The sequence below is a fragment of the Sphingomonas sp. URHD0057 genome, from assembly GCF_000620665.1.
GTDB lineage: Bacteria > Pseudomonadota > Alphaproteobacteria > Sphingomonadales > Sphingomonadaceae > Sphingomicrobium.
Map to the genome: position 1 here is coordinate 331263 of NZ_KK211162.1, position 113572 is coordinate 444834.

Sequence of the window (113572 nt, forward strand, 5' to 3'; positions counted from 1 at the left end):
AGAAGCGCGTCGTCGTCCGCGAACTCGATGGCGAGGATGCAATGGTGATCCTGCCGATGGCCTATGTGACTCTGACCATCGATCATCGCGTGGTCGACGGCCACCAGACCAATGCGTGGCTCAGCCGCTTCGTCGAAATCCTCGAGAATTGGCCGGCGCCTTAGGCGCCAAGTCCAGCCGCATAGCTATGACAGAAACGAGCGGATGAAGGGGCTCGCGGGCTGGCTCGCGATTTCTTCCGGCCCGGCGAATTGCTCGATGCTGCCTTGATTGAGGATGGCCACGCGGTCGGCGAGACCGAAGGCTTCCTCGTGGTCGTGAGTGACGAAGATCGAAGTCAGCCCAAGCTCATTGTGGATTTCCCGCAGCGCCACGCGCAGCTCGCGGCGAACCTTGGCGTCGAGCGCTCCGAAGGGCTCGTCGAGCAGGAGGATGCGCGGCTCCCGTGCCAGCGCGCGGGCGAGGGCAACGCGCTGACGCTGGCCGCCGGAAAGCTGGTTGGGGTAGCGTTTGCCAAGGCCCGGCAGCTGGACGAGAACGAGCAGCTCCTCGACCCGGTCGCGGGTCAACTTGCGTGACGGCCGCTGCGATCGCTTCATCACGTTCAGTCCGAAGGCGATGTTCTGCGCGACGGTCATGTGGCCAAACAGGGCATAATGCTGGAACACGAAGCCGATGCCGCGCGAGGCCGGCTGGTCCCGGGTCACGTCGCGCTCCCCGAACCTTATCTTGCCCTCCTCGGGCACTTCGAGACCGGCGAGGATGCGCAGCAGGGTGGTCTTGCCCGAGCCGGAGGGTCCAAGCAGCGCCACGAACTCGCCATTGGCGATCTCGAGCGAGACGTCGTTCAGCGCCGGATACGCGGAAAAGGTTTTCGAGACATGCTCGACCCGGATCGACATGTCAGAGATGGCGTGCGGCGATCTCGTCGCGGTGTCGCCACTCGAGTCCAGACTTGAGCGTGAGGGTGACGAGCGCGAGAAGAGTAAGGAGCGAGGCGACGGCAAAGGCGGCGACAAAGTCGTAGTCATTGTAAAGAGCCTCAACTTGCAGCGGCATGGTGTTGGTCTCGCCGCGGATGTGACCGGAAACGACGCTGACCGCTCCAAACTCCCCCATCGCCCGAGCGTTGCATAGCAGCACGCCGTAGAGGAGTCCGAAGCGGATATTGGGAAGGGTGACGCGCCAGAAGGTTTGCCAGCCCGAGGCACCGAGAGTGAGCGCCGCTTCCTCGTCGGCGCGCCCTTGGCTTTGCATCAGGGGGATCAGCTGGCGAGCGACGAACGGGAAGGTGACGAACACCGTCGCCAGCACCAGGCCGGGCAGAGCGAAGATGATGCGGATGTCGTGATCGCCGAGCCACGGCCCGAACCAGCCTTGCGCTCCGAACAGGAGGACGAAGACGAGGCCGGAAACCACCGGCGAGACCGAAAAGGGGATCTCGATCAGCGCGATCAGCGCTGCCTTGCCGCGGAAATCGAACTTGGCGATCGCCCAGGCGGCGGCGATCCCGAAGACGGTGTTCAACGGAACCGAGATGGCGGCGACGAGCAGGGTCAGCTTGATCGAGGCGCGTGCGTCATGGTCGGAGATTGCCGCGAGCCACAGCTGCCAGCCCTTGCGGAAGGCTTCGGCCAGCACCGCCCCCAGCGGGAGCAGCAGCATCAGCGCTACATAAGCGACCGCAACGGCGATCAGCAGCGCCTTGGCGGCGGGCGGCTCGCGCAGGCCCCGAGCGGTCATCAGCCGAGCCTCCGCGCCTGCCAGTGCTGGAGCAGGTTGAGGACGAGCAGCACGGCGAAGGAAATGATGAGCATGACGCAGGCGATCGCCGCCGCGCCGGCATAATCATATTCCTCGAGCTGGGTGACGATCAGCAGCGGCGCGATCTCCGACTTGAACGGCATGTTGCCGGCAATGAAGATGACCGAGCCATATTCGCCCGCGCCGCGCGCGAAGGCGAGCGCGAAGCCGGTGGCGAGGGCAGGGGCGATCGCCGGAAAGATCACGCGGAAGAAGGTCTGGAGCCGGCTTGCGCCGAGCGTCAGCGCGGCCTCCTCGGTCTCGCTCGAAATTCCGGCCAGCACGGGTTCGACAGTGCGGACGACGAACGGCAGTCCGATGAAGGTCAACGCAACCACAACGCCCGACGGCTTGTAGGCGATTGGCAAACCCGCAGGCTCGAGAAACCTCCCGAGGATGCCGGTGTCGGCATAGAGCGCGGTCAGCGCGATGCCGGCGACCGCGGTCGGCAGCGCGAACGGCAAGTCGATGAGCGCGCTCAGCAGCCGGCGCCCGCCGAAGCGGTAGCGCACCAGGACCCAGGCAACGAGCAGGCCGAACACGCAATTGACGGCTGCGGCGAGCGCGGCCGCGCCGAACGACAGCCGGTAGGCGGCGAGCGCGCGCGGCGAGAACGCCGACGTCCAGAATTCCCCGACGCCATTGCTCAGGCTTTTGACGAACACCGCGGAGAGCGGGATCAGGACGATCAGCGACAGCCACAGGATCGTGATGCCCAGCGACAGCCCGAACCCGGGGAGCGGGGAGTGGGCTCGCGAACGGTCTGCGCGGGGCATCACGAAGGCTTAGCGGGTTTTCGCGGTCAGCGCTTGGCGGCCGCGAACACCTGGTCGAAGGTGCCGCCGTCGTCGAAGTGAATATGCTGCGCCTTGGCCCAGCCGCCGAAGTTCTTGTTGATGTTGAACAGGCTCATGTTGGGAAACTGGCCTTTGAAGCGGGCGGCGACGGCGGCATTGCGCGGGCGGAAATAATTGTCGGCGATGATGAACTGCGCCGCCGGAGAATAGAGGAACTTGAGATAGGCCTCCGCCACGGCCCGGGTGCCGTGCTTGTCGACATTCTTGTCGACGACCGCGACCGGCGGCTCAGCCAGGATCGATACCGACGGATAGACGATGTCGAACTTGCCCCGGCCAAGATCGCGAACCGAAAGGAGGGCTTCGTTCTCCCACGCAATCAGGACGTCGCCCTGGCCGCGCTCGACAAACGTCGTGGTCGAGCCGCGAGCGCCGCTGTCAAGCACAGGGACGTTGCGGAAAAGCTTGGCCATGAAGCCGTTCGCCTTGGCCGGGGTGCCGTACTTGCGAAGCGCATAGCCGTAGGCCGCGAGATAGTTCCAGCGTGCTCCGCCGCTGGTCTTCGGGTTCGGAGTGATGACCTTGACGCCGGGGCGGATGAGGTCGTCCCAGTCGTTGATGTGCTCGGGGTTGCCGTGGCGAACGAGCAGGACGATCGTCGAATAATAAGGCGTGCTGTTGAACGGCAGCCGGGCCTGCCAGCCGGACTTGATGAGACCGCGCTGCGCGACCTCGTCGACGTCGTAGGCAAGCGCGAGCGTGACAACGTCGGCGGGAAGCCCGTCGATCACCGCCCGCGCCTGCTTGCCGGAGCCGCCGTGGCTTTGCTTGACCGTCACCTGCTGCTTGGTGCGGCCCGCCCAGGCCCTGGCGAAGGACGAGTTGATTTCCTGGTAGAGCTCGCGCGTCGGGTCGTATGAGACGTTGAGCAGCTCAGTTGGAGCGGCCATCGCAGGGACCGTTGTCAGGCTCCCTCCAACGACCGCGACCGCAACTGCAATTTTGAGCAAAGAACCCATCGAGCGACTCCCTCCTGGTGGTTAGCCGCAACTCGCAGATTAAACTCTAGTCAACAACTAGGGAATAGCTCGCGTCGGCGCTGAATCCGCGCAATTCGTCGCAGCGGCGGCTATACCTCGATCACCGCATAGGGCTTCCCGAACAGCGGCCTGAGGACGAATTGCGCGACGTTGTAGACCGGCGTCCCACGCGGGGTTCTTCCCTCATATTTCCCGTGATGGGCGTGACCGTGGAAGACCGCCTTCACATGGTCGAAGCGGTCGATCGGGTCGCACAACCGCTGCGAGCCGAGATATTGAAAGATCTCCTGCGGCTCGCCCTCGATGGTGCCGGTGATCGGGGAATAATGAAGCACCGCGACGCTGCGCTCGGTGCGCAAGGTCCGCAGCTGGTTCTCGAGCTTGCGCGCTTCGTTCAGCGCCTCGTCGACGAACGCCTTGGCGATCGGCTCGCCGAACGGCGCCAGCTCGCCGCGGCCGTAGCCGCCCATGAAGCCTTTGACGCCGGCGAAGCCGACGCCTTCGATCTCCACCGCCTGCTCGTCCAGCACTTTCATCCCGGCTTCGTGGAGGATCGCCGAGACCGTCTCGGGCTGGCCGCATTCATAGTCGTGATTGCCGAGCACGCCGACGACCGGGATCGCGCAGGCGCGGATGTCCTCGGCGAGGATCTCGGCCTCGCTGGTCTTGCCGAAGTTGGTCAGGTCCCCGCACAGCACGAGCACGTCGGCAAGGTTGGAAATCTCCGTGAACAGCTCGCGGAACGGCGCGACGCTGTCCTCCATGACGTGCAGGTCGCCGATCGCGGCAACCCGCAGCCTGCCCTCGTCAGTCGCCATATTGCTCTTCGAGATTGCCGACGGCGTCGGAGAAGCCCCATTGGTCGACGTCGATCGCATAGTCGCGGGGGGAGAAGATGCGGCCGCGGCAGACTTTCTTGCCGGGCCCTTTGACGTCATATTGATCGCGCAGCCGCTCGAGCAGCTCGTCCATCAGCCAGCGCGGGACCAGGTGGCGCTCGCTCGGATAGATGAAGCGGAAGTTGAGGACCGCCGTCAGCAGCACCTCCCAATAGAGCTCCATGTGGCTCAGCAGCTGCTTCCAGTCGATCGCCTCGTGGCACTTCAAGATCATGTGGGCGACGTCGGCCATGTCGTAGCGATGGTGGTCCTGGACGAAAATCTTCGACCAGATGAACTGGGTCGGCGGCACCAGCCGGACGATCGCACCGAACAGCTCGGCCTTGGGCGCGCCGACGAACCATTCATCCGTGACGTGGGTGGTGACGGTCGGCATGTTGGTGATCACGTCGGTGAACAACTCGCCGCGCGTGATCCGATAGAGCCAGCGCTCGTCGACGATCTCGACGTCGAAGCCGTGTTCCTTGAAGTAATGGAGCATCTTCAGCGCGTCGCCGGCCTTGGCGAAAACATCGACGTCCTTGGTCGGGCGATCGATCCCGGTGTAGCTCGCCAGCGCATAGGTGCCCGAGACCAGGAACGGAATGTGCGATTCCGCCATCAGCTGGAGGACTTCGGAGTAAAAGGCTTCGGCGGCCGGGGGCGGCCTGATCAACGGCTCCTTCGGCCTCGTCTTGGTTTGCTGGTCCATGCGGAGCCTCAACGGGAGGCGCGAGGCGCGGGTTCCGTTCGACGAACGGCACCGAGTGTAACTTCCGGCGGCGAAACGACAATGCTAGCTCTCTCGCAAGGGAGGGCTTTCATGACTCTTCGTTTGCTGACCGCTGTCGCCGCTATTGCGCTTGCTTCCGTCGGAACCGCTGCGCCGGTCCTGGCTCCGCCCCAGCCGCTGTCGACCGATCTTCAGCGCTATGTCCGGATCGCGCCGGGGCGCATTGCGCTGGCCCATGTCCGGGTGATCGACGGGACGGGAGCACCCGCCGCGGAGGACCAGACGCTGTTGATCGACGGTGCCAGGATTGCCGCGGTGCAGCCGGGCTCGGCACCCGTTCCGTCGGGGTACCAGGCACTCGACCTGACCGGCGCGACGGTCATGCCGGGCATCGTCGGCATGCATAATCACCTATTCTATCTTCAGCGCCCGAACATCGACGCGTCGGGAGCCTCCGAGGACCCGCTCATCGTTCCGCAGATGAGCTTCAGTGCACCACGACTCTATCTCGCCAACGGTGTCACCACGATGCGGACGACCGGGAGCGTCGAACCCGACACCGACCTCAACCTCAAGCGGGAGATCGACGCGGGTCGGCTGATCGGTCCACACCTCGACGTGACCGGCCCCTACCTCGAGGGTGAGGGGGCATTCTTCATCCAGGCCCACACCATCACCTCGCCGGAGGATGCGCGGCGGGAAGTCGCTTACTGGGCCGGTCAGGGCGTGAATTCCTTCAAGGCGTACATGCACATCACCCGCGCCGAGCTCAAAGCCGCGATCGACGAAGCGCACCACCATCACCTCAAGGTCACCGGGCATCTATGCTCGGTCACCTATCCCGAGGCGGTCGCGCTAGGCATCGACAATCTCGAGCACGGCTTCTTCGTCAATACGCAGCTCGACCCGGGCAAGCAGCCGGACAAATGCTCCGACGGTGCGGGCGACCCGACCCTGCTGGCGATGAAGCCGGACAGCGCGGAGGCGAATGCGCTGATCAAGCTTCTCGTCGATCATCACGTCGCAATCACGTCCACGCTGCCGGTGTTCGAGCAGGGCGTGCCGCTGCACGCTCCGCTTCAAGCGCGGCAAATGAACGCGATGAGCCCGCAGGCGAAAGAATCGTACCTCTATCTCAGAAACCTGACCGCGAGCGGCGCCGGGACCAAGCATGGCCAGGAGGAAGCCGAGAAGTACAAGAACGATCTTGGCCTCGAACGCCAGTTCGTGGCTGCGGGCGGCTTGCTGATTGCCGGCCCCGACCCGACCGGCAATGGCGGAGTGATTCCCGGCTTCGGCGACCAGCGCGAGCTGGAGCTGTTGGTCGAGGCCGGTTTCTCGCCGGTCGAGGCCATCCGCATCGGCACGCTCAACGGCGCGACCTATCTCGGGCTCGCCGACCGCATAGGCTCGATCGCCGCCGGTAAGAACGCGGACTTGATCGTCGTGCGCGGCAATCCGGCCGCCGACATTCGCGACGTCGAAAAAGTCGACATCGTGTTCAAGGACGGCGTCGGGTTCGACAGCGCCAAGCTGCTGCAGTCGGTGAAAGGCCACTACGGCCAGTACTGATCGCGTCGATCTTGGTTATTCCGGCTGTGCGCCTACCAACTCGGGGATCGTATCGATCTTGCCGACCCCTGAGACCTCGATCCGCATGACGACCTTTTGCGTAACGCGGCGATATCCGAGTTGCAGCGGCATCCCGATCGCTTTGTTCTCGAGATCGATCGAGAGCGCTACGGTGTCGCGTGTCCCGAGATTTTGCGCGGCCGTGCGTGCCTTGTCATAAAGTTGCTGGCGAAGCTCTAGAGGCAGGTTGAGGCGATGCCTGAGATTGAGCAGCGCCATCTTCGCGCGCCGATAGAGCAGGCCGGTGCAATAGCTGACCTTGATCGAGTCGGCATGGTGCCGCGTGCGGTCGGCATTGTCGTGCTGGATGACGTCTTCGACCAGCCCCGGGTCGAGTGGATGTGCTGAAAGCCCTGCCAGGATCAGGCGTATCTCGAGATCGGTGTCGCCGCCGGCGCCCCATCCTAGAAGGACTTCATCGTATCCGCCGAGACGGCGATATGCGGCAGCAGGTATCGCATGGAATCCGCGCAATTGGTTGGATCCCAGCCTGAGGCCCGCCTTATTGAACCGCTCGGTAGCGTCGCGCTTGAAGAAGCCATAGGTCTTTGGAGGAAGTGCGCTTGCGATCCTCTCAACGGCGTTGTCGGCGAGGATCGTATCCGCATCGCAGAAGATGAGGACGTTGCCGGAGGCAGCCGCCGCGCCGAGGTTGCGTGCGCGCCAGTTCGAAAAGCCCTTTTCGCCTTCGACGCGAACGACCTTAGCTTGTGGAAATTCGCGCTCAACGACGTCGGCCGTCCCTTCTGGGCAGGAATAGTCGACGACGATGACTTCCGCGCTCGGCTGGCCGAGCATCTGCGGGAGGCTGCGCCGCAGATGGTCGAGCCGGCCCTTGCACGCCGTGATGATGCTGAAACTCGGGCTCACTGTTCGATCGTCCGTCCGTCCAAAAGGCACCGCAGGGAAGGATAGCTGGCGCACCCGACAGGATTGTCCTCGCTCTGCTCGGTCGTCTCCGCTTCGCTTCGACTCCGAACCGGGAGGTTCGCTCCTGACGGATCCGCCACCGATGGTGGCGCACCCGACAGGATTCGAACCTGTGGCCTCTGCCTTCGGAGGGCAGCGCTCTATCCAGCTGAGCTACGGGTGCTTTGGGGGGCGGACTTAGCGACGGCTTTCGGCAGCGGCAAGGCTAGTCGCGGCGCTGCACCTCGGAATGGCGAAAGCAACCGACGAGATGGTCGTTGACCATCCCTACCGCCTGCATGTGGGCGTAATCACCGTCGAGCCGACGAAGCTGAAGCCGCGCGACTTCAAGTCCTTGCTGAAGGCGTCGGATTGGAGCGAGGTCGCGGGGGTGTCTCCACTCCCCTTGCGGCGGCCGTCCAGCGGCTTGCCATCGACGAAACGCCAGCAATATGCGTCGAAGCTTCCGAACTCCTCCTGTACGGCGAGAAAATGCTTCGCGTTGCGGACCGCCGCCTGGACCTTCAGCCGGTTGCGGATGATCGACGGGTCGAGAAGCAGTTTCTCGATCTTCCGATCAGTGTAGCGCGCGACTTTTTCGGGATCGAAATCGCTGAACGCCTTGCGATAGCCCTCCCGTTTCCTCAGCACCGTCGACCAGCTGAGGCCCGCCTGCGCCGCCTCGAGCACCAGAAACTCGAAGTGCTGGCGGTCGTCGTGGACCGGCAAGCCCCATTCGCGATCGTGATATTCGACCATCAGCGGGTCGGCGCCATTGACCCATTCGCACCTGGCTTTGTCCATCACTCGCTCTCCAGGAAACGGCGCAACGCTTCGTGCAGCGCCATTCGCGCGGAACCGACGATCATGCCGACGTGGCCGGCGGGAATCGCGGTCTGCGCGCCGCCGGGTGCGGTGATCGCCGGAGCGATGCGGTCGTGGGCGGCGAGCAGGTGCAGCGTCGGCGCGCGGATTGCGTCCGTGACAGCCGTTCCGCCCACGCACCATTGGCCGGATCCGCTACGGTCCGCACCGAACAATTCCTCGATCAGCTCCTTGGCCGCGGGGTAGGGCAAGGGCTCGCCCTGGTTGGCCCAATCCTCGAGCGTGACGAACCGCCGGGCCTCATCGCTTTTCGGGTCGAGCCGGCCGAACTCGGTGAACTTGCGGACGGTGCGGACCGGATCGAGCGACCAGAACGCGGCTTGCAGGACTTCCATCGGCAGCGCGCCGAGGACCTGCGCCGCGGGCTCGGAATGACGCCACATCTGCTGCAGCGCGGCGCGCGACTGCTCCGGGTAGTTCGAGAAATTCCACGGCGCGGCGAGGGTCGCCACCCGCTCGCACTCGCTCAAATTGGCCGCCGCGATCGCCATGGTGCTGCCCAGGCAATAACCGACGAGGGCCGGCGGCCCCTCGATCTGGTGCAGCAACGGCAACAGCAACTCTTCGATGTGGCCGGCAACGGTCAGCAGCGCGCGGTCGGCGGCCGCGCCCCAGTCGAGCAGAAGCGCCCGCCGCTTCATACCGGCGATGGCAGCGGTCAGCGACACCTGCTCGTCGAGGTCGAGAATCCGCGGCGGATTGATCAATGACGGGATCAGCACGGCCGGCCGACCCTCGCCGCCGTGATCGCGCAGGCACGCGCCCCGCACTCGCGCGATCTCGGGCCTGGGTGTCGCGAGGGGGACGCGCGGGGCAGTCTCGTAGGCGCGCAGGCCGACGAGCGCCTCGCGGGCGAGCTCCGGGTCGCTTGCGGCGGTTTGGCGAACCAGATCGAGGAACAAGGGGAGCGGGCGCGGCGCTCTTTGCGCAACGCGTTCATGTTGCAGCGCACTATCCTCCGGTAGTAGGGCCATGGCCAAAGAGTTTGGGAGCGATCCATGGCCAAGTCCACCGGCAAGGTGACGATCAAGAAATACGCCAACCGGCGGCTCTACGACACCGAGAGCTCGGCCTACATCACGCTCGACCGGCTGGCGCAGATGGTGCGCGAGGGACGTGAGTTCCAAGTCGTCGACGCCAAGACCGGCGAGGACATCACGCGGCAGGTGTTGACGCAGATCATCGTCGATGAGGAGGCGCGGGGCGGCGAGACGATGTTGCCGATCAACTTCCTCAAGCAGCTCATTGGCCTCTACGGCAATTCGATGCAGAATTTCGTTCCGCAATATCTCGAGGCGGCGATGGATTCGTTCCAGCGTAACCAAAGCGCGGTGCGCGACGCATTCGGCGGCAACGTCCTCGCGGATATCGCCAAGCGCAACATGGCGATGTTCGAAGGCGCCGCGCAGGCCTTTTCCGGCCCCAAGAAAACGGAGGCCGAGCCCGCGGCCAATGAGGTCGATCAACTGAAGGCGGAGCTCGCGGCACTGCAGGCCAAAGTCGACAAGCTCAGCCGCTAAACAGGGTCATGAAACGCTCGTTCATTGCAGCGCTTGCGCTGGCCGCCTCATCGTCGCTGTCCGCTCAGGCCATGACGGCATCCGCCCGGGATTACACCACCGCCGCGCCGGTCGGCGGCAACTGGACCTATGCGGCGACCGCCGAGGGCAGCGAAGCGACCTTTCTCGGCGCCACCAACCAGCCGCAGCTCATCCTTCATTGTACACGCACCACGCGCCGCGTGAGCGTCGCCAAGCCAGCGACCGCCGCGGCGCCATTCCTGACCATCTGGACCAGCAGCGATTCCCGCAGCGCACCGGCCAGCTTCAATCCGGCGACCAACCGGCTGACCGCGGACTTCGCCGCGTTCGACCGCCTGCTCGACGCCATCGCCTTCAGCCGTGGCCGCATCGCGTTCGCGGTCGGCAGTGCCCCGGCGCTGGTCGTCCCGCCGTGGTCGGAGATTTCGCGAGTGATCGAGGATTGCCGCGCCTGACGTTGGGGGTCGGCGGCGAAGCGCAAGATAATGCCGAATGTTCACCGCATTACAAGTCTTGCGTTACGCGCAAAGAAGACTCATCTTCTCCTTGGCTTTAACGCAGCGAAAGGAGGTGATCCGATGTCTCATGGTTCAGCACAGAGGTCGGAGAGGGGTGTTCGTAGGCTCTAAGCGCTGACGAACGGCCACACCTTCGGCCGCTGACCATGTCGAAGGGCACCGCTGCATTGCGCGGCGGTGCCCTTTAACATTTCTGCGTGTCTTCCGCGCCGTCACGCAGCGGCACAATTTACCCTGTTCGAATACTGTCCATTACAGTTGTTGAGTCCTATCATTCGGGAACCGTTACAGCTTTGAAGTGTCTTTTTCCGCGAATGATGGGAGATTGAAGCGATGGCCAAATCCTCACGCAAGAGTTCTGGTTCGGGTAACGCCACGGTCGACAAGCTCGCCAAAGCGGCGATGAGCAAGGAAATGCTCGCCGCCGGTCTCGCCGCCGCCGCCGCGGCGATCAGCGCCAGCCCGAAGGCGCGCCGCGCAATCCGCGACGCCGGCCTCGATGCCGCGGACTCAGCGTCGCAAGCGGCGAGCAGCATGATGTCGAGCGCGACCAAGCTCGGGTCGATCATCGCCGAAGCGGTGGCCGATGCCGCGCAGCGGGTGATGTCCGGCAAATGGACCGAGGACGCCGCGCCGACGCGCGCGGGCGGCGGCCGCAAGGCTGCCGCGAAACGATCGACCGGCGCGCGCAAAGCCGCGGGCACGCGCAAGCGCGCAGCAACATCTACGCGGACCAAGACCGCCAGCGGTGGAGCGAGCCGGTCGTCCGCGGCGCGCAAGCCTGCGGCAAAGCGGACTGCGGCGAAGAGCGCGGCCAAGCCATCGACTGCCGCCAAAGCTCCGCGCAAGGCGCCGGCGCGTCAGCGGACCGCCGCGCGCAAGCGCCCGGCTGGCCGCAAGACGGAAGGCGGCGGCGCGAACGCTTAGGCTGCGCGGTCCTCGAACTGGAGGCGCGCCAACCGGGCGTACAGGCCGCCGCGCTTGTTGAGCGTTGCGTGCGTGCCTTCTTCGACGATCCGCCCTTCGTCCATCACCACGATGCGGTCCGCCGCGCGTACCGTGGCGAGCCGGTGCGCAATGACGATCGTCGTTCGGTCGGCCATCAAGCGGTCGAGTGCGTCCTGCACCAGCCGCTCGCTTTCGGCGTCGAGCGCCGAGGTCGCTTCGTCGAGCAACAGTAGCGGCGCGTCGCGCAGCAGCGCGCGGGCGATGGCAATGCGCTGCCTTTGCCCGCCCGACAGCCGCGCGCCGCCCTCGCCCATGAAGGTTTCGAGCCCATCGGGGAGCGCGCGCAGAAAATCTTCGGCATTGGCGTCGCGCGCAGCCTGCCACAGTTCATCTTCGCTTGCCTCCCAATTGCCGTAGCGCAAGTTGTCACGCGCGCTAGCGGCGAACATGATCGTTTCCTGAGGCACCATCGCGATCCGCTGACGAAGGTCTGCCGGGTCGGCGTCTTTCAAGTCGATGCCGTCGAACAGCACTCGCCCGCGCTGCGGATCGTAAAAGCGCTCCGCGAGCTGGAAGATGGTGGTCTTGCCCGCGCCCGAGGGCCCAACCACCGCGAGCCGTTCGCGGGGCATTACGGCGAGACTGAATTCCTCGAGCGCCGACGTCTCGGGCCGCGTCGGGTAGTGGAAGGTCACCCGCTCGAACACGAGCTCGCCGCGAGCGGGCTCAGGCAAGGCGACCGGTTCCGCGGGAGCACGGATGTCCGGCTCCGCGTCAAGCAATTCCGCCAGGCGCTCCGATGCGCCAGCGGCGCGCAACAGGTCGCCATAGACCTCCGATAGCGCTCCGAACGCGCCGGCGAGAAGTCCGCCGTAGAGCACGAACGCGGCGATGGTTCCGCCGCTCATCTGGCCCGCGGCGACGTCGATCGCGCCCTGCCAGATGATCATCGTGATCGCGCTGAACAGAAGGAAGATGACGATTGACGTCATGATCGCGCGCAACAGGATGCGGCGCTTGGCGGTCGCGAACACCCGTTCGACCGCCGCGGCGAAGCGCGATGCCTCACGGCCCTGCTGGTTGAAGGCCTGGACAATCTTCATCGCGCCAAGCACTTCGCTGGTCACCGTGCCAACATCGGCGATGCGGTCCTGGCTCCGTGTCGAAACCTGCCGGACCTGACGGCCGAGCAGCACGATCGGCCCGATGATCAGCGGGACGCCGAGCAGCATGAGGCCGGCAAGCTTGGGCGCCAGTGCGAACAGGATGATGATGCACGCCGCGCCCATGACGAGATTGCGCAGCGCGACCGACACGGTCGTGCCGACGACCTGCTCGATGATCGTCGTGTCCACCGTTATGCGGGAAGTGATCTCGGCCGGCCGGTTCTCTTCGAAGAACCCGGGGGACATCCGCAGCAAGTTCCGGTGCACCGCGAGGCGAATGTCGGCGACGGTGCGCTCGCCGAGCCACGACACGAAATAGAAGCGGACCGCCGTTGCCAGCGCCATCAACCCGACGAGGCCCAGGAGATATTCGAACCAACGGGCGATGTCGCGGGTCGTGCCCGCCCCTGGCGCGAAGCCTTTGTCGATGATCAGCTTGAACGCATAGGGTACGCCCGAGGTCGCGCCCGCAGCGAGCAGCAGCGCCAGCGCGGCGATCGCGATGTGCGCCGGGTAGCGGGTCGCAAATCCCCACACCATGCGCAGGCTTCTGACGCTGCGGCCTTTGGGTCTGCTCGTGGGGCTGGTCGCCATGTCCGCTTCCTAACAGCGTGGCGGCAACGCCTCAAATGTCACGGCCATGTCTCAAAGAATAATGACATTGGCCATTAACTCATGTTTAAATAGTGTCTTACGATGATCCGACTGCGACCCCTTGGGGTGTGGCGTAATTCGTACGGGGGGAATTATGGCGAAAGCACCATCGATCGCCGCTGGGCCGGCTTCTAGCAACGACGCTTATTCGGTTACCGAAGACCAGGCCGCGTCCGGCACGCTCAATTTCAACGTGCTTTCGAACGACGCCAAGAAATCGACGCTTTATTCGCTCGACAACAATTCGGTCACCGATCTGCTCAGCCAGGATGGGGTCGGCATCGGCGAGCAGAGTCAGCTCGGCGCTCTGATCTCGATCACCGCCGATGGGCAAGTCGCGTACCAGACAGGCTTTATCAATTCTCAAGTGCAGAGCCTTGCTGCCGGCGAGACACTCCAGGACAGCTTCCTCTACGCAATCCGGCTGTCGAACGGATCCTTGGTCTGGTCGTCGGTGCAAGTGACCATCACCGGCACGAACGATGCGCCGGTTGCGCGCGCCGATACGAGCCTGGTCGCGGAAGATTCGCTGACGACGGGCTCCGTTGCGCTCAACGACAGCGACGTCGATCACGGTTCGGTTCTCACTTTCGCCACGACCGGACAATTGCCGGCCGGCTTCACCATGATGAGCAATGGCAGCTGGGCGTTCGACGGTTCCAATCCTGCCTACCAGGGGCTTGGCGCCGGCAGCATGAGCCAGTTGGCAGTCTCCTATACTGTAACGGATGAGCATGGCGCGACGAGCAGCTCGACCTTGATCCTCACCCTCACTGGTACCAACGATGCACCCCAAGTGAGCGGCGCAGTGCTTGGCACCGCGAGCGAGGACGGCGCTGCGGTTGCGTTGAATGCTCTTGCGAACGCGCACGACGTTGATGCCAACTCGCACTTGTCGGTGGTCAATGTGCCAGCGGCGCAGGATCTTCCGCTGGGCGTCACTTACAATTCCTCGACCGGCGCGTTCACGCTCGATCCGTCGAATGCCGCCTATCAACAGCTGGCCGCCGGCGAGACGAAGGTCGTGACCGTGACCTATTCGGTAACCGATGGCACGGCGAGCACTCCGGCGTCTGTCAGCTGGACGGTTACCGGCACCAATGACGCGCCTCTCGCGAGCGCAAGCTCCGGCAATGTCGCCGAGGACGGGGCGGTGTCGGGCCAGCTCTCCGCAAGCGATCCGGACAGCGGCGCGACGCTCAGCTATGGCCTTGTCGGCGGAGCTCCCGCAGGGTTCGCCCTGGCCACCGACGGAAGCTGGACCTTCGACGCCAGCCAGTCGGTATATCAGACTCTCGCGCAAGGCGAAGCGGCAGACATCTCGATCAATTACGTCGTCACCGACGAGCGCGGCGCGGCTTCGGTCTCGACACTGACGCTGACCGTTGCCGGAGTGAACGACACGCCGGTGACGAACTCGCATGCCGCGGAAGTGGCGGAAGGCGCGACCGTTTCCGGGCAACTTTCTGCGCTCGACCAGGACAACGGCGCGCAGCTGAGCTTTGGGCTCGGAAGCGATGCGCCCGCGGGCTTCGCCCTCGCAGCCGATGGCAGCTGGACGTTCGATGCGTCGAACGATGCCTACCAAGGCCTCGCCGAAGGACAGATCCAGACTGTCCAAGTGCCGTTCACCGTCACCGACGAACATGGCGCGACCACCGCATCCTTCCTAACTCTCGCGGTTACCGGGACTAATGATGGCCCGACAGCTTCGGCGGTCGCCGCTCAGCTCGGCGAGGATACGCCGATCAGCGGTCAGCTCCCGGGAGCCGACCTAGACGCCAGCGCGCAGCTCACTTACGCGCTGGTCGGGGATGCGCCCGCGGGCTTCAGTCTCGACAGCAGCGGCCATTGGTCGTTGGATCCCAGCGATTCCGCCTATCAGGCGATGAATTCCGGTGACAGCGGGACCGTGACCGCGATTTACAGCGTCACGGACGAATATGGCCTCAGCGCTCAGAACAGCGTGACTCTGGCGATCGCCGGCGCCAACGACGCGCCGACCGCGCCTGGGGTGGTGATCAATGCGACCGAAGACACGACGAGCTCGGGCAGGATCACGGCTGCAACCGACGCCGACGCTGGCGCGACGATCAAATACCAGGCGGTTAGCGGCGGCTTCGGCTTTACCCTGCTCAGCGACGGCAGCTGGACATTCGATTCGTCGCGCAGCGCCTATCAGTCTCTCGCTGCCGGCCAGACCGGCGACTTCGCCGTTGGGTATACGGCGACCGACCAATTCGGCGCTGCGACGGCAGGCACGATCACGCTGCACGTAACCGGCGTGAACGACGCGCCGGTCGCGCTGAACCTGATCGATACCGTGTTCGAAGATACGGTGAGGACCGGCCAGATCAGGGCGACCGACCCGGATAACGGAGCAATTCTCACCTACAGCCTGGTCGGTACCGCGCCACCGGGAATGACACTGAACGCGGATGGAACCGTGACCATCGACACGACGGTGCAAGCGTATCAGTTCCTTTCCACGGGCTCGTCGCAGGCTGTCAGCTACACCTACAAGGTGACCGACGAGTTCGGAGTATCCAGCACCGCTTCCGGCACATTCACCGTGCAGGGGCACAATGACCTGGCCGTGCTTAGCGGCACGGCGTTCACCATCCCGCAGGAACATAGCGGACAGCCGTTCACCCTGACCGAAGCGCAGTTGCTCCAGGGCTGGACCGACGTCGACAGCAACGACCGGCTCAGCGTCCTGAACCTGCAGGCCGACCATGCGACGATTACGCAGAGCGGGTCGGGATCGTTCGCGACCTACACCATCACGCCGACCGGGGGCTACGTTGGGCCGGTTACGCTCAGTTATTCTGTCTATGACGGCCATGCCCCGGTTGTGACGAGTCTCAGTTTCGATGCAAATGATGCGGCGACGATCGGCGGCGCCACCAGCGGAGCCGTGGTCGAAGCTCGCTACGGCAGCGCCGGAACGCCGACGGCCGCCGGAACCCTGACGATTCAGGACTATGGCGGCGACCCGCACTTCCAGGCCGTGACCAGTCCGACCTCGTCGGCCGGCGGCTATGGACAGTTCACGCTGACGACCGACGGATCGTGGCAATATACGCTCGACAACGTCAATTCGCAGGTGAACAGCCTGAACACCGGCCAGACTCTCAGCGACAGCTTCACCGTTTATGCGGCGGACGGCACCGCGCAGACCATCGGCATCCTGATCAACGGCGCGACCGACTGGGTGGTGGTCAGTCCCTACAGCAACACCAATGATCCCAACAATCTGGACGCGGGTCGCGGGGCCGCGGGCACCGACAACCTCAACACGACGGTCATTGGAACTTCGGCGGCCGAGGTCGTCACCGGCGGATCGGCCAACCAGACCTTCGACATGCAGGGCGGCGGCGACACCGTTTATGCGGCCGCGGGGGACGACACGGTGTACGGCGGCGACGGCGGCGATGTGCTGATGGGGCAAGCGGGGAACGACCTCATCAGCGGGGATCTCGGCAACGACTTCGTCTACGGCGGCAGCGGCAATGATTACCTCTTGGGCGGCGACGGCCTCGACCAGATTTACGGCGGCAGCGGCTTCGATACGATTGACGGCGGCATCGGCCGCGATCTCATTTTCGGTGGTTACAATGTGGATACGCTGACGGGCGGAGCGGATGGCGATACCTTCATCTACAACAGCGTATTCGACAGCGGCGATTTCATCACCGACTTCCAGTCCGGGCTCGACGGCATCTCGCTTCAGTCGATCGATCCGAACGCCCAGCTAGCGGGCGACCAAGCCTTCGCGTTCAGTGCGAACGGTGCGGCTGCCTATTCGATCTGGCTGGTTCAGAACGGAGCGAACGTCGAGATCTACGGCGACACTGACGGCTTTGCGAGCACTGCGGAATTTATGCTGACGCTGCAGAACGTCACCCTGGCGGTCAACACGCCGCCGCCGAACCTCATCCTTTAGCAAGACCAACGACGTCGTCTGGTAGGGCGCGAACTGGCGCGCGCGCCTTTGGCATCGAACCGGCGCAGCTTTTTGCACTGCAACATGGCTTGCAAGCGTGGCAAATGGGGGCCACATCAGCATCTCTCCCTCCATGGCAGCAATGAGGTTCGATGCTCTACGACGCCTATGAAGTGCAGCGCTCGCTTCTCGCAGGTGCGAGCAAGCTTGCGGGCTTGGGCGCCGGATGGCTCAACAATCCGTCCAATCCATGGGGCTACAGCTCGATGGGTCCGCTGGTCGCGGCCAGCCTCGAGGTTTTCGCGCACGCCTCGGCGCCGCGCGGCAAGCCCGAGTTCGGGATCGTCTCGGCTCGCGATGGCCGCAAGGACGTTCCGGTCGCCGAGGAGATCATCCTCCGCAAACCGTTCGGCCAGCTCAAGCGCTTCTTCAAGGATGGCGCCGAGGCAGGCCCGGCAATGCTCGTCGTCGCGCCGATGTCCGGGCACTATGCGACGCTGTTGCGCGGAACCGTCGAGCGCCTGCTACCTGGTCACGACGTCTACATCACCGACTGGCGCGACGCGAAGCTGGTCCCGCTGAGCGACGGCACCTTCGATTTCGACGACTATGTCGACTATCTGATCGAGTTCCTCGAGACGATCGGCGAGCGCACCGGCGAGCGGCCGCATTTGCTCGCCGTCTGCCAGCCGGCGGTGCCCGCTTATGCGGCAACCGCGCTGATGGCCAAGGCCAGGAATCGATGGCGGCCCAAGACGCTGACCATGATGGGCGGCCCGATCGACACCCGCAAAGCGCCGACCGCCGTCAATACGCTGGCGACGCAGCGGCCGTTCGCCTGGTTCGAGAACAATGTGATCGCGACCGTGCCGATGATCTACGCGGGGGCGGGACGGAAGGTCTACCCGGGTTTCCTTCAGCTCGCCGGGTTCATGACCATGAACCTCGGCTCGCACCTCATCAGCCACTGGGAGATGTTCAAACATCTGGTCGTCGGCGACGAGGAAGGCGCGGATGCGACGCGGCATTTCTACGACGAATACCGCTCCGTTTGCGACATGACCGCGGAATTCTACCTGCAAACCGTCGACGTCGTCTTCCAGCGGCACCTGCTGCCGAAAGGCGAGCTCAAGCATCGCGGAATGGGCGTGGACCCGACCGCAATTCACGACACCGCCTTGCTTGCGATCGAAGGCGAGCGCGACGACATTTCCGGGCTTGGCCAGACCAAGGCCGCGCTCGACATTTCGACCAAAGTGCCGCCCGCGAAGAAAAAATATTTCATGGCCAGGGATGTCGGCCACTACGGCATTTTCAACGGCCGCAAGTGGCGCGAGCGGATCGCGCCGGTGGTCGAAAAGTTCATCGCCGCCAACAACTGACCCCGTTCGCCGAAATTCCCTGTTCGACCGTCGCTCTGCGGCTATAGCGCGCTTCGTCAGAGGGAGAGGGCGATGCTCGGCAGGCGTGAGTTTCTGGGAACGGCGGCGGCCGCAAGCCTGCTCGCTGGATGCAAGGCATCGAAAGTGCCTTCGGGCGAGCAAAGCAGCGGCGGCGACCTGGCCGCTCAACTGCAGGGCATGGCCCAGGAAATCCTCGCCGAATATCCGGAGAATGCGACCATCCTTGGCATCGCCACTGGCAAGGATGAGCCTCTCAACCATCGCCTGACCGATCGCACGCCGGCGGGCGTGGCGGCCCGAGCGGAAGCGGCGCGCAAGCGCTACGCGACACTGCAGCGCCTCGATGCTCTCGACCTCGGCAAGCCCGCGGACCTCAACGCCGCAGTTGCGCGCGAGGCCCACCAGATCGCGGTCGACGGATTCGGATTCGGATTCGGCGACGCGATCAACCTCGATCCCAACATTGGGTTTCGCAACACGCCCTATGTGGTGAACCAGCTCGGCGGGGCATTCATCGACTTTCCGGATTTCCTCGACAGCCGGCATTCGGTGACCAACGAACAGGAAGCGGCCGCCTTCGCCGATCGGGTCGATGCTTACGCCAGGGACGTCGACGGCGAGACGGAGCGGCTGGCGCACGATCGCGCGCTGGGCGTCGTCGCGCCCGATTTCACCCTCGACAAGACGATCGGGATCATCGGCGCCGGTGCCGCCGAGAAGCCCGATCAGTCGGGCGTTGTGGGTTCGCTCCAGAAGTCGCTCGCCAAGGCCAGGCTCGACGGCAAGATCGTCGACCGGGTGAAGCAATCCATGGCGACGGGCGTCATCCCGGCGCTCCAGCGCCAGCTCGAGGAATTGAAGCGCCATCGCGCGGTCGCGACTTCGGATGCCGGGGTTTGGCACTTCAAGGACGGCGAGGCTTATTATCGCTGGGCGCTCAGGGCCGGGACGACCACCAACCGGACGCCGCAGGAGATCCATCAGCTCGGACTCGACCAGGTCAAGACGATCCAGGCGCGCATGGAAGGCATCATGCAGAAGCAAGGCCTGACCGGCGGCACGATCGGTGCGCGCATGGCCGCGCTCGGCAAGGACCCGGCGCAGCTGTACCCGAACACCGCCGCCGGACGCGAGCAGCTATTGGCCTATCTGAACGGCCGCATCGCGGACATCCGGACCCGCCTCCCGCGCGCGTTCGCCACCATGGTCCCGGGCCGGCTGATCATCAAGCGCGTGCCACCCTCAATCGAGGCGGGCGCGCCGGGCGGCTATGCCGCCGCCGGCTCGATCGACGGCAAGGTGCCGGGCCAATACTACATCAACCTTCGCGACACCTCGGAATGGCCGAAATTTTCGCTTCCGACATTGTGCTACCATGAGGGCATTCCGGGGCACGTGTGGCAGGGCGATTATGCCAATCGCATGCCGCTCATTCGCTCAATGCTGGCGTTCAACGCCTACAGCGAAGGCTGGGCGTTGTATGCGGAGCAGCTGGCCGACGAGCTTGGCGTCTATGCCGACGATCCGCTCGGACAGCTCGGCTATCTGCAATCGATGGGGTTCCGTGCGTGCCGGCTGGTGGTCGACACCGGCCTTCACGCGATGCACTGGACGCGCGATCAGGCGATCAACTGGTTCGCCATCACCAATGGCGACGACCGCAATTCGGTCACCGGCGAAGTCGACCGTTATTGCGCGATGCCGGGGCAGGCGTGCGGCTACAAGTTCGGCCATCTCGAGATCAATCGCCTGCGCGATAAGGCGCAGGCCGCCCTTGGATCGAAGTTCGACCTTCGCCGCTTTGACGACGCCGTGGTGCTCGGCGGAAGCGTGCCGATGACTTTGCTCGAAACCGTGATTGACGGCTTCATCGCCAAGGCGAAACGCTAGGCGTTTTTCATCTTCACACGACCGAGTAACGTCAGAGCGGCAACGCTGGCGGCGACGCTGACGACGGCCGAAACGATCAGCGCCCCATGAAGTCCGCCGATCAGCTCGGCGCCGTTCTTCGCCAAGACCACGCCGAGCAAAGCAGTCGCGATCAGCCCGCCGATCCGCGCCACGGCGCTGTTGAAGCCCGACGCCAAAGCGACATGCTGCTCGTTGACCGAGCCAAGCACGGATGAAGTCAGCGGCGCAACCACCACCGCCATGCCAAGCGCAATCCCGCCGACGCACGGCAGCACGTCGGCCCAATAGGATGGGTGCTCCCCGATCCTCAAGCCGGCGAGCATCCCCGCGCCGACGACCAGCGGGCCGACCGTCAGCGGCCGCCGAGGCCCGATCCGCGCCGCGAGCTGGCCCATGATCGGTGAGCCGATGGCGATGAGGATCGCCAGGGGGAGCAGGGCAAGCCCTGCTTCGATCGGCGAATAGCCGGCGGCTTCGATCAGCACATAGGGGACGATCAGCATTGCCGCGCCCATTGCGCCGTAGAGCAGAAAGGTCATCAAATTGAGGCCGAAAAAGCAGCGGTCGGCGAATAGGGTCAGCGGCATCATCGCCTTTTCGTCGCGGTGCTTCTCGACCGCTACGAAGGCGCCGAGCAAAACGATGCTGGCGGCGATCGATCCGCCCGTAATGGCGTCGAAGGCACCCGACGACGACCAGCGGGTGAGGCCGTAGGTGGCGCCGCCGAGTCCCGCCGTGGCGAACAATGCACCCGCGTAATCGGTGCGGCCCGCGCCGGGATTGCGGCTTTCGGTGACGAACAGCAGTGCCAACAGAATTGCTCCCGCCGCAAGCGGCAGGTTGATGTAGAAGATCGCCGGCCAGCCGACGGTGCCGACCAGCCAGCCGCCGAGCAATGGCGCAACCGCCGCCGCCGCGGCGCCGGCTGCCGCCCATATTCCGACCGCGCGGCCGCGCCTTTCGCCCGAATAGGCGGCGTTGAGCAACGCTAGACTGTTGGGCAGTAGAAGCGCCGCGCCCACGCCCTGCGCGGCCCGGGCGCCGAGCAGCAAGGGGAGGCTCGGCGCCAGCGCGCACAGCAGCGACCCGATTCCGAACAGGCTGGTGCCGATCACCAGCAGCCGCCGCCGCCCGAAATGGTCGCCGAGCGCTCCGCCGAGCAGCAGTAGCGCCGACAGCGGCAGCAGGTAGGCGTTGACCACCCATTGCACTTCGGCAGCACCCGCGCCGTAGCTCGCGCGGATCGCCGGCAGCGCGACGTTGAGCACCGAGCCGTCGACGAAGGACAGGCTTGACGCCAGGATGCAGGCGACCAGCGTCCAACGTGGGTCGGCGCCCTTGGCTTCAGCCCCCTTGGCGTTGCGGCGGCTCAATCGACGCGCTGCGCGATCGCGGCCTCGACCATGTTACGCCACATCTCCACATCGCCGACCGCGGCCATCGCTTCGTCGGGCTCGCGCATGGTGTGCAATACCGCTTCGGCCTGATTGACGTGCTCGCGCCAAGCAAGGTCGACCTTGTCTCCGGCCGAAGGATCGCTGCCTTCGGCGTTGCTGCTGTGCGCTGCGCCGGCGAGCACGCGGGCGACGCGTTCGACCAGCGGGCGATTGGATTCGGGCATGCGGCTCCTCCCTGGTTGGAAGGCTTAACCCGTTCGCGGGCGTTTAGGTTCAAGCCAGCGTTTCAACGCGCGCCGCGCGGCCAGCACCAGCCACAGCGATGCGACGACCAGGATGATCGCGATCAGCGCGGCGGCGACGGGATTGGCCATGGCGAGCGCGAGCAGCCCCCCGGTGGCGACATCCTCTCCGGTTGAAACGACGACGTTGGAGAATGGCTCGGGGCTGGCGTTGACCAGCGTCCGCGCCCCGGCCTTGCCGGCATGGGCGAGGAAGGCCGCGCCGCCGCCAAGGAGCAAACTGCCGACCTGCCAGGCGGGGTCGCCGCCATCGATGATCGCCATCGACAACAGCGCGCCGCCGATCGGCCGGATCACCGAGTGGATGGCGTCCCAGATGCTGTCGACCCACGCGATCTTGTCGGCAAAGAACTCAGCGATAGCTCCCAAGCCCGCGATCCCGATGATCCAATTGTTGGCGAGCACGTCGAGCGCGCGCAATTGCTCGGGCAGCGCAACCCAGCCGAACCTCATCGCAAGACCGACCGCGAAAGTGACCAGATACAGCCGCCAGCCGGCAAGCAGGCTGACCGTGGAGGCGAGGGCGATCAGCTGTACGGCGTTCACGTTCGCATGGGCTCGCAGCTCGCCATGCGCGCGAGGCTCTGCTCGACAAGCACGTGCGCTTCTTCGGGCTTGAGCGCGGCGAGCTGTTTCAGGCTGCGCGTTTTGCCGATGTCGCTAACGACCAGCAGTCCGACGTAATAGCCAAAGCGCCGCGGCAAGTTGGGTGAGAGCGGTTCGCCGCCGCCCATGAACAAAGGCCCATAGTCCGCGGGCTCCTTCGAGCTTAGCCGCGACCGGACGGCGCAGACCGCTTCCTGACGATGGGCTTCGACGGCCTGCCGCAGCGGACCTGGAAACGTCAGGCCGAGGGCGGTGTCGCTCGCGCCGGAATTCAGGGTCGAGGCGACATAGGTCGCAAGGCCTTCTTCCCACAGATTGCACCAAACCGGCTCGCAATCGGGGAAGGTACGGTGATGCAGCAAGTGGAACAGCTCGTGCTCGACAAAGGGCTTGATCGGCGTCGTGCTGTAAAGTTTGTCGATGACATCGGCGCCGAACATCAGGCGGGTGCCTTCCGGAAGGTCGCGAGTCCCGCCGTCGAACTCTCCGAAACTCACGACGAGATAGATCGGCGGGTATCCGCGCATCGGACCGAAGATGGATTCGAACTGCTTCCGAGCGGGCGCGACCAAACTTTCAAATTGCCGGCTTACGCGGTGGATTCCCGCCTGGTTCTCCGGGTAGCTTTTCAGCCCCTTGAGGACGAATCTGCGATAATGTTCGGGCGTCATGTAATCCTTGACGCGATCGGCGGCGTAGAAACCGGGGAGAATTTTGGCGAACCCGGCCTCGAACGCGGCCACCCGCTGCTCGTCGGGCAGATCCGCGGTCGACCGCCACACCCGGTCGAAGTCTGCGGTTGAGTCGACCACCTCGAGTGGGGCCGGCGCACTCGGCCGTGCCGCAGCAAGCCGCGCGGCCGTCACGGCAATCAACCCCGACGCAAGGAGGATGGCGGACTTCATCGGTCGCATGAGCGCCTTATTCGTCGATTGCGGGCATGCCGGCGATTTTGCGCGCGGCGTGGACGAGCTCGACGGGGAGCATGGCGATGATCGTGCTGTTATGCTCGACGCCGATCTCGGTGAGCGTTTGCAGCCGCCTGAGCTCGAGAGCGCCCGGCGACGCGCTGATCGTGTCGGCCGCTTGCGAAAGCTTGGTCGCCGCCTCCTGCTCACCCTCCGCGCGAATGATGCGGGCGCGCTTTTCGCGGATCGCTTCGGCTTCCTTGGCGATCGCGCGCTGCATCTGCTCGGGGATGTCGACGTCCTTGATCTCCACCGAATCCACTTCGACGCCCCATTTGAGCGAGGCTTCGCGGAGCAGCTCCTGCATGCGCTTGTTGATCGAAATGCGGTCCTTGAGCATCTGATCGAGCTCGCTCTGCCCGATCGCATCGCGGAGCGCAGTCTCCGCCGCCTGAACCGTGGCGGACATCCATTTTTCCACCGATGTCACGACGTGGACCGCCGAATCGGCTCGGAACCACAGGACCGCGTTGACGCGGACGGCGACGCCGTCTCGGGTGATCGTTTCCTGGGTTTCGAGCTGGTAGGTGATGGTCCGCATGTCCACCCGCACCACCCGGTCCACGAACGGGATCAGCCAATACCAGCCCGGGCCCTTGGTGACGCCGAGGCGACCAAGACGGAACAGCACGCCGCGTTGATATTCCTGGTTGATGCCGAAACTCTTCAAGGAACTGACCAGCAAGAACAGCAGGAGGACGCCCAGGATTACATACGAAGTGATCATGATCAGCTCCTAACAGCCTGAGCTTATAGCACCTCGAACAGCCCGGCGGCGCCCATTCCGCCGCCGACGCACATGGCGACGACGACGTGCTTCGCGCCGCGGCGCTTGCCTTCGATCAGGGCGTGGCCGGTCATTCGCGCCCCGCTCATGCCATAGGGGTGGCCGATCGAGATCGACCCGCCGTCGACATTCATTCGGTCTTCTGGAATGCCAAGCTGCTCGGCACTGTAGAGCACCTGTACGGCGAAGGCCTCGTTCAACTCCCACAGTCCGATATCGTCCACGTTCAAGTCAAAGCGTTTGAGCAACTTGTTCACCGCCTCGATCGGGCCGATGCCCATCTCGTCGGGTTCGGTGCCTGCGACCGCCATCCCGACATAGCGGCCCATCGGCGCAATTTCGCGCCGTTCGGCTTCCTTGGCTTCCATCAGGATCGACGCCGAGCTGCCGTCGGACAACTGGCTGGCGTTGCCTGCGGTGATCGACGTGTTCGGCCCAAGGACGGGGTTGAGGCCCGACAACCCGTCCAGCGTCGTGTCGGCGCGATTTCCCTCATCCTTGGAAATCGTCACTTCCTTTTGCGAGACCTGGCCGGTGTCCTTGTCCTTGACCATCATCGTCGTGGTCACGGGGACGATCTCGTCGTCGAGCCGGCCCGCAGCCTGCGCAGCAGCGGTGCGCTGTTGGCTTTTGAGTGCATATTCGTCCTGCAGCTCGCGGCTGATGCCGTAGCGCTGGGCCACCGTTTCCGCCGTCTGCAGCATCGGCATGTAGACATGCTTGTGCATGGTCATCAGCGACGGATCGGGTGCAATGCGCATTTCCGGCGTCTGGACCAGCGAAATGCTGTCCTGCCCTCCCGCCGCGACCACGTCCATGCGATCGGTGATGATCTGCTTTGCGGCGGTGGCGATCGCCATTAAGCCGGACGAGCATTGGCGGTCGATGGTCATGCCCGACACGGTGATCGGGCATCCCGCGCGCAGCGCGACTTGCCGGCCGATATTGCCGAACTGCGTGCCCTGGGTGAGCACCGCCCCCCAGACGACATCGTCGATCTCGCCCGGTTCGATGCCGGCGCGGTCGATCGCGGGCTTGAGCGAGAAGCTGCCCAGCGTCGGCCCCGGCGTTGCATTGAACGCGCCTTTATAGGCGCGACCGATCGGGGTGCGGGCGGTCGAGACGATCACGGCGTCGCGCATTCAATTCTCCTCAAACGAACATCAGGCCGAGCCATTCGGCGGTCAGTGCGGGCTTGTCCTCGCCCTCGATCTCGACCGTTACGGTGTGGCGCAGCAGGATTTGGCCCGGCGCTTTCTCCTCGACCGAGTCAAGGCGGAAGCGGCCGCGCACGCGGCTGCCGGATCGCACCGGCCCGAGGAAGCGGACGCGGTCGAGGCCGTAATTGACCGCCATCTTGAGGCCGTCCGGAAGCAGCATCGCCTCGGCGCCCATGCGCGACAACAGCGACAGGGTCAGAAAGCCATGGGCGACCGTGCCGCCGAACGGGGTTTGCGCGGCGGCCGCCGGATCGACGTGAATGAACTGCCGGTCGTCGGTCGCTTCGGCAAAGACATTGATCCGCGTCTGGTCGACGACGATCCAGGACGAAACGCCGACCTCCTCGCCGGTCCGGCTGCGGATATCCTCGAGGGTGGCGAGCGGCATCAACGCGCCTTGGCGAGTTCCGCGTAAGGCATCACCAGCTTTCCGTCGGGCGCCGCGGTGAAGGTGGTCTGCGCCGGATAAGCGAATTGGATCCCGTGCTCGGCGAAGCTGCGGAGGACCGCGAGCACCACCGCGGTGCGGTCGCCCGCGACCTTGTTCAAGTCGACGCTACGCGAATCGTAAAGCAACTCGAAGTCGATGCTCGACGGGCCGAAGCCGAGGATGGCGCAGCGGACGAAGGTGCATCCCTTGCGCGATTCGACCGCCGCCTTGGCCAGCGACATGACTTTGTCGAGGTCGTCCGGTGAGGTCTGGTAGACCAGGCCGAAGGGCAGGGACGTGCGGCGGCTGCGGCCGACGTTGAAATTGTGGATCTCCCGCTCGAGCAGCTTGGTGTTGGACATCACCACCTGCTCGCCGGTCACCGAGCGCAATCGCGTGGTCTTGAGGCCGATCCGCTCGACCGTCCCCGTGGTCTGATCGTATTGGATGATGTCGCCGCGCTTGAACGGCTTGTCGAACAGGATCGCGAGCGCCGCGAACAGGTCCGAGAAAATGCCCTGCGCGGCGAGGCCGATGGCGATGCCCCCGATCCCGAGTCCCGCGACCAGCGCCGTGACGTTGACCCCGAGGTTGTCGAGGATGACGACGGTCGCGATCGCGAACAGGGCGACGCTGACGAGCACGCGGATGATCGCATTGGCGTTGTTCAGCGCACTTTCGGTCTCGCCGTTGCCGACGCGGCGGGCGATGAGGGCGAGGATCAGCTCGCGCGCCCAAATCGCCCCCTGCAAAGCGAAGGCGATCGTGAAGCCGATGTCGACCAGGTGCTGCGCGCGCGCCGGCGGTTCGGCATAGGTCGCGACGATGTCGATCGCGGCCATGACCATGAAGGAGATCGTGGTCCTGGCCAGCACTCGGCCGAGCACGCTGCGCCAGCCAAAATGCGCGGCTGCGCTCTCCCGCTCGACCATTCGCTGCCCGATCATCCGCGCGACAATCATCAGCGCGACGATGGCCGCGGCGACGGCCGCGCCGATCAGCACCCCATCGCGATTGGCGATGAGCCATTCGAGGACGCTCTGAGTCGGCCGGATCGGATTGAGGGTGGGCGCCATCGCCGCGCTCTTGGCGGTCGGCGCTGTTGCAATCAAGCCGCTGTGCGCTTCGCCTTCCTCGCGACCTTCTTCAGAAACGGGATCAGCGCGACTTCGCACGCCGACAGCCACTTGCGGGCGCGCTGGCGCTCGAGGCCCTTGAGGGGGTCGCGCGGATTGTCCTTGACCGCCTCGATCAGGGCCGGGTGGACATAGGCCTTGCGGCTCATCGCCACGGTGTTGCCGAGCGCCTCGGCGACCGGCTCGACCATCGTGTTGACGCTCAGCCGCGCATGCTCCGCCTTGTCCAGCATTTGCTCGAAGGCGAGCACGGTCGCGCCCCAGGTGCGGAAATGCTTGGCGGTGAAGTCTCCGTCCGTCGCGCCGCGAATGTAGTCGTTGACGTCGCTCGACGTGACATGGTGCGGATTGGCGTCGCCGTTGACGTATTGGAACAGCTGCTGGCCCGGCAGCTCCTGCAGCTGGCGTACAATCCGCTTGAGCGTCCGGTCGGTGATCGTCACCTCTTGCTGCACGCCGCTCTTGCCGGCGAAGCGCATCTTCACCTTGCGGCCGTCGTCGTGGACCTGTCGGCTGAGCAGGGTGGTCGCTCCGAAACTCTTGTTCTCCTTCGCATATTCCGAGTTCCCAACGCGGAGATATTCGTCGTCCAGCAGGCGCACCACGGCGGCGACCACCTTGTCCTTGCTCAACGCGCGCTTCCTGAGGTCTTGGTCAACCTTGCGGCGGATCTTCGGCAGCGCCTTGCCGAACTCGGCGAGCCTGGCGAATTTGTCGGACTCGGCCTGCGCCCGGAAGTCCTTGTGATAACGATATTGCTTGCGGCCGCGGTCATCGATCCCGGTCGCCTGGAGATGCCCGTCCGGGTCCTTGCAGAACCAGGCATCCTTGTAGGCCGGAGGAAGGGCGATGGCGTTCAAGCGGTCGATAGTGTCGCGGTCGGTGACCCGTTTGTCGCCGTCGAAATAGGCCCAATAGCGGCCCATGCGCTTGCGGGTATAGCCGGGCTCGCTGTCGCTGCTGTGCCTCAACACGGCGCGTTACGCTTCACTCGACTCATCGAGGCGCATAAGCGTGCGGCGGGCGGGCGAGTTCCTGAAGGAGGCTGACGATGCCGCTGATTCCCGATTCACGAGTGCTGATTGTCGCGACGGACGGCTTCGAGGAATGGGAGCTTTTCGGGCCGCGCGAGATTTTGCAGAAGCGTGGCGCAGATGTTGTGGTCGCTTCGCTGAAGCGCGACCCGATCCAGGCAACGATCCACGACGACCCCGGCAGGACCATCCGACCGGACCTGACAGTGGACGAGGCGAATGCCGATGATTTCGATGCGCTCATCCTCCCCGGCGGAGTGCGCAACCCCGACACGCTGCGCCTCCACGGCAACGTGATCGAGCTGATCCGCCAGTTCGATCGGCAGGGCAAGCCGATCGCGGCGATCTGCCACGGGCCCTGGCTGCTGGTCGAGGCCGACCTGCTGAGGGGACGCACCGCGACCAGCTGGCCATCGATCCGCACCGACCTCAAGAATGCCGGCGCGAATGTCGTCGATGAGCCGGCGGTTACCGACGGCAACATCGTCACCAGCCGCAAGCCCGAAGACGTCGAAGCGTTCACCAATGCGCTCATCGACCTCATCGAAAACGCCCCCGAGGTTACGGAAATCCGCGAGCCGAGCGAGCTGCCCGCCTAACCGTCTGGCAAGGATTGGCTGGTACATAGCGTCCCATGGACGGACGCGCGATTGGCTGGATCGAGACGGCAGTCGATGCCGGTGCCGCGGCAGTGCTTGCGGCGGCGGTGGCTTATGCATGTCACGCGATCCCCACTGGGCAGACCAATGCCGCGCTTGCGGGCGCAGGATCGCTCGGGCTGTGCTTCGCCGGACTGCGACGGATTCCCGCCGGCCGTTCGCCTGGCGCTGAGGCCGAACAGAGGCCGGTGACGGAGCTTCTCGCCGAAGCCGATCGCGCGATCGAGGCCGAGGAGCAGGACGAGCTTGTCCTCGACGATATCCTGTCCGCGCTCAGCTCGGATTCGCGGGTCGTGCGCCTGTTCGATCCGCACGCAATGCCGCCGCCCGGCCCGCCTAAAGACGATTCGCAAGTGCTCTACGACGCGCTAAGCGAGCTCCGCCGTTCACTGAGTTGAACCGATCGCTTATTCCTCGATGGTTAGCGCCTCGATCGTGAGAAGCGTCGAGCCGTCCGCCGAAAGCGTGGGACCGGCTCGAACCGCGATGTCGACGACAAGCTGGCCGGGGATGTCGAACTCGGCGTCACCTAGCCCTTCGCACAGCCGCCGAGCCGCCGCCTCGGCTACCGGAGGCAGGATGCGCAGCTGCAGCTCATGCCGCTCGCCGACGAACGTGAGCGACTGCCAATCGCAGGAATCGAGACCCGTAAGCAGAATCCTATTTCGCTCGACCCCCGTCCTTTCGATCAGGGCGCGGAGCAAGCCGGAGGCGGCCGGCGACATTGCGGCCCTCAGCATTGCGCAGTCTCCAGATACGCAAGGACGCGTGCCACGGTGCCCGGCCGCGGGTCTCGCCCATTGCGAAGGTCGAAGACGAAGCGCGGATCGCCCATCGCAATTCGACCGAACCGGGTGGGAGGGACTTCAGATTGGCGCAAAAATTTTTCTACCTCTCTAAGCAAATGCACGGGTGATTCCTTATAGAGAATGCGACTCGGCCCGCATTCCTTCCCAACGCATTTCCTACTTGTCTAGGTATATTCCTATAGCTAAAGGCGAAGCAACCATGTTGCCCGATCCGCGTAATGTCCTCGACCGTCTGTGCGTCGAGAGAGGCGAGGACTTTGCCGGCCTCTCCCGCATGCTCGGCCGCAACCCGGCTTACATTCAGCAATTCGTCCGGCGCGGGGTGCCGCGGCGCCTCAAGGAAGAGGAACGGCGCAAGCTCGCCCGCTACTTTGCGGTACCGGAAGCGATCCTCGGGGGGCCGGACGATACGACCGCCGGCCTGGTCGCGATCAACCGCACGCCGGTTCGTGCCTCTGCCGGACCCGGCGCAATTGTGTCGGAACAAGCGGGCCAGCCTTACTTCGCATTCGACGAGCGCTGGTTGAAGGCATTGACCGCCACGCCTTCCGACCGGCTTTCGATCATCCGGGTCGAAGGCGATTCGATGTCGCCGACGCTCAATCAGGGCGACGACATCCTGGTCGACCTCGGCGATTGCGAGGAGCGGCTGCGCGATGGCGTGTACGTTCTCCGGATCGAGGACGCCCTGGTCGTCAAGCGGATCGCACTGCATCCGGCCGGGCGGCGGGTGACCGTACAGTCCGACAACCCGGCATACCCGGACTGGCCCGACTGCGACCTCAGCGGGCTTCAGTGCGTCGGCCGGGTGATTTGGGCCGGGCGCAAGCTCGTTTGAGCTAGCGGCGGCGATCGACCAGCCAGGTGAGGACCGCGATGGCAATTCCGGCGCCGGTCCCGATCAGGATCCCTTTCATCGGATTGCCGATCGCCAAGCCAAGCGGGAAGCCGGCGAGGATGCAGATCATCAGGAAGCAGCCGCCGGCGCGGGTCGTTCGCGAATTCATGGGGAGGCGTCCCACCCGGGTTCGACAATATAGTCAATGCTTCGTTGACCGCGATCATCCGCAGTCGGGAAAGGGCCGCGAGCCTAAGGAGCGGGGATGGATTCCCCGTTCATCAATGGCCGCCCGGCCCTCGCGGATGCATCCGACCTCATCGAGCATTACGGGCCGGAAGCCTGCATCGAGGCCGCGGCGCGGGCCGAACGCAGCCGGGATCTCGGCAATGTCAGCCGCTTTTGCCACTGGCGGCAGATCGAGCGCGTGATCGTTGCCCTGAGCAGCGATGAGGTCCGCGGCACCGTCCACTAGCGCCAAATTTTCCAGTAGGATGCGCGTCGGCGAAAAGGTCGCTCGCCAGACCGCATTGATACTGGCGCCGTTCAGGGGGGCTGGCTAAGGCTGGTCCCGGATGAGCGGGCGGGGTTCAACGCGTATAGCCGCGCGGCTGCTGTGCGCGGCCGCCGTTTCCGCATTTGCGATCACTCCGGCCTTTGCTCAAAATCCGGCTGCGCAGCCGCCGCTCGTTCCCGACGCCGCCGAGCTCGACCCCAGCGCACCGCTCGATCCGATGCCCGACCTCGACGTCGCCTGGCCCGACCTCAACGCCAGGGACAGCACCGAGCCGGCACCGGCTGCCGACCAGAATGCCGCAACCGACGAGGGCAGCAGCGAAGTCCGCTACACGCTCGTCGTCGAGGGCCTGACCCCGATCGGCGACGCCGGAGACCTGCTTGCCGAGTTCCGCAAGCAGTCCGCGCTGGAGGCCGACCGCAAGGATCCGGCGAACAGTGCCCAGATCGGCCGCCGCTCGCGCGCCGACGCCGACCTCCTCGCCGAATTGCTGCGCAGCCAGGGCTATTACGATGCCGTGGTCGAGCCGAGGACCGAACGCGCCGGCGGCTTGCTCCGCGTCGTCCTCACTGCCGAGCCCGGCACCCAATATCATTTCGCATCGGTCAAGCTGCCGGGCCTGGAAGCCGCGGGCCCGGAAGACCAGGCGAAGCTCCGCGCGGCGTTCGGGGTCGGCGCCGGCGACCCGGTCATTGCCCAGGACGTCATTTCGGGCGGCGCTGCGCTCATGGTCGCCCTGGGCGAGCAAGGGTTCGCCGAGGCGAAGATCGGCGAGCAGGACATCGAGATCAACCACCAGACGCATCTCGCGACGCTGAGCCTGCCCGTCGATCCGGGTCCGGTCGCACGCTTCGGTCAGATCCGCGTGTCGGGAAAGCCGCCGTTCAGCGCGCGCCACATCGCGACGATCGCGCGCTTCAAGTCGGGATCCCCGTTCAGGCGCTCCAAGATCGAGGACCTGCGCCGTGCGCTGATCGCCACCGGGCTCGTTTCGGTCGCGGAAATCCGTGTCGTTCCGGTCAACGGCGGCCGCACGGTCGACCTCGCGGTCCGCCTCGAGCCGGCGCCGCAGCACACCATCGCCGGGGAGCTCGGTTACGGGACGGGGCAGGGCGCTCGCCTCGAAGCCAGCTGGACCGACCGCAATTTCTTCAATCCCGAAGGGGCGCTGACCCTCCGCGCGATTGGCGGCACCCGGGAGCAGCTGGCGGGCGTGCAGTTCCGCCGAAGCAATTTCCTCCGGCGCGACCAGGTGCTGAACCTGCAGGCCTCGGCCTCGCACCAGAATTTCGACGCCTACGAAGCGCGCACGATCCTCCTCGCCGGCAATATCGAGCGCCAGAGCAATTTCATCTGGCAAAAGAAGTGGACGTGGACGGCGGGCGGCGAGCTGTTGGCGACAGACGAGCGCGGCGTCTTCAGCAGCGCCGGCCTCAAGGACACGCGCACTTTCCTCATTGCTGCTGTGCCGGCGAGCCTCGGCTACGACGGCAGCGACAGCCTGCTCGATCCGACCCGCGGGTTTCGCCTCAGCGGCCGGATCAGCCCGGAGATTTCGGCGCATGGTGGCAAGTTCGCCTATGGCCGCGTGCAGCTCGACGCCAGCGCCTATCACCCCGTGTCCGACCGCGTCGTCGCCGCCGGCCGGGTTCGGGTCGGCACGATCCTTGGCGCGTCCGCCTTCGACATTGCGCCCTCCCGCCGGTTCTACTCAGGGGGCGGCGGATCGGTTCGCGGCTACGGCTATCAGCGGCTTGGGCCCAAGGATGTCGACGGGGATCCGGTGGGCGGCCGGGGGCTCATGGAGTTCGCCGTAGAAGCCCGCATCCGCCTGAAGCAATTCGGCGGCAATTTTGGCCTCGTGCCCTTCTTCGACGGCGGCTCGCTGACCACCAAGGCCTTGCCCGACGTCAAGGACTGGCACTTCGCTGCCGGCGTCGGCGCCCGCTATTATTCGAGCTTCGGGCCGATCCGCATCGATGTCGGCGTGCCGCTCAACCGCGAGAAAGGCGATGGCCCGCTCGCCGTCACCGTGTCGCTCGGCCAGGCCTTTTAGGATGGCCGAAGCCGTGGCAACCGCCGAAGGGTCCGGACCGCCCCGGCGAAAGCTTCGCCGCGACTGGCCGCGGCGGTTGCTCAATGAGCTGTTCGCAGCCTTCATCGCGCTTCTGTTCCTGTTGGCTGGAGCGCTGGTCCTGCTCGATAGCGCGCCGGGGCACCGCTTCATCGTCGACCGGCTGGGGAGATTCGAAACCGCGTCCGGCCTGAACATCCGCATCGGCCGGATCGACGGCTCGATCTTCGGCAAGTCGCAACTAAGAAACGTCCGGGTTTCGGACACCCGCGGCGTGTTCTTGACCTCGCCCAACATCAAGCTCGACTGGACCCCGGGCGCGTGGCTGTACAACAAACTGTCGATCGACAGCGTGACCGCGGACCGGGTGATGCTGATCCGCCTGCCCAAGCTCAAGCCGAGCACCACAAAGGGTCCCATCCTCCCCGGCTTCGATATCCACGTCGGCGAACTTCGCGTCGATCGGCTCGACATCGGCAAGGAAGTCGGCGGTGCGCCGCGAAGCGGAAGCCTGCGCGGCAAGGCCGACGTCCACTCCGGACGAGCGCTTGTGGAGCTTTCCGCCAACCTCAACGGCGGCGGCGATCACATCACCTTTCACCTCGACGCGGAGCCCGATCGCAACAGGTTCGATCTCGCTGCCCACGTGACCGCGCCGGCGAACGGGCTGGTTCCGGCGATGATCGGCGTTGGCCACGCGATGACGCTCGACATCGGCGGCGCGGGCAGCTGGACGCGGTGGCGGGGTACGGCAGGGCTCGACCTCTCCGGCCGTCCAACGGCGCGGCTTGCGCTCGGTGTCGATAGCGGGCGCTATCGCTTGCAAGGCAAGTGGCGGCCGGGGCCATTCCTCAAGGGCAAGCTCCAGCGGCTCACCGTTCCGCTGGTCGACATCCGCGGCGACGCGACGCTGAAGGACCGCATCCTGGACGGCCGGCTGATCGCCGCCACGCCGGAGCTTCGCGCGATTGCGCGCGGCGCGCTCGATCTCGCCGAGAACCGCTTCCAGGCGCTCCGGCTCGGGGTCGATTTGCTGAAACCCTCGGCGCTGTTCCCCAACATGACCGGCAAAAGCGTCCGCATGGTGTGGACCCTCGACGGCCCGTTCTCGACCGCCGATTATTCCTGCCGCCTGACCTCGCCGCACGTTCAGTTCGACGACACCGGCTTCGATCAGTTGCGCGCGGAAGGGCGTGGGCGCCTGTCCCCGTGGCCGATGCGCGTGCCCATCCGCCTCAGCGCGCGCGCAATCACCGGCATCGGGGACGTCGGCGGGGCAATGCTCGCCAACCCCCGGATCGAAGGCTGGCTGACGGTGACGCCGAAGCTGGTGCGCGGCGATGGCCTCAGGCTCAGCAGCGCCAAATGGACGGGCAAGATCTCGCTGCTGATCGACCTCGTGACCGGCCGCTTCGACGTCACTCTGTCGGGGGAGATGCAGCGCTATCTCATTCCCGGGCTCGGCATCGTCGACGTCATCACCGACCTCAAGGTGGTTCCCGGACCCAACAACAGGGGTTCGCACGTCACCGGCACCGCCAAGGCCTGGGTCCGCCGGCTCGACAACAGCTTTTTCCGCGATCTTACGGGCGGGCTGCCGTGGCTGACCACGAACCTCGAGCGAGGCAATGACGGGGTCGTTCATTTCAGCAATCTGCAGATTTACTCGCCCAAGCTTCGGCTTTCCGGTGCCGGGAAGCGCAATCGTGACGGGACGTTCCACATCGTCGCGAGCGGGCGCCAGGCTAAATATGGTCCACTGAGGCTAGTTCTCGACGGGCACATCGAGCGCCCGAGGATAGACCTGTTCCTCGAGCATCCGAACGAGGCGATGGGCATACGCGCCATGCACCTGTTGCTCGTGCCGAGCGCGGCCGGCTTCGATTATCGGGCGAGCGGCGGATCGAAGCTCGGTCCGTTCACCAGCAACGGCCGCATCCTGCTGCCGCAGAACGGCGCGGCCACCATCTCCATCGCTGCGCTCGATGCCGGCGGCGCGCACGCCAGCGGCGATCTCCGATCCGACCCTGGTGGGTTCACGGGACGGCTGATCCTCGCCAACGGCACGCTCGGAGGCGCGCTCGACTTCGCTCCAGCGAGCGGTGCGCAACGGATCGACGCCCACCTCACCGCCAACGGCGCTCACTTCCAAGATGCCTTCAGCGTGCGCAGCGGCAGCATCGACGGCACCATCATCCTCGCCGATGAGCGCACCACCATCGACGGCGTGATCGACGCGCGCGGGACTGACGCCGGCGGCATCACGCTCGCCCGCCTCACCGCCAACGCCAAATTGGTCAACGGGAGCGGCCAGGTGCGCGCGGCCTTCGCCGGCCGGCGCGGCGCCGCCTTCGCCTTCTCGACCCTCGCCGACATCACCCCGGATGCGATCCGCCTGACCGGGAGTGGACGGATCGAGCGCCAGCCGCTGGTGCTCAACCAGGCGGCGGTGCTGACCCGTTCGGGCGACGGCTGGGCGCTGGCTCCGACCAACCTCAGCTTTGCGGGTGGGACCGCGACCGTGTCGGGCCAAAGCGGCTCGCGACCGGAAGTTCACGCCCAGCTCATGGGCATGCCGCTCGAAGTGCTCGACCTCGCCTGGCCCGGCCTCGACCTGTCCGGATCAGCGACCGGCCGTCTCGATTACGCCTGGAAGAGCAATCGCAGCGGCCGCATCGATCTCAAGGTCCGCGGCCTCAGCCGCGCCGGTCTGGTGTTCGCGTCCAAGCCGATCGATGTCGGCATCGCCGCGATCGTCAACGGCAACCAGGCCGGGCTTCGCGCGGTTGCCGCCAGCTCCGGGTCGGTCATCGGCCGGGCGCAGGCGCGCTTCGCGCCGCTCGGCGGCGGCCCCCTGGTCGCGGAGCTGATGAATGCGCCGTTGTTCGCCCAATTGCGCTACACCGGCCCCGCCGACACTTTGTGGCGCCTGTCGGGGACCGAGGTGATCGACCTGTCCGGCCCGCTCGCGGTCGGCGCCGACATCGGCGGCCGCCTGGCCGCGCCGGTGATCCGCGGCTCGCTGAAGACGCAGAACGCCCGCCTCGAAAGCGCCGTCACCGGCATGGTTATCGACCAGTTGGTGAGCCAGGCGCGCTTCTCCGGCCCGCAGCTGATCTTTTCACAGATCTCGGGCCGGACGTCCGGCGGCGGCTCGCTGACCGGCACCGGCAGCGTCACCTTCGCCGGGGGCAAGACCGCGCTGAACCTGTCGTTCAACGCGAACCAGGCATTGCTTCTCAATCGCGACGACATCGCCGCGCGCGTCACCGGACCGTTGAAGATCAACTCCGCGGGCAATGGCGGCACGATCTCGGGCGACCTCAAGCTCGACAAGGGCCGCTTCCAGCTCGGCCGCGCCAGCGCCGCCGCTTCGGTGCCGCAGCTCAACGTGCGCGAGCAAGGCCTCGATCCGGAGGACGTGATCGAGGTCGCCGATCTTCATCCATGGAAGCTCGACATCGACCTAACCGGCCGCGATTTGCAGGTCGTCGGCCTCGGCATCAACAGCCGCTGGACGACCAATTTGAAGATCGGCGGCCTGGCCGATGCGCCGCGCTTCACCGGCCGCGCGGACCTCGTCCGCGGCGACTATGATTTCGCCGGACGCAACTTCAAGCTCGACCGCGGCGTGATCCGCTTCCGCGGCGAGAGCCCGCCCGATCCCCAGCTCGACATTCACGCCCAGGCGCAGGTCCAGGGCCTCGATGCCAGCGTGCTGGTCCAGGGGACCGGCCTCAAGCCGGAGATCACCTTCGCCAGCTCGCCGCCCCTGCCGCAGGACGAGCTTCTGTCGCGCATCCTGTTCGGCACTTCGATCACCAACCTGTCGGCGCCGGAGGCGCTTCAGCTCGCCTCGGCGGTCGCGGCATTGCAGTCCGGCTCGGGCAGCCTCGATCCGATCAACGCGCTCCGTCGCGCGGTCGGCCTCGATCGCCTGCGCATCGTCCCCGCCGACGTCGCGACCGGCCAGAAGACGTCGATCGCCGCCGGCAAATACATCACGCGCAGATTGTTCGTCGAAGTGGTGACCGACGGTCAGGGCTACTCGGCGACGCGCGTCGAATATCAAATGACCCGGTGGCTCTCGCTACTGTCGACCGTATCGACGATCGGCCGATCGAGCGCGAGCGTGCGCGTGTCGAAGGACTATTGAGCCGTCATTGCGAGCCGCGCAGCGGCGCGGCAATCCAGTTGCGCCGATGGATTGCTTCGCTACGCTCGCAATGACGACGAGCATGGGGGACGAGCATGAAGAACTGGAACGTCCGCAAGGCCATCACTCCGGCCGAGGCCATTCCCGAATCCGAGCGCCTTCACCGGTCGTTGTCGTGGCCGCATCTGGTCGCCCTTGGCGTCGGCGCCATCGTTGGAACGGGCATTCTCACGCTGACGGGCGTCGGCGCGGACCGTGCCGGCCCCGCGGTGCTCATCAGCTTCTGTATTGCCGGACTGATCTGTGCCGGGGCTGCCCTTTGCTATGCCGAAATGTCGACAAGCATCCCGGCGTCCGGGAGTGCGTACACATATTCCTATACCGTGCTTGGCGAGGGCTTCGCGTGGATCGTCGGCTGGAGCCTGATCCTTGAATATTCGCTGGTCGTTTCCACGGTCGCGGTCGGGTGGGCCGGCTATGCCAACGATGCGCTCAGGCACATCGGGCTAGCGCTTCCGGGCGCTCTGACTCATGGACCGACCCTCGCTGGGCAACAATGCGGCGGCTCGGTTCAACAGGCATCTTTTGGCATCAATATCCTGGCCGTGGTCATCATCGCCGCCGTTGCGACCCTGCTTAATTTCGGAACGCGCGAAAGCGCACGGATCAACACCGGGCTGGTCGTTCTGAAACTTGCCACGCTATCGTTGTTCGTCATCGTCGCTCTGCCCTATTTCAACGCTGCGAACCTTCATCCGTTTGCACCGCATGGATTTTTCAGCACGCCGGGCGCGTGCGGGCGGCCCTACGGAGTGATGCCGGCGGCAGCGATCATCTTTTTCGCCTTCTACGGCTTTGACGCCATTTCCACCGCAGCGGAGGAAGCCAAGAACCCGGAGCGGGACCTTGCGATCGGAATCGTGGGTTCAATGGTGGCATGCACCCTCATCTATTTGATCGTTGCTGCCGCCGCCGTGGGCGCGGTTCATTATACCAAGTTCGCAAACAGCCCCGAGCCGCTCGCGCTGATCCTGCGCGAGGCCGGGCAGGGTCGAGTTGCAACGATCGTTTCCGCGGGAGCGGTGATCGCGCTGCCGACGGTGATTCTCGCATTCCTCTACGGGCAAAGCCGCATTTTCCTGGTGATGGCGCGCGACGGCTTCTTCCCGAAGAGTTTCTCCACGATCTGGAAAAGCCGGGGCACCCCGGCGCGGATTACGACAGCAACGGCGGCTATCGTGGCAATTATCGCTGCGGTGACTCCGATCGACGTCATCGCCTCGCTTGCGAACGCGGGCACCTTGTGCGCGTTCGTCGCTGTCGCGGTGTGCGTCCTGGTTCGCAGACGTCGCGATCCGGACGCCAATCGGCCGTTCCGGACACCGCTCGCGTGGATCGTCGCTCCGCTCACAATTCTTGGCTGTGTTTACCTGTTCACCAATCTGTCGAGGCTCACGATCACGTTTTTCCTGACCTGGAACGTCGTCGGGCTGTTCGTTTACTTCGTCTTCGCGTCGCGGAGCGCTCACCGGACCCGTAGCGCCTCCGGTGCCTAGGGCAGGGACGCCGCCGATCGGCCGCATCAAGAGCATCGTCGGCGGCTCAGCGGGCAATCTCGTCGAATGGTATGACTGGTACGCTTATTCGGCGCTGACGATCTATTTCGCGCCGGTCTTCTTCCCCAAGGAGGACAAGACCGCGCAATTGCTCAGCGCCGCGGCGATCTTCGCCGTGGGCTTCCTGATGCGCCCGATCGGCGCCTGGCTGATGGGCATTTATTCGGATCGCCACGGGCGGAGGTCGGGGCTCGCTTTGTCGGTCGCGTTGATGGCCGGCGGCTCGCTGCTGATCGCGGTGTCACCGACCTATGCGCGGGCGGGCGCGCTGGCGCCCGTGGTGCTGGTCGTCGCCCGCATGCTCCAGGGGCTGTCGGTGGGCGGCGAATATGGCGCCAGTGCGACCTATCTGTCGGAGATGGCGCTGCGCGACCGCCGCGCCTTCTGGTCGAGCTTTCAGTATTTCACCTTGATCGGCGGCCAGTTGCTGGCGCTCGCGGTGGTCGTCGTCCTTCAAACCGCGATGCCCGAAGCGGGCCTGCAGGAATGGGGCTGGCGGCTAGCCTTCGGCGTCGGCGCCCTGCTGGCGATCGGCGTTTACATCCTCCGCACGCGGCTCGCCGAGACTCAATCCTTCACCCGCCAGTCGCGCGATCGTCAACGGTCGAGCGTGATCGGCCTGTGGCGGCAGCACCCGCGCGAGTTCCTGATCGTCGCGGCAATCAGCGGCGGCGGCTCGGCCGCCTTCTATGCCTACACGACCTACATGCAGAAGTTCCTCGTCAACACGAGCGGCTTCTCGCGCTCGTCCGCCACCGAGATCATGACCGTCGCGCTGGTGGTGTTCATGCTGATCCAGCCCCTGTGGGGAATGGCGGCCGATCGCTGGGGGCGGAAGCGGGTCCTTTATGTCTTCGGGTTCGGCGGAGTGCTGCTCTCGGTGCCCATTTTCACCGCCATCAGCCGCGCGGAAACGCCGGCCGTGGCGCTCGGCCTGGTGCTCGTGCCCCTGCTCTTGCTCGGGGCCTACACGTCGATCAGCGGGCTCATCAAAGCCGAGCTGTTTCCAGCGCACATCCGAACCCTGGGAGTCGCGCTGCCCTATGCCGTCGGCAACACGATCTTCGGTGGGACGGCGGAATATGTGGCGCTGTGGTTCAAGCAGGCGGGCGCGGAAAGCGGCTTCTACTGGTACCTCACCGCGATCATCGGGATGGCGGCGATCGGCTTCGTGATGCTGCCGGAAACCAAGACCGCCAGCCTGATCGAGGAAGATTGATGGAACAGGCAAAGCGGCCCGACGCCGGCCCGTTCTATCTGTCGGCGGTGTTCGCCCTGCTGCTGGTGCCCGCCGCGCTCGGCAGCTCGCAGACGATCTTCAACGACGGCGACGTCAGCTGGCACATCGCCACCGGCCAGTGGATTCTCGACCACCGCACGATTCCAACGACCGATCCTTTCTCCTTCACCTGGGCAGGAAAGCCGTGGGTCGCGATCGAGTGGTTGGCGGAGAGCCTCTACGCATCCGCCTACCGGCTTGGCGGCTACAGCGGCGTTGCTGCGCTGGTGACCGCGGCCTTGATGGCCCTCCACGCGATCGTGTTCCTGAACGCCGCCAGGTTCTTGCGGTCGTGGAGCGCGATCGGCGCAGTTGTCGCGATGGACGTGGTCCTGATCCCGATGATGCTGGCCCGGCCGCATTTGCTCACCTGGCCGCTGCTCGCGCTGTGGACGTGGCTGATGATGCGCGCCCGCGAGCGCGATTCCGCGCCTCCACTTGCGGCGGCGCTGATCATGACCCCGTGGGCGAACCTCCATGGCGGCTTCGTGTTCGGACTGCTGATCGCCGCGCTGTTCGGATTTGAGGCGCTGATGGCGGCGCCCGACCGCATGCGCGTGGTCCGCCAGTGGGGCTTGTTCGGGCTGGCCTGCGCGCTGGCGGTGTGCATCAACGGCAACGGGCTCGAAGGGGTAGTTCATCCGGTTCGCTTCACCGGCTTGAAGATGCTTCCGTTCATCGACGAGTGGAAGCCGTCGAGCCTCTCGGCCACGCCGGTGTTCTTTGTCGTGCTGGCATTGACGCTGGCGTTGATCGCCTGGAAGCGGCCGCGGCTGCCGTGGGTTCGCTGGCTGTTGCTTGGTGGAATGCTCGGCCTGGCCCTGCTCCAGGTCCGGCATCAGGCGATGCTTGCGATCATCGCGGCGGTCATCCTGCCGCAAGGCTTCGCACGAGGGGCCGAAGTCTCGCTGGAGGCGGAGCGCCGGCGGGTGATGCGGCTCGCGTTGCCGGCGATGCTGGCACTGGTCGCGGTTCGCGCAGTGATGCCGATGCAGCTGCCGGACAATGAAGCCAATCCGTGGAAACTGATCGCCGCAGTGCCGGCCGACCTCCGCTCGCAGCCCGTGTTGAACGCATATTCGATGGGCGGGCCGCTGATCCTGTCGGGCATTCGGCCCTATGTCGACGGTCGCGGCGACATGTACGGCGATGAACTGGTCCTCGACTATGTTCGGATCATCCGCGGGAACAGTTCCGCGTTCGACGCCGCGGTCCGGCGGTGGAACATCCGCTGGGTGATCCTGTCGGACCAGAACCGAAAGTTGATCGCGGTGCTTGATGGGTCGCCGGACTGGCGTCGGCTCTATCGGGACAAGGTTGGCGTGATCTACGTTCGGCGGGCGGACGCACAGCCTAGCGCTTCATGAAGCCTTCGAGCTCTTGCCGCAATTCGCCAACCGACATCCGGTTCCACCGCGGGTCCCACGGCGACTCGGTGCCCGATTCGGCGTCCAGATAGCCCGGCCGAATCCATTCGCTTGGCGCCACTTCCGGCAGCGATTCCGCCAGTTGCGCCATGTCGAACGGCGAATGGAAGGCGAAGCCGACCTGGTCGCCGACGGCCCAGGCGACCGTGCCCGACACCGAAATGGCGTCGCTCAGCTCGAGCAGCGGCTCGGTGCCGACGCGAACCGGGGTGGTGCATTCGATCATCGCCCCGGTGGTGGAGATATTGCGCACGCGGATCGGCGAGGATTGATAATCGTGGTGGAGGACGCCGGTCCAGATGAGCGGATGCCGGCGCGCGATGCGCTGCTCGGATTCGGCATCGATTTGCGGCTCCAGGTCGACCTTTCTCGTCCGCTCGCTGCGCGGCAGCTCGAAAGCGACGTCGCCGAAGTTGCGGGCAAGCACATCCTTGAGCAGCGCCTCGCGCTCGCTCGCCTTGCAATCGAGCCGCGTCTCGTGGGCGAACTCGAGTCCGAAACGGTCGTCGCGAATCCATCGGACGACGCACTCGACCTGACCATTCTCACCGAGGTGGAGCTCGACGCTGTCCCACAGCTTGAGCGGGAGCGTGCCGGCGATCATCGCGCCGCCGCCGGAAACGTTGATCAGCTCGACGTCCCGCTTGCGCCGTCCGATGCGGATTGCCGCATTCTCGCCGTTCAGGCGGTGGCGGTCGCCGCTGCGCTGGTTGCTGGACCTGATTTCTTGCCGGGGCACGGCAACATCGGTCAGGTCCCTTGAGGTGCGCTGGGTGCGGCTCTTCTTCTTGGCCGCGACAAGCTCGTCGTGCCGCCCGATTGTCCCGGACAGCACGGCAGAGCGAAAGCTGTTCGCCTTGGGCTCGGTCGTCATGACGCCGGCTTATGAACGAACAAGGTTGCTGAAACGTATGCGACGTTGAAATATTTGCGGAAGGAGCCGGGGGAGGGGCGTTGGGAGGTGGGAATGACCCCTCCGCCGGCGTTCGCATTCGCTTTGGAACTAGGCCCGGGGGCCGCAACGCTTACGACGAATAATACATATCGAATTCGACAGGGCTAGGGGTAGTTTCCCAACGCATGACCTCTTCCCATTTCAGTTCGATGTAGGCGTCGATCTGGTCATCGCTGAAGACGTCGCCGCGAGTGAGGAACGCGCGGTCTTCCTGCAGGTTGACCAGGGCCTCGCGCAGCGAGCCGCAGACCGTCGGAACATTGACCAACTCCTGCGGCGGCAGGTCATAAAGATTCTTGTCCATCGGGTCGCCGGGATGAATGCGGTTCTGGATGCCGTCGAGGCCGGCCATCAGCAGCGCCGCATAAGCGAGGTAGGGATTGGCGAGCGCGTCCGGGAAACGGAATTCCACACGCTTGGCCTTCTCGCCGGCGCCGTAGGGAATGCGACAGGAGGCGGAGCGGTTGCGGCTTGAATAAGCGAGCAGCACCGGCGCTTCGAAGCCCGGGACAAGGCGCTTGTAGCTGTTGGTCGTCGGGTTGGTGAATGCGTTGAGCGCGCGGGCGTGCTTGATCACTCCGCCGATGAAATAGAGGGCGATCTCGCTCAGCCCGGCGTAGCCGTTACCGGCGAACAGCGGCTTGCCGCCTTTCCAGATCGACATGTGGGTGTGCATGCCGCTGCCGTTATCCTTGGCGATCGGCTTGGGCATGAAGGTCGCGGTCTTGCCGTAGGCGTGCGCGACCATGTGCACCACGTACTTGTAGATCTGCATCCGGTCGGCGGTCTCGACCAGGCCGCCATAGGTCAGCCCGAGCTCGTGCTGCGAGGCGGCGACCTCGTGATGGTGCTTGTCCATCGGCAGCCCCATCTCGAGCATGGTCGAAACCATCTCGCCGCGGATGTCCATCGCGCTGTCGACCGGGGCGACCGGGAAATAGCCGCCCTTGGCGCGCGGCCGGTGGGCCTGGTTGCCGCCTTCATATTCGCGGTTGGTGTTGGTGGGCAGCTCGATGTCGTCGATGCGGAACGACGACGCGTTATAGCTGTCCTCGAACCGCACGTCGTCGAACATGAAGAACTCGGCTTCGGGGCCGACGAATACCGTGTCACCGACGCCGGTCGCCTTGAGATAGGCTTCGGCGCGGGTCGCGGTCGAGCGCGGGTCGCGGCCGTAGAGCTCGCCGGTCGAGGGCTCCACGACATTGCAGAACAGGACCAGCATCGGCGTCGCGCTGAACGGGTCGACGTAGGCCGCGTCGAGATCCGGCTTCAGGATCATGTCGCTTTCGTTGATCGCTTTCCAGCCGGCGATCGAGCTGCCGTCGAACATCAGTCCGTCCGTGAGGCTGTCCTCGTCGATCACGACCGAGGCCATGGTCAGATGCTGCCACTTGCCCTTCGGATCGGTGAAGCGGAGGTCGACCCAGTCGATTTCCTCGTCCTTCAGCCGCGAAAGAATCTTGCCCGCGTCGTTTGCCATCTTGCCCTCGATCTCCAGTCACGCCCGAACGAAAACGGCCCTGGCCCGGCAAAGCCGGGCGAAAGGGCGCGAATCGAGCTTGGGAGCTACAGATTCCCCAGCCGCGGCGCGGAGTCAGGGGGGCAGCGAATATTTCACCGGTCGGATTAATGCGGTAGCGTGGCATCACTGCGTGTCGCTGGGGGACGAACGGTCATGCTCATTGCGCTGCTGGTGCCGATCGGACTCGCGACCATCGCCTTTACGTTTATCCTGGTGCGAGCCGCCGTCGCGCAGCGCGCGACGCCGACACTCGAAGGCGTGATCCTCGGCGCGGTCACGAATTTCTTCGATACGCTCGGCATCGGCTCATTCGCGCCGACCACGGCCTGGTTCAAGTTCCGGCGGCTCGTTCCCGATCAGGTTCTTCCGCAGACGATGCTTGTGGGTCACTCGCTCCCGACGCTCGCCGAGGCAGTTATCTTCCTGATCCTGCTCGGTGTCGCGGTCGACCCGGTTCTTCTGGTCGGCTGCATGATCGGAATCCTGATGGGCGGCCTCCTCGGCGTGCCGCTTGTTTCCCGCGCCCGAGTCTGGATCATCCAGCTGATCGTTTCCATTGCCCTGATCGTCGCCGCGGCAATCTATGCGGTCACCAACCTGCACCTGATGCCGGGCGGAGGCACCGCGACCAGCTTGCCGCTGACGCTCACGATCATCGCGATCGCGGCTAACTTCGTGTTCGGCATTCTGGTCAACTTCGGGGTCGGAAATTATGCTCCGACTCTGATCATGCTCAGCCTGATGGGGATGAACCCACGGCTGGCGTTTCCGATCATGGCCGGCGGCGCGGCGTTGGTCATCGCGGGCGCCGGTTCCCGCCACATCACGATGGGCAAGATCGACTTTCGCATCGTGACAGGGATGGCGATCGGGGGCGTCCCGGCGGTGTTCGTCGCCGCCTTCATCGTCAAATCGATGCCGGTCGACGTGCTTCGCTGGCTGGTGATCGCGGTCGTTCTCTACGCCGCCGCGGTCATGCTTCGATCGGCCATGATCGCCCGCAGGGAAGAGGCTCGGCAAGGCGTTCCGGTGCCGGCCGTCGGGGCGGGCTAGCGGGAACCGGTACGGAGCCGGATCATTGTGGCCGCGGCGGCGGGCGTTGCGAGGAGACGGTTGTCATGCGCTCCATTCTGCTGTGGCTGATCGGCATCCCGGTCCCGATCATTCTCTTGCTGGCCTTCTGCACCCACCATTTCTGAAAATTGTCTCGCTTTGGGACAGCGCCAACAGCGCCATTGGCGGCGGCGGAAGTCTATGAAATGCAATGGTAACCGGCACGCTAACCCCTTGCGAGTCGGTTGCGGTTGGGGGATCCACGAAAACCCTGAGTAGGAAAGGCTCGCTCCCGGCACGTTGGAGCGAGCCTTTTCCTTTTCGACATAGATCCCAGTTTGCTCGTTTCGCTTCCGAATTGATGCCGGCGGCGTCCCGCACTACAGGCCAAGCAATGGAGCTTCACATTCTCGAGCGCGCGTTCGAGCTGGCCAAGGCCGGCGACTGTGCTTCGATCGACGACATTCGCCGGCGCCTGAAGGCCGAGAAATATTCGCAGGTCGATGCGCATCTCGCCGGGACGACCGTGCGCCGCCAGCTCCTCGATTTATGCAAGGAGGCGAGGGGCGAACGGAAGGCCTGATCGGCCTTTTTAGAGCATTTGCCGCCTATGCCAACGCGCCCCTTGGCACCCGCCAATACGCTCGCTATCAGGCCCGCCAACCGCGCTGGAGCTCTTCCTGAGCGGGCCTGCTGACACGCCTTCCGGCATGTCCAGCCAATCGCGTCAAAAGGGGAACGATGGCCACCAAGGCTCAGTCCGCTGAGGGTTCCGATACCGCAGGTCCAGCCGGCGGCGGGTTCCGCAGGCGCGACTTTCTGAACGTCGCGCCGGTGGCGTTTGCCGGCGTTGGCGCGGTTGCCGCGCTCGCGCCCCTGATCATTCAGATGTCGCCTTCCGCCGACGTTCTGGCGCTCGCCTCGATCGAGGTCGACATCTCCAAGATCCAGCCGGGCCAGGGCATCAAGGTTAGCTGGCGCAAGCAGCCGGTGTTCGTCCGCAACCTCACCCCGAAGGAGATCGCCGAGGCCAATGCGGTGCCGATGGGCGACCTGCGTGATCCGCAGACGCTCGCCGAGCGCACCCAGCCCGGCAAGGCCAATTGGCTGATCACTTTGGGCGTGTGCACCCATTTGGGCTGCGTCCCGCTCGGCATCGGCGAGGGGGAGAACAAGGGGCCGTACGGCGGCTATTTCTGCCCCTGCCACGGCTCGATGTACGACACCGCCGCCCGCATACGGCAGGGACCCGCGCCGAAGAATCTCGAAGTGCCCGAATATACGTTCACGGCGCCGACGGTTGTTCAAATCGGGTCAGGGGGTTAGCGCGACCATGAGTTTTTCCTGGGCCAGGCCCTACGAACCCAAGCAGCCGCTGATGCGCTGGCTCGACGAGCGCCTGCCTCTCCCGCGCCTTGTCTATGGCGCGATCGGCGGCGGCTATCCGGTGCCGCGCAACCTCAATTACTGGTGGAACTTCGGCGTCCTTGCCGGGATCTTCCTGACCATCCAGATCGTCACCGGCATCGTCCTTGCGATGCACTATACGGCCTCGGCCGACGGCGCGTTCAACTCGGTCAACCAGCTGATCATGCGCGACGTCAACGCCGGCTGGTTCCTCCGCTACGCGCATTCGAACGGCGCCAGCTTCTTCTTCCTGGTCACCTACATCCACATCTTCCGCGGGCTTTTCTACGGCTCGTACAAGGCGCCGCGGGAGCTGGTGTGGATGCTTGGCCTCGTCATCTACCTGCTGATGATGGCGACCGGCTTCATGGGCTACGTGCTGCCGTGGGGGCAGATGAGCTATTGGGGGGCGCAGGTCATCACCGGCTTCTTCTCGGCCTTCCCGGTCGTCGGCGAGCCGATCCGCATCTGGTTGCTCGGCGGCTACGCGCCCGACCAGGCGGCGCTGACCCGCTTCTTCTCGCTCCATTACCTGCTGCCGTTCGTGATCGCGGGCGTGGTGATCCTCCACATCTGGGCGCTGCACATCCCCGGGTCGGGCAACCCGACCGGCGTCGATGTGAAGGACGAGAAGGACACCTTGCCCTTCCATCCCTTCTACACGGCGAAGGACGGCTGGTTCGCCGCCGCGGTGCTGCTGTTCTACGCCGTCGTCACCTATTTCGCGCCCGACTACCTCGGCCACGCCGACAATTACATTCCGGCCAATCCGCTGGCGACTCCGGCGCACATCGTTCCCGAATGGTATTTCTGGCCCTTCTACGCGATCCTCCGCTCGTTCACGGTCGATTTCATTCTGCCCGCCAAGCTGTGGGGCGTGCTGGCGATGTTCGGCTCGATCCTGCTGCTGTTCTTCCTGCCATGGCTCGACAAGTCGCCGGTCCGCTCGGGCAGCTACCGGCCGCTGTTCAAGCGCTTCTTCTGGCTGCTCGTCGTCGACGTCGTCATCCTCGGCTACATCGGGGGCGCGCCGATCAACGCCTTCCGCGTCGCGGTCGGCCAGATTGCCGCCGCTTATTACTTCCTCCATTTCCTCGTGATCCTGCCGCTGGTGTCGGCGCTGGAGACGCCGCTGCCGCTGCCCAATTCGATCACCGACAGCGTGCTTCACGGCGAGGCGGCGGAGGCCGCGCCCATGGGGTCGCTCGCACGCGGCCCTAAACCCGCTGGCGCAGCGTAAAGAGAGGGCGAGCAGACACATGGGTTACCTCTTTGCAGCCTGGGCCACGGTCTATGCCTACCTCAAGAGCCTGGTCTGGGTTCGCAGCCTCGGCGGGCTGATCGGCGCGGGCTTCGCCGGGATCCTGCTGATTTCCCTGATCGGCAACCTTGCGACCTATTTCAACAACCCGCCGGCGCCGCTCGCCGCGGATGAATTCCACCGCGAGCCGAAGCCCTTGCACCTCGCCAGCGACGGCCCCTTCGGCAAGTTCGACAAGCGCCAGCTGCAGCGCGGCTTCCAGGTCTATTCGGAGGTCTGCTCGGCCTGCCACAGCCTCAAGCTCGCATCCTTCCGCGAGCTCGAAGGGATTGGTTACAACGCGGCCGAGATCAAGAAGATCGCGGCGGACTGGAAGACTCAGGTCCCATCGGTCAATCCGGACACCGGCGAGCCCGCGACCCGCAAGGCGCTGCCCTCGGACACCTTCCCGGCGCCGTTCGCGAACGAAATCGCGGCGCGCGCGGCCAACAATAATGCGCTTCCGCCCGATCTCACACTGATCACCAAGGCGCGCGAGGGCGGCGCGGCCTACGTTTATTCGCTGCTGACCGGCTATGCGAACCAGGCGGGCTACCGGAATGAGAAGGGCGAGGAGCTGCTGAAGGCGTTCCCGGACGCCAAGACCCCGCCGAACCTCCACTTCAATCCCTATTTCGCGAACCTCAACATCGCGATGCCGCCGCCGCTCACGGCGAACGGCCAGGTCAGCTATGAGGACGGCACCAAGCCGACGGTCGACCAGATGGCGAAGGATGTTGCCGCGTTCCTGGCGTGGACCGCCGAGCCCAACCTCGAGGCTCGCCACGCCAATGGGCTTTGGGTCGCGATCTTCCTGCTCTTCGCCAGCGTCCTTAGCTACCTCGCCTATCAGCAGATCTGGCACGACGCGAAGCGGGCCGTCCGCCCGACCGGGGTGCTCGATCCGAAGAATCAGGCGAAGACCCGGCGCGCCAAGAGGAATGCCGGGATCACCGGCTAAGGCCCTGCCGGCAATCGTGAAATCCCGTTCACCGTAGGAACGCGCACCGCGCTTGATCGTTAAGCTGCCGAATCCCTAGTCGGCAGGTGTATCATGCGTATTCCCTATATTTCCCTCGTTGCCGCAGGTGCGATCGCGCTCGGCGGTTGTGCCTATGACGGCCTCGGTCTCGGCTATGGCGACGCCTATTCCAACGGATACGGTTACAACAGCTCCTATTACGGTGGCTATGGCTACGGCAGCCCATATTATGGCGGCCGCTCCGGCATCAGCCTCGGGGTTGGTTACGGCTCGGGCTACGGTGGGTACGGCTACGGCTCGCCTTATTATGGAAGCTATGGATATGGCTCGCCATACTACGGTTGGTACGGTGACTATTATTACCCGGGCACCGGCTCTTACGTCTATGACAGCTATCGCCGCCCACGGGCGATGACGACGACGCAGCGGCAATATTGGTCGGGACGCTCGCCGGCGCTGCGGACAACCAGCGCGCGAACGACCGTTCGCCCGAACTGGAGCGGGTTCACGCGCAAGTCGAACGCAGCGACACGGCGCACCGCGCGTGAAGAGACACGCAACGACCGCCGGACCGGTCATCACAACCAATAGCCGTGACGCTCAGTCCGGCCGGCGCCGGATCAGGACGATCGAGGTGAAGGTCATCACCGGCTGATCGTCCTGGTTCGTCACCACCATGTCGCTGCGGAACGAGCCCATCTCCGGCTTGCTCCGCGACAGCGTCTTCTCGACGATCGTGCTGCGGACATGCAGCGTATCGCCCGGGTAGACCGGCCGCCGCCACCGCAGCTGATCGATCCCCGGCGATCCGAGCCCCGCCTGCCGGTGCTTCACGACGTAGCGCGCGATTACGGCCATGGTCATCGCGCAGGTGTGCCAGCCGCTCGCGGCGATGCGGCCGAAATGGGTCTTGGCGGCTTCCTCGTCCGACAGGTGGAACGGCTGCGGATCGTATTTGCGCGCGAACTCGAGCACTTCCTCGCGGGTCACCTCGTACGAGCCGAAGTAGGTTTCGGCGCCGACCTCCAGGTCTTCGAAATATTGCACGGCTGGGGCATAGCGAGGGCCGCGTCTTGGCGCGAGGCCGCCCGCGCCCTAGGCTCGTTCCGTGGCCACTCGCTCCCACCCCAGCCATTACCATCCGCGTCTGATCGAGGCGGCAGCGGCGATGCATGAGAACCGGCTCGACGTCGCCGAGCGCATCTTGAAGCCGTACCTCAAGGAAGACCCGTTCGACGTTCGCGCGATCCGCATGCTTGCCGAACTTGCGGCGAGGGTCGGGCGGCTCAAGGATTCGGAGACGCTGCTAAGGCGGGCGTTGGAGATCAATCCGAACTTCAACGCTGCGCGCGTGAACCTGGCGATGGTGCTAGGACGGCTTGGGCGCGCAGCCGAAGCCTTGCCTTTACTGGACGAAATCTTCGCGGCTGAACCCGATCGGCCGGGCAACCTTAGTCTACGCGCCGCCACCCTCGCTCGACTCGGCGATTTCGAACAGGCGCTGGAGCTTTACGAGCAAATTGTCGCGGAGACTCCGAATCAGCCGCGGTCGCTGCACACCTATGCTCACATGCTCAAGACCGTCGGTCGCCAAGCCCAGGCCGTTGCCGCTTACCGCAAGGCTGCGGCGATCGATCCGGCCATGGGGGAAATTTGGTGGAGCCTCGCGAACCTCAAGACGGTCAAATTCTCTGACGATGATATTGCGACCATGAAGGCGGTCCTCGGGCGCGACGAACTCAAGGACAATGATCGCTTCCACATAGAGTTTGCTCTGGGCAAAGCGCTTCACGACCTTCAGCGCAGCGACGAGGCATTTGCCCATTATGCCGCCGGGAACGCACTCCGGCGCAAATATCACCCCGTCATCCCGGGTCATCTGACCGAGTTCGTTACCCGAAGCATCGAGCTGTTTACCCGTGACCTCTTGGCGAGTCCGGGCGGAAACGAGACGCAGGACCCAATCTTTGTTGTCGGCATGCCGAGAGCTGGTTCGACACTCGTCGAGCAGATCCTGTCGTCGCACAGCCTGGTCGAAGGGACCGCCGAGCTCCCCGAGATGCCGCTTATCGCCAGGCGCGAGCCGGGGCATTACCCCGCATCCGTAATCGGATTGAGCGCCGACGAACGTCGCGCCGCGGGGGACGAATATCTCCGGCGCAGCGCCGTGCAGCGGCACACCACCAAGCCATTCTTCGTCGACAAATTACCGAACAATTGGATGTTCGCGCCGTTCATCCACATGGTGCTGCCCAATGCGAAGATCATCGACGCGCGCCGGCATCCCCTTGGCTGCTGCATGTCGAACTTTCGCCAGCATTTCGCGCGGGGGCAGGACTTCACGTACGACCTTAGCGATCTCGGTCGTTATTATTCGGACTATGTCCGGCTCATGGCGCACATGGATGCGGTGCTGCCAGGCCGGGTGCATCGGGTAGTCTACGAACGGATGATCGACGACACAGAGGCCGAGATCCGCGCGCTGCTCGACTATTGTGGCTTGGAATTCGAACCGGCCTGCCTCGAGTTCTACAAGACGGAACGGGCGGTGCGGACTCCAAGCTCCGAACAGGTTCGCCAGCCGATCTACAAGGACGCCGCTGACGAGTGGCAGCGGTACGACGCTTATCTTGATCCGTTGAGGGAGGCGCTCGATCTCGTGCTCGACGCCTATCCAGAAGCGCCCGCGACCTTTCCGCAACGCTGACGTAACAATCGTCGCTCGCGGCACGACTTCCCGTTGACAAGACAGCGCGCCTCTGCAGCAATGTTTTAGCTAAACAGGGGACCGCCATGACCAACTGCTCGGTTCGTGCGCTCACGCTCGGGTTGCTCGCTACGACGGCACTTGCCTCACCAGCATTCGCACAGGCGCCGGCGCCATCGGATGCAACGCCGGCCACGCCGACCACTCAGTCGCCTGCTCCCGGGACCAATGCGACGGACGTCACGTCGCCGCCCGAGCCGGTCAAGCGGGCGCAGGCTGCGGCCGGTGTTCCAGACGAGACCGAGATCATCATCACCGCGACGAAACGCGAAGAGAATCTCCAGAACGTCCCGATCAGCGTCCAGGCGATCGGCACCCGCCGGCTAGACCAGTTGAACATTTCCAACTTCGAGCAATACACCAAGCAGCTGCCGTCGGTCAGCTTCCAGACCGCCGCACCTGGCTTCACGGTCGTGTACATGCGCGGCGTCGCAACGGGCGGCGACGGCAACCACACCGGTTCACTGCCTTCGGTCGGCTCATATCTCGACGAGCAGCCGATCACGACGATCGGCGGAACGCTCGACGTCCACATTTACGACATCGCCCGCATCGAGAGTCTCGCGGGGCCCCAGGGCACGCTTTACGGTGCTTCGAGCGAAGCCGGCACCATCCGAATCATCACCAACAAGCCCGAGCTTGGTGTTACGACGGGTCGCGTCGATGCCGAGGTTAACCAGGTCGACCACGGCGGCATGGGCGGCAAGCTCGAAGGGATGATCAACCTTCCGATTGCCTCGAACATCGCGTTTCGTGCCAGCGCCTTCTACCAGCGCGACGCTGGCTATATCGACAATGTCCACGGCTCGTACACCTTCTGCGGCGACACTATCTTCGATGCGGATGAGAACCCCATTGGGTGCGTCAAGAATGGCTTCCACATCGACAATAGCGCGTTTGTCAAAAAGAACTTCAACACCAATACGACTTACGGCGGCCGCGCCGCGCTGAAGATCGACCTCAACGAAAATTGGACGATCACGCCAACGATCATGCACCAGCATTCCAAGACGCACGGCGTGTGGTTCGAGAACGAAGATCTAGGGGATCTTCAGACGATCCGGTACCGCGACGAGCCCGGCGTCGACCAGTTCACGCAATATGCGTTGACGGTCGAAGGCAAGGTCGGAGATTTCGATATCACTTATGCCGGCGCCTACATGGACCGGCCGAACCATAGCACGACGGATTACACCGATTACGCCGAAGCCTATGACAAATATTACGAGCCGAGCGGCGGCATCGCCTATGTTTATTATTTCTTCGACGATGCCGGGAATCGGATATCGCCCGTGCAATACATCAAGGGCAGCAACCACTTCAAAAAGCTAAGCCAGGAGCTTCGAGTAGCGACGCCGTCTGACAAGCCCTTCAGGGTGATTGCGGGCGCTTTCTATCAGCGCCAATTCAATCTGATTAATCAGGAATATCACGTCGATGACCTTTCCGCTCTTCTGTCCGTCAACGGGCGTCAGGGACTCATCTGGCTGACCAGGGAGCATCGGATCGACCGAGACTATGCATTGTTTGGCGAGGCAAGCTTCGACGTCACGCCCCAGCTCACTTTCACCGGCGGCGGCCGTTATTACAAATTCGACAACACCGTGTTTGGGTTTGCGGGTTTCGGTCGCGATCCTGCCTATATCACCGGGCCGAACGGCAAGGGCCTCCCCGGGCATCCGCCGCCCAACGCAGCAGGGAGCTCAAGGACCGGCGTCGCACAATGTATTACCGAAAGCGGCGATACCCTGCGGGACTCCCAGCAGTTCGGTACCGACACGACATTGATCCTGGACGGCAGGCTTGACGGGACGCCTTGCATTAACGTCGCGGACTTCGTTGACGGCCACATCGTGCCCAAGCGGAGCAAGGGCAATGGCTGGACCTATCGGTTCAACGGGACATGGAAGCCGCATCAAGGCCTGATGTTCTACGGCACCGTGTCGAAGGGTTTCCGTCCTGGCGGCATCAACCGTCAGCCTGGGCTTGCCGGTTACACTCCGGACTTCCTCACCAATTATGAATTGGGCTGGAAATCGTCCTTCGGTCCGCTGCGGTGGAACGGCGCAATTTACCATCAGCGCTGGGACGGGATTCAGTTTAGCTTCCTGGGCGCCAACGCCCTGACAGTGGTTCAAAATGGTCGCAAGGCCAGAGTCAACGGCATTGAGACCGACATCAATTACCTTGTCGGCGGGCTCTCTTTGACTGCGGCGGCGGCTTATACCGACGCCAAGACGATAGGGAACATTTGCAACGCTGCGATCTCGGTCGATCCTTCGCCGGATTGCAGTGGTCTCGATGCCAACGGCGATGATGACTTTGTCAGCGCCCCCAGCGGAACGCGGCTTCCAGTCACGCCCAAATTGAAGGTAACCGCCACCGCGCGCTACTCTTGGGCAATGGGACCAGGCAAAACGCATGTCCAGGTGGGCGTCGTCTCCCAGGGCTCTGCGCCGTCAGCGATAAGAACGGAGGACGAGGCGGCTCAAGGGAAGCTCGGGGCCTACACCCTGGTCGACCTCTTTGCAGGCTATGACTGGAACAAGTACAACATCGAGGCTTTCGTCACAAACGTCTTCGATAAACGCAACCAATTGTCGAAGACTACGCCGTGCGGTGCATATTGCGGGATCACGGAAGACGTCGCGGGCAATCCCCTCACCGACGACTGGAACCGCATCATTGTCGGACAGCCGCGAACGATTGGTATTCGGGCGGGAATGAAGTTCTAGCCTTCGCGCGTCAGCTCACGGAGTTTCGCTTCAGTGCAGCGCTCATCGCGCTCGCCGCGCTGTGGTTGGCGATGCTCTTGCTCGGCGGCGGCCCGGTCGATCGCCGGATCTACGAAGCGCTTTACGCTGGCCGGCGGCCGCTGCTGCTGGAGGCTGCCCGCGTCTTCACCGCGATGGGCGAACCGACCTTGCTGATCGGCGCCGGCGTCGTCGCGGCGGTATGGCTGTGGGTTGCCGGGCATCGTCAGTTGCCGTGGGTATTGACGGCGATCGTGCTCGTCGGGCGCGGGCTCAGCGAAGCGCAGAAATATTGGATCGCGCGCGTGCGGCCCGACCTGGAGCCGCATCTGGTAGTCGTAAGAACCTCGTCGTTTCCCAGCGGTCACGCGACCAGCTCGATGATCTTCTTCCTGACGCTTGCCCTGGTTCTCAGCCGGACAACCCGCTGGCGCGGCGTCGCGGTCTCTGCGGCGCTCCTGCTGTCATTCCTCATCGGCACGAGCCGCGTGATGCTTGGCGTGCACTGGCCGAGCGACGTGATCGGCGGCTGGGCGTTCGGGCTGCTGTGGGTGATGCTGACCTTGCGGCTCGCCCGCCGCCTGATCGAGACGGATTCCGAAGGCGCCTCAAATCAGCTATGGAGGGCGCGCAAATAGGGGAGAGAGTGATGAGCCGTTCGAGACCGTTTACCCTGATCGCAGCATTGATCTTCGCGATCATCGCACTGCTTCACGTCTACCGCTTGTTCACCCATTTCCAGGTCATCCTCGGCAGCCACGAGATCCCGATGAGCCTGAGCTATGTGGCGATCGTCGTTGCCGCGGTGCTCGCCTGGGGCTGCTTCCGGGAAAGCCGCGGCTAGGCCAGGCGCAGGTCCGGGCGGCCGCGCTCGACCGCGAAGGTGGCGCGCTTGCTGAGCGTTCCTCCGGGCGAACTGACCCGATCGAGCACCATGTAATTGGTGCGCCATTCGTCGGGCGTCACGTCGCAGGTCAGATAGCCGCGCTGGTTGTTGACCAGCTTCAGCTGGGGATTGGCGGCGAGCAGCGCGGGGCCGGTCGACGGCATGTCGTCGCCATCGCCGTCGCTCGAGATCGAGGTTCCGACGAACTCCACCGCAACCGGCCGCTCTCGGTCGTGCAGGAGCCCGGCGTAATTACGGTGCTCGTCGCCGGTCAGCACAATAACGTCGTCCAGCCCCCCCATCCGCGCCAGGAGGCGCTGGCGCTGCACCTCATATCCTGCCCAACTGTCGAGGTTGAGGGTCTTGGCCGGCGCCGCGTCGGGGCGCTCGCGCCAGTCGAGGGCCATCATCATCACCTGCTGGGCGACGACGTTCCAGCGCGCGGCGCGCCGCTGAAGGTTGCGCGTCAGCCATGCCTCCTCCTCGGCGCTGACGATATGAGCCCGGGGAGACCGCACGGCCGCACAGGCAATCTTATAACCGTCGTCGCACGGCTGGTTGGTCCGGAATTGCCGCGTATCGAGGAAATCGAGGCGCGCCAAATTGCCGAACCGCGCGCCGCGATAGAGCTGGATCGCGGACCCGACCGGGAATTGCGCCCGGCGCACCGGCATATGCTCGTACCACGCCTGGAACGCCGCTTGCCGGTGCAAGCGAAACACCTCGGGCGGAGCCTTGTCCTCGTCTTCGAAATCGCCCGCCCAGTTATTCCTGACTTCGTGATCGTCCAAGGTCATGAAGAAGGCGTGCGCGGCATGCGCACGCTGCAGGTCGGCGTCGGATTTGTATTGCGCATAACGCCGCCGATAATCGTCGAGCGACATGAGGACGTCGCCGACGTGCGCCCGAACCGTCGGGCTGTCCGGGCCGTATTCGTAAATGTAATCGCCATAATGGAAGACGAAGGCGAGGTCTTCCGCCGCGAGGTGCCGGAAGGCAGTGAAATACCCTCCCTGATAGTCCTGGCATCCGGCGACTCCGAGCCGAAGGCTGGCCGGTGTGGCAGTTGCGAGCGGGAAAGTGCACGCGCGGCCAAGGCCGCTGCGCTCGCCGCCGACCTCGAAGCGATAGAAGTAGGGCCGGTCAGGTTTGAGGCCGGCGACTTCGACATGGATCGAATGCGCAAGCTCCGGCCGGGCGACCGCCGAACCTTGGGCCACGACGGATCGAAATGCTTCGTCGGTGGCGACCTCCCACGCAACGGGCACAACCGTCATCGGCATCCCGCCGTGGGGTTCGAGCGGCTGAGGGGCGATCCGCGTCCAGATCACGAAACCGTCGGGAGAGGGATCGCCCGACGCGACCCCGAGGCTGAACGGCTGAGCGCGCCATTTTGACTGAGCTCGCAGGATCCCCGGCGCGGCGACCAGTGCTGCGGTAGACATTGCGACAAAGCGCCGGCGGGACAGCATTGGGCCTGTCTACCGGCAGTTGGTTGCGGTCGCGAGTCCGCGCCTAGACATTGAACCGGAACAGCAGGACATCGCCGTCCTGGACGACATACTCCTTGCCTTCCGATCGCATCTTGCCAGCATCCTTGGCCCCGGCTTCGCCGCCGCACGCGATGAAGTCGGCGTAGGCGATGGTCTCGGCGCGGATGAAGCCACGCTCGAAATCGGTGTGGATTTCGCCCGCCGCTTCGGGCGCCTTGGCGCCCTTGTGAACGGTCCAGGCGCGCGCTTCCTTGGGACCCGCCGTGAAGAAGGTGATCAGGCCCAATAGCTCGTAGCCGGCGTGGATCATGCGAGTCAGGCCCGTCTCGTGCAGTCCGAGGTCTGAGAGGAAGACGTCGCGCTCCTCGGCCGGGAGCGTTGCAATCTCGGCCTCGATCGCGGCCGAGATGACCACGGCTTTCGCGCCCTCCTCAGCCGCCAGCTCGAAAACCCGCGAAGAATGTTCATTGCCCGTGGCGGCATGCTCTTCATCGACGTTGCAGGCAAAGACGACGGGTTTGGCACTCAGCAGTTGAGCACGCTGCAGCGCCTTGGCCTCCTCGGCGTCCTTGGGCTTGACCATCCGCGCGGGCTTCGATGCACGCAGCAGTTCGAGCGCTTGGCCGAGCACCGACGCCTCGATCTTCGCCTCCTTGTCGCCCTGCTGCGCTTTCTTGACGAGGTTGGGGACGCGTCGATCGAGGCTGTCGAGGTCGGCCAGCATCAGCTCGGTCTCGACCGTCTCAGCGTCGGCGATCGGGTCGACGCGGCCCTCGACGTGGGTGACGTCGCCCTCGTCGAAGCAGCGCAGGACGTGGACGATCGCATCGACTTCGCGGATGTTGGCGAGAAACTGGTTGCCCAGGCCTTCGCCCTGCGAGGCGCCGCGCACCAGCCCGGCGATGTCGACGAACTCGATCTGGGTTTCGATCTCGACTTTGGAACCGGCAATCTCGCGGATCTTGTCGAGCCGCTCGTCGGGGACTGCGACCCGGCCGACATTGGGCTCGATCGTGCAGAACGGATAATTAGCCGCCTGCGCTGCGGCGGTTTCGGTCAAAGCATTGAAAAGCGTCGATTTGCCGACGTTCGGCAGGCCGACGATGCCGCAGCGGAAGCCCATTTGTTCTCCAAAGTGTGTTCGTCATTGCGAGCGTAGCGAAGCAATCCAGCGTCGCTGTGGATTGCCGCGTCGCCTTTGGCTCCTCGCAATGACGGGATTTGTGGCCCTTTAGGCGAAGTTGAAGGAAATGCTCAACCGTTCGCCCTTGCCCGTACCGGGCAGCACCTCGTGACGCAGCCAGCTTTCCCACAGCAAGAGCAGTCCCGGACGGGGCTCAACGGTGACGAACGTATCTCCCCGCGAGGGAGCGGCCATCATCAGCGGCAGCCGCGGATCCTCGAAGCGGGTGGCGCCGGATCCCTTGGGCGCCTCCACGTAGAGCGTGCCGGAGATCATGCTCTGCGGGTGGATGTGTCCACTGTGGTGTCCACCGCTTTTCAACAGATTGGCCCACAGGCTGTCGAGCTTGGGTTTCACGTCCCAGCCGAGCTCGCGAGCGAAAGCGACGGCGTGGCGCTGGAGGACTTTGGCGAGGTCCGAGAACGCCGGGTCGCGCTTCGGCAGATCGTTGAGCGAAGCGTAGCTCGTGTAACCGGCATAGCGGTGAGCCCGGGACCAGGAGCGGCCGGCTTCGTCGTCGCGAGCGAGCGCCTCGATCGAATGGGCGAGCTCGTCGAGCAACGGCTGGTCGCCGAGGTCGGCCTCGTAGAGTTGGGTGACGAAGAGCGAACGCGTCGGCATCGGCTTCCTTTGCAGCGCACCGCCCTTCGTCGCAACCGCGTGGACAGTCCAAACAACCGTCATTAGCCTCCGCGCGATGAAGCCAACCGCCTGTTTCCTCGTTGCTGCGCTCGCCGCGTCGACCGCCATCCCGCTCCGTGCCGCCCCGCCTCAAGCGAAGGCGGCTGCGGCTGCCGAAGCGCCGCTGATCGACATCAAGCCCGACGTGAAGACAGGCAAGATTATCGCGACCCTGCCCAAGCCCGACGCGGAAGGGATCGCGGGCCGGTTCATCTATCTGACGCAATTGGAAACCGGCCTCGGTTCGGCTCCGATCGGGCTCGACCGCGCGGCGCCGACCAACTCGCGTATCCTGATCTTCCGCCGGGTCGGCAAAAAGGTCGCGGCCGAGATCGAGAACCCCAAGTTCGTCGCGTCAGCCGGGACCGCGGACGAACGAAAATCGGTGCGCGACGCCTTTGCCAATTCGACGATCTGGATGGGAGATGTCGTCGACAACAAGCCCGACGGCTCGTTCACGGTGGACCTCGCCGGCTTCCTTGCGCGCGATGACCTGGGGATTCCCCAAATCGTCAAGAATGCTGGAGGCGGCGAGTTCAAATATGCCGCCGACCTAAGCTCGGCCGACCCCAATTTCGTGAAGCTGTTCCCGCGCAACGTCGAGCTCGCCGCGTGGCTGACATTTCGCTCCGACGAGCCGACCGCCGAAGTCACCAACATCATCCCCGAGGGCAATACCTTCACCCTGCTGCTGCGCCATTCGCTGATCCGACTGCCGGAGCCAGGGTTCCTCCCGCGCCACGACCCGTTCGGCTACACCATCAGCCGCCAGCAGGTGGATTTTTCGGCACCGTTCGGATCGGCGATGGTCAGCGACCTGGCGTCGCGATTTCGCCTCGAAAAGGTCGATCCGACGGCCGTCCGCTCGCCGGTCAAGCAGCCGATTATCTTCTACATCGATCGCGGCGCGCCCGAGCCCATTCGCACCGCGCTTCGCGAAGGCGTCAGTTGGTGGAATCAAGCATTCGACGCGGCGGGGTTTGTCGACGCCTTCCGCGTTGAGATCCTGCCCGAAGGGGCCGACCCGCTCGACGTCCGCTACAATGTCGTCAATTGGGTCAACCGGGCGACCCGCGGGTGGTCGTACGGTTCGCCGATCAACGACCCGCGGACTGGCGAGATCATCAAGGGCTCGGTGTTGCTGGGATCGCTCCGCGCGCGCCAGGATATCATCATTTTCCAGGCGCTGGTCGGGGCCGGGCTGACCGGCACCGGCGATCCCAACGACCCGATCACTGCGATGCTTGCGCGCATCCGGCAGCTTGGCGCCCACGAAGTCGGCCATGCGATTGGGCTGGCGCATAACATGGGAGCGAGCAGCCAGGGCCGCTATTCGGTGATGGACTATCCCGCACCCCGGGTCCTGCTCGAGAATGGCGCGCCGTCGCTCAAGGATGCCTATGGCGTCGGTCTCGGTCCGTGGGACAAATGGGTGATCGGCTGGCTTTACGGCGCGAAGACGGATGGCGAAGCCTCGCCGATGCTCGCGCAAGCCCGGGCGCAAGGTCTTCGCTTCGTGGCCGATGACGATTCCCGGCCGGTCAGCTCGGGCAATCCCGAGGGAGCCTTGTGGGACGATGCCGCCGATCCGGTGGGCGAGCTGAGGCGGATGATGGCCGTCCGCCGCGCCGCGCTCGACCGCTTCGGTCAGGCGTCGATCCCCTCCAACGAATCGCTGTCGGGCCTCCGCCGCGCCTTCGTTCCGATCTGGCTGCTCGATCGCTATCAGGTCGAAGCCGCGGCGAAGTCCGTGGGCGGAGTTGATTTCCCTTACGCTTTCAATCGCGAGGGGCTCGCGGCCCGCACCTTGCCGGGCGCGAACCAATGGGCCGCGCTCTACGCCCTCCTCGATACGCTGACGCCGGCGGAGCTCACCGTCCCGCCGCGGCTGGAGCCGTTGCTTTCGTCCGGCTTTGGCGGGAACAGCGACCGTCAGGAGATTATCGAGATCATCCCAACGGCGGGCGGGCCGGTGTTCGACCCGCTCAAGGCGACCGAGGTCGGTGCGGCGCAGACGTTGACTTCGCTGCTCAGCCCGGCGCGGCTCAACCGGCTCGAGGCGCAGCACGGGGCCGACGCATCGGTCCCGACGCCCGCGCAGCTGTTCGATCTGCTGATCGGCCGCACCGTCGCGGCGAGCGGCGGCGATGTCGGCCGGCGTATCGCCACCACCACGGCGCTCGCGCTGGCGCGGGTGCAAAGGGACCCGGCGCTTTCGCCGACCATCGCGCTCCAGCTGGCGGCGCGGCTCGATCGGCTTGCGGACCAGCTCCAACGGGCGCGCGACGATTGGAGCCGCGGCCTCGCCGCGCTGCTCAAGGACCGCGAAGCGCTCGACAAGGCCGTCGCCGATCCGCGGCGGCTCCCGCAGGTACCTCCCGGCATGCCGATCGGCATGGACGAGGAACTCTAAGACTTGGAAGAGTGCCGTCTGCGTGCTCGTTGGTCCGATTTTCGCACCCCCCTCATCGATCCGAATTTGTTACGCCCTCGTAATTGCGCTCACAGGAAGCGTGAGGAAAATGCAGCTGTGGCCCGCGCGCCTGTCGTCTAGTTCATAGCCGGCGCTGCCAGGGGCTGCTGCGGCGTGATGAGGAGCGGTGGAAATGCTCACGCGGCGGCGGTCATTAAACGCGCTGTTTTTGGCGGCGTGCACGTTTGGGGGAGCGCCGGCTCTCGCGCAGCAGGGCCACGCCGGCGACAATGCCATTACACAGGCCGAAGATGCGTTCGGGTTCAGCGTCGGGCGGGAGACGCTAGGCATTTACAACGCGCAGAACGCGCGCGGGTTCTCACCGACGTCGGCCGGAAACGTGCGCATTCAGGGCCTCTACTTCGACCCGATTTCTGGGTTCGCAAATCCGGGGGGCCTGCCAAGCACGCTCGTCGACTCCGTCAGCATCAAGGTCGGTCTGTCGGCTCAGGGATATCCGTTCGCTGCGCCAAGCGGAATTGTCGATCAGGCTCTGCGCCTTCCGGGCGCAGAGAACGGCGCATCGACGGTCACGAATTTCGATAATTACGGAAGTATTGGGACCGAGGTCGATGGTTCGCTGGTCGTCAGCAAGCAGCTCGCTTTTGCCTACGGGATCATCGGCAGCCACGTCGAATTTCAAGATGGAACGAACAACTGGAACCATACCGAAAGCTTGCTGGCGCGCTGGCGGCCTTCTTCCACTATTGAGATCGTGCCGTTTTGGTCGTTGTACAACGACTATGACGATGAAGCTGGCATCTTCTATGTTCCGGCGGGTTCGTTTCTGCCGAAAATGGCGAAAATTCGGCATTACGAGGGTCCCAGCTGGTCGGACTTTCGTTTTACGGACACCGTCGCGGGAGTGATCGGATCGGCGAGCCTCGGCACGAACTGGCTGCTGCGACTCGGCGGGTTCCGGACCGTCAATTACGCGCGGACGGGGTTCGCTAACCTTTTGATCAATGAGCAGCGGGACGGCACCGGCGAACGGATCGAGTTCGCCGATCCGCCTTCGAAGAGTCGTTCGATCAGTGGCGAGGTGCGCCTGACTCACAGCATCGCCGACGGTCCGCGGCTCCACGTCATTCATCTGAGCGTTCGCGAACGCAATGCGCGCCGGGAATTCGGCGGTTCTGCCTTCGTCGACTTCGGCCCCGGGCGTGTCGGCGAGACGGTAGATGTGCCCGAGCCGTCGTTCGACTTCGATGAACTTAGTCACGACCACCTCGTCCAGACGACCTATGGCGTGGCCTATGATGGGCGCTGGAAGAATGTCGGCGAGATCAGCTTCGGTCTCTCCCGCGCCCAATTCCGCAAGACCACGACGATTCCGGAGATTCCCGTAGCTGTCTCACGATCGAGTCCCTGGCTCTACAATGGGACAGCCGCGGCGAACGTCACCAAGAACGTCACCGTCTATGCCGGCTATGCGCGCGGGCTCGAGGAAAGCGGCCTGGCGCCACCCAACGCCGCCAACCGCAACGCTCCGCTGCCGGTCATCATCACCCAGCAGAAGGACGCCGGAGTCCGATTTCTCGTCGGCCGCGGGATTAAGGCCGTCGCCGGCGTGTTTGACCTCACTCGGCCATATTTCGGCTACGACGCGAGCAACCTCTACAAGCAGGTCGGAACCGTCGAAAGCCGGGGCCTTGAATTCTCGCTTGCCGGCAAGATCAGCCCGACGATCGACGTCGTCGCGGGCGGCGTCATCCTCGATCCAAAGGTGACTCGCGATGCGGCGGTCCAGGGCGTCATCGGATCGAAGCCCGTCGGCCTGGCGCCCGTGCAACTGAGCTTGAACGGCAACTGGAAGACGCCGGTTCGTGGGGTCGAGCTCGATGCGACGGTCATCAATCGGGCGAAAACACCGGCGACCACCGACAATTTGGTCTACATTCCAGTGAAATGGCGCATTGATCTCGGCGGCCATTATCACTTCAAGCTCGCGAACCGCGACGCGACGCTGCGGCTCCAGGTCTTCAACGTCACCAACGGGATCGGTTACGGCCTCGCCGGTTCGGGGGTCTACATGCGGAACCCCGGGCGCTTCCTGCAAGGCTACCTGGCCGTCGATCTCTAGTCCGGCTGCTTCTGCCTCAGCGCGACCTCGCTCATGAACCGCGCATCATCGCCGTCGGCGAGCCATTCGGCCTCGCTGGCGATCGCCGCGAGCATGTCGGACAAGGGCTCCATTTCGGACTTGGCGTAATTGCCGAGCACGTGCGGCGTCACCAAGTCCTTCCGTCCGGGTCCCGGATGGCCGATGCCGATCCGCACGCGGCGAAAGTCGGGGCCGAACACCGCGTCGATCGAGCGCAGGCCATTGTGCCCCGCCAGCCCACCGCCGACGCGCACCTTCACCTTGAACGGCGCGAGGTCGAGTTCGTCGTGGAAGACGGTCAGCGCGCCGAGGTCGAGCTTATAGAACTTCAGCGCCTGCTGAACCGCATCGCCGCTGTCGTTCATGAAAGTCTTTGGTCTCAGCAGCAGGATCCGGTTGCGGCCGATCCGGCCCTCGGCCACCAAGCTGCGGAATTTCTTCGACCAGGGCGCGAAGCCGTGAACCTCGGCGATGAGGTCGGCGGCCATGAAGCCGACATTGTGCCGGTGCATCGCATATTGCGTGCCCGGATTGCCGAGGCCGACCCACAGTTGCATCGCCGCTCGCTAGCAGGAGCAAGCACAAACAAAAACCGCCCGCCCAGCCGGGCGAGCGGTTCCTGAATTTGCAAGCAGCGGGAAGGGCTATTCTTCGCTTGCGCCCTCGGCAGCTTCGCCGCCTTCGCCTTCCTCGCCCTCTTCGCCGACGGTTGGAACTTCGCCTTCCGCGGCAGCCTCCTCCTCCTCTTCGGCCTTCATCGCCGACGGAGATACGATCGTCGCGACGGTGAAGTCCTCGTCCTTGTTCGACGGGATGACGCCGTCCGGCAGCTTGACCTGGCTGATGTGGATCGAATCGCCGATCTCGAGGCCGGTCAAATCGATATGGATCTCGCCCGGGATATTCGCCGCATCGCAGACGATGTCGAGCTCGTGCTGGACTACGTTCAGCACGCCGCCGCGCTTGAGGCCGGGAGATTCTTCGTCATTGTCGAACCGCACCGGCACCGCGACGTGGACCTTGGTGTGCTCGCCGATGCGCAGGAAGTCGACATGGATCGGCCGGCTCGAGACCGGGTGGAAGTCGACCGCCTTCGGCAGGGTGCGGTGCGGCTTGCCCTGATAGTCGATCATCACGACCGAGTTCATGAAGTGGCCGGTCGAAAGCATCTTGTTGAGAAGCTTCTCCTCGACATGGATCGAGAGAGGATCCTTCTTTTCGCCGTAGACCACGGCGGGCACCCGTCCATCGCGGCGCAGTGCTCGGGAGGCTCCCTTGCCAGCCCGGTCGCGCGCTTCGGCGGGCAGCGTCAGCTGTTCGCTCATTCTTGCGTCCTTTCAAAAGAACCCGCCACGCCTCCAGGGATGACCATGGCCGGGGAGCGCGCCCGTTAAGGCACGAGGGTCGGAAAAGCAAGTTCGGCGAAGAAGATGGATCGCGGATCAGCGTCCCGGATGACGACCTGCAGGGGCCGTCAGTTGATGCGCTGTGAGGGGATTCCGCGCTGGGCGAGCTGGACCAGCAGACTGTCCTTGCCGGCCAGGTGCCCGGCGCCGACCGCGACGAAGACGGTGCCGGGGGTCTGCAGCCTCGCCCTGATCCAGTCGGCCCACCGCGCGTTCCGCTCCGTGAACATCATGCGATAGGTGGCCGGCGAGTTCGCATCGAGCTGGCCGAGCATGCGCACGAACACGCTCTGGTCGCCGTGCTTCCACGCCGTCTGCATCTCCGTCATCGCCTTGGACAGGCTATCCATCGGGCTGGTTTCCGGGATGGGTTCGCCGGGCTTCGGCTCGCGGGTTAGGGCCGAGGGCATCTTGGTGAACATGTTGAGCTGGGATTCAAGCGTCTCGAGGCCCGCGACGCCCTTGCCTTCGGCCTCGGCGGCGTGGCGCAGCACCATGTCTGCGCCATTGTCGACCTGCATGCCTTGCGAGCGGCCGGCGTTGATCGCCATCCGGGTTGTGGCGAGGAACGACGCCGACGGCGTCATCAGCCCGCGGTAGCGCGGCATGGACGACAGCTGCGCCCGGTCGGGACCTTCGGGAACCAGGGTTTCGAGCACGAGCTCGTTGGAACTCTCGAAAGCACCGCGAACCGAGCTCTTGAACCAATCGGTTTGGCCGTCGAGAGCATGAAATGTACCGAAGATGTAAATCGTAGTGTCGGCGTCGCTGACGGCGAATAGCGCGGGGCGGACTTCTGAAATTGCGACGATCGGTTCCGGCGCAACCTGAGGCGAAGCAGCGGCCAGCGCAGCAGCGACCAGGAAATTGACCATCGACAACCCTCCAAAGCCGGATCGGTTCGGAGAGGAGATGCGTCAGGAGGCCGGACGGACCGGATTATGCTTCGGGCAATGCTACCCGCGGCGAGTTTTTCCTCGCGTTTTCACTCACATCGCGCATCAGACCCCCCAGCCCGATACCCAGCGATTATCGTCACTGAGTCGTTAACATATGTCTAGCAAATTCCGCGAAAGGTGAAGTTTTCTCGATGGATGGTGGCGGGGCGCCGACGATCTGCCCCTACTGCACGCGCCGCACGCGGTAGCCGTTCTTCCGAAGCATATCGATGACCGAATCCTTCCCCGCGAGGTGGCCCGCCCCGACGGCGATCATGATCGCCCCGGGCTGGGCCATGCGCTGCTCGATCCAACGGCTCCAATTGGCGTTGCGGCGCTCGATCAGCGCCTCCTTCAGGTCCGGCGACGCGCCAAGATCGCGATTGAAGCTGCGAGCAATTGCACCGACGTCGCCGCGTGACCAGGCTTCGAGCATCTCGCGAAATTCGGCATTGAAGTTTTGCGGCTGCTCGATCGCTCCTTCGAGCAATTCGCGCTGGGAGCTTTCCGGGAGCTTGTCGAAGAAGCCAAGCTGTTCGACGTTGGTTTCAAGTTCGCCGACCGCTTTACCCCGGCTCGTGAAGTTGTCGCGAAGGACGCGCTCGACACCTTCTTCGCCCTTGAGGCCCAGGTCCTTGAACTGATTGCCGAGCAGCATGAAGGCCGCGGCCCAAGTCTCCATCTGGTCAAACAAGGGGCGCGGAATCCCACTCTTCTTGATTGCCGATTCAAGCGCCGGCCGCCTCGCTTCCGGGACGCGACTGGCGATTGGCGGTAGGCCCTTTGCGAAGCCGAGGCTGGCCAGCGCCGAGATCATTTTTTGAGGGTTCTTCTCGTCGACGATCGTCTCGAGGACCAGTTCCTGGGATCCATCGACAGCTTGGTCGAAGGCCGCCGTCCGCCAGCGATATTTCTCTGGGAGCAGGTGAATCGTGCCGAACAAATAGACCGTGGTGTCTGCGTCGGCCACGGCCCACAGCGCCGGATGGGCAGGCACTGGCGCCTTGGCGGCCGCCGGACCTGCACCCAGCAACAGCGAGACGCCGATCGCGGCGAAGCCACGCTGCAAAATCTTCTTCAACATTCAAATCTCTCCGGCCGATCGTTCGCATTAGGACCTAGTGGCAGCAAGCTGAACCGCCACTTGCCCGTGAAGACTCCATCGGCCAAAGCCCGGGCTCGATAAAGAACTGGTTACGGGGCATCTTCGCTTGAGCTTGAGCTTTCAGGACCTGATCCTCACGCTCCACCGCTACTGGGGCGCGCAAGGCTGCGTCCTCCTCCAGCCCTACGATATGGAGATGGGGGCGGGGACGTTCCATCCCGCAACGGTGCTGCGCGCGCTCGGGCCGGATGCGTGGCGGGCCGCCTATGTCCAGCCGTGCCGCCGCCCGACCGACGGCCGCTATGGAGAAAATCCCAACCGGCTGGGGGCCTATTATCAATATCAGGTGGTGGTGAAGCCCAGCCCGAACGATCTTCAGGATCTCTATCTCGGAAGCCTCGTTGAGATCGGCATCGACCCGCTGAAGCACGACATCCGCTTCGTCGAGGACGATTGGGAAAGCCCGACGCTCGGCGCCTGGGGTCTCGGCTGGGAAGTATGGTGCGACGGCATGGAGGTGACGCAGTTCACTTACTTCCAGCAGGTCGGCGGGTTCGAGTGCAAGCCGGTGACCGGCGAGCTGACCTACGGCCTGGAGCGCCTCGCGATGTACATCCAGGGGGTCGACAACGTCTTCGACCTTCGGTTCAATGATGCTGGCATCAGCTACGGCGACGTCTTCCGCGAGAATGAGGTCGAGATGTCGACCTACAATTTCGAGGTCGCCGACACCGACGCTTTGTTCGATCTCTTCAAAAAGGCCGCCGCCGAGTGCGAGCGCTGCCTCGAAGCGAAGCTCCCGATCCCCGCCTACGAGCAGGCGATCAAGGCCAGCCACGTGTTCAATACGCTCCAGGCGCGCGGCGTCATCTCGGTCGCCGAGCGCCAGGCCTACATCGGCCGCGTCCGCGACCTCGCGAAAGCTGCCTGCGCCGCGTGGTTGGAGCGCGGCTGATGGCCGACTTCCTGCTCGAACTTCTGTCCGAGGAAATCCCGGCCCGGATGCAGGCGAAGGCGCGGAATGACCTCGCGCGGCTGTTCGCCGAATACACGAGCGAAGCGGGCCTTGGGACCGGAGCGATCGAGACCTACTCGACGCCGCGGCGACTCGCTTTGATCGCCCGCGACGTTGTCGAGGCGACGGAAGTCGGCCGCGAAGAAATTAAGGGACCGCGTTCGAACGCGCCGGCTCAGGCGCTCGAAGGGTTCCTGCGCAAGATGGGCCTTCGCCACGACCAGCTCGAAGATCGCGACGGCGTCTATTTCGCGGTGATCGAGCGCGAGGGCAGGGCCGCCGCCGAGGTCATTGCCGACGCAATCAAGCGGATCGTTGCCAACTTCCCCTGGCCCAAATCGATGCGCTGGGGCGACGGCAATTTGCGCTGGGTCCGCCCGCTTCACGGCGTCGTCGCGATCCTTGGCGAGGACATCGTGCCGGTCGAAATCGAGGGCATAGTGAGCGGGGCGGCGACGCTCGGCCATCGCTTCCATCATTCGGGCCCAATCACGATCGGCGGCGCCTCCGATTACGTCGAGAAGCTGCGCGCCTGCCACGTGATCGTCGACCAGGACGAACGCGAGCGGCTGATCCGCGAAGGCGCGGCGGAGGCGGCCCGCGCGGCCGGCCTGACCTTGCTGCCCGACGAAGGCCTAGTGGTCGAGAACGCCGGCCTCGCCGAATGGCCCGTGCCCCTGCTCGGGCGGTTCGACGACGATTTCCTTGATGTGCCGCGCGAGGTGATCGTCCTCACCATGCGCACCAACCAGAAGTATTTCGCCTGCACCAACGACGAGGGTTTGCTGGCGCCGGCGTTCGTCTGCGTTGCAAACATCGACCCGAGCGATGGCGGCGAAGCGATCGCGCAGGGGAATGCGCGGGTGCTCGCAGCGCGATTGGCGGATGCGCGATTCTTTTGGGAGCAGGATCTTAAGGTGCCGCTGGAAGAGCAGGCGAAGCGGCTTGGCGGCATCGTTTTCCACGAGAAGCTCGGCACCTTAGATGAGCGCAGTAGCCGATTGGCTTCGCTCGTAGACGATCTCAGCCGCTACTTTGATGTCGATCACTCTAGCGCCCGCCGAGCGGCTAAGTTGGCCAAAGCTGACTTGGTTTCGGGCATGGTGGGGGAGTTTCCAGAACTCCAAGGTGTGATCGGTGGCTATCTCGCTGAGGCCCAAGAGGAGCCCCTCCCTGTAAGCGACGCAATCCGAGACCATTACAAGCCAGCGGGGCAGGGCGACGACACGCCGTCGGCGCACGCAAGTATTGCAGTCTCTCTTGCCGAGAAATTGGACAGTCTTGTTGGCTTCTTCGGTATCGGACAGCCGCCAACGGGATCAAAAGATCCGTTCGCATTGCGTCGTGCCGCGCTTGCAGCGATCAGGCTTATCACCGAAAATGGACTGCGAATTCGGTTGCTTGAGCTGTTCCCAGGAGCGGCCCAACTTTACCGCAACACCGGGCACGAGGTTCATGATTCTGGGCCCGAACTCCTCACTTTCTTCGCCGATCGGCTGAAGGTTCAGCAGCGTGAGGCGGGCGTCCGGCACGACCTCATCGACGCGGTGTTCGCGCTGGGGAACGAGGACGACCTCGTTCGGCTCCTCGCCCGGGTGACCGCGCTCCAGGAGTTCGTCGAAACCGATGACGGCACCAACCTGCTCGTTGCCTACAAGCGCGCCGCGAATATCCTGAAGAAGGAAGCGTGGGAGAAAACGGGCGCGTCGGGCGGAGCAGACCTCGAGCCCCAGGAGAAGGCGCTGATCGACGTCCTCGGCACGGCCGAGCCGAAAGCCGCTGCGGCCATCGACAAAGAAGATTTTACCGGCGCCATGGCCGCGCTGGCATCTTTGCGCGCGCCGATCGACGCGTTCTTCGATCACGTGACCGTCAACGACCCCGACGCGGCCAAGCGCGAACGGCGGCTGAACTTGCTCATGCGCTTCCGCGACGCGGTCAACCGCGTAGCGGATTTCTCGAAAATCGAAGGCTAGATTTCGCGATCGTCGCGAACGCCGTCCCCGTCGCGGTCCTTGATCGCGGCGGCACGCAGCGAATCTCGTTCGCGCCATTCCTTCTCGCGCGCTTCGGCGTCGCTGACGTGCTGCTCATGCTGGCGCTCGAGCGCCTCGCGCCGCGTGGTTTCATCGCGATAGCGCGCCTTCCACTTGCGTCGCCCGCCGGCGGTGAGAAAGGCGCCGATCAGCAGGCCGAGCACAAAGACCAGCCCGCAAATCACCCACAGGTTCGGATCCGACGTGATGTTCATTGCGCGTCCCCAACAACGATTGTCTGGGACGTTCTACGCTTGGGCGCGCCGCGGCGTTCCCAAGCGCAGACTATGACGCATCAACCGTTGATGAAGCTGTCGTTGATCGAGCAGGTCGCCGGGCCGAGAATGACGATGAACAGCGTCGGCAGAATGAACAGGATCAGCGGCACGGTCATGATCGCGGGCAAGCGTGCGGCCTTTTCCTCGGCGCGCATCATGCGCTCGTTGCGGAACTCAGCGGAGAGCACGCGCAGCGCCGAAGCGAGCGGGGTGCCGTATTTCTCGGTCTGGATCATGGTCGTCACGACGCCGCGCACGGCTTCTAGATCGACGCGGTTGGCGAGGTTTTCGAAGGCCTGTCGCCGTTCGTTGAGGAAGCCCAGCTCGATCGCGGTTAGGCCGAACTCGTCGCCGAGCTCGGGGTAGGCCTTGCCGAGCTCGCGCGCGACGCGGCCGAAGGCGGCGTCGACGGTGAGGCCGGCCTCGGCGCAGATGACCAGCAGGTCGAGCGCGTCCGGCAAGCCCTTGCGGATTGCATGGCTGCGCTTGGTGACCTTGTTCTTCAGCCAGATGTCGGGCGCCTTGTAGCTGCCGACCAGCGTGCCTGCGACCGTCGCATATTTCTTGAACCAGCCCCAGGTCGGAAAATAGTCGACGCCGTAGATCAGCGTCACGATGGCGATGCCGAGCACGACCGGCAGCACGAAGCGGGCGAAAATGATGAAGAAGGCGAGATCCTTGGTGCGGATGCCGGCCTGCATCAGCCTGAGCTGCGTCTTCTGGATCTGATCGTCCTGAAGCATCTTGAAGTTGCCCAGGATCGACCGGATCCGATCCGCCGCCTCGTTGCGGTTGGTCAGCTTCTTGCGCTTGTTGGTCGAGGCGACGATGCCCGCCTTCAGTTGCTCGCGGCGCTCGTTGAGCGCTTTGACGCGGCGCGCCATCGGGTCCTTGACCGTGGTCGCCGCATAGAGGGCGAGGAGCACGGCGAAGGCCGCGACGGCGCTGAGCATCGTCGCAATCCAGATGACGTCGAAGCCGAGAAGCGTCGGGCCTGTGGGAGGTCCAGCCTGCATTGTTGTCCGCTGCCTCCTAAATCTCGAAGTTGACCATCTTGGCCATGATCAGGGCGCCGATGCCCATCCAGACCATGCCGCCCAGACCGGCGACCATCAGGCGCTCGTCCGTGAAAAATCCGCCCATGTACTTGGGGTTGATCATCCACACGAGGCCGAAGACGGTGAAGGGCAAGGCGCCCACGATGTAAGCCGAAGCCTTGGATTCGGAGCTCATTGCCCGGATCTTCAGGCGCATCTGGGCGCGCTTGCGGAGCACGTCGGCCAGGTTCGACAGCGTCTCGGCGAGGTTGCCGCCGGTCTCGCGCTGGATGGCGAGCGTAATCACGAAGAACTGAAACTCCGGCGTGCCGAGACGCTCGGCCGTTTCCTGGAGGGCAGCTTCCATCGTGCGGCCGATCTTCATTTTGTCCGAGACCATGCGGAACTCGAGACCGACCGGGCCGGGAATCTCGGTGCCGACGATGCCCAGCGTTTCCGTGATCGGCAGGCCAGAGCGAAGACCACGCACCATCAGCTCGATGGCATCAGGGAAGTTCGATGTGAACTTCTTCACCCGGCGCTGAATCATCTTGCCGATGATGAAGTGCGGCAAGCCCACGCCCAACAGGAGTCCGAGGAGCAGACCCAGCAGGATCGGCGCCCCTTTGACTACGGTCGCGAGGAGCACAGCAAAGGTGATGCCGAGACAGACGACGGCATATTTGCCGAGCGAGATGTTCTTGCCGGTCATTTCCAAGCGCTTGCGCATCAGCGCCGGCTTCGGGATCAAGGTCGAGGCATAGCCTTCGAACTTGCTCGTCCGCTGCGCCATAAGCTTGCGGATTTGCGCCTGGGCATTGCCGGCGATGACGTCGCCGTGGCGCTCCTTGACGAGCTCCATGCGGCGCTTGACCGCTTTGGATGCGGAAGGACCGCGCACCGCCGCAAAAGCGAGCAGAGCCGCGCCGACAGCACCGACCAGGATGACCCACAGAAGCATTTCGTGTCTTGCCTCTCACTCTCGCGCGCGTCGGCGTTGCCGCCGGCGCAGAAACTTGCCCGCTTAGGCGGCCGCCTTGTCCTTCGACTTGGGCAGCATCGACTTCAGGTTATCGACCAGCGACTTGGCGCCGGCGATCTTGGTCTCCGGCGCGGCGCCTTCGTCGCTGGCGTTGCTCAGCACCATGTTCGACAAAGTGTTGAACGGCGTCGTGATCTTTCCGCCGGCGACTTCCGCCATCGGCTTGCCGAGCTTGGCCGCCTGGGCCGCGATCTTCGAATCGAACGGGAAGACGATGTCGACCGGACGCTCGATCGATTGCTCGAAGTCCTTGCGGCTGATCTCCAGCGCGCCGCCGCTCGGGATGCCGTTGGCGACCACCACAACCTTGGTCTGGGGCGCGTTCGACTTGAGCCAGGCGAGGATGCGAATGGTGTCGCGCGTCGCCGCCAGCGTCAGCTCGGCAACGACGACCGCGACGTGCGCGTCGTGGACGAGGTGCGGATACTGGATCAGCATGTGGCGCGGCAGGTCGAGAACGGTCGACTCGAACGCGTTGCGCATCTCTTCCTGCAGCTGGAAGAAGGCGGTTCCGTCGGTCACCATCGGCTGGTTGATCGGCGCTTCCGCCGAGAGCACCGAAAGGCGCTCGTTGGCGCGGACCATGGCGCGCTCGATGAACAGGCCGTCGATACGGCTCGGGTTCTCGATCGCGTCGGTGAGGCCGCGGCCGGGCTCGAGGTCGAGGGCCAGCGCGCCGGTGCCGAAGTGAACGTCAAGGTCAAGCAGCGCCGTGGTGCGGCGCGCCTTCTCGCCCAGAAGCCAGGCAAGCGACGTCGCGATGGTCGAAGCGCCGACCCCGCCGCGCACGCCGATGACCGCGGCCATCACGTGCGGCTTGTCGGCCTGGACTTCACCGCGCGGGCCCGACAGGATCGTCTGGGCATGTGCGAAGGTGTCGCGCAGCTGGTCGACCGTGAACGGCTTCAGCAGATAGTCGTGGATGCCGCTGGCGACGAGGTCGCGATAGAGGCGCACGTCATTGACCGCGCCGGAGGCGATCACGATCGTGCCCGGCTCGCAGACTTCGGCAAGCGCGTTGATGTCGTTGAGCGGGTCGGCGGATTCGCTCAAGTCCACGAACAGGATGTTCGGGCTCGCGGAAACCGACAGCGACTGAACTGCATTGCGCAGGCCGCCCTTGTTGACCTTCTCCGGCGACCAGCCGTGCTCGACCGCCACCGGCCGCAGCATGTCGGCGGTCGCGTCATCGCAAACGAAAGCGGTGAAGGGGTCACGCAGACCCGCGCGTGCCTGGAACGGAGCGTTCATCATTAGTTACCCTTCGGACTGACGGACTGAAGACCCTTGGCGCCCGACGGCGGCGTGGCGCGATAGAACTGCACGGCCTTGGCGGCGGTGAGCGTATCGCCGACTCCATTGCCCTCGCGGCCGTGGATCAGGTCTTCCGGATTGGCGACCATGGCCGCGATGTTGCTGTTTACGGAGCAGCCATAGTTCGACATCGAATGGTTTTCGGGGTCCGGAGCAGAAGGCCGGCTCCAGTTCGGGCAGTTGGGGACGACCGCGCGGTTGCGGCTCACCACGACCCGAACCGTGTCGGCGGGAACCACGCCCGGATTAACCGGGGCGCCGGCCGACACCAGCATGCCGTATCCACCCGCCACGCGGGCAACCTGACCGCGCGCCGCAGGTCCATCGCCGCCGTCCACATAAACCGTGTCGCCGTAGCCGAGGTCGAGGCCGCGGAACCAGCCGTCGAGCCGCTCCGCTTCACCCGGCGCAAGGACGCCGCCCGGCGCAGAGGCGTCGAACACATAGTCGGCACGAGTGACGACCGGGATGTTGACTGAGGCAACGCCGCGATCGGCCTGCTGCTGCGGCGCCGTGCAGGCGGCAACCGCCGAGCTCAGCGCGATGACGAGGAGTTTCGAACGCATGGACGCATCCTTCTTGAGATAGCGGCGGTTCACAGCTTGAACCCCGGAGCCGGGGCAGCGCCCGCGGGAACGGCAACAGCCGCGGACGGCACAACACCGGCCGGCCCGCTGACCCCCGTGAAGTTGCGGCCCATGAGCATCTGTTGCACGTCGTTCGGCGCACGATAGCCGTCGGTCGGCAACGCGATCTGGCCGGACACCGGACGCACCAGATACGGCGTCACGACAATGACCAGCTCGGTCTCGTTACGCTGATAGCTCGTCGACCGAAACAAGGACCCCAGGATCGGGAGGTCGCCGAGGAACGGCGCCTTCTCGATGCTGTTGTCGTTGCGGTTCTGAAGCAGGCCGCCGAGCATGAGCGACTGACCAGAGCCGAGCTCAAGCGTGGTTTCGGCGCGCCGCGTGATCAGTGACGGGACGGTGAAGCCGCCAAGCTTTACAGAGCCCGCATCGCTCAGCTCGCTGACTTCCGGGCGAACCCGAAGCGAGATGCGGCCGTCGCCAAGGACGACCGGCGTGAAGGCGAGCCCGACACCATATTGTTTATACTCGATGGTGACAGCGTTATTGCCCTGGCTGACCGGGATCGGGAACTCGCCGCCGGCGAGGAAGCTAGCGGTTTCGCCCGATAGGGCAGTGAGGTTGGGCTCAGCGAGCGTGCTCGCGAACCCATCCGTCTGCATCAGGTCGAGGGTGCCCAGCAGGTCAGTGCCGAAGATGTGGCCGAACAGGCCAAGCGTCGTGCCCCCAGTGAGCAAATTGAAGGTGGCGCCGGTTACCGTTTCCGGGATGACGCCGGTGATCGGATCGGCCGGTCCTTTGGCGACGTTGATCGTGCCGGGACTCCCGCGGCCGATGCCGAACAGGTGGCCGGAACGGCTGTCGCGGTTGAGGAGATTGACGCCGATCTTTTTGAGCATCGAGCGATTGACCTCGGCGATGCGAACCTTGAGCATCACCTGAAGCGGCGTTGCCGAGCGAAGCCGGGTCACGACCTGCGTACCCTCGCCGACATAGGCCTGGGTCAGCCGCTGCGCTTCGGCGACGTCCTCCGGATTGGCAACCGTGCCGGTCAACAGCACGAGATTGTTCATCGGAGTGGCCTGAATGGCCGCTTCCGGCATCGCCAGGTGCAGCATTTCGCCGACCGTGCTGTAATTGTTGCCGACGCGGACGTTAGCGGCATAGACAACGCGGCCCGACTTGCCGGTTGCGTAGACGGTGGTTTCGCCGCCTTTCTTGCCGAAGATGTACAGCTGGTTCGGCGAGCGGACCTGGACGTCGGCGACGTTGTCGTCAGCGACGAACACGTCGGACATCGGATCGGACAAGCGGACCATTGTGCCCGTGCCCTGGCTGAGGTTCAGCGACTCCGACGGCCGGGCAGCGCTCGGCTGGGCGACGGCCGGAGCAGTCGCGCTGACCGAGGCCAAGGCGATCGCCAGGGCCGCGAAAGCGGTGCCGAGGCGCGCTCGGCGAATGGTTTTACGACTATTCATTTTAGCGAGCTCCCACCGGAACGACGGTGACATTGTTGCCGCGTGCGACGCGAACGACTGGTCCGGAATAAGCCGGAGTTCCCCCTGCGGCGGCGGGTGCGGGCCCACCGCGAATTGCGCTCGCGAGACTGCTGAGCGCACCGATCGCCTGATCGGCCTTGTCTGAAGCGCGTGCCGGCACCGAGCGGCGCTGGAAGCGCGACACGTCGCCACCCGTGGTGTACGTCGTGTTGTTGTCGCTCGGTCGATTGGCGATCGCGAGCAGCATCTGCTTTTCCTGCGCCGGGTCGGCATTGGCCGGGACCTTGACTTCCCCTGAGGCGACGGCGCGTTCGAGGTCGGCCGTATTGTCGGCGATCGAGCGCAGCGACAGTGACAGCGTACCCAGGCTCTGCGCGACGGCGAGCTTCTCCGCGATCCGCGGGGTCACTTCGAACGTCACGTTGGAGAAGGTCTTGACCTCGGTCTTGCCGTCCTTGTCCTTGTCGGTAATCCGCTGGTCGGTCGCCAGGACGCGGACGTTGCGGATGATGGTCTCCGAGACCTTGAGTGCCGGACCATCGCCGCCGCCCTCGACGTTCTGCGTCAGGACGACATCGACATGGTCGCCCGGGAAGACGAAGCCGGCGACGCCGGTCGACACGTTCACCGGAACCGTGATTGCGCGCATGCCCGGGCCAAGCGCCGCGGCGAGGAAGCCTCGGTCCCGCGGCCCCACCAGCGCGCCGCGGGTGAGCGGCTGGCCGGCAGTGATCTGATAACGCACGACGGTGCCGAGCAACGTCTTGGTGTCGCTGTCCGCACCACCCTCGACGTAATAAGCGCTCTGCATCAGTTCCTTGGGCCAAGGCTGATAGGTGAGGCTTTCGGCATCGATGATCGTGCCGACGGCCAGCGCCTTGCGAGCGACCAGGATCTTAGGTCCAAGCGGCACCGCTGGTGCAGCGGCCGCCTGTTGCGCTCCCGCGCCGGCAAACATGTTCTTGGCCATCACCGCGGTAACTACCGCAATGACCAAAGCTCCAATGAGCAGAGCGAGCTTCTTTACATTCATGGCGCGATCGCCTCCCCTGGAAGGGCCCCGAAATCAGTCACAGACATCAGGCAAATTGGTTAAGAAAGCGTTGGGCGAGAATCGCCAGACCGCCACAAGCGATCGCGACCCCGTACGGAATCTCGGGCCGGCCCTCGCGCTGCCTGGCGCGATGCCAGGCCAGCAGAGCGAGTGTCAGGACGCCACCCACGATGGACATCAGCACAAGGAATTTCACGGTGATTCCCGGTGGAAACCAGAGCGCCAGTGCAGCGGCCAGCTTAACGTCGCCGCCGCCCATCATGCCGGCGTAAAAGGCGCCCGCGAGAATCGCGAAGACGGCGGTTCCGGCCGCGAGTTGGATTGCGACGCCGGGCCACGGCGAAAGTGCAACCGACAGCCAATAGAGCGGCGCGAGCAGCGCGACCGTCAGGTTCAGCCGATTCGAAATCGTGAACGTCCTGGCGTCGACCACCGCGGCGATGACGAGCAGCGCCGCAAGGCAAGCGAGCAGGATTTCCGTGAAAGCGCCGTTGAACATGGCCTAACCCACTAGACGGTACGGCTTTCCAATTCGTAACCGGCCTCGAGAATGAATGATTTCGACATCATCATCGTCGGCGGAGGGATTGCCGGAGCGAGCCTTGGAGCAGAGGTCGCGGCCAAGCGCCGGACCTTGATCGTCGAAGCGGAAGATCAATGCGGCTTCCATTCGACGGGACGATCCGCGGCCTTTTATCTGGAAAGCTATGGCGGCCCCGCGATCGCGGAGTTGACCATTGCGTCCGGCCCGTTTCTAGAGCGGCCGCCGAGCGATTTCTCGGAGCGCGGCTTCCTGTTCCGCCGGGGTGGCCTCAGTCTTTCCGATGGCCCGTGGCCGGAAGTGCCGGACCGCGTCGTCGCCCTCCGAATCGAGCGGGAGGCGCTGGAGCTGATGGTGCCCGGACTTCGCCCGCGCTGGACCAGGGCATTGTTCGAGCCTGGGTGCGCCGACATCGATGTCGCGGCGCTTCATGGCGCTTTTCTTGGTCAATTCCGGCGAGCGGGCGGCACGGTCGCGACCGATTCGCGGCTCGAGCAGGCCAGCTGGTCCGATGGCGCGTGGTCGGTCTCCCTGGCCGGCAGCTCGAACCTGCGCGCCGCGATGCTCGTCGACGCGGCCGGAGCCTGGGGAGACGAGGTCGCCGTGCGCTGCGATGTCGCGCCGCTCGGGCTCGAACCCAAACGCCGAACGATGGTCCAGTTGCGGGTCGGGCGCTCCGGACTGAAGGGCCTGCCGCTCGTCAACGACGCTGGCGGGACATTCTATTTCAAGGGCGAAGGCGACCGAACGCTGTGGCTCAGCCCGCACGATGAGATTCCGAGCGCACCCGGCGATGTCGCGCCCGAAGAAATCGACATCGCCATCGCCATCGCTCGCTTTCAGGAGGTCGTCGATTGGCCGGTCGAGCAGGTCGAGCGAAGCTGGGCGGGTCTCCGGACCTTCGCTCCCGACCGCTTGCCGGTCTACGGCTTCGACCCGGCCATGCCGCAGTTCTTCTGGTGCGTTGGGCAGGGCGGGTTCGGAATCCAGACTTCGCCGGCCGCGGGAAGGCTCGCCGCGTCCCTTCTGCTCGGCCAGCCGCCCGATCCAACGGTCGCGCACATCGGCCTGGGCGCCTTTTCCCCGGCTCGCTTCAGGCGATGATCGAATGGCCGTTGGGGGAGATCACGTGCCAGATCTCCCCCCACCGCCCCCCCACAGGGTTGAAAAGAGTCGGTGATCCAGCGGTAAGACACTGAGCGCCCGGCTATTCCAAGTTAACTTTAGCTAGGTTGCCGCGGTCGTTGCCGGTCGGCTTCCGCGCACGCCAGGGCATCGACCCGATCATTCTCGGGGTGTCCGCTATGGCCTTTCACCCAGTGCCATTCGATCCGGTGCGGCGCGGCGGCGTCGATCAGCTCCTGCCACAGATCCGCGTTCTTCACGGGCTTTCTGTCGGAGGTGCGCCAGCCGTTCTGACGCCATTTGTGGACCCAGCGCGTGATGCCGTCCCGCACGTAAATACTGTCGGTGTGCAAGCCGACCCGGCACGGCCGCTTGAGCGCTTCGAGGCCGCGGATCGCGGCGAGCAGCTCCATCCGATTGTTGGTGGTGAGGGGCTCGCCGCCCGCAATTTCGCGTTCCTTCTTGCCCATCCGCAGCAGCACGGCCCAGCCGCCTGGTCCAGGATTGCCGCGGCACGCGCCGTCGGTGAACATTTCGACCTCGGGCAGATCCGTCACTTCAGGCAACGAGCTCGCGCGGCAGCTTGAAGATCATTCGCTCGGGCGAATGGTCGGCCTGTTCCTCGGTGACTTCGAAGCGTGAGCCCAGGGCATCGACCACTTCGCGAATGAGCAGCTCCGGAGCTGAGGCGCCGGCGGTGAGGCCAAGCGTGCTGGGCTCGCCCAGCCAGTCCCAATCGATGTCGCTTGCGCGCTCGATCAACCGGGCCGGCACGCCCATCCGCTGCGCGACTTCTGCCAGGCGAAGCGAGTTGCTGCTGTTTGGAGAACCGATCACGAGCAGCTTGTCGCATTCCGGCGCGATCGCCTTGACCGCGGCCTGGCGATTCGAGGTGGCGTAACAAATGTCCTCGCTGCGCGGCGCTCGGATTTCGGGGAAGCGTGCCTTGAGCGCCGCGACGATCGCGGCGGTGTCGTCGACCGAAAGGGTGGTCTGGGTGAGGAAGGCGAGGGTGGTCGGCTCGGCAAGCTCCAGCCTTCCGACGTCCTCGACGGTCTCGATCAGCGTCATCGACCCCGACGGCACCTGGCCGAACGTGCCGATAACCTCGGGATGACCGGCATGGCCAATGAACAGGATGTGCCGGCCCTCCGCAATCAACCGCTCGGCCTGGCGATGAACCTTGGAAACGAGCGGGCAGGTGGCATCGACGTAAGTGAGGCTCCGGTTCTGCGCTTCCGCCGGGACGGACTTGGGAACACCGTGGGCCGAGAAGACGACGGGCCGGTCGTCCGGGACTTCGTCCAGCTCGTCGACGAACACCGCTCCCATTTCGCGCAATCGGTCGACGACGAAGCGATTGTGGACGATCTCATGCCGCACGAAGACCGGCGCGCCGAACCGCTCGAGCGCCAGCTCGACGATTTGGATCGCGCGATCGACCCCAGCGCAGAAGCCGCGCGGAGCCGCGATCAGCACGCGCAGTGGGGGCAGAGAGGGCGCTCGGTTCAGCATCGGGAAAGGCATGTAAGCCTTCGCTTGCAGCCATAGAAGGCCCTTCCTATGAACGCGCAGACCAATTCCGATCTCGTAAGGATTTCGCACTCGTGAAGCTTCGCCTCACCGCCCTGCTCGCCTTGACCATGCTCGCCGGCTGCCGCCACACCGGGGACATCGATGAAGAAACGCAGGGTGTCTACGCCGTGCGGAGCACCTGCCCCATCCTCGGCGTGCCGTCCGGGACCGGCGACATCACCTTGTTCAATCCGCCGAGCAGCACGGATTCGCGGGCCATCGACGTAACCGCGACGGTCACGGATGTCCGCGGGACCTGCCAGGACGCGGGCAATGACGTCGTCTCGACCGCCACCTTCACGGTCGTTGCGTTGCGGCGCGATGCCGGCTCGGCGCGCCAGGTCCTGCTCCCCTATTTCGACGTCGCGCTGCAGGGCGGCACCAGGGTGGTCGCCAAGCAGATCGGCCAGGCCGCGGTCAATTTCGCTGCCGGCGACATTCACGGCTGGACGCGCATTCAGACGACGGTGCGCGTCAACCGCGGCGCGGCGACTCTTCCGGCGAGTGTTCGCGCCGCGATCACGCGCGAGCGCAAGCCCGGCGACCCGCAGGCCGCGCTCGATCCTCTGTCCGATCCAGCGGTCCGCCTGGCGGTGGCCAACGCAACCTTCGAGCATCTCGTCGGATTCCAGCTGACGCAGGAGCAGATCCGCTACAACGCCACGCGTTGACTCGGCGCGTGGGCGCGGCCAAGGCGTGCCGCGTCGCCGGTGTCCGCAGGGATGCCGGGAGGCCGCGCGGGAGAGTCCGTCCTAGACGGCGCCGAAGGAGCAACCGCCCCCGGAATCTCTCAGGCCAAAGGACCGCGCGCGCCTGACAGTCTGGAAAGAGCCCACCGCAGTGGGCCGCCGAAGGGGCAAAGCTCTCAGGCGCTAAGGACAGACGGGGGCGGCAGCTGAAGCGTCGGGAGACGCCTTGGCCGTCGCACCATTTGCCGGAGCGCATGAATGAGCAAGGAAGTCCACAGCGGCCCGACCGACGAGACCCAAGCGCGGGGCACGCCGTATAGCGGCGATCCCCAGGGCGGCGCGGAAGTAACCCAGGATCCACTCGACAAGCTCCCGCTCGACGCCTGGCACCGCGCCAGGGGCGGACGAATGGTGCCGTTCGCGGGCTACGAAATGCCGGTCCAGTACGAAGGCATCATCGCCGAGCATAACTGGACGCGCGAAAACGCCGGCCTGTTCGACGTCAGTCACATGGGCCAGCTGCTGGTGCACGGGAAGGGTGCGGATACCGCGCTCGAGAAGCTGCTCCCGGGCGACCTTCAGTCAGCCCCGGATATGAAGCCCAAATATTCGCTGTTGCTCGAGGACAATGGCGGGATCGTCGATGACCTGATGGCGACGCGCCGCGGCGAGGACTTCTACGTCGTCGTCAACGGCGCCACCAAGCACGGCGACATGGACTATCTGCGGCGGCGCCTGCCAGCGACCGTCGTCGTCGATTACATGAAGGAACAGGCGCTCCTCGCGCTTCAGGGGCCGCGCGCCGCCGAAGTCCTCGAAACGATTGTTCCCGGCGTCGCCGACCTCGGTTTCATGCAGGGCGCGCCGTTCAATTGGCAGGGGCACAATCTGTGGATCAGCCGGTCCGGCTACACCGGCGAGGACGGGTTCGAGATTTCGGTCCCCGCCGTCGCCGCCGCAGACATTGCCGACGCGATTGTCGCGCACGATGCAGCAAAGCCGATCGGCCTCGGTGCGCGCGACTCGCTGCGCCTCGAAGCCGGCCTGCCCCTCTACGGCCACGACATCGATCATGAGACGACGCCGGTGATGGCCGGGCTGACCTTTGCGATCAACAAACGCCGCCGCGCCGAAGGCGGGTTCGCGGGCGCGATGCGCATTCTCGCCGAGTTGGAGAACGGCCCGCCGCAGAAGCGCGTGGGCTTCGTTATCGACGGGCGCCAGCCGGTGCGTGAAGGCGCGCTCGTGCTGGACGGCGAAGGCAATGAGATCGGCAGGATCACCAGCGGCGGCTTCTCACCCTCGCTCGGACGGCCGATCGCCATGGGTTATGCGGCAACGCCGTTCGCCGAGGTCGGCACGGCACTAAAGCTCGAGCAGCGCGGCAAGCTGTTCGAAGCCACAGTCGCCACGATGCCCTTCGTCCCCCACCGCTATCACCGCAAGGGAGCCGCCTGATGACCGTCTATTTCACCAAAGACCATGAATGGATCCGGGTCGACGGCGACACCGCGACCGTTGGCATTTCGGACCATGCGCAGGAGGCGCTGGGCGACATCGTCTTCGCCGAGGTGCCCGAAGCCGGAAAGCGCCTGAATAAGGGCCAGGAAGCCGCGGTCGTCGAATCCGTGAAGGCAGCCTCCGACGTTTACGCCCCCGTTTCGGGCGAGGTGATCGAGGGCAATGCCGCGATCGCCGACGATCCCGCGGTCATCAACCGCGATCCCGAGGGCGACGGCTGGTTCTTCAAGCTCAGGCTCGACGACACGGGCGAGCTCGACGGCCTGATGGACGAGGGCGCCTATCGCGAGTGGGTGAAGACGCTTTGAAGCCCACCGTAATCTCGACCAGCAAATGGGACGCGGCCGACTATGCCAAGGTTGGCGGCTTCGTTGCCGAACTTGGCGGCGCTGCCCTTGACCTGCTCGACCCCCAGCCGGGCGAGCACATCCTCGACGTCGGCTGCGGTGACGGCACGCTGACGGTCAAGATCGTCGAGCGCGGGGCCACTGTGGTTGGGATCGACAATTCGCTCGAGATGATCGGCGCGGCACGCGAAAAGGGGCTCGACGCGCGGCTGATGGACGCCGCCGACATGAAGTTCAGCGAATCGTTCGATGCCGCCTTCTCCAATGCCACGCTCCACTGGGTCCTCGACAAGGAACGCGCAGCGCGCGCGATCTGGTTCGCGCTCCAGCCAGGCGGGCGCTTCGCCGGTGAGATGGGCGGCGAGGGCAACATTCAGAAGCTGCGCGAGGCGCTCGATGAGGAGCTGATCCTCCGGGGCTATCCGCCGCCGGTCGACGCGAGCAATTGGTACGCCTCGCCCGAAGAGTTCGCCGAAGTTTACGAACGCGCCGGCTTCCGCGAGATCGACGCTCGGCTGATCGAGCGTCCGACTCCCATCGAGCACGGCATTGCCGCCTGGGTCATGACCTTCCGCAAGGGCTGGCTCGACCGCGCCGGCGTGCCCGATGAGGAGCGCGTCTCGATCGCCTCCGCAATTGCCGACCACGTCGGTTCCGATGTCGCCGACTACGTTCGTCTCCGCTTCATCATGAGAAAGCCCGACTGATGCGTTATTTGCCGCTGAGCGACGCCGATCGCAGCGAGATGCTGCGGGTGGTTGGCGCAAGCTCGATCGACGATCTTTTCCGCGACGTGCCCGAGGCCGCGCGTCTCAGCGGCCCGATCGAGGGCCTGCCGATGCACGCGTCGGAAATGGCGGTCGAGCGGCACATGACCGCCCTGTCGCGCAAGAACATGGTCGCGGGCGACGTCCCCTTCTTCCTCGGCTGCGGCGCTTACAAGCATCACATTCCCGCGAGCGTCGACCACATCATCCAGCGCGGCGAGTTCCTGACCAGTTACACGCCCTACCAGCCCGAGATCGCACAGGGCACGCTGCAGATGATGTTCGAATTCCAGTCGCAGGTCGCGCGCCTGTTCGGCTGCGAGGTGGCCAACGCCTCGATGTACGACGGCTCAACCGCGATGTGGGAAGCGATCGTCATGGCCCACCGCATCACGCGGCGGAACAAGACGATTATCTCGTCGGGTGTGCACCCGCATTACGTCAGCGTCGCGAAGACGATGGCCAAGTTCACCGAGGACCGGCTCGAGACCGCGTTTCCGGAGCTGGATGCCGAAACGGACGCCGCTCGCCTGATCGCCAGCATCGACGATGAAACCAATGCTGTCGTCGTCCAATATCCCGACATTCTTGGCCGGATCACCGACCTGACGCCGATTGCGGAAGCTGCGCATGCCGCCGGGGCACTACTGATCGCAGTGGTCACCGAGCCGGTCGCACTGGGGCTAATTAAATCGCCGGGCGAAATGGGCGCCGACATCGTTGTCGGCGAGGGCCAGAGCATCGGCGTCGGGCTACAGTTCGGCGGGCCCTATGTCGGCCTGTTCGCCTGCCGCGAGAAGCATGTCCGCCAGATGCCGGGGCGGCTGGCGGGGGAGACAGTCGATGCCGAAGGCAAGCGCGGCTTCGTGCTCACGCTTTCGACCAGGGAGCAGCACATCCGCCGCGAGAAGGCGACCTCGAACATCTGCACCAGCTCGGTGCTGTGCGCGCTTGCCTTCACCGCCCACCTGACCTTGCTAGGCGAGAAGGGGCTGAGGCAACTCGCGTCACTAAATCACGCGCGCGCGCGCGAGGCCGCGGATCGACTTTCTGCGATTCCAGGAGTGGAATTGGTCAACGACAGCTTCTTCAACGAGTTTACGCTGAAGCTGCCGGTCGAGGCTCGGCCGGCCGTCCATGCGATGGTCGAAAAAGGCGTGCTCGGCGGCGTATCGCTCGGCCGCCTCTACCCAGCCGTCGAGGTCTTGCAGAACGGGTTGGTCGTCGCGGTCACCGAGACGGTCACCGACGAGGACGTGGCTGCCCTGGAGACCGCGCTGAAGGAGATCGCCCGATGACCGTCAATCCTTCGGGCTGGCGGCCGTCTGCGCCTGCGAACGAACAGGGCGAAGCGCAGACCGTCACCGGCAACCGTGCCTTAATGCTCGAAGAGCCGCTGATTTTCGAAATCGATGCAAGCGAGACGACCGGCGTCGATTTCGCGGACTTGCCAAAGGTCGAAACCCGGCTCGGCGGCCTCGAGCGGTCGCGGCCGATCGGATTGCCGGGCCTTTCGGAGCCCGAAGCGGTCCGCCATTACACCCGCCTCAGCCGCCAGAATTACGCGATCGATCTCGGCCTCTTCCCCTTGGGAAGCTGTACGATGAAGCACAATCCCCGCCTGAACGAGAAGGTCGCGCGGCTGCCAGGGTTTGCCGACGTCCACCCGCTCCAGCCGCAGGAGACCGTGCAGGGCGCGCTTCAGGTGGTCGACGAGCTGGCGCGATGGCTGCTCGCCCTCACCGGCATGCCTGCCGTTGCGATGAGCCCCAAGGCCGGCGCGCACGGTGAGTTGTGTGGCTTGCTGTGCATTCGGGCAGCTCTCGAAGCGCGGGGCGACAAGCGCGAGGTCGTGCTGGTTCCCGAGAGCGCGCACGGCACCAACCCGGCGACCGCGGCCTTTGCCGGCTACCGGGTCGAGAGCATTCCGGCGAACACGGCAGGACGCGTCGACCTCGACGCCTTGACGTCACGGCTCGGTCCCGATGTCGCGGCGGTGATGATCACCAACCCCAACACCTGCGGCCTGTTCGAACCGGACATGAAGGCGATCAGCGACGCGGTGCATGCCGTGGGCGCGTTCGTCTATTGCGACGGCGCCAATTTCAATGCGATCGTCGGCAAGGTCCGCCCCGGCGACTTGGGCATCGATGCGATGCACATCAACCTCCACAAGACCTTCTCGACCCCGCATGGAGGGGGCGGGCCGGGCTCGGGTCCGGTCGTCTTGTCCGAAGCGCTGGCGCCTTACGCGCCGCTTCCGTTCGTCGAACGCAACGGTGATGAGTTCCGCCTGGTCGAGGAAGAGACCGCGGGCGAGCATCACGGCCGGACCTTCGGCCGCATGGTCGCCTTCCACGGCCAGACGGGCATGTTCACGCGGGCGCTGGCCTATATCCTGAGCCACGGAGCGGATGGCTTGAAACAAGTCGCCGAGGATTCGGTGCTCAACGCCAATTACATCCTGCGAAGCCTGGAAGACGTGCTCGACGCGCCCTTCGCGACGAGCGGCCCGTGCATGCACGAGGCGATCTTCTCTGACAAAGGCTTCGCTGGCGACGTCAGCACGCTCGACCTCGCCAAGGCGCTGATCGACGAAGGCTTCCATCCGATGACCATGTATTTCCCGCTGGTCGTCCACGGCGCCATGCTGATCGAGCCGACGGAGACCGAGTCCAAGGCGAGCCTCGACCAGTTCATCACGGCCCTCCGCTCGATCGCCGGGCGCGCCAAGGCCGGCGATCAGAGCCTGAAGGCCGCGCCAGTCCACGCCCCGCGCCGCCGCCTCGACGAAACGCTTGCGGCACGCAAGCCGGTCCTCACATACAAAGAGCAGGGCGCCGCTCAGGCCGCCGAGTAGGGAGTAGCCGAGTGCATCAATCGGGGGGAAATTGGGTCACGGCGCTCGTGCCGTTCGTCATCATCGCGGTCGTGCTCGCGCTGCGATTCCGGTCGATGAGCAAAGAGCGGCCGCTGAAGGTTGAAACCTTGTGGGTCGTTCCGGTCGTCTATCTCCTGCTTGCGGGGTCGATGCTGGTGGCGCTTCCGCCGCCACCGATCGGCTGGGGGTTGGCCGTCCTCGGGATCGGCGTCGGTGCCGCAATCGGCTGGCATCGTGGCAAATTGATCCGCATCCATCGCGACGCCGAGAGCGGTGAGCTTCGTCAGAAGGCCTCGCCCATCGCGATCGTCCTGCTGGCGGCGCTGGTCGTTCTGAAGCTCGGCGCTCGCGCCATCTTCGGCGACACCGCCGTGGGCCATCCTGGCAGCGGCGCGATGCTGTTGACCGATGCCTTCATCGGCTTTGCACTCGGGCTTCTGTCGGCGACGCGGCTCGAACTGTTCCTGAGGGCGCGGCAAATCCCAGCGGCCCAATGAGCGATGAGAGGCGCTTCTACGAGGCGCCGAGCGCTGGCGGTCCGCTGTCCGCTCCAGCGGCGCTCCGTAACCGGGAGCCGATCGCGGCCGTGCTGGCCGACTGGTTGCCTGAGCGCGGGACGGTGCTGGAGATTGCCAGCGGGACCGGCGAGCACGTGGTCCATTTCGCCGAAAGGTTCGGGGGGCTCGAATGGCAGCCGAGCGACCTGCACCCTGACGCCCTCGACTCGATCCGCGCCCGGCGCGCAGCAGCGGCATTGCCCAACATTCGCGAACCGGTCGCCCTCGACGCCGCAGCGGCCGCGTGGCCGATCGAACGGGCCGATGCGATCCTCAGCATCAACATGGTGCACATCAGTCCGTGGACTTCGGCGCTCGGGCTGATTGCGGGCGCTGGACGCCTCCTGCCGATCGGTGGCCCGCTCATTCTCTACGGCCCTTGGCTGAAGGACAACATTCCAACCGCGCGGAGCAATGTCGAGTTCGACGACAACCTTAAGCGACGCGATCCGGAATGGGGCCTGCGCCGGGTCGAGGATTTTGTGAGAGCGGCGCAATCGAGGAGCCTCGCGCTTGAGGACACTCGGGCGATGCCGGCCAACAATTTGATGCTGCTGTTTCGCCGGGCAGACGGTTCGCGTTAAACCAAGCTTTACCAAACGCGCGCTATGCGCGTGGAATGGACGAAAGCAGCATCGGTCAGAATCGACGCTCGCGACGTTCGCCGGTCCTGTTGACGGCGACGATTGAGCTTGGCGGCGCCGTGCACGAGGTGAAGCTGCGTAATCTGTCGAGCGACGGCGCACTGGTCCAAGGCGCGGAAAGCCTGCCAGAATTTGCAAGCGTAACCTTTTGCCGGAAGGATCTTCGAGTCCGCGCGCGGATCGCCTGGGTCCAGGGAAGCCACGCCGGCGTTGCTTTCGAAAAGCCGCTCGAGCCTGCGGAAGTGCTCCGTCACGTGCCGCGCCGCGAGGCTAAGCCGCTGCCGTCCGAGCTGTTCAACCGGCCGGCCGTGACGCGGCACCAACTCTCGCAGGTAGAACGGCGCTGGATTCAAGACTGGATGGACAGCAACGGAACTGACCGGCCCGGCGAGTAGGTTTGCCGGATCAGCGCATCGGGCGTAGGCTCCCGACAGGGAGAGCGCGATGCGGGTTTGTCCGCTATTTGCTTTATCGCTGTTGTCGGCAGCCCCCGCCATTGGGGCCGAACCGGCAATTCTTCAGGTAGAGACCGTTTCCGCCGCCAAGATCGACACCACGACTCAGACCGAGGACGTCAAATTCCGGAATGAGCGCTATGACCGCATGACGGTCCCCGTCCTGCTGTCGGGCATCGGTCCGTACCACTTTCTTGTCGATACCGGCGCCGATCGGACGGCGATCTCCCGCGACATAGCCGCTCAGCTCGGGCTTCAAAGCGGCCAGAAAGCAGCGCTGCACAGCGTCGCCGGCGTGTCCAGGGTCAGCACCGCGATGGTTCCAAGCCTCTTGCTTACCCACAAGCCGGTGCGGATCGATGATGCGCCGCTGCTCGAGAGCGCGAACATGGGCGCCGATGGCATCCTCGGCGTGGATTCGCTTCGCGCCCAGCGCATATTGTTCGATTTCGATGCGCAAACCATGTCGATCGTCCCGGCGGCGGTTCCCGATTTCAAGGATGAGCCGGGAACGATCGTGATTCGGGCCAACCGTCGCAATGGCCGTCTCGTTCTGACGGAGGCGGTCGCGAACGGGCGCCCGGTGACCGTCGTGCTCGACACGGGGGCACAATTGAGCATCGGCAATGCGGCCTTGCGCCGCCAGCTCGAGGCCGACAACTCGATCGAGGGCGTGCGCCAGGTTCAGATGGATTCGGTCACCGGAGAGAAACTGCTGGGCGACGTGGTTTTCATTCGCAAGCTCCAGATCGGCGGCGTGACTCTCAGCGATCTCGCCGTCGTTTTCGCGCCGGCGCACACGTTCAAGCAGCTGCGGCTCGAGAATCGGCCGGCGATGCTGCTCGGCATGAATGCGATCCGGGCGTTCAAGAAGGTCTCGATCGATTTTGCCAATCGCCGGCTCCGGGTGGTCATGCCCGAGCATAGCGCGCTCGACACCAGGCTCGCGCGACTGAACCGGCCGCCTGAAGCGCTGCGGAACTGAACTCCCAAAGCCGCTGTTGTCATTGCCGGTCCCAGGCGGCAATTGACCGTTCGTACGGTGGGGGGAAGCGGCTTTGCTCGTTTATTGGTGCCTGTTTCTCTACTTCGCCTCCGGCTCGCTGATCGAGCAAGCGAATAGCGCCGCCGTCGCCGCTTCTGGCCAGCCGAATGCGCGCATTTATGCTGGGGTGTCCAAGGGCCTGCTGAGGTTCGGCCTGTTCCTTACGGCTCTGTTGATCGGCTTTCGGTTCAAGGTTGGCGCCGATTGGCGATCGTACGCCGAAATCTTCTACAGTACGCGATTCCAGACCTTCGCCGACATCCCGAAGATCGGCGATCCCGGCTATTACCTGCTGAACATTGTCGTTCAGGGGCTCGGTGCCGACCTGTGGCTGGTCAATCTCGTCTGCGGCATCATCGTCGCCATTGGAATTTGCCGCTTTGCGGAAGTCCAGGCGCGGCCTTGGCTGACGGTCCTGGTCGCCGTCCCGTACCTGATCATCGTCGTTGCCATGGGCTATACGCGCCAGGCGGTCAGCATCGGCTTCATCTTGATGGCGATGGCGTCCTACATCCGGACAACGTCAGTGGTTCGGGTGGGGATTTACGTTGTTCTCGCCGCGATGTTTCATCGCACCGCGATCATCGCCTTGCCGTTCATTGCCGTCGGCAACGAACGGGCCCGCTTCATCCAATTGCTGGTGAGCGTGATCCTCGCCTATCTCCTCTATTACCTGTTCCTCTCCAACTCGCTCGATCGATACATCTCCAACTACATCGACGCGCGATACGCCTCCGAAGGCGCCGGCGTCAGGATCGCGATGGATTTCTTCCCGGCCGTCCTCCTCTTCCTGCGACGCTCGAAGCTCGGTTTCTCGACGGTTGAATGGCGCATCTGGCGCAACCTCGCCCTGGTCGCGTTGGGGCTTCCGGCAGTGCTGGTGCTGCTTCCGTCGAGCGCCGCGCTGGACCGGATCGCGCTTTACATCATTCCCCTTCAGCTCGCCGTGCTTTCGCGACCCAAGAGCGTTTTCGCGACCGAGGGCGTCGGCACCCTGTTGATCATCATCTACCTGGCGACGGTTCAATTCACCTGGCTGAATTACGCGCACCACGCCCGCTACTGGGTGCCTTACCATCTCTGGAGCTTTTGACCGTTTGCAACGCCGCTGAGCGACCGCTAGCTAGGCCGAGCCGCGGAGCCCCTGTGGCGGAATGGTAGACGCGCTCGACTCAAAATCGAGTTCCTTAACCGGAGTGTCCGTTCGAGTCGGACCAGGGGCACCAGCTGGCAATCAGTGTTCGGTGACGCTGCGCACCACTTTGGCGAACCGTGCCGCCACCGCATTCGCCGAATAGGACTTCTCCACCGTTTTCCTCGCGGCCGCGCCCATTTGCCGGCGCAGCTCCGTCGAGTTCGCAAGGCTTAGTAGACTTTCGACGTAACCATCGGCGTCGGCTGCAAGATAGCCATTGCGTCCATGTTCGATGATCTCGTTGTTGACGCCTACTGGGGAGATCACGACCGGTCGTCCGGTGGCCATGCATTGGAGGGCCTTGAGGCCACATTTCCCGCGCGTCACCTCGTCGTCCGGTAGCGGCATGATGCCAACGTGCGAATGTCCGATTTCCTCGGCCTCGCGCTCCTCGGACCATGGGACGAAACGCATTTCCGCGCCGGCGATGGGGTGCGTCGGCGGCTCGTTGCATATGACCTTCACGACGAGCGGGATGAGGCGAGCGAGCCGCTCGAGCGGCTCGCGGGCGAATTCGAAGTGAGCCAGGGTGCTGGTCGAGCCCGTCCAGCAGACCACGAACGGTCGGTCGGCGAGGGGTTCCGGCTGAATGGGGTAGCGCTCCAGGTCGATGCTCGTCGGGACGACGAACACCCTATCGTTCACGCGTCGGGCGTAATCGGCGAGGAATTCGTTGCCGGCGCTGACTGCGGTCGCCAGGCCGCAGATTGTTCGGGTCTTTCCGAAGAAATGAAGCCGAGAAAAAATTCCGTGGCGCATCTGTTGCGCAGGCGACCAGATCGAATCGTCGAAGTCGACGATGATCGGCTTGCCCGACCACGCGAGCAGCCGCTCGTAAATGGCCGGGCCGATGAGCGCCGCCTCGCGATGGATGACCACGGCGTCATAGTCCCGGGCCTCGCGCAAGACCGTCGAGCGCCGCACGAAATCCGCCGCGACCAGCCAGGCCTTCTCCGCGTAGTGGCCGCGCTTGTAGAGGATGTCCGCGAGCCGTTTGGATTCGAACGGCGCGAAATCGAGCGTGATGCCATGGTCGCGGGCTAGGCTCGGAGCCCATTGTTCGAGCCGGAACCGCTGGCTCGGCGAGAGCCCTCTGGGCTTGCTGGCAAGCACCAGCAGGCGCCGTTCCGGTAGTTGAGCCGCGCTCATCGCCCCTAGAATAGCCGTTTCGACCAGGTTTCCGGCGTGCTCTCGTTCACGATCTCGAGCTCGAGGTGATATTTGAACGGGCGGACGCCGCGGTGGCTGATCCAGTCGATCATCTGTCCGACGCCTTCCTCGAGCCTGATCTTGGGCTCGTACCCAAGCAGCCGGCGGGCCTTGTCCGCCGAGCAATTCGCAAGCTCGACTTCGCGCGGCCGTCCCTTGGTGAAGCTCGGCGTCAGGTCGAATTGCATGAGCCGCCCGACCATCTCAGCCAACTCCTTGATGGTGACGAATTCGTCGTCCGGGCCGATGTTGATGATCTCGCCCGCGCAGGCCGGGTCGAACGCCATTTGCTTCATCGGGTCGATGTCGTCGGTGACGTAGCTGAAGCAGCGCTTCTGGGTGCCGTCGCCGTAGATCACCGGCTGCCGCCCCTGGAGGATCAGGTTGATGAAGATGCTCGGCACGTTGCGGTAGGGGTCGTCGTACTTTTGGCGCGGGCCGTAGATGTTGTGGGGGACCGCGATCACCCACTCCATGCCATGCGTTTCGGCGAGGTTCTGGAGCATCAGCTCCGCGGTGTACTTGCCGATGCCATACGGATCCTGCGGGCGCGGCACCATGTCTTCGGTGAACGGCACCTGGTTGGTGCCGTAGCGGGCCATCGATGAGCACATGACGAAGCGCCGCACGTTGTTCGCGATCGCCGCCGAGATCATCGCGGTCGAGGCGCCGACTATGTTCTGCGTGATCAGGTGCGGCGAGAAGACCGACAGCCCCTCATAAGCGGTCGCTGCGCAGTGATAGACGATGTCGACGCCCTTCATGTGATGGCGGAGCTTATCGAAATCGTTGCAGTCGAACTGGTAGAATTCGACGCCGTCGGGGACGTTGTCGAGATAGCCGCCGATCATATTGTCGTTGCCGATGACCTCGTGGCCGTCGGCGAGGAAGGCGTCGGCCAGGTGGCTGCCAAGGAAGCCGGCGACGCCCGAAATGAAGATACGCTGTTTGGGCACTGTCGCACTCTTCCCGTGGTAATTGAGCCGCCGCAACTAACGGCACGCCCCTTGGTTGCCAACGGGCGCGAGAAGCCGCCGGTAGATCGCGTCGTAGCGGCCGATCCCGAGCTTGACGTCGAAACAATCGATGGCGGCTTGCCGACGGTCGTCTGGTTGCACGCTGGAGCGTTCCACTTCGTTAAGGGCCTGCCGGTACTTATCCTCGTCGAAGCCGCCGACCACTACACCGGCGCGGGTTTGTTCTAACGTCTGGGCGACGTCGCCGACTCCGGCATTGGCGACGATCGGAAGGCCAACCGCCAGCATCTCGCCGAGCTTGGTCGGCGAGCAGCCGAGCGCGGAAAAGGACGGCTGCTTGAAGGCGATACCGAGGTCGGCGGCGGCGAGCAGGCGGGGAACCTCGTCGCGCTGGGCGGCCCGAATCACGAGGTCGCGCGGGTCGAGGCCAAGATTCGCCGCGCGATCCTCGATCGCTTGCGGGGACTCCCGGGTGATGAACAGGAAGCGCGCCCCCGGGTGCCGTGTCCGATAGACCCGGAAAAAGTCGAGTATTTCGCCCAGCATGTAATTCCCGCCGAGCGATCCGAGATAGGCGAGAACCGACGCATCATCTGCGATGCCGAGCGCGTAGCGCGCCGCGCCGCGGCTTTCCGGCCCGGCGAGCATGAAATGGTCGACCTCGACGCAGCAGGGGATAACTTCGATCCGCCTGGGTTCGCCGCGAAGTTCGGGGCGGCGAAGGAGCTCGGTCTTGCCCGCCTCGGTCAGGCTGACGATGGCGTCCGCTTCGCTCAGCAGCCGGCTCTCGAGGCGCTTGAAGTGGCGGTAGACCAACCGGAAGACCGGGTTGCGCAAGTTCCAGCTTCCGCCCTCGCTCTTCTCCTCGGGCCAGAAGCCGCGCATGTCGAACAGCAGGGGGACGCCATAGCGTCGTTTGAGGTGAAGCCCCGTCGCGGCGGGAATGTAGCTTCGGCAATGGGCGAAATCGAACCTGCGCTGCCGATGCAGTCGCGCCGCGGTCCGGGTCAGCATCGCCTGATCGTAGGCCGATGAGACCACCGGCGGATGCTTGTGGTAGCGCAACGGCGCCCACTCGATCCCTCCCGCCGCGCATACGCGTCGGATCGCCTCGCCGTCGTTGTCGAAAGCGGCCGCCTTTTCACAGCTGAGGATCGTGATTCGGTGACCGAGCGCCGCTAGCCCAAGCAGGTAAGGCAGAACCTGCGATTGGCCGAGCGGATCGGTCAGGCCGTCATACGTGATGTAGAGGACTTTGGCGGTGTCCCGCCGGTCACCGCCGGAATCCTGCCTCGTCATGCAGCTTGCTTATTCGAACACCGCCCTTATCCAGCCCGACACATGTGCGGCATAGCGGGATTTGTCGACCCGGGCGCGGACATGGCGATGCTTCGCGCGATGACCGATCGCGTGAGCCGCCGCGGCCCGGACGACCAAGGCTACTTCCTGGAGGATGGCGTTGGGGTCGGCCACCGGCGCTTGTCGATCATCGACCTCTCGCCCGGCGGTCATCAGCCGATGGTGGTCGATGACCTCGTCATCACCTTCAACGGCGAAATCTACAATTATCGCGAGATCCGTGCTGAGCTGGAACGACTGGGCGACGGGTTCGCCTCGGCATCCGACACGGAAGTCATCCTCAAGGCATTCCGCCGTTGGGGCCCGGCCTGCGTCGAGCGCTTCATCGGCATGTTCGCGATGGCGATCTACGATCGCCGCGACCGCGCGCTCTACCTGTTCCGCGATAGGGCGGGGGTGAAGCCGCTTTATTACTATTGGAATGGCGGCCGCCTCGCCTTTGGAAGCGAGTTGAAGTGTTTCCAGCCATATCTCACCGCTTCCGAAAAGAGCGCGATCAGCAACGCTGCGCTGAGCGAGTTCTTCGCTTTCGGATATATCGGCAGCGAGCTTTCGATCCTCGAGGACATCCGCAAGGTTCCGCCGGCACATTATCTCAAGCTCCACGAGGGCCGGCTCGAGCGGCATCGCTATTGGGAGGCCTGTTTCGAGCCTGATGAGTCCTGGGAAGGTCGAACCGAGCAAGATCTCCTCGATGAGCTGGAAGCGCTGGCAATCAGCGCCTTCAACTATCGCATGGTCGCCGACGTCCCCGTCGGAGTGTTCCTGAGCTCGGGCGTCGACAGCTCCCTCGTCGCCGCCATTCTCAGCAAGCATCACGGCCGAATCCACACGTTCACCGTCGGCTTCGGTGAAGCGGACTATGACGAATCGCCGGACGCGCGGAGAATCGCCGAACATATCGGGTCCGATCATACGGAGGCGCGGCTGGACGCGGCACAAGGCTTCGAAATCCTGCGCCAGTTCGCCTGCATCTACGACGAGCCGTTCGGCGACACGTCCGGCGTTCCCACCAGCTTCGTGTCCGGGCTCGCCAAATCGGCGGGGATGAAGGTGGTGCTGAGCGGGGATGGCGGGGACGAGCTGTTCGGCGGCTATGAGCGCTACACCCAGTTCCTCGACCGCTGGACCCAATCGCGCCGGATCGGGACCGCTGGTCGGTTCACGGCGCGGGCAGCATTTGCCGGCGCCGACGGGGCGGGGCTATCGGCAGGCTCTGGCCGGTTCGCGCGTTACGCCGACTTGTTGCGGCACGAAGACTTCATCGCCTTTTACCAGAACATGCGCATCGACTCGTCCGTGCGCGAGCTTGCCGATCTGATCCCAGCGTTTCAGGAACCATCGGCCGCATCGTCATCGGGCGACCTGCTGGCGCTGATGTCCCAGTGGGACTTCGATCGGTATCTGCCGGACGACAACCTGGTGAAGGTCGACCGGGCCACCATGTTCCATAGCATCGAGGGGCGGGAGCCGTTTCTCGATCAACGGCTGATCGAATTCGGCGCCCGGCTTCCGACGAAGTTCAAGATTCGGAATGGCGAGACCAAATATCTCCTGAAACGATTGCTGGCGCGCTACCTGCCCGACGACCTGTGTCGGCTGCCCAAGCGCGGGTTCGCGGTGCCGGTGCGCGAATGGATCCGCGACTTCTACCAGCGCGAGTTCATCGACATGCTGGGAAGCGTCAGCTCGGATGTCTTCGATCGCTCGAAGCTGCTTGCGCTGCTGGACCGCTATCGTGCCGGCAAGCCGGTCAACTATTCGCTGTTGTGGCTGATTTTCTGCTTCCAGGCCTGGTTCGAGTCGTGGAATTCGGAAGCGCGGCCCCCACCGCAAGCCGATCATCTTGCGCTCCGCATCAGCGGCAGCTGATCAAGTGCAAAGAGACAATCGGCCCGTCGCCTTCGTGCTGCCCGATATGCGCTACGGCGGCGCCGAACGCATCGCCCTACGGCTCATCCGGAACTTCATCGACGAGGGCCAGGCAGTCGATCTCGTCTTGATGCAGAAGCGCGGCGAACTGCTCGACCAGCTGCCATCGCAGGCCCGCGTGTTCGACCTCGGAGCGGGCCGGATCCGCGGTGCGATTCGTCCTTTGGTCCGCTATCTCCGGCAGCACAGGCCTCGCTCGATGCAAGTCCGGATGTGGCCGCTGACCATTGCCGGCATCCTCGCCGCAAAGATTGCCCGTGTCGGGACGCATGTGGTCGTTAGTGACCACTCCGTCCTCTCCGATCATTATCGCTCGAAGGCGACGCAAGCTGCGCTTAGGTTGACGACGCGCCTTTTCTATCCCCTGGCGGACGCGCGAGTGGCCGTCTCTGCCGGGGCTGCTCGCGACCTCGCTAAGTTGTCGGGCATTCCGGTCGGCAAGTTCACTGTCATTCACAATCCCGTCGAACTTCCCTCAGAGCTTCGGTCGGCGCCGGACACCGAAGCGATGTGGGTGGGATCGGGCCCACGCATCCTGACCGTCGGCAAGCTCAAGGAGGAGAAGAACCACCAGCTGCTCATATTGGCCTTCGCCCGCCTGGCCGATGACCGGAATGCGCAACTGATGATCGCCGGAGACGGCCCGCTTCTGGAACCGCTACAATCGCTGGCGCGCGAACGGGGGGTAGGGGAGCGAATTCTGTTTCCCGGCTATGTCGCGGACCCTTGGCCGCTCTACGCGTCGGCCGATTTGTTCGTCCTGCCGTCGCGCGAGGAATCCTTTGGCAACGTCCTCGTCGAAGCCCTTCACGCGGGCCTGCCGATCGTCAGCACGCGGACGACGGGAGCCGACGAGCTTCTCGATGGCGGCCGGTTCGGCACCCTAGTCGCTAATGGCGACGCCCAGGCGTTGGCTACCGCGATGGAGAAGGCCCTCGACGAACCTTCCGCCCCCCAAATCGGGCGGGATCGGGCGAGGGAATTGTCGGGTGAGGCATCGCTTGCTGCCTACCGGGCGCTGCTGGTTGATTTGCATGCGAGCACAGTGACTTGAGCTGCGTTTGGCGAAGAGGTCGCGTCGGCGGTTGTCATTCGTCGAGACGTTGATAGGGCGGGCGAATGACTGATCTTCTCGATGTTTCGACCCATTTCCGTTTCGGCCAGAATTGGGCGGATTATTCCAAGCTGGTCGATGAGCGGCGAATTACCGACGCCCGGGAAAGCGTGGAGAGCCTGTGTGGCGACCTCACCGGCAAGACCTTCCTCGACATCGGGTCTGGATCCGGGCTGTTCTCGGTCAGTGCATTGCGGCTCGGCGCCAAGGAAGTGGTAGCGGTCGACATCGACGAGGATTCGGTCGCGACCACCCGCAAGTTGCTGACCGGGGAAGGCCGCGACAACTGGCGGGCCGAGCGGATCTCCGTGTTCGAACTGCCCGACCACGTCCACGACAAGTTCGACGTCGTCTATTCGTGGGGCGTCCTTCACCACACCGGCGCGATGTGGCGCGCGGTCGAAACGGCGGCGAGCTTCGTCAAGCCCGGGGGGACATTCGCCATCTCGCTTTACGAAAAGACCCCGCTGTGCGGCTTCTGGAAGCGCGAGAAGAGATTCTACAGCCTGCTTCCGAAACCGGCTCAAGTTACTATCCGCATTGGCTATCACGCGGCGTGGGCGGCCGCGCTCCTGCTAACCGGACATAATCCGGTGCGGCGTTGGCGCGAAGGCAACGAGCGTGGGATGAGTATCGCTCATGATGCGCACGATTGGCTCGGCGGCTTTCCCTACGAATCCGCGGCTCCGGCGGAAGTCATTTCATTCATGAAGAAGCTGGGTTTCGAGCATCGGCAGACCGTGCCGTATCGCATTCGCCTGAAAGGTTTGTTCGGCTCGGGGTGCGCCGAATATGTGTTCCACAAGCCCGAGGAAGCCGTGGCGAAGTCAGCACCTAAGCGGCGGTCGCGCGCGAAAGCCGGCTGAGTTTCATCAAACATCGCCGCGGGCCGCTCTGAGATAGGAAATTAACCGCTCTCGGGGTATTCTTGCGCCCATGGCTACGGTCATCCCCTTCGAGGAACGGGCGGTTGCCCGTTTGCGTGAGCGCCTCGGTGCGGTGGAGGAGGCGAACCAGGATCTGATCGCTTTTGCGCGTGGTCATTCGGGCGCGGTTGCGTCGATCCACGCCGCAGTCCTTGCCGCCGTCGAGACCGATAGCATCGATGCCCTGCTTCATGTGGTGACCCAGGAATGGCCGTTGATCCTGAGGATCGACGCGGTCGCGCTGTCACTGATCGTCGGCGACAAGGGCTTCCGGGCGGATGGGGGCGGGGTTCAGATTGTCGACCCGAAAATCCTCAAGCGCGCGATCGATCGCGTCGACGGGGTTGAGATGCACGCGGTCGAACGCGGCCATCCCCTGTTCGGCCCCGCGTGCGACCTGATCCGCGCCGAGGCGCTGATCCGGATCGACTGCGAGCCACCGTTGCCGGTGGGGTTGCTGGCGCTCGGCCAGCGCGCCGAGCTGAGCCTCGATGCCCGCCACGGAAGTGAATTGCTCATGTTCCTCGGTCGCAGCCTTGCGGCTATGATCCGCAAGTGGCTGGTGAACCCGCAACCGTCCTGACCTCGCCCGATGTTCGCGCGCTCGCCGCGCGCTGGGCCGAATATTTGCAGCATGACCGCCGCCGCTCGCCGCACACGGTGCGGGCCTACGTCGCGACGGCGCATCGGCTGATCGATTTTCTCGGTGAGCATCTCGGCGGGGCGGTCGCGCGCGATCGCCTACTCGAGCTCAAGGCCAGCGACCTCCGTGCGTTCCTTGCCCGCCGCCGCGCCGAAGGCCTCGGGGCGGCGTCGGCCGCGCGTGAGTTGTCCGGCGTGCGCGCGTTCCTCAAATATGCGGGGGAGCAGGCCGGGAGCCATAGCCAGCTGCCGCGCACTCGCGCGCCCAAGCGCCCGCGGACGCTTCCCCGGCCCGCCGCGCCCGAAGATGCAATGGGGCTTGCCCAGGACGCGGCCGAGCATGCCAGCGCGCCCTGGATCGGCGCCCGCGACCTTGCCATCCTGCTGTTGCTGTACGGAGCCGGACTACGCGTTGCCGAGGCGCTCTCGCTGACTTGCCGCATGCTTCCGATCGGCGCGACGTTGCGCGTCACCGGCAAGCGCTCGAAGACACGAATTGTGCCGATCGTCCCGGCCGTGAAGGAAGCCGTCGAGGATTATGCCCGTCAATGCCCGTATCCGGTCGCCGGAGACGCGCCGTTGTTCGTGGGTGCCAGGGGCGGGCCCCTGAACGCGGACCTGGTACGCCGTTCGGTCGCGGCGGCGCGCAAACGGCTCGGGCTGCCGGACAGCCTGACACCGCATGCGCTGCGCCACAGCTTCGCCACGCATTTGCTGGCGCGGGGGGTGGACTTGCGTGCACTGCAGGAGCTGCTCGGCCACGCGAGCCTATCGTCGACCCAAATTTACACGGCGGTGGACGCGGCGCGCCTGTTGGACGTCTATCGCCACGCCCACCCCCGTGCGTGAGGTCGTGGACGCACTCGCCGCGGCTCGACGGATTAGTGGGAAACCGCCGAGCCGCGACCCGGCGACTGCTAAGCGGTGTTGGTAAAGCGATCGCTAAATAACCATTTTGGATTAAATAGTTACGCGGCGAGACACTGCTCGATCGCGTCCCAGATCAGGCCGGCGGTGTCGGTGCCGTTGAACTTGTCGATGGCGACGATGCCGGTCGGGGAGGTGACGTTGATCTCCGTCAGCCACTTCCCGCCGATCACATCAATCCCGACGAACAGGAGGCCGCGCCGGTTAAGCTCGGGCTGGAGCGCTTCGCAAATCTCCCGTTCGGTGTCCGTCAGCTCAGCCGCCTCGGCGGTCCCTCCCGCAGCCAGGTTGGAGCGGATGTCGCCCTGCGCCGGCCGGCGATTGATGGCCCCGGCGAATTCGCCGTCGACGAGGACGATGCGCTTGTCGCCTTCGGCCACTTCGGGAAGAAAGGCCTGGAGCACGTGCGGCTCGCGATAGGTTGCGTTGAACAGCTCGATCAGCGCCGATAGGTTCGCGCCGTCGCGACCGACCTTGAACACCGCCTTTCCGGCGTTCCCGTGAAGCGGCTTGATTACGATCTCGCCATGATCGGCCAAGAACTTGCGCGCGGCGCCGAGCGACCGCGTCACCATCGTCGGCGGCATATATTGTGCGAAATCGAGCACCCAGACTTTCTCGGGCGCGTTGCGAACGGCCGCCGGGTCGTTGACGACCAGGGTTTCGTACTGAATCCGCTCGAGCAGATGCGTCGCGGTGATGTAGCCGAGGTCGAACGGCGGATCTTGGCGCATCAGCACGACGTCGACGTCGCGGCCGAGGTCGAGGATTGCAAATTCGCCGATGCGGAAATGATCTCCGGGAACCGCCTTCACGCTGACCTCATGGGCACCGGCATAAAGGCGCCCGTCCTGCCAGGTCAGGTCTTCGGCGAGATAGTGGTAGAGCTTGTGGCCACGCGCCTGCGCCGAAAGCATGAGGGCGAAGGTCGAATCGCCCGCGATGTTGATCGTTTCGAGGCGATCCATTTGGACGGCGACGCGCAGCGGCATGGCTTGCCGCCTAGGCAGTCAAAGCCCCGTTGTCACCCTTGCCAGACGTTGACGAGATGCTGCGGCCAGCGCCGCGGCACGATGAACAGGGCGTCGATGCGGACGTCGTCTCCGTCGCGCAGGTAGCGGGGGGCAAGTCGCTCGGCCGCGGCGGCGACCCGCCGCAAGCGCCACTGGTCGAGCGCCATCGCGGCGGCGTCATGACTGGCGCGCGCCTTCACCTCGACGAACGCGAGCGTCCGCCCGCGGCGGGCGATGACATCGACTTCGCCGCCCGGTACCCGCGCCCGCCGGGCGAGAATGCGCCAGCCGTGCAGCCGCAAATACCAGCAGGCCAGCGTCTCGGCGCCGCGGCCGCGCCTCTCGGCCGCCTGGCGGTTCACCGGGAGCGCTCGAGGGCGCGGGCGTAGGCGCGCTTGCGCGGGACCTTGAGGCGTTCCGCAACTTCCGCGGCGGCGCGGGAAGGGGACAGCCGGCCGAGCGCTTCGTCGAGCGCGTCATCGAGCTCGTCGTCGCCCGCCGGCAGCGTCTCCAGCGGCGGCGCGACGACGATGACGATTTCGCCGCGGGCCGGAGCGGCCGCATAGCGCTCGGCAAGCTGTTCGAGCGTGCCGGTCACGCACTCCTCGTGCAACTTCGTGATCTCGCGGGCGACCGCGGCGTCGCGGTCACCGAGCCCATCACCGAGTGCCGCGAGCGTTCCGGCGAGACGGGGGCCGCTTTCGTACAGCACCAGCGTCGCTCGCACGTCCGCGATCTCCGCGATCGCATCGGCGCGCGCCTTGGCCTTCGCCGGCAAAAATCCGAGAAACAGGAATCGGTCGGTCGGCAGACCGGCAAGCGTCAGCGCGGCGATCGCCGCACTCGGCCCAGGAACGGTGTGGATCGCATGGCCGGCGGCTCGGGCCGCGCGCACCAGCTTGTAGCCGGGATCGGAAATCAGCGGGGTGCCGGCGTCGCTGACCAGCGCGATGGCTTGGTCGCCGAGCCTGGCGACGATGGCGTCGCGGTCCCGCTCGCTGCTATGGTCGTCGTAGCGTGTCATCGGCACCTTCGCGCCAATGTGAGCGAGAAGCTTTGCCGTGACTCGAGTGTCCTCGACGAGGATGCGGTCCGCGCCGCGCAAGGTGTCTGCCGCACGTTCGCTAAAGTCGCCGAGATTGCCGATTGGAGTGGCCACGATATGCAGTCCGGGAGGCAATGGAACTTTCATTCGCACCTACCAATAAGCTCTTCCAAACCTTGCAAAAATGGAGCAACGTGCCGGTGTTTCAGCTCGTGCCGTGGGAGAGGGTGCGATGATTGCATTAGTGGGCGCCTGGGCAATCACTCTGACGATGCTGCAGGCGACGATCAATGGTCCGACGGACGCATTTCGCGGCTGCCTCAGGGAAGCGTCGGACAAGGCAGGAAAAGAAAAAGTCGCCGGCGACGCCTTTGAAGCTTACGCACGCAATGCTTGCAGCGCTCAGATGGGCTCCTTGAAAGGCGCCGTCGTTGCTTTCCGCGTGAAAAACGGGATGGCGAAGAAAGCGGCGGCGGACGATGCCAATATGACGGTCGACGATTATCTCGCGACCTCGGTCGACAAATATCAATTCTTCGCATCGCAGAATGCGCAGCAATCTGCTGCGGCGCCGGCCCCCAAATCCGCTCCGACGGTACAGGCAACGCCGGCGAGCGCTACGCAGCAACCGAAGCCTTAGTCTCGACCGCGGCGATGTCGCCGAGGATATGATCGAGCACCAGGCGCCCCTTCCCGGTTAGGCGGATGCGCGTGTCTTTCCTTAATAGGTGGCCGGACTCGGCGAGCCGCGCCACCCGGCCCCAGTCGACCACCGCCTCGAGCCCGAAACGCTCGGCGATCGCCTGAGCGTCAATTCCCTCGCGCAGGCGGAGCCCCATGACCAGCGCTTCATCCGCGGCCTCGACCGCCGACAATGGCGCTTCCTCGGCGATTCCACTCGAGTTGCGCGCCATCGCCTTGAGGAAGTTTTCGGGCTTCTTGTGCCTGACGGTGCGCATGCCCGAGCGCCGGCCGTGCGCGCCTGGCCCGATGCCGGCATAATCTCCGTAGCGCCAATAAGTGAGGTTGTGCCGGCTTTCGCGCCCGCTGCGGGCGTGATTGCTGATCTCATAGGCCGGCAAGCCCGCCGTCGCCGTCATCTCGTCGGTAAGCTCGAACAATGCAGCCGAGGCATCGGGGTCGAGCGGCTCGAGCTTGCCCGCGGCATGGAGAGCAGCGAAGCGCGTGCCTGGCTCGATCGTTAGTTGATAGAGGGAAAGGTGGCTGGTGCCGAGGCTGAGCGCCTGGGCCAGCGTTGCCGCCCAACCTGCCTCGGTCTCGCCGGGCAGCGCGTAAATGAGATCGAAACTCACGCGGCGGAAGCGTTTCTGCGCGATTTCCAGCGCGCGCCATCCTTCGCGGGCCGAATGCGCTCGGCCGAGGAAGGCAAGCGCCGCATTGTCAAAGCTCTGGAGCCCGAGCGACAGACGATTCACACCGGCCGACGCCAGATCGGCGAAGCGGTCCGCCTCGACCGAATTGGGATTGGCCTCAAGCGTGATCTCAATGTTCTTGGCGGGCTCCCAATGCCTGATTGCCGCATCGATCACGGCTTCGACCGTTGCCGGATCCATCAGCGAAGGGGTCCCTCCACCAAAGAAGATCGAGGTCAGGGTTCGGCCGCGCAAAAGTCGCGCTTCGTGCGCGAGGTCGGCCAGCAGCGCGTCGCGCCATTGCCGCTGGTCGATGGCGGCGCGGACGTGGCTGTTGAAGTCGCAATAGGGACATTTGCTGACGCAGAACGGCCAGTGGACGTACAGCGCCAGGGATTCCGCGCTCATTCCTCGAGCGCCTCCACGAACTTGCGAAATGCCACCGCGCGATGGCTGATGGAATGCTTCAACTCGGGTTCGAGCTCGCCGAATGTCTCGTCGTAGCCCACGGGTACGAACATCGGATCGTAGCCAAAGCCCCGGTCGCCTCGCGGCGGCCAGGCGAGCGTCCCGTCGACCCGCCCGTCGAACGTCTCGGCCTGGCCGTCGTTCGGCCAGGCGATCGCCAGCGAGCAGGCGAAATGGGCGGCCGGGGGCGCCTCGGGTTCGGTCGCCTCGGCTTCGCGCCAGACCCTCTCCATCGCGCGCATCCAGTCACGGTTGCCGTCCTCATCCTCGGCCCACCGCGCCGAAAAGATGCCGGGACGCCCATGAAGCGCATCGACGCACAGGCCGCTGTCATCCGCGAGCGCGGGCAAGCCCGACAGATCGGCGGCCTCGCGCGCCTTCAGGTCCGCATTGTCGGCAAAGCTGTTGCCGATCTCCTCGGGCTCGGGCAAGCCGAGCTCTTCCGCGCCGACCACCGAAATTCCCAGCGGCTCGATCAGCGCCGCGATTTCGCGCAGCTTGCCGAGATTGTGGGTCGCGATGACCAGCTTGTCGCCGATCGGCCTCATGCGCTGGCCTTGATCTGCGCCGCGAAAATGTCGGAGCAGCCGATCCGCGCGAGGCGGAGGAGGCGCAGCAGCCCTTCTTCGTCGAAGGTTTCGCCCTCGGCGGTCAGCTGCGCCTCGACGATCGCGCCGTCCGCCGTCAGCACGAAATTGCCGTCGCTGCCGGCGGTCGAATCTTCGTCATAGTCAAGGTCGAGCACCGCCGTTCCGTTGTGGATGCCACAACTCACCGCGGCCACTTGGGTGCGAATCGGATCGACCGGAAGCGCTTTGCTTTGCAGGAGCTTGTTGATGGCAATGCGGAGCGCCACCCAGCCGCCCGAAATAGCTGCCGTGCGAGTGCCGCCGTCGGCCTGGATGACATCGCAATCGACAATGACCTGGCGCTCGCCGAGCTTGGTCAGATCAACCACGGCGCGCAGCGAGCGGCCGATCAACCGCTGGATCTCCTGCGTCCGCCCCGACTGCTTGCCTCGCGCGGCCTCGCGATTGCCGCGTGTGTGCGTGGCCCGGGGCAGCATGCCATATTCGGCCGTGACCCAGCCCTGGCCTTTGCCACGCAGGAACGGCGGGATTTTGTCCTCGACGCTTGCCGTGCAGAGGACGCGGGTGTCGCCGAAGCTGACGAGGCACGCGCCTTCAGCGTGCCGAGTGAATCCGGGATCGAATTTCAGCTCGCGCATTTGGTCGGGGGCGCGTCCGGAGGGGCGCATTCAGACTCCTTCATCCTGATAATGGTGCGGTGCGTCCCTAGACCGCGCGCCACGCCAATCCTAGATGCCTAATATGGCCGAGCCGATCGTTGAACTTACGGACCGGATGCGCGACATCTTTGGCCGAGTGATCGAGGCGTATCTCGAGCGCGGCACGCCGGTCGGGTCAAAAGTGCTGGCCGGCGCGATCAATCTGTCGCCGGCCTCGATCCGGGGCGTGATGCAGGAGCTGGAGGAGCGTGGCCTGCTCACCCATCCGCATACGTCCGCCGGGCGCATTCCGACCGAACGCGGGCTGCGCCTGTTCGTCGACGGCATCATGCAGACCGCTGCGCCCGACCCGCGCGAGCGGATGGAGATCGAGCGGCAGATCGTCCGCGATCAGCCGATCGAGGATGCGCTTGCCGCAGCCTCGGCGGCCTTGTCCGGCCTGTCGGCTTGCGCCGGCATTGTGCTGGCGCCGAAGCAGGAACTCATATTGCGGCAATTGAGCTTCGTTCCGCTGGATCGCGGCCGGGCGTTGGCGGTGCTGGTCGGCGCCGACGGCAGCGTCGAGAACCGCATCGTCCCGCTCGACGACGGGACGACGTCCGACGCGCTTACCGAGGTCAGCAATTTCGTGAACGCGCGGCTGTCGGGCCTGACGCTGGATGAGGCGCAGGCGCGACTGCGCGCCGAAATTCGCGAGCGCAAGGAAGCGATCGACGCCACCGCCGCCGAATTGGTCGCCTCCGGCCTCGCGGCCTGGAGCCAGGATCATTCACGCCGCCCGGTATTGATCGTTCGCGGACAAGCCAACCTGATAGATCCAGGCGCCGCCGAGGATCTCGATCGAGTCCGCATGCTGCTCGACGAGCTGGAGGAAGCGCAGGAAATCGCCCGGCTGCTCGAAGGAGCGCGCGACGCGCCCGGCTGCCGCATCTTCATCGGTTCCGAAAACCGGATGTTCGCTTTGTCCGGTTCCTCGGTGATTGCCGCGCCGTATCGTGGGAGCCAGGGTCAGGTCGTCGGCGTTGTCGGCGTGATCGGCCCGACGCGGTTGAACTACGCCCGCGTGGTCCCCATGGTGGATTTCACCGCGAAAGCACTGACGAGATTGATGGCATGACCGAAGACGAAAAGCTGCACGAAGAGGCCGAGGAAATCCGCGCCACGACTGCAAAGGAGTCGCCGGAGGTCGCCGAGCACGACCATGTGGCGGAGCTCGAGAAGCAGCTCGCGGAAGCGAACAGCAAAGCGCTCTATGCCGCGGCCGAGATCCAGAACGTGCGGCGTCGGCTCGAGCAAGAGAAGCAGCAAGCTTCGGTCTATGCCCAGGCCGGGTTCGCCAGGGACATGCTGGCGATCAAGGATCATCTTGAGCGCGCCCTGGTCGCGGTCTCCGACGAACTGCGCAGCGACAAGGTCGCCAGCCAGTTCCTGGCCGGGATCGAGGCGACCGCCCGCGAGCTGGAGTCCGTGTTCGCCAAGAACGGCGTCAGCCGCATCAAGTCGGTCGGCGAGAAGCTCGACCCCAATCGCCACCAGGCGATGATGGAGATCCCGACCGATCAGGCCGCCCCGGGCGTCATCGTCGAGGAGATGCAGGCGGGCTACATGCTCGGAGAGCGCTTGCTGCGCCCCGCGCTTGTGGGGGTCGCGAAGAAGCCGGACTAGTCCTGCAGGTGGCTGTCGTCGGGACGCGTTGACTCGCCGGGGCTTGGCGCGCAGTTTTTTCCGTGGAGGACCATTTGGGGGCCATCTTCCTCAGCTACGCACGAGAGGACCGCGCCTGCGCCGACGCGCTCGCGCGAGCGCTCGAGCAAGCTGGTCACAATGTCTGGTGGGATCGTCACATCGACGGCGGGGAAGAATTCGCCGCCGAGATCGAAGCTGAACTCGACAAGGCCGATGTCGTGTTGGTCGCCTGGTCGATGCTGTCGGTAAAATCGCGATGGGTGCGCGATGAGGCAGCTGTGGGAGGTGACACGGGACGGCTCGTCCCCGTCAGCATCGACGGATGCTTGCCGCCGATGGGTTTTCGCCAGTTTCACACGCTGGATCTGGCCGGCTGGAAAGGCGGCAAGCGGGACGATCGCACGGCAGAGCTGCTTCGGTCGGTCGCTCGCCGGCTGGAGGCGAAGGGCAAAGCCGCGCCCTTCGCTTTCGCAGCCGAGCAAAAGCGCGCGTTCGCCTGGCCCGGACGCAGAGCCTCGTGGACGATTGGCGCACTGGTCGCAGTGTTGATGATCGCCGCGGCGACAGCAATGTTCCTGACCAATCGGCAGCCGATGGGGGGACCATTGCCAAAGCCGACGATCGCGCTCGCGTCTTTCACCGCGCCATCGTCCGACGCCGAGCTTCACGATCTTGCCCGGCAGGCTCGGGACTCGCTGTCGCATACCTTGTCGCAAACCGGCATTCCGGTCCGGCTGATCGGCTCGGTACCCCAAGACCGACGTTCCGCGGGTGATTTCATGCTTTCGGGCGACCTGAGCAGGAACGGCGAGAGCGTCGTGGCAACCATCCGCCTGGAGGAGGCGGCCCAGGGGGTAACAGTATCCACGAGCCGGTTCGAGGCCGGACCCAACGATATCCGCTACCTGCCTGAGCGGATTGGTGCCCAAATGGCAGCCTTTTTCGACGGACCAGTGCTGCTGGTTCTCGACAGGCGGCATCCGATGGACCCGGCGTTGATGGCGGAGCTTCTTGCCGAGACCGATGACCAGCTCCAAGCTTACCAAATCCGGAAGCGGGTAGTCGCGAAGGCGCCGGACAACCCCAACGCGCAAATGGGCGTCGCCTTTTTCACGGGGTTCGTGCTGGGTGAGCTTCCGCGCGACGAGCGGGCGCAGGCCGTGACCGAGGCGCGGCAAGCCGCCGAGCGGGCGCTCGCGCTCGCTCCCGAATTCGGCGACACCTATGCCACGTCGTGCTTACTCCATAGCGAGACCCGGCTGGCCGAATGCGAAGATCAGCTGCGCACCGGCAAACGCGTCGATCCGGACGCGCCTTATCTCAACGGCTTCCTTTCCGCCCTCATGCGGAACGTCGGGCGCTTCGATCAGGCGGTTGAACTCACAAGACTGTCGTACACGCACAATCCGTACGATCACTTCAAAATTGCGGACATGCTGAAGATGTTCGAATTCGCGGACCACAGCGACGATGCCCGCGAACTGTATCGGCAGGGCGTCCGCTGGTGGCCGGGACGCAAGGACATGTTTTTTCGGAACCGCATGTTCGGAAGACTTGACCGCGGGGATTTTGAGGCGATCCGCCGCATCGAGCAGGAAGTGGGTGCGGAACCTCTTCCTGCCGGATACCGGGACAGTGCCGCGCTCGTCGCCGCCCTCCGGTCGAAGTCACCCGCGGCCGTGACGCGAACCTGCGCTGGGGCGGACGCTTTTTTGATCAAGATCCGCTGCATGCTCGCGTTCTCGGCGGTCGGCGATCTGGACAGCGCTTTTGGGCTGGCGGACAAGCTCTATCCGACGCGGATCGGCCGCACTCCGGCGGAAACCGAGCGCATCTGGCTCGATGAACCTGACGGCGGCGGGGGTACCGAGTTCATCACCTCGCCCGCGGCCGCGCCGATGCGCGGCGACCCGCGCTATCTGCAGCTCGCGCAGCGTGTCGGCCTGCTCGCTTATTGGCGCAGCGGGCGGCTTCCCGACTTCTGCCGCAAGCGGCCGGAGCCGATCTGCGCACAACTCTTGAAGCGTTAGCCAGGCCGTTGATTTAAAAAGACGGTTAGCAATCGGCGTTTTGAACAAATTCGTATATGCTCTTGGCCTCTTCGAGCGGGAGCGTCGGGAGCTCGGGCCCGATCGCCCTCCAAGGGGGTATGATGGGGGGCAAATCGCAATGGCGCGCCGCTGGCCTGTGCGCCATCGCGTTCGCGCTGCAGGCGCAAGCGCCGCCGAAGCAACAGCAACCGACCGACGTCGACCAGGCGACCGCCCAGCCGATCGTCATCACCGGTTCACGGATTCCGCGTCGGAACCTTACCGCGGTAAGCCCGGTCACCGTTGTCCAGCAGGAAGAAGCCAAGCTCGAGGGCGTCATCCTTACCGAGGAGCTTCTCAATCAGCTTCCGATGGTCAGCCCTTCGCAGGGCGCATTCACATCGGCCGGCGCGACGGGCACGTCCACGGTGGATCTGCGCGGACTGGGGGCAGCGCGGACGCTCGTCTTGCTGAACGGGCGGCGTCTGATCCCCGGCGATCCAGGCGAAATCGCCCCCGACATTAACGCGGTCCCGAGCGCGCTGATCGAGCGCGTTGAGGTCCTGACCGGCGGCGCGTCGTCCGTTTACGGTTCGGATGCCGTCGCTGGCGTCGTCAACTTCATCCTGGATACGCGCCTGGAGGGCCTGAGAGTCGACGGCCAGGCCAGCTTCTTTCAGCATGACAACCGAATCGGGCCGCCGATCAGGGACGTCCTGGTCGAGGAGGGACTGAAGTTTCCGCGCGGGAGTGTCGTCGACGGCGGACGGTGGGACGTGAACGCCGCCTATGGGACGGCCTTTCTCGATGGCCGCGGGCACGCCATCGTCTATGCCGGCTACCGAAAGCTTCAAAGCCTCACTGAGGACAGGCGCGACTATAGCGCCTGCACAATCGGCACGCAGGAGTTCGATCCGAACGCTCTCGAGTGCGGCGGTTTGCAGGTCTCTTTCCCCGGCACTTTCGAAACTCTCTCCGGAACGTACCAAATCGGCCCCGATCGAACGTTCGAGCCCGGGTTTGTCCCATTCAGCTTTGCGCCGTGGAACTTCTACCAGCGTCCCGACCGGCGCTATACGGCAGGGGCTTTCGCCGACTTTGAATTCAACGATGCGGTGAAGCCGTTCGTTGAAGTGATGTACATGGACGACCGCTCCACCGTTCAGGTTGCGCCGTCGGGGAACTTCTTCGGCACCACGAACATCAATTGCGACAGTCCGCTACTGTCCGAGCAGCAACGCTCGCTGGTTTGCTCCGCCGGCAATTTCATCGGCGAAGAGAGTGGGGGAAGCCGGGCCGCCTTCACCGATCCCGTAACCGGGAAGACTTATTATCGCGGGTGGCTGTTCATCGGTCGCCGCAATGTCGAGGGCGGCCCCAGACGTGACGACCTCAGGCACGAGAACTTGCGCGTCGTCGGCGGCATCAAGGGCGACCTGCGTCCGGGCCTCGCCTATGATGCAAGCTATATCTACAGCCGCGTCAAGTTCAGCGCGGCTTTCACTAACGAGCTTTCCGCCACGCGCATCGGGCGCTCGCTCGACGTGATTTCCGATCCCTCCACCGGACGTCCCGTCTGCCGTTCGGTTCTCACCGGCGAAGACCCGGCGTGCGTGCCATGGGATATTTTCGCATTTGGTGCGGTCACTCCGGAAGCAACCAAGTATCTTGCACAGGCGGCGCAGCGCGCAGGCTTGGTGCGCGAGCAAATTGCGTCCGGCAATCTCACCGCAGAGTTCGAACAATGGGGAGTACGCAGTCCGTGGGCCGAGGATGGTCCGGCAATCAACTTCGGCGCCGAGTATCGCAAGGATTTCATCGATTTTCGGCCGGACCAATTCTATCAAAGCGGCGATCTGGCCGGGTCTGAACCTATGTCTCCCTACAGCGGTTCGATTGAGGTCAAGGAGCTGTTCGGGGAGGCACGAATCCCTTTGATCCAGCACCGGCTGATTGAGCGGCTCGCCCTGGAGGGCGGCTATCGCCAATCGTGGTATAGCAATCCCGAGAACCGCTTCTCCACCAACAGCTACAAGCTTGCGCTGGATTTCGTACCCGTGCGCGGGATCCGATTCCGCGCCAGTCACCAGCGCGCTGTGCGAGCCCCCAATATCGTGGAGCTGTTCGCGCCAACCGTGTTCTACACGATCAATAAGGACCCATGCGCCGGTGTTTCTCCCGAAGCCACCCTCGAGCAATGTCAACGCACGGGGGTAACGGCCGCCCAATACGGGCATGTCCTCGCGATCCCGTCTGACTCTTTCGGCTATCAGGCCCTCGCCGGCGGCAACGCGCGGCTAGAGCCGGAAACGGCCACGACCCGTACACTGGGCGTTGTGCTGGAGCCGCGCTTCGTCCCCGGCTTCAACGCGACCATCGACTGGTTCGACATTCGGGTTAAGGGAGCGGTCGCCGAAATTGGCGCGAGACCAATCATCGAAAACTGCCTTGCGAGCGGCGATCCATTGTTCTGTGGTCGCATCCATCGTGACTTGAGCGGGTCGCTGTGGCTGACTCCCGAGGGATTCATCGACGACCGCAATGCCAATGTCGCATCGTTCGACGTTCGCGGCATCGACATCGGAGTCAATTATTCCAGAAAGCTGGGGCGTTTCGGATCGGCGAACCTGGAGTTTCTCGGCAGCCGGCTCCAAAGAAATGTGATCGATAACGGCGGTCTGTCGACGCCTCGCAACTGCGCCGGCTATTATGGCTTTCCATGTGGTATCCCGCTGCCGCGCTGGAGGCACACCGCGCGCCTGACGTGGCGGCGCGGCGGCGTGTCGCTGTCGGCGTATTGGCGGCACATCGGGGGCACCAGGCTCGCGTCGATCAAATATCGCCCGGACATTCCATTCACGGACAGGGACGCCAAGCTGCCCGACTACGACTATTTCGACCTGGGGGGGCTGTTCAATGTCGGCTCGAACTATGGGCTGCGCCTCGGCGTCAACAATATCTTCGACAAGCCGCCTCCCATTGTGACTGCGACGCTCGCCGGCTGCGCCGCTGGCTGTAACGGCAACACGTTCCCACAGCTCTACGATCCATTGGGCTTTTTTTTTGCGGGCGCCACTCTCGACTTCAAATAGGTCAATGCACCTCACGATGGTGCGTCTTGCCCTTGGTGGCGAGCGAGAAGCGTGGCTCGGGCGTGATCGAGCCGGTTAGCCGCGCCGCGGCGTAGCGGCCGACCTCCGGCCCGTGCTTGAACCCGTGCCCGGACCCGCCGCCGAGCAGAAGCACATTGTCGAGCCGCGGGTGGAAGTCGATCAGGAAATCGCCGTTGGAGCTATTCTCATATTGGCAGACCTCGGCGGCGGTTAGGACGGCGCCCAGCAGTCCTGGGAAGCGGCGGCCGCGAAAGGCGATGATCTCGTTCAGCGCGGCATCGCTTGGGCGCCTGTCCTGAGTGTCGGGATCGGCTTCCGGGCCATGACGGTCGTGGGCGAACTTGACGCCTCGGCCCTCAAGGTCGGGACAGCCGTAGAACATGTCGCCATGGTTGAAATCCGCCCAACAGGGCATGGCCGCGGGCTCGAAGCTGCGGTCGCCGGCGGGCGGGGCAAAATAGAAGACCTCCTGGCGGGTCACGCGAATGCGCGACCCGACGACATCGGGGAACAGTCTGGGCAACCACGGTCCGAGAGCGAACACGAAGCGGTCGGCAGAAATCGGTTCGCCGGATGAAAGCCGGACCTGCGCGAGGCGGGCGCCGGCTGGACCGGGCGTCTCCACCAAGCCTTGGACATAACCGCCGCCGGCCCGGACGAAGCGCTCGACCAACGTCTGCACGGCGCGGCGCGCCATCAGAGCGCCGAATCGGGGCTCGAACACGCCGATCTCGATTTCGCTGAAGTCGAACATCGGAAAGCGGGCGGCCATTTCCGACCGGCTCAGCACTTCGCTCGGAAGGCCGAGGTCGCGGTGAACCTCGAGGGTGTCGCGAAGATACGACTCCTCGCCCGGAAAGAAGAACAGAACCCCGCAGGGATGGAAGAGCGGCAATCCCGCCTCGGCGCTGAGCGCCCGCCACTGGGGCAACGAGTCCATCGCCATGCGCGTATAGATTTCGTCGCTGCCGTAGGCGCCCCGGGTGAGACGCGATTCACCTCCAGAGGAGGCTTGGTTGTGTGCCGGACCGACGGCGTCGATGAGAGTCACCGCGTGGCCCGCCTGGAGCAAATGATGCGCGGTCCAGGCGCCGAACACACCCGCGCCGACGACTGCGACATGCTCGGTCATGCGAGCTCTCGGAACGGCAGCAGATCGCTCGGCGGGCAGATGCTCGGGCTACCGCCGTGCTGGGCGAGGAACGCGTCCTTCACAATCTCGGCCTGCTGCTCGAGCCCGTAGCGATCGAACGGCTGGCCGGGCTCAATCGCGTAGCGGTAATGGCAGAACGGATGGCGCATCAGCGGCAGATAGAAGCGGCCGCCCTTTTGCGCCTGCCAGACATGGGTCATTTCGTGGATGAAGAAGCCTTGGCGGTGCAGCGGCTCCTTCGCGAAATCATTCGACCAGCCGCCCCCGTTGGGGTGGAAATAAATGTTTCCCATCGGCGCCATCGCCGTCCGTCGCGGCTGGAACGGCCACCATTTGCCTTCGAACAGTTGAACACGCGCCGTATCGATCGCAATTCCGAACACGGAGCGGATCAGTTCGACCTCTCCAGCTGTCAAATTGCGTGCGCGCATGGGTCAAACGTAGCGATCCGCGGTTTTCCGCGCCACTTGCAGCGTTCAAGGTGCACCGCTAGGGCATCGCGAAAGACTTAACGGAGGAAGCTTTCCATGAGCGAGACCACCGATCGGGTGAAGAAGATCGTCGTCGAACATCTCGGCGTAGAGGCCGATAAGGTCACCGAGGACGCGAGCTTCATCGACGATCTCGGCGCCGACAGCCTCGACATCGTCGAGCTGGTGATGGCTTTCGAAGAAGAGTTCGGGGTCGAGATTCCGGATGACGCGGCCGAGAAGATCACGACGGTCCGCGACGCCATCGAATATATCGACCAGAACAAGGGCTGATCGACACAATCCGTTCGCCCTGAGCTTGTCGAGGGGCTGCCTTTTCCTACTTAGGGCGTTGTGAAGACAGTACAGGGCTTCGACAGGCTCAGCCCGAACGGGTTTGGGCCTGTTCCTTTTGGAGGCTGACAATGCGCCGTGTCGTTGTGACAGGTCTCGGTCTGGTGACGCCCCTTGGTGCCGACGTCGAGACGACCTGGAAGAACCTCATCGAGGGCAGGAGCGGCATCGCCGCCATTACGCGGTTCGACACCACCGGCCAGAAGGCCACGATCGCGGGCGAAGTGAAGCCCAAGGGCCATCCATACGGTTTCGATCCCGACAAACGCGTCGATCACAAGGTCCAGCGTCAGGT

The 113572-nt window shown here is 64.6% G+C and carries 107 protein-coding genes, 2 tRNA genes and 2 riboswitches (2 of these 111 only partly in view); of the genes, 56 read left to right on the top strand and 53 right to left on the bottom strand.

Annotation, left to right across the window (positions count from 1 at the left end):
* On the top strand, positions 1–164 hold the end of the coding sequence (locus tag N539_RS0110445) for a dihydrolipoamide acetyltransferase family protein (RefSeq protein WP_231463018.1). It extends 1042 nt beyond the left edge of the window; the window shows 164 of its 1206 coding nt (coding positions 1043–1206); the start codon falls outside the window, past its left edge; it ends in the stop codon at positions 162–164.
* A 21-nt stretch (positions 165–185) separates the two neighbouring features.
* Here the strand turns inward: N539_RS0110445 and N539_RS16635 are convergent, their stop codons facing one another.
* The 6 genes from N539_RS16635 to N539_RS0110475 form a co-directional block, all read right to left on the bottom strand.
* Positions 186–902, bottom strand: coding sequence for a sulfate/molybdate ABC transporter ATP-binding protein (locus tag N539_RS16635; RefSeq protein ID WP_051531736.1), 717 nt, complete (start codon positions 900–902; stop codon positions 186–188).
* Between the two features lies 1 nt (position 903).
* Positions 904–1743 carry a sulfate ABC transporter permease subunit CysW gene (gene cysW, locus N539_RS0110455; RefSeq protein ID WP_028970213.1) on the bottom strand — a complete coding sequence of 280 codons (840 nt, stop codon included), beginning with the start codon at positions 1741–1743 and terminating at the stop codon, positions 904–906.
* A complete protein-coding gene (cysT, locus tag N539_RS0110460; protein WP_037552734.1) occupies positions 1743–2579 on the bottom strand; it encodes a sulfate ABC transporter permease subunit CysT in 837 nt (278 codons plus the stop codon). Before cysT ends, cysW begins: the two co-directional genes overlap by 1 nt.
* A gap of 26 nt (positions 2580–2605) precedes the next feature.
* Positions 2606–3619: a sulfate ABC transporter substrate-binding protein gene (locus tag N539_RS0110465; protein WP_028970215.1), complete on the bottom strand. Its 1014-nt coding sequence runs from the start codon at positions 3617–3619 to the stop codon at positions 2606–2608.
* A 110-nt stretch (positions 3620–3729) separates the two neighbouring features.
* Complete coding sequence (locus N539_RS0110470) at positions 3730–4458, bottom strand: metallophosphoesterase family protein (RefSeq protein ID WP_028970216.1); 729 nt, start codon at positions 4456–4458, stop codon at positions 3730–3732.
* Complete coding sequence (locus N539_RS0110475; RefSeq protein WP_028970217.1) at positions 4448–5230, bottom strand: nucleotidyltransferase; 783 nt, start codon at positions 5228–5230, stop codon at positions 4448–4450. Before N539_RS0110475 ends, N539_RS0110470 begins: the two co-directional genes overlap by 11 nt.
* Before the next feature lie 111 nt (positions 5231–5341).
* Between N539_RS0110475 and N539_RS16640 the strand changes: the two genes are divergently transcribed.
* Positions 5342–6823, top strand: a complete 1482-nt coding sequence (locus N539_RS16640) for an amidohydrolase family protein (RefSeq protein WP_037552735.1) — start codon at positions 5342–5344, stop codon at positions 6821–6823.
* A gap of 15 nt (positions 6824–6838) precedes the next feature.
* Here N539_RS16640 and N539_RS0110485 read toward each other — a convergent pair whose 3' ends face one another.
* The 4 genes from N539_RS0110485 to N539_RS0110500 all read right to left on the bottom strand — a co-directional run bounded on the left by N539_RS0110485 (position 6839) and on the right by N539_RS0110500 (position 9651).
* Positions 6839–7753 (bottom strand): glycosyltransferase family 2 protein, encoded by a 915-nt coding sequence (locus N539_RS0110485; protein ID WP_028970218.1) that lies wholly within the window; start codon positions 7751–7753, stop codon positions 6839–6841.
* 146 nt (positions 7754–7899) lie between these two features.
* Positions 7900–7976, bottom strand: a tRNA-Arg gene (locus N539_RS0110490).
* 104 nt (positions 7977–8080) lie between these two features.
* Positions 8081–8596: a DNA-3-methyladenine glycosylase I gene (locus N539_RS16645; protein ID WP_331280084.1), complete on the bottom strand. Its 516-nt coding sequence runs from the start codon at positions 8594–8596 to the stop codon at positions 8081–8083.
* Positions 8596–9651: an alpha/beta hydrolase gene (locus tag N539_RS0110500; RefSeq protein WP_231463022.1), complete on the bottom strand. Its 1056-nt coding sequence runs from the start codon at positions 9649–9651 to the stop codon at positions 8596–8598. The genes N539_RS16645 and N539_RS0110500 overlap by 1 nt, the downstream gene beginning before the upstream one ends.
* A 24-nt stretch (positions 9652–9675) precedes the next feature.
* Between N539_RS0110500 and phaR the strand changes: the two genes are divergently transcribed.
* The 3 genes from phaR to N539_RS17870 all read left to right on the top strand — a co-directional run bounded on the left by phaR (position 9676) and on the right by N539_RS17870 (position 11663).
* A complete protein-coding gene (gene phaR / locus N539_RS0110505) occupies positions 9676–10197 on the top strand; it encodes a polyhydroxyalkanoate synthesis repressor PhaR (protein WP_028970220.1) in 522 nt (173 codons plus the stop codon).
* An 8-nt stretch (positions 10198–10205) separates the two neighbouring features.
* The gene (locus N539_RS16650) at positions 10206–10673 is read left to right on the top strand and encodes a hypothetical protein (protein ID WP_051531738.1); all 468 of its coding nucleotides are present in this window, start codon (positions 10206–10208) and stop codon (positions 10671–10673) included.
* A 396-nt stretch (positions 10674–11069) separates the two neighbouring features.
* Positions 11070–11663 carry a hypothetical protein gene (locus N539_RS17870; protein WP_028970221.1) on the top strand — a complete coding sequence of 198 codons (594 nt, stop codon included), beginning with the start codon at positions 11070–11072 and terminating at the stop codon, positions 11661–11663.
* Here the strand turns inward: N539_RS17870 and N539_RS0110520 are convergent.
* Entirely contained in the window at positions 11660–13444 is a 1785-nt protein-coding gene (locus tag N539_RS0110520; RefSeq protein WP_028970222.1) for an ABC transporter transmembrane domain-containing protein, read from the bottom strand. The two genes, N539_RS17870 and N539_RS0110520, sit on opposite strands and share 4 nt — an antisense overlap.
* Positions 13445–13598: 154 nt before the next feature.
* Here N539_RS0110520 and N539_RS0110525 point away from each other — a divergent pair, with 154 nt between their 5' ends.
* The 3 genes from N539_RS0110525 to N539_RS0110535 all read left to right on the top strand — a co-directional run bounded on the left by N539_RS0110525 (position 13599) and on the right by N539_RS0110535 (position 20743).
* On the top strand, positions 13599–17450 hold the full coding sequence (locus tag N539_RS0110525) for a VCBS domain-containing protein (RefSeq protein ID WP_028970223.1): 3852 nt from the start codon (positions 13599–13601) through the stop codon (positions 17448–17450).
* 152 nt (positions 17451–17602) lie between these two features.
* The gene (locus tag N539_RS0110530) at positions 17603–18832 is read left to right on the top strand and encodes a polyhydroxyalkanoate depolymerase (protein WP_028970224.1); all 1230 of its coding nucleotides are present in this window, start codon (positions 17603–17605) and stop codon (positions 18830–18832) included.
* 72 nt (positions 18833–18904) lie between these two features.
* Positions 18905–20743: a DUF885 domain-containing protein gene (locus tag N539_RS0110535; protein ID WP_028970225.1), complete on the top strand. Its 1839-nt coding sequence runs from the start codon at positions 18905–18907 to the stop codon at positions 20741–20743.
* Here N539_RS0110535 and N539_RS0110540 read toward each other — a convergent pair.
* Genes N539_RS0110540 through N539_RS0110580 form a run of 9 tightly spaced genes read right to left on the bottom strand, consistent with a single transcriptional unit; the run spans position 20740 to position 28584 of the window.
* Positions 20740–22137, bottom strand: coding sequence for a DHA2 family efflux MFS transporter permease subunit (locus N539_RS0110540; protein WP_028970226.1), 1398 nt, complete (start codon positions 22135–22137; stop codon positions 20740–20742). The genes N539_RS0110535 and N539_RS0110540 overlap by 4 nt on opposite strands.
* Positions 22134–22385: a hypothetical protein gene (locus N539_RS0110545; RefSeq protein ID WP_028970227.1), complete on the bottom strand. Its 252-nt coding sequence runs from the start codon at positions 22383–22385 to the stop codon at positions 22134–22136. The genes N539_RS0110540 and N539_RS0110545 overlap by 4 nt, the downstream gene beginning before the upstream one ends.
* A 24-nt stretch (positions 22386–22409) precedes the next feature.
* Positions 22410–23009: a DUF4126 domain-containing protein gene (locus N539_RS16660; RefSeq protein ID WP_037552736.1), complete on the bottom strand. Its 600-nt coding sequence runs from the start codon at positions 23007–23009 to the stop codon at positions 22410–22412.
* Entirely contained in the window at positions 23006–23974 is a 969-nt protein-coding gene (locus N539_RS0110555; RefSeq protein WP_156029890.1) for a hypothetical protein, read from the bottom strand. The genes N539_RS16660 and N539_RS0110555 overlap by 4 nt, the downstream gene beginning before the upstream one ends.
* 16 nt (positions 23975–23990) lie before the next feature.
* Entirely contained in the window at positions 23991–24764 is a 774-nt protein-coding gene (locus N539_RS0110560) for a slipin family protein (protein WP_037552737.1), read from the bottom strand.
* Between the two features lie 23 nt (positions 24765–24787).
* Positions 24788–25966: an acetyl-CoA C-acyltransferase gene (locus N539_RS0110565; protein ID WP_028970230.1), complete on the bottom strand. Its 1179-nt coding sequence runs from the start codon at positions 25964–25966 to the stop codon at positions 24788–24790.
* 10 nt (positions 25967–25976) lie between these two features.
* The gene (locus N539_RS0110570) at positions 25977–26432 is read right to left on the bottom strand and encodes a MaoC family dehydratase (protein ID WP_028970231.1); all 456 of its coding nucleotides are present in this window, start codon (positions 26430–26432) and stop codon (positions 25977–25979) included.
* A complete protein-coding gene (locus N539_RS16665) occupies positions 26432–27550 on the bottom strand; it encodes a mechanosensitive ion channel family protein (protein WP_051531739.1) in 1119 nt (372 codons plus the stop codon). Before N539_RS16665 ends, N539_RS0110570 begins: the two co-directional genes overlap by 1 nt.
* A 32-nt stretch (positions 27551–27582) precedes the next feature.
* A complete protein-coding gene (locus N539_RS0110580) occupies positions 27583–28584 on the bottom strand; it encodes a DNA topoisomerase IB (protein WP_028970232.1) in 1002 nt (333 codons plus the stop codon).
* 77 nt (positions 28585–28661) lie between these two features.
* On the opposite strand from N539_RS0110580, the gene N539_RS16670 reads away from it, so the two are divergent.
* Positions 28662–29243 carry a DJ-1/PfpI/YhbO family deglycase/protease gene (locus tag N539_RS16670; protein WP_051531740.1) on the top strand — a complete coding sequence of 194 codons (582 nt, stop codon included), beginning with the start codon at positions 28662–28664 and terminating at the stop codon, positions 29241–29243.
* Positions 29244–29278: 35 nt separating this feature from the next.
* Entirely contained in the window at positions 29279–29701 is a 423-nt protein-coding gene (locus tag N539_RS0110590; RefSeq protein WP_028970233.1) for a hypothetical protein, read from the top strand.
* A gap of 9 nt (positions 29702–29710) precedes the next feature.
* Here the strand turns inward: N539_RS0110590 and N539_RS16675 are convergent, their stop codons facing one another.
* A complete protein-coding gene (locus N539_RS16675) occupies positions 29711–30043 on the bottom strand; it encodes a hypothetical protein (RefSeq protein WP_156029891.1) in 333 nt (110 codons plus the stop codon).
* Between the two features lie 268 nt (positions 30044–30311).
* On the opposite strand from N539_RS16675, the gene N539_RS0110605 reads away from it, so the two are divergent.
* Positions 30312–30950 carry a S24 family peptidase gene (locus tag N539_RS0110605; RefSeq protein WP_037552740.1) on the top strand — a complete coding sequence of 213 codons (639 nt, stop codon included), beginning with the start codon at positions 30312–30314 and terminating at the stop codon, positions 30948–30950.
* Position 30951: 1 nt separating this feature from the next.
* On the opposite strand, the gene N539_RS18815 is transcribed toward N539_RS0110605, so the two are convergent.
* Positions 30952–31119 carry a hypothetical protein gene (locus N539_RS18815; RefSeq protein WP_197018405.1) on the bottom strand — a complete coding sequence of 56 codons (168 nt, stop codon included), beginning with the start codon at positions 31117–31119 and terminating at the stop codon, positions 30952–30954.
* 96 nt (positions 31120–31215) lie between these two features.
* Here N539_RS18815 and N539_RS0110615 point away from each other — a divergent pair, with 96 nt between their 5' ends.
* The 6 genes from N539_RS0110615 to N539_RS0110640 all read left to right on the top strand — a co-directional run bounded on the left by N539_RS0110615 (position 31216) and on the right by N539_RS0110640 (position 41959).
* On the top strand, positions 31216–31425 hold the full coding sequence (locus tag N539_RS0110615) for a hypothetical protein (protein ID WP_028970235.1): 210 nt from the start codon (positions 31216–31218) through the stop codon (positions 31423–31425).
* Positions 31426–31525: 100 nt separating this feature from the next.
* Positions 31526–33523: an autotransporter assembly complex protein TamA gene (locus tag N539_RS0110620; protein WP_028970236.1), complete on the top strand. Its 1998-nt coding sequence runs from the start codon at positions 31526–31528 to the stop codon at positions 33521–33523.
* Position 33524: 1 nt separating this feature from the next.
* Positions 33525–37697 (top strand): translocation/assembly module TamB domain-containing protein, encoded by a 4173-nt coding sequence (locus N539_RS0110625; protein ID WP_028970237.1) that lies wholly within the window; start codon positions 33525–33527, stop codon positions 37695–37697.
* A 95-nt stretch (positions 37698–37792) separates the two neighbouring features.
* Positions 37793–39253, top strand: a complete 1461-nt coding sequence (locus N539_RS0110630) for an amino acid permease (protein ID WP_037552741.1) — start codon at positions 37793–37795, stop codon at positions 39251–39253.
* Entirely contained in the window at positions 39246–40532 is a 1287-nt protein-coding gene (locus tag N539_RS0110635; RefSeq protein ID WP_028970239.1) for an MFS transporter, read from the top strand. The genes N539_RS0110630 and N539_RS0110635 overlap by 8 nt, the downstream gene beginning before the upstream one ends.
* Complete coding sequence (locus N539_RS0110640; protein ID WP_028970240.1) at positions 40532–41959, top strand: hypothetical protein; 1428 nt, start codon at positions 40532–40534, stop codon at positions 41957–41959. The genes N539_RS0110635 and N539_RS0110640 overlap by 1 nt, the downstream gene beginning before the upstream one ends.
* Here the strand turns inward: N539_RS0110640 and N539_RS17875 are convergent.
* Together N539_RS17875 and glnA are read right to left on the bottom strand one after the other, a co-directional pair.
* Positions 41946–42893 carry a PilZ domain-containing protein gene (locus tag N539_RS17875; RefSeq protein WP_051531741.1) on the bottom strand — a complete coding sequence of 316 codons (948 nt, stop codon included), beginning with the start codon at positions 42891–42893 and terminating at the stop codon, positions 41946–41948. The genes N539_RS0110640 and N539_RS17875 overlap by 14 nt on opposite strands.
* Before the next feature lie 151 nt (positions 42894–43044).
* On the bottom strand, positions 43045–44457 hold the full coding sequence (glnA, locus tag N539_RS0110650) for a type I glutamate--ammonia ligase (RefSeq protein WP_028970241.1): 1413 nt from the start codon (positions 44455–44457) through the stop codon (positions 43045–43047).
* A 195-nt stretch (positions 44458–44652) separates the two neighbouring features.
* Between glnA and N539_RS16685 the strand changes: the two genes are divergently transcribed.
* From N539_RS16685 to N539_RS19135, 6 genes are all read left to right on the top strand, one after another.
* Positions 44653–45552 carry a sulfite exporter TauE/SafE family protein gene (locus N539_RS16685; protein ID WP_037552742.1) on the top strand — a complete coding sequence of 300 codons (900 nt, stop codon included), beginning with the start codon at positions 44653–44655 and terminating at the stop codon, positions 45550–45552.
* 394 nt (positions 45553–45946) lie between these two features.
* Complete coding sequence (locus N539_RS16690; RefSeq protein ID WP_037552743.1) at positions 45947–46135, top strand: hypothetical protein; 189 nt, start codon at positions 45947–45949, stop codon at positions 46133–46135.
* 158 nt (positions 46136–46293) lie between these two features.
* Entirely contained in the window at positions 46294–46878 is a 585-nt protein-coding gene (petA, locus tag N539_RS0110670) for a ubiquinol-cytochrome c reductase iron-sulfur subunit (RefSeq protein ID WP_028970242.1), read from the top strand.
* A gap of 7 nt (positions 46879–46885) precedes the next feature.
* Positions 46886–48199 (top strand): cytochrome b, encoded by a 1314-nt coding sequence (locus N539_RS0110675; protein WP_028970243.1) that lies wholly within the window; start codon positions 46886–46888, stop codon positions 48197–48199.
* A 19-nt stretch (positions 48200–48218) separates the two neighbouring features.
* Positions 48219–49220: a cytochrome c1 gene (locus tag N539_RS16695; protein WP_081774316.1), complete on the top strand. Its 1002-nt coding sequence runs from the start codon at positions 48219–48221 to the stop codon at positions 49218–49220.
* 93 nt (positions 49221–49313) lie between these two features.
* Positions 49314–49832, top strand: coding sequence for a hypothetical protein (locus N539_RS19135; protein WP_051531742.1), 519 nt, complete (start codon positions 49314–49316; stop codon positions 49830–49832).
* Between the two features lie 9 nt (positions 49833–49841).
* Here N539_RS19135 and N539_RS0110690 read toward each other — a convergent pair whose 3' ends face one another.
* Positions 49842–50288 carry a MaoC family dehydratase gene (locus N539_RS0110690; RefSeq protein ID WP_028970244.1) on the bottom strand — a complete coding sequence of 149 codons (447 nt, stop codon included), beginning with the start codon at positions 50286–50288 and terminating at the stop codon, positions 49842–49844.
* Positions 50289–50349: 61 nt separating this feature from the next.
* Here N539_RS0110690 and N539_RS0110695 point away from each other — a divergent pair, with 61 nt between their 5' ends.
* From N539_RS0110695 to N539_RS18580, 4 genes are all read left to right on the top strand, one after another.
* Positions 50350–51948, top strand: a complete 1599-nt coding sequence (locus tag N539_RS0110695) for a tetratricopeptide repeat-containing sulfotransferase family protein (protein ID WP_231463024.1) — start codon at positions 50350–50352, stop codon at positions 51946–51948.
* A gap of 86 nt (positions 51949–52034) precedes the next feature.
* Positions 52035–54743, top strand: a complete 2709-nt coding sequence (locus tag N539_RS0110700) for a TonB-dependent receptor (protein WP_028970246.1) — start codon at positions 52035–52037, stop codon at positions 54741–54743.
* A 71-nt stretch (positions 54744–54814) separates the two neighbouring features.
* Positions 54815–55399, top strand: a complete 585-nt coding sequence (locus N539_RS16705) for a phosphatase PAP2 family protein (protein WP_051531743.1) — start codon at positions 54815–54817, stop codon at positions 55397–55399.
* A gap of 11 nt (positions 55400–55410) precedes the next feature.
* Positions 55411–55605, top strand: coding sequence for a hypothetical protein (locus tag N539_RS18580; RefSeq protein ID WP_156029893.1), 195 nt, complete (start codon positions 55411–55413; stop codon positions 55603–55605).
* Here N539_RS18580 and N539_RS0110715 read toward each other — a convergent pair.
* The 3 genes from N539_RS0110715 to N539_RS0110725 form a co-directional block, all read right to left on the bottom strand.
* The gene (locus N539_RS0110715) at positions 55602–57092 is read right to left on the bottom strand and encodes an alkaline phosphatase D family protein (protein WP_231463028.1); all 1491 of its coding nucleotides are present in this window, start codon (positions 57090–57092) and stop codon (positions 55602–55604) included. The genes N539_RS18580 and N539_RS0110715 overlap by 4 nt on opposite strands.
* 70 nt (positions 57093–57162) lie before the next feature.
* A complete protein-coding gene (gene ychF / locus N539_RS0110720) occupies positions 57163–58263 on the bottom strand; it encodes a redox-regulated ATPase YchF (RefSeq protein ID WP_028970248.1) in 1101 nt (366 codons plus the stop codon).
* Positions 58264–58371: 108 nt separating this feature from the next.
* Entirely contained in the window at positions 58372–58944 is a 573-nt protein-coding gene (locus tag N539_RS0110725; RefSeq protein WP_028970249.1) for a TIGR02466 family protein, read from the bottom strand.
* Positions 58945–59020: 76 nt separating this feature from the next.
* Between N539_RS0110725 and N539_RS0110730 the strand changes: the two genes are divergently transcribed.
* Positions 59021–61417 (top strand): zinc-dependent metalloprotease, encoded by a 2397-nt coding sequence (locus N539_RS0110730; RefSeq protein WP_028970250.1) that lies wholly within the window; start codon positions 59021–59023, stop codon positions 61415–61417.
* A gap of 193 nt (positions 61418–61610) precedes the next feature.
* Positions 61611–63560, top strand: coding sequence for a TonB-dependent receptor (locus N539_RS16710; RefSeq protein WP_081774317.1), 1950 nt, complete (start codon positions 61611–61613; stop codon positions 63558–63560).
* Here N539_RS16710 and pth read toward each other — a convergent pair.
* From pth to N539_RS0110755, 4 genes are all read right to left on the bottom strand, one after another.
* Entirely contained in the window at positions 63557–64138 is a 582-nt protein-coding gene (gene pth / locus N539_RS0110740) for an aminoacyl-tRNA hydrolase (protein ID WP_028970251.1), read from the bottom strand. The two genes, N539_RS16710 and pth, sit on opposite strands and share 4 nt — an antisense overlap.
* 87 nt (positions 64139–64225) lie before the next feature.
* Positions 64226–64906, bottom strand: a complete 681-nt coding sequence (locus tag N539_RS0110745; protein ID WP_028970252.1) for a 50S ribosomal protein L25/general stress protein Ctc — start codon at positions 64904–64906, stop codon at positions 64226–64228.
* Between the two features lie 149 nt (positions 64907–65055).
* Complete coding sequence (locus N539_RS0110750; RefSeq protein ID WP_028970253.1) at positions 65056–65862, bottom strand: TraB/GumN family protein; 807 nt, start codon at positions 65860–65862, stop codon at positions 65056–65058.
* A gap of 247 nt (positions 65863–66109) precedes the next feature.
* Positions 66110–67009, bottom strand: coding sequence for a TraB/GumN family protein (locus tag N539_RS0110755; protein WP_037552744.1), 900 nt, complete (start codon positions 67007–67009; stop codon positions 66110–66112).
* A 148-nt stretch (positions 67010–67157) separates the two neighbouring features.
* Between N539_RS0110755 and N539_RS0110760 the strand changes: the two genes are divergently transcribed.
* Together N539_RS0110760 and glyS are read left to right on the top strand one after the other, a co-directional pair.
* Positions 67158–67985: a glycine--tRNA ligase subunit alpha gene (locus N539_RS0110760; RefSeq protein ID WP_028970255.1), complete on the top strand. Its 828-nt coding sequence runs from the start codon at positions 67158–67160 to the stop codon at positions 67983–67985.
* Positions 67985–70021 (top strand): glycine--tRNA ligase subunit beta, encoded by a 2037-nt coding sequence (gene glyS / locus N539_RS0110765; protein ID WP_028970256.1) that lies wholly within the window; start codon positions 67985–67987, stop codon positions 70019–70021. Before N539_RS0110760 ends, glyS begins: the two co-directional genes overlap by 1 nt.
* Here the strand turns inward: glyS and N539_RS0110770 are convergent.
* The 8 genes from N539_RS0110770 to N539_RS0110805 form a co-directional block, all read right to left on the bottom strand.
* Positions 70018–70296, bottom strand: coding sequence for a LapA family protein (locus tag N539_RS0110770; protein ID WP_028970257.1), 279 nt, complete (start codon positions 70294–70296; stop codon positions 70018–70020). The genes glyS and N539_RS0110770 overlap by 4 nt on opposite strands.
* An 80-nt stretch (positions 70297–70376) precedes the next feature.
* Positions 70377–71375 (bottom strand): type II secretion system F family protein, encoded by a 999-nt coding sequence (locus N539_RS0110775; RefSeq protein ID WP_028970258.1) that lies wholly within the window; start codon positions 71373–71375, stop codon positions 70377–70379.
* Positions 71376–71391: 16 nt separating this feature from the next.
* Entirely contained in the window at positions 71392–72357 is a 966-nt protein-coding gene (locus tag N539_RS0110780) for a type II secretion system F family protein (RefSeq protein ID WP_028970259.1), read from the bottom strand.
* Positions 72358–72420: 63 nt separating this feature from the next.
* Complete coding sequence (locus N539_RS0110785) at positions 72421–73689, bottom strand: pilus assembly protein CpaE (protein WP_028970260.1); 1269 nt, start codon at positions 73687–73689, stop codon at positions 72421–72423.
* Between the two features lie 2 nt (positions 73690–73691).
* The gene (locus tag N539_RS0110790) at positions 73692–74318 is read right to left on the bottom strand and encodes a CpaD family pilus assembly protein (protein ID WP_028970261.1); all 627 of its coding nucleotides are present in this window, start codon (positions 74316–74318) and stop codon (positions 73692–73694) included.
* Positions 74319–74347: 29 nt separating this feature from the next.
* On the bottom strand, positions 74348–75820 hold the full coding sequence (locus N539_RS16715; RefSeq protein WP_051531745.1) for a type II and III secretion system protein family protein: 1473 nt from the start codon (positions 75818–75820) through the stop codon (positions 74348–74350).
* A gap of 1 nt (position 75821) precedes the next feature.
* On the bottom strand, positions 75822–76874 hold the full coding sequence (gene cpaB / locus N539_RS0110800; protein ID WP_028970262.1) for a Flp pilus assembly protein CpaB: 1053 nt from the start codon (positions 76872–76874) through the stop codon (positions 75822–75824).
* A gap of 46 nt (positions 76875–76920) precedes the next feature.
* Positions 76921–77394: an A24 family peptidase gene (locus tag N539_RS0110805; protein WP_028970263.1), complete on the bottom strand. Its 474-nt coding sequence runs from the start codon at positions 77392–77394 to the stop codon at positions 76921–76923.
* Between the two features lie 51 nt (positions 77395–77445).
* On the opposite strand from N539_RS0110805, the gene N539_RS0110810 reads away from it, so the two are divergent.
* Entirely contained in the window at positions 77446–78540 is a 1095-nt protein-coding gene (locus tag N539_RS0110810) for an NAD(P)/FAD-dependent oxidoreductase (RefSeq protein WP_028970264.1), read from the top strand.
* A gap of 119 nt (positions 78541–78659) precedes the next feature.
* Here the strand turns inward: N539_RS0110810 and rnhA are convergent, their stop codons facing one another.
* On the bottom strand, positions 78660–79118 hold the full coding sequence (gene rnhA, locus N539_RS0110815) for a ribonuclease HI (RefSeq protein ID WP_028970265.1): 459 nt from the start codon (positions 79116–79118) through the stop codon (positions 78660–78662).
* 1 nt (position 79119) lies between these two features.
* Positions 79120–80076 carry a 4-hydroxy-3-methylbut-2-enyl diphosphate reductase gene (gene ispH, locus N539_RS0110820; protein ID WP_028970266.1) on the bottom strand — a complete coding sequence of 319 codons (957 nt, stop codon included), beginning with the start codon at positions 80074–80076 and terminating at the stop codon, positions 79120–79122.
* Between the two features lie 92 nt (positions 80077–80168).
* Here ispH and N539_RS0110825 point away from each other — a divergent pair, with 92 nt between their 5' ends.
* The 12 genes from N539_RS0110825 to N539_RS0110880 all read left to right on the top strand — a co-directional run bounded on the left by N539_RS0110825 (position 80169) and on the right by N539_RS0110880 (position 90268).
* On the top strand, positions 80169–80807 hold the full coding sequence (locus N539_RS0110825; RefSeq protein WP_231463032.1) for a hypothetical protein: 639 nt from the start codon (positions 80169–80171) through the stop codon (positions 80805–80807).
* A gap of 57 nt (positions 80808–80864) precedes the next feature.
* Positions 80865–80952: riboswitch (glycine riboswitch) on the top strand.
* Between the two features lies 1 nt (position 80953).
* Positions 80954–81022: riboswitch (glycine riboswitch) on the top strand.
* Between the two features lie 61 nt (positions 81023–81083).
* On the top strand, positions 81084–82283 hold the full coding sequence (gcvT, locus tag N539_RS16720) for a glycine cleavage system aminomethyltransferase GcvT (protein ID WP_081774318.1): 1200 nt from the start codon (positions 81084–81086) through the stop codon (positions 82281–82283).
* Complete coding sequence (gene gcvH / locus N539_RS0110835; protein ID WP_028970268.1) at positions 82283–82654, top strand: glycine cleavage system protein GcvH; 372 nt, start codon at positions 82283–82285, stop codon at positions 82652–82654. The genes gcvT and gcvH overlap by 1 nt, the downstream gene beginning before the upstream one ends.
* Positions 82651–83400, top strand: coding sequence for a class I SAM-dependent methyltransferase (locus N539_RS0110840; RefSeq protein WP_028970269.1), 750 nt, complete (start codon positions 82651–82653; stop codon positions 83398–83400). The genes gcvH and N539_RS0110840 overlap by 4 nt, the downstream gene beginning before the upstream one ends.
* Positions 83400–84758 carry an aminomethyl-transferring glycine dehydrogenase subunit GcvPA gene (gcvPA, locus tag N539_RS0110845; RefSeq protein ID WP_028970270.1) on the top strand — a complete coding sequence of 453 codons (1359 nt, stop codon included), beginning with the start codon at positions 83400–83402 and terminating at the stop codon, positions 84756–84758. Before N539_RS0110840 ends, gcvPA begins: the two co-directional genes overlap by 1 nt.
* Positions 84755–86320 (top strand): aminomethyl-transferring glycine dehydrogenase subunit GcvPB, encoded by a 1566-nt coding sequence (gcvPB, locus tag N539_RS0110850; protein WP_028970271.1) that lies wholly within the window; start codon positions 84755–84757, stop codon positions 86318–86320. Before gcvPA ends, gcvPB begins: the two co-directional genes overlap by 4 nt.
* Positions 86321–86331: 11 nt before the next feature.
* Complete coding sequence (locus tag N539_RS0110855) at positions 86332–86838, top strand: CcdC protein domain-containing protein (protein WP_028970272.1); 507 nt, start codon at positions 86332–86334, stop codon at positions 86836–86838.
* Positions 86835–87482, top strand: a complete 648-nt coding sequence (locus tag N539_RS0110860; RefSeq protein WP_028970273.1) for a DUF938 domain-containing protein — start codon at positions 86835–86837, stop codon at positions 87480–87482. Before N539_RS0110855 ends, N539_RS0110860 begins: the two co-directional genes overlap by 4 nt.
* 35 nt (positions 87483–87517) lie before the next feature.
* Positions 87518–87937 carry a PilZ domain-containing protein gene (locus tag N539_RS16725; RefSeq protein ID WP_037552746.1) on the top strand — a complete coding sequence of 140 codons (420 nt, stop codon included), beginning with the start codon at positions 87518–87520 and terminating at the stop codon, positions 87935–87937.
* Between the two features lie 82 nt (positions 87938–88019).
* Positions 88020–88982 carry a retroviral-like aspartic protease family protein gene (locus N539_RS16730; protein WP_051531747.1) on the top strand — a complete coding sequence of 321 codons (963 nt, stop codon included), beginning with the start codon at positions 88020–88022 and terminating at the stop codon, positions 88980–88982.
* 73 nt (positions 88983–89055) lie between these two features.
* A complete protein-coding gene (locus N539_RS16735) occupies positions 89056–90135 on the top strand; it encodes an EpsG family protein (RefSeq protein WP_051531748.1) in 1080 nt (359 codons plus the stop codon).
* A 47-nt stretch (positions 90136–90182) separates the two neighbouring features.
* A tRNA-Leu gene (locus tag N539_RS0110880) sits at positions 90183–90268 on the top strand.
* 8 nt (positions 90269–90276) lie between these two features.
* On the opposite strand, the gene N539_RS16740 is transcribed toward N539_RS0110880, so the two are convergent.
* The 3 genes from N539_RS16740 to N539_RS0110895 all read right to left on the bottom strand — a co-directional run bounded on the left by N539_RS16740 (position 90277) and on the right by N539_RS0110895 (position 93722).
* Positions 90277–91161, bottom strand: a complete 885-nt coding sequence (locus N539_RS16740; RefSeq protein ID WP_197018406.1) for a glycosyltransferase family 4 protein — start codon at positions 91159–91161, stop codon at positions 90277–90279.
* Positions 91162–91391: 230 nt separating this feature from the next.
* The gene (locus N539_RS0110890; RefSeq protein WP_197018407.1) at positions 91392–92402 is read right to left on the bottom strand and encodes an NAD-dependent epimerase/dehydratase family protein; all 1011 of its coding nucleotides are present in this window, start codon (positions 92400–92402) and stop codon (positions 91392–91394) included.
* Between the two features lie 36 nt (positions 92403–92438).
* Positions 92439–93722, bottom strand: coding sequence for a glycosyltransferase family 4 protein (locus tag N539_RS0110895; protein WP_028970275.1), 1284 nt, complete (start codon positions 93720–93722; stop codon positions 92439–92441).
* A gap of 42 nt (positions 93723–93764) precedes the next feature.
* On the opposite strand from N539_RS0110895, the gene asnB reads away from it, so the two are divergent.
* The 5 genes from asnB (at position 93765) to N539_RS0110920 (ending at position 99245) form a co-directional block, all read left to right on the top strand.
* Positions 93765–95654 (top strand): asparagine synthase (glutamine-hydrolyzing), encoded by a 1890-nt coding sequence (gene asnB / locus N539_RS16745; protein WP_051531750.1) that lies wholly within the window; start codon positions 93765–93767, stop codon positions 95652–95654.
* Between the two features lie 4 nt (positions 95655–95658).
* Positions 95659–96768, top strand: coding sequence for a glycosyltransferase (locus N539_RS16750; RefSeq protein WP_051531751.1), 1110 nt, complete (start codon positions 95659–95661; stop codon positions 96766–96768).
* A gap of 65 nt (positions 96769–96833) precedes the next feature.
* Entirely contained in the window at positions 96834–97694 is an 861-nt protein-coding gene (locus tag N539_RS0110910; RefSeq protein WP_028970276.1) for a class I SAM-dependent methyltransferase, read from the top strand.
* A 70-nt stretch (positions 97695–97764) separates the two neighbouring features.
* Positions 97765–98337 (top strand): DUF484 family protein, encoded by a 573-nt coding sequence (locus N539_RS0110915; protein WP_028970277.1) that lies wholly within the window; start codon positions 97765–97767, stop codon positions 98335–98337.
* Complete coding sequence (locus N539_RS0110920) at positions 98310–99245, top strand: tyrosine recombinase XerC (protein ID WP_231463037.1); 936 nt, start codon at positions 98310–98312, stop codon at positions 99243–99245. Before N539_RS0110915 ends, N539_RS0110920 begins: the two co-directional genes overlap by 28 nt.
* Positions 99246–99364: 119 nt before the next feature.
* Here the strand turns inward: N539_RS0110920 and gshB are convergent, their stop codons facing one another.
* The 3 genes from gshB to rsmI are packed head-to-tail and all read right to left on the bottom strand — an operon-like array spanning position 99365 to position 101528.
* Positions 99365–100315: a glutathione synthase gene (gene gshB, locus N539_RS0110925; protein ID WP_028970279.1), complete on the bottom strand. Its 951-nt coding sequence runs from the start codon at positions 100313–100315 to the stop codon at positions 99365–99367.
* A 32-nt stretch (positions 100316–100347) separates the two neighbouring features.
* Positions 100348–100698, bottom strand: coding sequence for a YraN family protein (locus tag N539_RS0110930; protein WP_028970280.1), 351 nt, complete (start codon positions 100696–100698; stop codon positions 100348–100350).
* A complete protein-coding gene (rsmI, locus tag N539_RS0110935) occupies positions 100695–101528 on the bottom strand; it encodes a 16S rRNA (cytidine(1402)-2'-O)-methyltransferase (protein ID WP_028970281.1) in 834 nt (277 codons plus the stop codon). The genes N539_RS0110930 and rsmI overlap by 4 nt, the downstream gene beginning before the upstream one ends.
* Before the next feature lie 37 nt (positions 101529–101565).
* Between rsmI and N539_RS0110940 the strand changes: the two genes are divergently transcribed.
* Complete coding sequence (locus N539_RS0110940; protein ID WP_156029894.1) at positions 101566–102021, top strand: hypothetical protein; 456 nt, start codon at positions 101566–101568, stop codon at positions 102019–102021.
* Here N539_RS0110940 and hemW read toward each other — a convergent pair.
* Genes hemW through rph form a run of 3 tightly spaced genes read right to left on the bottom strand, consistent with a single transcriptional unit; the run spans position 101999 to position 104480 of the window.
* Entirely contained in the window at positions 101999–103162 is a 1164-nt protein-coding gene (hemW, locus tag N539_RS0110945; RefSeq protein ID WP_028970283.1) for a radical SAM family heme chaperone HemW, read from the bottom strand. The genes N539_RS0110940 and hemW overlap by 23 nt on opposite strands.
* Positions 103159–103770 (bottom strand): RdgB/HAM1 family non-canonical purine NTP pyrophosphatase, encoded by a 612-nt coding sequence (rdgB, locus tag N539_RS0110950; RefSeq protein WP_028970284.1) that lies wholly within the window; start codon positions 103768–103770, stop codon positions 103159–103161. Before rdgB ends, hemW begins: the two co-directional genes overlap by 4 nt.
* Positions 103767–104480, bottom strand: coding sequence for a ribonuclease PH (gene rph, locus N539_RS0110955; protein WP_028970285.1), 714 nt, complete (start codon positions 104478–104480; stop codon positions 103767–103769). Before rph ends, rdgB begins: the two co-directional genes overlap by 4 nt.
* Positions 104481–104553: 73 nt before the next feature.
* On the opposite strand from rph, the gene hrcA reads away from it, so the two are divergent.
* The 4 genes from hrcA (at position 104554) to N539_RS0110975 (ending at position 111279) form a co-directional block, all read left to right on the top strand.
* Positions 104554–105588: a heat-inducible transcriptional repressor HrcA gene (hrcA, locus tag N539_RS0110960; protein ID WP_028970286.1), complete on the top strand. Its 1035-nt coding sequence runs from the start codon at positions 104554–104556 to the stop codon at positions 105586–105588.
* A complete protein-coding gene (gene grpE / locus N539_RS0110965) occupies positions 105585–106136 on the top strand; it encodes a nucleotide exchange factor GrpE (protein ID WP_028970287.1) in 552 nt (183 codons plus the stop codon). The genes hrcA and grpE overlap by 4 nt, the downstream gene beginning before the upstream one ends.
* A gap of 74 nt (positions 106137–106210) precedes the next feature.
* The gene (locus N539_RS0110970; protein WP_197018408.1) at positions 106211–108187 is read left to right on the top strand and encodes a TIR domain-containing protein; all 1977 of its coding nucleotides are present in this window, start codon (positions 106211–106213) and stop codon (positions 108185–108187) included.
* 122 nt (positions 108188–108309) lie between these two features.
* Complete coding sequence (locus N539_RS0110975; RefSeq protein WP_197018409.1) at positions 108310–111279, top strand: TonB-dependent receptor domain-containing protein; 2970 nt, start codon at positions 108310–108312, stop codon at positions 111277–111279.
* A gap of 1 nt (position 111280) precedes the next feature.
* Here N539_RS0110975 and N539_RS0110980 read toward each other — a convergent pair whose 3' ends face one another.
* Together N539_RS0110980 and N539_RS0110985 are read right to left on the bottom strand one after the other, a co-directional pair.
* Positions 111281–112432 carry an FAD-dependent oxidoreductase gene (locus N539_RS0110980; RefSeq protein WP_028970290.1) on the bottom strand — a complete coding sequence of 384 codons (1152 nt, stop codon included), beginning with the start codon at positions 112430–112432 and terminating at the stop codon, positions 111281–111283.
* Complete coding sequence (locus N539_RS0110985) at positions 112429–112884, bottom strand: hypothetical protein (RefSeq protein WP_028970291.1); 456 nt, start codon at positions 112882–112884, stop codon at positions 112429–112431. Before N539_RS0110985 ends, N539_RS0110980 begins: the two co-directional genes overlap by 4 nt.
* A 96-nt stretch (positions 112885–112980) precedes the next feature.
* Here N539_RS0110985 and N539_RS0110990 point away from each other — a divergent pair, with 96 nt between their 5' ends.
* Together N539_RS0110990 and fabF are read left to right on the top strand one after the other, a co-directional pair.
* Positions 112981–113217, top strand: a complete 237-nt coding sequence (locus N539_RS0110990) for an acyl carrier protein (protein WP_028970292.1) — start codon at positions 112981–112983, stop codon at positions 113215–113217.
* A gap of 131 nt (positions 113218–113348) precedes the next feature.
* Positions 113349–113572 carry the 5' end (the start) of a beta-ketoacyl-ACP synthase II gene (fabF, locus tag N539_RS0110995; RefSeq protein WP_028970293.1) on the top strand. Its footprint extends 1033 nt past the window's final position, so only the first 224 of its 1257 coding nucleotides appear in the window; it begins with the start codon at positions 113349–113351; the stop codon falls past the right edge of the window.

Coding starts and splice junctions, on each gene's coding strand:
- pth (WP_028970251.1), bottom strand. CDS start 64,138: ATGCAACTGTGGGTCGGCCTCGGCAATCCGGGCACGCAATATGCGATG.
- ispH (WP_028970266.1), bottom strand. CDS start 80,076: ATGCTGAACCGAGCGCCCTCTCTGCCCCCACTGCGCGTGCTGATCGCG.
- N539_RS0110780 (WP_028970259.1), bottom strand. CDS start 72,357: ATGCTTCTGTGGGTCATCCTGGTCGGTGCTGTCGGCGCGGCTCTGCTC.
- N539_RS0110605 (WP_037552740.1), top strand. CDS start 30,312: ATGTTGCCCGATCCGCGTAATGTCCTCGACCGTCTGTGCGTCGAGAGA.
- N539_RS0110745 (WP_028970252.1), bottom strand. CDS start 64,906: ATGAGCGAACAGCTGACGCTGCCCGCCGAAGCGCGCGACCGGGCTGGC.
- N539_RS0110895 (WP_028970275.1), bottom strand. CDS start 93,722: ATGACGAGGCAGGATTCCGGCGGTGACCGGCGGGACACCGCCAAAGTC.
- glnA (WP_028970241.1), bottom strand. CDS start 44,457: ATGGCAAACGACGCGGGCAAGATTCTTTCGCGGCTGAAGGACGAGGAA.
- N539_RS0110700 (WP_028970246.1), top strand. CDS start 52,035: ATGACCAACTGCTCGGTTCGTGCGCTCACGCTCGGGTTGCTCGCTACG.
- N539_RS0110790 (WP_028970261.1), bottom strand. CDS start 74,318: ATGCGTTCGAAACTCCTCGTCATCGCGCTGAGCTCGGCGGTTGCCGCC.
- phaR (WP_028970220.1), top strand. CDS start 9,676: ATGGCCAAGTCCACCGGCAAGGTGACGATCAAGAAATACGCCAACCGG.
- N539_RS0110565 (WP_028970230.1), bottom strand. CDS start 25,966: ATGCGCGACGCCGTGATCGTCTCGACCGCCCGCACCCCGATCGGTCGC.
- N539_RS0110915 (WP_028970277.1), top strand. CDS start 97,765: ATGGCTACGGTCATCCCCTTCGAGGAACGGGCGGTTGCCCGTTTGCGT.
- N539_RS16695 (WP_081774316.1), top strand. CDS start 48,219: ATGGGTTACCTCTTTGCAGCCTGGGCCACGGTCTATGCCTACCTCAAG.
- N539_RS0110975 (WP_197018409.1), top strand. CDS start 108,310: ATGGGGGGCAAATCGCAATGGCGCGCCGCTGGCCTGTGCGCCATCGCG.
- N539_RS0110990 (WP_028970292.1), top strand. CDS start 112,981: ATGAGCGAGACCACCGATCGGGTGAAGAAGATCGTCGTCGAACATCTC.
- N539_RS16725 (WP_037552746.1), top strand. CDS start 87,518: ATGGACGAAAGCAGCATCGGTCAGAATCGACGCTCGCGACGTTCGCCG.
- cpaB (WP_028970262.1), bottom strand. CDS start 76,874: ATGAATGTAAAGAAGCTCGCTCTGCTCATTGGAGCTTTGGTCATTGCG.
- ychF (WP_028970248.1), bottom strand. CDS start 58,263: ATGGGCTTCCGCTGCGGCATCGTCGGCCTGCCGAACGTCGGCAAATCG.
- N539_RS0110940 (WP_156029894.1), top strand. CDS start 101,566: ATGGAGCAACGTGCCGGTGTTTCAGCTCGTGCCGTGGGAGAGGGTGCG.
- N539_RS0110980 (WP_028970290.1), bottom strand. CDS start 112,432: ATGACCGAGCATGTCGCAGTCGTCGGCGCGGGTGTGTTCGGCGCCTGG.
- N539_RS0110545 (WP_028970227.1), bottom strand. CDS start 22,385: ATGCCCGAATCCAATCGCCCGCTGGTCGAACGCGTCGCCCGCGTGCTC.
- N539_RS0110640 (WP_028970240.1), top strand. CDS start 40,532: ATGGAACAGGCAAAGCGGCCCGACGCCGGCCCGTTCTATCTGTCGGCG.
- glyS (WP_028970256.1), top strand. CDS start 67,985: ATGGCCGACTTCCTGCTCGAACTTCTGTCCGAGGAAATCCCGGCCCGG.
- N539_RS0110590 (WP_028970233.1), top strand. CDS start 29,279: ATGGACGGACGCGCGATTGGCTGGATCGAGACGGCAGTCGATGCCGGT.
- hrcA (WP_028970286.1), top strand. CDS start 104,554: ATGGCCGAGCCGATCGTTGAACTTACGGACCGGATGCGCGACATCTTT.
- N539_RS19135 (WP_051531742.1), top strand. CDS start 49,314: ATGCGTATTCCCTATATTTCCCTCGTTGCCGCAGGTGCGATCGCGCTC.
- hemW (WP_028970283.1), bottom strand. CDS start 103,162: ATGAGCGCGGAATCCCTGGCGCTGTACGTCCACTGGCCGTTCTGCGTC.
- N539_RS0110500 (WP_231463022.1), bottom strand. CDS start 9,651: ATGGCCCTACTACCGGAGGATAGTGCGCTGCAACATGAACGCGTTGCG.
- N539_RS0110630 (WP_037552741.1), top strand. CDS start 37,793: ATGAAGAACTGGAACGTCCGCAAGGCCATCACTCCGGCCGAGGCCATT.
- N539_RS16670 (WP_051531740.1), top strand. CDS start 28,662: ATGCCGCTGATTCCCGATTCACGAGTGCTGATTGTCGCGACGGACGGC.
- N539_RS0110750 (WP_028970253.1), bottom strand. CDS start 65,862: ATGGTCAATTTCCTGGTCGCTGCTGCGCTGGCCGCTGCTTCGCCTCAG.
- gcvT (WP_081774318.1), top strand. CDS start 81,084: ATGAGCAAGGAAGTCCACAGCGGCCCGACCGACGAGACCCAAGCGCGG.
- N539_RS0110860 (WP_028970273.1), top strand. CDS start 86,835: ATGAGCGATGAGAGGCGCTTCTACGAGGCGCCGAGCGCTGGCGGTCCG.
- N539_RS0110785 (WP_028970260.1), bottom strand. CDS start 73,689: ATGAACGCTCCGTTCCAGGCACGCGCGGGTCTGCGTGACCCCTTCACC.
- N539_RS0110730 (WP_028970250.1), top strand. CDS start 59,021: ATGAAGCCAACCGCCTGTTTCCTCGTTGCTGCGCTCGCCGCGTCGACC.
- N539_RS0110620 (WP_028970236.1), top strand. CDS start 31,526: ATGAGCGGGCGGGGTTCAACGCGTATAGCCGCGCGGCTGCTGTGCGCG.
- N539_RS0110770 (WP_028970257.1), bottom strand. CDS start 70,296: ATGAACATCACGTCGGATCCGAACCTGTGGGTGATTTGCGGGCTGGTC.
- gcvPA (WP_028970270.1), top strand. CDS start 83,400: ATGCGTTATTTGCCGCTGAGCGACGCCGATCGCAGCGAGATGCTGCGG.
- N539_RS16715 (WP_051531745.1), bottom strand. CDS start 75,820: ATGAATAGTCGTAAAACCATTCGCCGAGCGCGCCTCGGCACCGCTTTC.
- rph (WP_028970285.1), bottom strand. CDS start 104,480: ATGCGCCCCTCCGGACGCGCCCCCGACCAAATGCGCGAGCTGAAATTC.
- N539_RS0110465 (WP_028970215.1), bottom strand. CDS start 3,619: ATGGGTTCTTTGCTCAAAATTGCAGTTGCGGTCGCGGTCGTTGGAGGG.
- N539_RS0110675 (WP_028970243.1), top strand. CDS start 46,886: ATGAGTTTTTCCTGGGCCAGGCCCTACGAACCCAAGCAGCCGCTGATG.
- gcvH (WP_028970268.1), top strand. CDS start 82,283: ATGACCGTCTATTTCACCAAAGACCATGAATGGATCCGGGTCGACGGC.
- N539_RS0110520 (WP_028970222.1), bottom strand. CDS start 13,444: ATGGCGACCAGCCCCACGAGCAGACCCAAAGGCCGCAGCGTCAGAAGC.
- N539_RS16645 (WP_331280084.1), bottom strand. CDS start 8,596: ATGGACAAAGCCAGGTGCGAATGGGTCAATGGCGCCGACCCGCTGATG.
- N539_RS0110985 (WP_028970291.1), bottom strand. CDS start 112,884: ATGCGCGCACGCAATTTGACAGCTGGAGAGGTCGAACTGATCCGCTCC.
- N539_RS16650 (WP_051531738.1), top strand. CDS start 10,206: ATGAAACGCTCGTTCATTGCAGCGCTTGCGCTGGCCGCCTCATCGTCG.
- N539_RS17875 (WP_051531741.1), bottom strand. CDS start 42,893: ATGACGACCGAGCCCAAGGCGAACAGCTTTCGCTCTGCCGTGCTGTCC.
- cysW (WP_028970213.1), bottom strand. CDS start 1,743: ATGACCGCTCGGGGCCTGCGCGAGCCGCCCGCCGCCAAGGCGCTGCTG.
- rdgB (WP_028970284.1), bottom strand. CDS start 103,770: ATGAGGCCGATCGGCGACAAGCTGGTCATCGCGACCCACAATCTCGGC.
- gshB (WP_028970279.1), bottom strand. CDS start 100,315: ATGCCGCTGCGCGTCGCCGTCCAAATGGATCGCCTCGAAACGATCAAC.
- N539_RS16665 (WP_051531739.1), bottom strand. CDS start 27,550: ATGGCGCCCACCCTCAATCCGATCCGGCCGACTCAGAGCGTCCTCGAA.
- N539_RS0110535 (WP_028970225.1), top strand. CDS start 18,905: ATGCTCGGCAGGCGTGAGTTTCTGGGAACGGCGGCGGCCGCAAGCCTG.
- N539_RS16675 (WP_156029891.1), bottom strand. CDS start 30,043: ATGCTGAGGGCCGCAATGTCGCCGGCCGCCTCCGGCTTGCTCCGCGCC.
- N539_RS0110555 (WP_156029890.1), bottom strand. CDS start 23,974: ATGAAGTCCGCCATCCTCCTTGCGTCGGGGTTGATTGCCGTGACGGCC.
- N539_RS0110475 (WP_028970217.1), bottom strand. CDS start 5,230: ATGGACCAGCAAACCAAGACGAGGCCGAAGGAGCCGTTGATCAGGCCG.
- grpE (WP_028970287.1), top strand. CDS start 105,585: ATGACCGAAGACGAAAAGCTGCACGAAGAGGCCGAGGAAATCCGCGCC.
- N539_RS0110615 (WP_028970235.1), top strand. CDS start 31,216: ATGGATTCCCCGTTCATCAATGGCCGCCCGGCCCTCGCGGATGCATCC.
- N539_RS0110805 (WP_028970263.1), bottom strand. CDS start 77,394: ATGTTCAACGGCGCTTTCACGGAAATCCTGCTCGCTTGCCTTGCGGCG.
- N539_RS0110525 (WP_028970223.1), top strand. CDS start 13,599: ATGGCGAAAGCACCATCGATCGCCGCTGGGCCGGCTTCTAGCAACGAC.
- N539_RS0110625 (WP_028970237.1), top strand. CDS start 33,525: ATGGCCGAAGCCGTGGCAACCGCCGAAGGGTCCGGACCGCCCCGGCGA.
- N539_RS0110530 (WP_028970224.1), top strand. CDS start 17,603: ATGCTCTACGACGCCTATGAAGTGCAGCGCTCGCTTCTCGCAGGTGCG.
- N539_RS17870 (WP_028970221.1), top strand. CDS start 11,070: ATGGCCAAATCCTCACGCAAGAGTTCTGGTTCGGGTAACGCCACGGTC.
- N539_RS0110810 (WP_028970264.1), top strand. CDS start 77,446: ATGAATGATTTCGACATCATCATCGTCGGCGGAGGGATTGCCGGAGCG.
- N539_RS0110755 (WP_037552744.1), bottom strand. CDS start 67,009: ATGTTGAAGAAGATTTTGCAGCGTGGCTTCGCCGCGATCGGCGTCTCG.
- N539_RS18580 (WP_156029893.1), top strand. CDS start 55,411: ATGAGCCGTTCGAGACCGTTTACCCTGATCGCAGCATTGATCTTCGCG.
- N539_RS16705 (WP_051531743.1), top strand. CDS start 54,815: ATGCTCTTGCTCGGCGGCGGCCCGGTCGATCGCCGGATCTACGAAGCG.
- N539_RS0110560 (WP_037552737.1), bottom strand. CDS start 24,764: ATGATCACTTCGTATGTAATCCTGGGCGTCCTCCTGCTGTTCTTGCTG.
- N539_RS0110570 (WP_028970231.1), bottom strand. CDS start 26,432: ATGCCGCTCGCCACCCTCGAGGATATCCGCAGCCGGACCGGCGAGGAG.
- N539_RS0110910 (WP_028970276.1), top strand. CDS start 96,834: ATGACTGATCTTCTCGATGTTTCGACCCATTTCCGTTTCGGCCAGAAT.
- N539_RS16690 (WP_037552743.1), top strand. CDS start 45,947: ATGGAGCTTCACATTCTCGAGCGCGCGTTCGAGCTGGCCAAGGCCGGC.
- petA (WP_028970242.1), top strand. CDS start 46,294: ATGGCCACCAAGGCTCAGTCCGCTGAGGGTTCCGATACCGCAGGTCCA.
- N539_RS16685 (WP_037552742.1), top strand. CDS start 44,653: ATGCTCATTGCGCTGCTGGTGCCGATCGGACTCGCGACCATCGCCTTT.
- gcvPB (WP_028970271.1), top strand. CDS start 84,755: ATGACCGTCAATCCTTCGGGCTGGCGGCCGTCTGCGCCTGCGAACGAA.
- cysT (WP_037552734.1), bottom strand. CDS start 2,579: ATGCCCCGCGCAGACCGTTCGCGAGCCCACTCCCCGCTCCCCGGGTTC.
- rsmI (WP_028970281.1), bottom strand. CDS start 101,528: ATGAAAGTTCCATTGCCTCCCGGACTGCATATCGTGGCCACTCCAATC.
- N539_RS0110470 (WP_028970216.1), bottom strand. CDS start 4,458: ATGGCGACTGACGAGGGCAGGCTGCGGGTTGCCGCGATCGGCGACCTG.
- asnB (WP_051531750.1), top strand. CDS start 93,765: ATGTGCGGCATAGCGGGATTTGTCGACCCGGGCGCGGACATGGCGATG.
- N539_RS0110715 (WP_231463028.1), bottom strand. CDS start 57,092: ATGTCTACCGCAGCACTGGTCGCCGCGCCGGGGATCCTGCGAGCTCAG.
- N539_RS0110725 (WP_028970249.1), bottom strand. CDS start 58,944: ATGCCGACGCGTTCGCTCTTCGTCACCCAACTCTACGAGGCCGACCTC.
- N539_RS0110775 (WP_028970258.1), bottom strand. CDS start 71,375: ATGCAGGCTGGACCTCCCACAGGCCCGACGCTTCTCGGCTTCGACGTC.
- N539_RS16710 (WP_081774317.1), top strand. CDS start 61,611: ATGCTCACGCGGCGGCGGTCATTAAACGCGCTGTTTTTGGCGGCGTGC.
- N539_RS18815 (WP_197018405.1), bottom strand. CDS start 31,119: ATGAATTCGCGAACGACCCGCGCCGGCGGCTGCTTCCTGATGATCTGC.
- N539_RS16635 (WP_051531736.1), bottom strand. CDS start 902: ATGTCGATCCGGGTCGAGCATGTCTCGAAAACCTTTTCCGCGTATCCG.
- N539_RS16640 (WP_037552735.1), top strand. CDS start 5,342: ATGACTCTTCGTTTGCTGACCGCTGTCGCCGCTATTGCGCTTGCTTCC.